The following is a 112,079-nucleotide window of genomic DNA, read 5'->3' on the forward strand; positions in this document are numbered from 1 at the left end:
CTGCGTGTGCGCCGTCGACCGCACCGTCAGCGTCTGGCCCAGGTCGGCTCCCGCCAGCACGTACGACGTCGTGGTGGCCCCGGCGATCGGCGTCCCGTCCCGCAGCCACTGGTACGTCACCGAGTCCGGGTGACCGTTCCACCGTCCCGGCGTGAACGACAGGGTGCTGCCGGTCGTCAAGCCGCCCTGCAACGCCGGGTGCCCGACCGGCGCCGGGATGCTCGCGAGGTTGAGGATGCCGGCGCCGCACACGTTCCGCTCCACACCGGTCGTGGGGTCGTGCGAGATGCACGTGTAGTAGCCGCCGAACTCCGGCGGCTTGAGCGCGGCCCTCTTCAGCACCTGGACGACCTGGTCGTTCGTGAAGTGACCGAGCGAGAGCACCAGCGCCGCGGCGGCGGAGACGGCCGGCGCGGCCATCGAGGTACCGGCGTTCTGTCCGTACGTCGGCCGCACCGGACCGGCGGTCCCGGCGTCGACGGTCGACCAGATGCCTTCGTCCGGCCCGACCTCGCCGCCTTGCGCCATGATCCCGATCGTGCGTCCGGCGTTCGTGTACGACGTGGGGGCGCCCTTCGTGTCGGTGGCGCCCACTGACAGCACGCCCTGGCAGTTGGCCGGCGTGCGGTTGAGGAGCGACTCGCTCTGGTTCCCGGCCGACACGACGACGATCGCGCCGCGGGACCGGGCCTCGTCGATGACGTCCTGGTAAGCCGCCGGGCACTTCAGATCGGCGACGTTGCTCGACAGCGAGACGTTGATGACGTCGGCCGGGGTCTTGTTGCGCGGCACGCCGGGAACGTCCCCGCCGGACGCCCAGCGGATGCCGGCGATGATGTCCGACATCGTCGCGCCGCACTGGCCCACCACGCGTACGGGCTGGATGGCCACACCAGGTGCGATGCCGGAGATGCCGATGCCGTTGTTGCGAAGTGCCGCGACGATACCGGCCACGTGCGTGCCGTGCCACGTGCTGGCATGAGCGGCACAGTACGTGCCGGTGGAGGCGTTGCCGGGGTCGGCGGCATTCGGGTCGCGGCCGTCGCCGTCCTTGGAGTTGCGCGGGTCGGCGATCAGGTCATAGCCCGGCACCGTCTGCTTCGCCAGGTCGGGATGCGCCACGAGCCCGCCGTCGACGAGTGCCACGACGACCGACTTGCTGCCCCGCGTGGCGTCCCACATCGTCGGCGCGTCCATGCTGAAGTCCGGTCCGGCGGGCGGGTCCTCGCCGCCGGAGTCCGTTGACACAGGCACGGGCGTCCAGAGGTTGGTCTGCCGCGGGAAGTACGTGTCGTTGGGCACCGAGTCGCTCGTCGCCACGAGGTCGGGGCTGACGTGTGCCACGCCGGGCAAGAGGTTCAGAAGGTTGCTCAGCACCCGTACGGACGACGCCGGCATGGTGTGGTCGAGGCGCAGCGCCACGGTCGAGTCGCCCATCGGGGTCTGGCCGACGATGTCGCGACCCAGCAGCAGCGAGATCCGCCGCAGCACCGCCTCGGGCAACTCCCCGTCGGTCGAGACGATCAGGCCCGTGGCGTCGTGCGCCCCGTAGGACGATGACGGCCGCACGTCAGCGGTGCCGGAAGTGCCGGCCTCCGCGACGGACGGCAGCATCAGGCAGCAGGCAACCAGCGCCAAGGAGAGCACCGAGCGCCTCATGCCGACCCTTCGCTAGCGTCCCCCTCCCAGACGACAGCGTACGGCAAGGAAGGCAAGCAGCACCCTCAGATCACAGCAGGAATCAGGCCCCGAGCTCGATCGACGCACCCGGGATGGCGTCCAGCAGCTTGCGCGTGTAGTCCTTCTGCGGGTTGTCGAAGACCTCCGCGACCGTCGCCGACTCCACGACCTTGCCATCTTGCATGACGACGACATTGTCGGCGATCTGCCGCACGACCGCGAGGTCGTGCGTGATGAACAGGTAGCTCAGGCCGAGCTCGGCCTGCAGGTCGTTGAGGAGCTCGAGGATCTGCGCCTGGACCAGCACGTCGAGCGCCGAGACCGCCTCGTCGCAGATCACGACCTCCGGCTCGAGCGCGAGCGCTCGTGCGATCGCGACGCGCTGCCGCTGGCCACCGGACAGCTCGCCCGGATAGCGCGACATCACGGTGGTGGGCAGCGAGACCTTGTCGAGCAGGTCGCGAACGCGCGTCTCGCGCTCCTTCTTCGTGCCCACGTCGTGCGTGCGAAGCGGCTCCTCGATCGACTGGTAGATCGAGTAGAGCGGGTCGAGCGACGCGTACGGGTTCTGGAACACCGGCTGCATCTGGCGGCGCAGCTTGAGCCGCTCCGCCTTGGACCTGAGCTCACTGACGTCACGACCGTCGAAGAGGACGCGACCCGAGCTGGGCGGCAACAGGTCGAGCACCATGCGGGCGACGGTGGACTTGCCCGAACCGGACTCCCCCACGATCGCCGTGGTGGTGCCACGGCGCAGGCTGAACGAGACATCGTCCACCGCGGCAAAGTCGACCTTCTGCCACGGCTTGGCGCCGCGCAGCGTGAAGAACTTGGTCAGGTTCTCGACCACGATGATGTCGTCGCGTCCCTCGCCGAACTCCGACTCGCTCTGTGCCACCTCTTCCGCGATCTCCGCGGCAGTCTGCACGGCCTGCTCACGGACCTCTTCGCGGGCGCGCACGGACGACAGTCGCTGCGATGCCAAGGACGGGGCCTTGGACACGAGACGCTTGGTGTAGGGGTGCTCGGGGTCTTGCAAGATTTCCTGAGCCGGGCCCGACTCCACGACCCGACCGCGATACATCACGACAAGGTGGTCCGCCCGCTCCGCGGCGAGACCGAGATCGTGGGTGATCAGCATGACGGCAACGCCGAGAGTGTCAGTCAGCTGGTCGAGGTGATCGAGGATCTGCTTCTGGACCGTGACGTCGAGCGCCGAGGTCGGCTCGTCCGCGATCAGCAGCTTGGGACGTGCTGCGAGGCCCATCGCGATCAGCGCACGCTGCCGCATGCCGCCCGAGAACTCGTGAGGGTACTGGCGCGCGCGGCGCTCGGCGTCCGGGAGGCCGGCCTCCTCGAGCAGCTCGACGACCCGCTTGTCGGCCGCATCGCCCGTCGCCACGTTGTTGGCGACCAGGGCTTCCTTGATCTGACGACCGACCTTCCACAGCGGGTTGAGGTTGGACATCGGATCCTGCGGGACCAGGCCGATCGACGAGCCGCGCAGTGCGAGCACGGCCTTGCGGTCGGCGTGCGAGATGTCATGGCCCTCGAAGAGGATCTCACCGCCCATCACGTGTCCCGAGCCGGGCAGCAGGTCGATCACAGCGTGAGCCAGCGTCGACTTGCCGGAGCCCGACTCGCCGACGATGGCGATCGTCTGGCCGGGATAGATGCTGAGGTTCGCGCCGTCGACGGCGGTGAGGATCTTCTTCTTGTCGGTGCGGAAGCCGACGCGCAGATCCTTGATCTCGAGCAGCGGTGCCTCGGTCATGACTTTCTCGCCTTCGGATCGAGTGCTTCACGTACGGCTTCACCCAGCAGGACGAACCCCAGGACCGTCACGGCCAGGGCCGTGGCCGGGACCCACATGACGACCAGGTGCTGACCGGATCGCACCAGGGTCTGGGCGTCAGACAGGTCGTTGCCCCAGGACACCATGGTCTGCGGCAGCCCGATTCCGAGGAACGACAGCGCGGACTCGGCGACGATGAAGACGCCCAGCGAGATGGTCGCGGACACGATCACCGGGGACAGCGCGTTCGGGACGATGTGTCGACGCAGGTTGGTCAGCTTCGATGCGCCGATCGCCGTGGCGGCATCCACGAACTCGAGGTTCTTGACCTCGAGCACCGCGCCGCGCATCTGACGGGTGATCTGTGGCCAGGCGAAGAGGGCAAGCGCCAGGACCACCACGAAGACCGAGCCCCAGAACCCCTTGTTGGGATACACGTTGTTGATCACCGAGATGACCACGATGCTGCCGAGGAGCACCGGGATCGAGAAGAAGATGTCGCTGAGACGCGAGATGAGCGTGTCGACGATGCCACCGTAGAAGCCGGCGATGGCACCGGTGACCACGCCCAGCAGGACCGTGACGAGCGTGGCGAACACGCCGACAGCCACCGACGCCCGCGCACCGTAGACCGTGCGTGCCCAGATGTCCGCGCCCTGGAAGTTGTAGCCGAAGGGATGTCCGTCACCGGGCGGGTCGAACTGCTTGCCGAGTGATGCCTGGTTGGGGTCTGCACTGGTGAACAGCGTCGGGAACGCCACCATGACGGCAAGAACCAGAATGATCACCGATGCCAGCCAGAACAGCGGCGACTTGCGCAGCCGCTTCCAGGCCTCGCGCCACTGGCTCTCCGGCACGGCGTCGACGTCCACGACGTCGATCGCGCGCAGGGGGGTCTCGTCAGTGGGAGCGACGTAACGCTCCTGGCCCGGGCGAGCGCCCGGCTGAGTGTCATGCATAGCGGATCCTCGGGTCGAGAACGGCGTACAGGAGGTCGACGATCAAGCTCATGAACACGTAGAGCATGACCATCACCGAGACGACCGCCACGGTGAGCGGGGTGTCACCGCGGCTCACCGCTCCGAAGGCGAGGTTGCCGATGCCCTGGACGTTGAAGATGCCCTCCGTGATGATGGCGCCTGCCATCAAGGATCCGAGGTTGATGCCGATGTAGGTCACGACGGGAACGAGCGAGTTGCGCAGCACGTGGTTGCGGATGACGACAGGACCGGCCAATCCCTTGGCCCGGGCCGTGCGCACGTGGTCGGCCGTCATGTTGTTGGCGACCGACGTGCGGGTCAACCGCGTCGTCGTCGCGATGTTGGCGATCGCGAGGACGAAAGCCGGCAGCAACAGGTCGGTGATCTTCCAGTCGACGGGCACCGTCGCTGCGAACACACCCCATTTGACGCCGAACAGGAACTGCAGCACGAAGCCGACGACGAAGATCGGGATCGACAGCAGGATGAGTGAGATGACGAGGGTCACCGAGTCGAACCAGCCGTTGCGGCGCAGACCGGCGATCGTGCCGACGACGATGCCGATGACGGCATCCATCGCCAGGGCGAGGAGGGCCAGCGTGCCCGTGACCGGAAGGGCGTTCCCGATCTTCTCGAACACCGGCTGGCCGTCGAGCCCGACGAAGTTGGGGTTGAAGGTGACGACGTCCTTGAGGAAGTAGAGCCACTGGAGGCCCACGAAGTCGTTGAGGTGGAACTGGTCGCGGAGCGCCTGGCGGACCTCTGGCGACACGGGCTTGTTGCCGGTCAAGCCAAGGATCGGATCACCCGGTCGCAGCTTCGTCAGGAAGAAGATGATCAGCGTGGCCCCGAGGAATACGGGGATCGCCTGGAGCAGTCGCTTGGCGACGTACCACCACACGAGGCCTCCTGGAAGTGAGAAGAATGGAATCGATGCGCTGGCACGTGATCAAAGGGCCATAGTGCACCGAAATCGGACGCGGCGCACGGGGGTAGCCCTGGTGAAGGCTACCCCCGCGACCGAAGGGACTGCTAGAACTACTTCGACAGGGCGTAGTAGTCCGGCTTCTGCTTCCAGTTGAACACGAACCCCTTGAGGTCCTTGCCCGTCACTGCAGTGGCGTTCTGGTACCACAGCGGGATGGCCGGCAGGTCCTTCATCAAGATGGCCTGCGCCTCGCCGATCAGCTTGTAGCGGTCGTCGCCGGTGGCGGCGGACGCCTGCTGGATCAGCTGGTCGAACTCCTTGTTGCTGTAGTCACCGTCGTTGGATCCGGCGCCGGTGGCGTAGATCGGTCCGAGGTAGTTGAGCATCGACGGGTAGTCGGCCTGCCAACCGGTGCGGAACGGCGTCTTGATGCTGCGGTCGGTGACGACCGTGCGCAGCTCGTCGAACGTCGGGTACGCCTTCGGCTCGGCATCGATGCCCAGCGTGTTCTTGATCTGGTTCGCCATCGCCTCGGAGAACTCCTTGTTGCCAGCGCCGTCGTTGTTGTAGGCGAGCTGGAACTTGCCGCTCCACTTGCTGATCTTGTCGGCCTGGGCCCACTTGGCCTTGGCGTCCTCGGCGTTGAACTTCAGCACCTCGTTGCCGGCGACCTTGTCAGTCCAGCCGTCGAGCACCGGCGACGTGAAGTCACTGGCAGGCGTACGGGCGTTGTTGAAGACCTTCTCGGTGATCTCGGGACGGTTGATCGCCTCGGAGATGGCCGCACGACGCAGTCGGCCCTCTTCGTCGTTGCCGAAGTGCGCGAGGCGCTCCGGGATCGTGAACGACGAGAAGCTCGAACCGGGCTCGTTGTACGCCTTGACCGCGGAGTCGCTCTCGAACGTGGTCAGCGCGCTCGGCGGGACCTGGTCGAGGACGTCGAGCGTGCCCGACTGGACTGCGGTGTAGGCCGAGTCGACCGAGTTGAAGAACTTGAAGGTCAGGCCACCGTTCTTGGCCTTGTGCGGACCGTCGTAGTCCGGGTTGGGAACGAGCGAGATTTGCTTGTTCTTCTCCCAGCCCGTCTTGGACAGCATGTAGGGGCCGTTGCCGATCGGCTTGTTGCCGTACTCCTTGGTGATCTTGCCCGCGGAGTCGTAGGCCGAGTCCGGGACCGGGAAGTAGGCCGAGTAGCCCAGGCGGAGCGGGAAGTCCGACTCCGAGGCCTTCAGCGTGATGCTGAACGACGTGTCGTCGATGACCTTGAGGCCCGAGACCGTCTTGGCGCCGCCAACCGTGTTGCCCACGTCGTCGGTGCCCTTGATCGGGTAGAAGAAGTAGTTGTTGAGCTGCTTGTTGGCCGGGTTGGCGCCGTAGTTCCACGCCTTCACGAACGACTCAGCGGTGACAGGCGAGCCGTCGGTGAACTTCTTGCCGGACTTCAGCTTGACGGTCCAGACGGTGCTGTCCTCGTTGGGCTTGATGGACTCGGCAACGTCGTTGTCCACCGATCCGTCGGTGTTGTAGGCCACCAGACCGGAGAAGAGGTTGTCCAGCGGGTCTCCGCCGCCGACCTCGTTGGTCGCGGTCGGGATCAATGGGTTCTGGGGGTTGGTGCCGTAGACCGTGATGACGGACTTGCTGCCACCGCCGCCCTCGCTCTTGTCGTCGCTGCCGCCGCCACAAGCCGCCAGGGTAAGGCTGCCGGCCGCGATCAACGCCACACCCGCAAGGCGGGTACGCCGAGAGAGTCGCATGGATTCCTCCTGTGATTGTCTGGTGCACGCTGGCGCGCGCCCCCTATGACTATCACTGCGACCGGCTCACGGGACAGCGTTGCAGGGCTGCTTAATCAAAGTGTTACCAAAAGGTAGAGGACCGGCGGCGCGGCGAAGTCAATAGTTCTGCCGACTCATCCGCGCTGGTTCTCACGGGTCAGACCTGTGTTTCACATGCTGGTACGTCTGACGCACGCCGACGGCCGGCTCACCGTGGTGGGCCGGCCGTCGGGATCGAGCTGATCGAGGTCAGCCCTTGCGCTTCTTGATCTCCTCGGTGGCCTGCGGGAGGACGGCCTTGAGGTCGCCCACGACACCGAAGTCGACGAGCTCGAAGATCGGTGCCTCGTCGTCCTTGTTGACCGCGACGATCGTCTTGGACGTCTGCATGCCGGCGCGGTGCTGGATCGCACCGGAGATGCCGTTGGCGACATACAGCTGCGGCGAGACGGTCTTGCCGGTCTGCCCGACCTGGAACGAGTGCGGGTACCAACCCGAGTCGACCGCCGCACGCGACGCGCCCACGGCAGCACCGAGGCTGTCGGCGAACGCCTCGACCTCGGTGAAGTCACCGCCGGTGCCACGGCCACCCGACACCACGATCGCGGCCTCGGTCAGCTCCGGGCGACCCGAGGCCTCCTTGGGCTTGGACGAGGTGATCTTGGCGGTCTTGGCGGCATCGGAGATGTCAGCCGTGACGGCCTCGACAGCACCGGCGGCCGGAGCGGCCTCCGGAGCGGTGGAATTGGGCTTGACCGTGATCACGGGCGCGCCCTTGGTGACGTTGGACTTCACCGTGAAGTTGCCGGCGAACACCGACTGTGTCGTGGTGACGGTGCCGCCGTCGGCCTGCACGTCGACCGCGTCGCTGATCCAGCCCGACTCGGTCTTCAGCGCCACCCGGGCGCTGATCTCCTTGCCCTCGGTCGAGGCACCGACGAGCACGGCGGCCGGGGACTTGTCGGCGACGAGCTGCGCGAGCGCCTCGGCTTTGGGGCCGACGAGGAACTCATCAAAGGCGGCGTCGTCGTAGGTGTAGATCTTCTCGGCGCCGTACTCCTTGAGCGTGTCGTTGTCGGCGCTGCCGAACACGACCGCCGACGGCTCGCCGATGCGGCGGGCGATCGTCAGCAGCTCGAGGGAGGGCTTGGTGACCTTGCCGTCAGGGGCGTCGATCAGAACGAGTACTTCAGTCATGTGTCAGTGCCCTTCTCAGACGAACTTCTTGGAGGCGAGGAACTCGACGAGCTTGGCGCCGCCGTCTCCCTCGTCCGTGACGATCTCGCCAGCAGTGCGCGGCGGGCGGGGCTCGAACGACTCGACCTTGGTCCAGGCGTTGTCCAGGCCGACCGACCCGGCATCGAGGCCCAGGTCGGCGAGCGTCCATTCCTGGACGTCCTTCTTCTTCGCGGCCATGATGCCCTTGAACGACGGGTAGCGAGCCTCGCCGGACTGGTCCGTGACGCTGACGACGACCTTGCCGGACGCCTCGATCTCCTGCGTGGCGACATCGCCGTCGCGGCGGATCTTGACCGTGTCACCGTCGACGGTGACCTCCGAGGCGTACGTGACGGCGGGGAGGCCCAGCCGCTCAGCGACCAGGGTCGGGACGACACCCAGCCCACCGTCGGTCGACGCCATGCCGAAGAACACCAGGTCGTAGTCGAGCTTCTTGATCGCCTCGGCCAGCACCAGCGACGTCGCGAACGCATCCGACCCGTGGATCGCGTCGTCCTGCACGTGAACGCCCGCGTCGGCACCCATCTGCAGAGCCTTGCGCACCGCGTCGGAGGCCTGCTCGGGGCCCACCGTCAACACGGTGACCTCACCCTCGCCGGCCTCGACGACCTGCAGCGCCTGCTCAACCGCGTACTCATCGAGCTCGGACAGCAAACCATCGACACCAACACGGTCGACGGTGTTATCGGCGCTGAAGGTCCGGTCTGCCGTGGCATCCGGTACGTACTTCACAGCGACAACGATTTTGGTCACGAGGACCCTCCTGTGAATCTGGGACGCAACGACCGAACAGCCGTCACGGCAGTCTCTGGACTGTGCAAGAGCCACCATCCCACGCCGTTGGCGCTGACATCAGGCGGCCCTTCGTCATCTGAATGTTACCTAGAGGTAGCAATGCGGGCGACACGTCACGGGCATGGGTTAGGTCACACCCGGCCGCGCTCAGTCGTCGTCGATGCGGGACCGCAGGTAGGACTGCGCGAACATCCCGACGAGCACGTAGATCATCGAGCCGCCGCCCCAGGAGACCACGGCCTCCTTCATCTCGGCGTTGGTGCCGGAGAACGAGAAGACGTCGCGCAGCGGCCCGACAAGCGCGTCGCACAGTGACGAGAGCGTGTCGTAGGCGCCGTTGCTGTCCGTGGTGCCGAGCGCCGCCATGAAGGCGCCGATCGCAAGGACGAGTGAGCAGACCAGGCCCACGGCGCCGACCGTCACGGCCAGGGCTGCGACGACGTTGCGGCCGCCGGACGCCCCTGCTGGATCGCGCTCGGCCGCCTTGTTCCGCCGGCGCTCCATGAACGAGACCTTGGGCTCGCGGGGCGGCTCGACCACGCGGTCGGCCTTCTTCTCGGCGCGGTGCGCGGCCTTGGCGTTGCGAGCCGCGACCTTGGACTCCTCGCGCTCGCGGCGGGCAGCCTCCTTGGCCTGCTGGCGCTCGAGTCGCTGGGCTTCGCGGGCTTCCGCGGCCACCCGAGCGGCGATCTGCTTCTCGTCCTCCGCGTCGTCGTCGACGGTCTCGCTGACGTCCTCCGCCACGACCTGCTCGGGCTCGTCAGCCTCGACCTGCTCGACGGGGGTCTCGGTGTCGTCCACCGCCTCGACCTGCTCCGGCTGGTCTTCCTCGACCTGCTCCGGCACCTCGACGAGTGCGGCCCGCTCGGCTTCTTCACGCTCACGGCGCTCGGCGTCCTCACGAGCCTGCAGCTCAGCCTGCGCTGCCTCTTCACGCTCACGGCGCTCGGCGTCCTCACGAGCCTGCAGCTCAGCCTGCTCCGCCTCTTCACGCTCACGGCGCTCGGCTTCCTTGGCTTCCTCGCGCTCGCGGCGTGCGGCGTCCTTGGCTTCCTGCCGCTCGCGACGCAGCGCATCCTTGGCTGCCTGACGCTCCTGCCGGGCCGCCTCCTTGGCCTCGACGCGTGCCTGACGGGTGGCTCGCTTCGCCTCTTCACGCTCACGGCGGGCAGCGAGCCTGGCCTCTCTGGCCTCGGCCCTGGGGTCGCCCGGCGCCACGGTGCCGTCGAAGGCTTCCGCGCTCTCGGCCTCGACGTCGGTCTGCTTGTCGGGCGGGTCGGTGACGGTCTCGACCGACTCGACCTCGACGTCGTGGAGTGCGGGTGCCGACGTCTCGAGCACGGCCGGTTCGGTGACCTCGGGCGCCTCCATCTCGGCGGTACGCGTGTCGACGCGTTCGGCGGCCTTCGCCGCTGCGGCCTCCGCACGCGCCTGGATCTTGGCAGCGGCGGCCTGCTCGCGCTCGTCGTTGCGCTGCTGGCGAGCCGCATGCTTGGCGTCGAGCCGGGCCTGCTTGGCGCGCTTGCGCTCGAGCTTGGCGTCGATGCGAGCCTGACGCGAGGCCGACTTGGCCTCGTCGCGCTCGCGGCGAGCCGCGAGCTTCGCCTCCTCTGCGGCAGCGGCGGCCTTCTCCTGCTCGAGGCGCGCCTGCTCCTCGGCCTCCCGCTTCTCCCGCTCGGCAGCCAGCCTGACTCGTTCGGCCTCGAGCCGCTTGGTCAGCCCAATGGTTGCGGCGGTGGGGGCGACCGGCTGCGGCTCAGGCTCCGTCAGCGCCGCCTCCTCCGCAACGTCGTCCACAGGCTCGTCGTGGCGCTCCTCGGCGCCGGTTGCTTCCTGCGCACGGGCAGCCTCATCGGCGGCCTCCTGCTCACGGTCAGCAGCAGCCTGCTCTCGCTCGGCCTGCTCACGCTGTTCACGGGCCTGCTGCTCAGCTTGCTCGCGCTCGGCCTGCTCACGCTGTTCACGGGCCTGCTGCTCAGCCTGCTCTCGCTCGCCCTGCTCACGCTGCTCACGGGCCCGCTGCTCGACCTGCTCGCGGTCGGCCTGCTCACGCTGTTCACGGGCCTGCTGCTCAGCCTGCTCGCGGTCGGCCTGCTCACGCTGTTCACGGGCCTGCTGCTCAGCCTGCTCTCGCTCGGCCTGCTCACGCTGTTCACGGGCCTGCTGCTCGGCGTGCTCTCGCTCTTCGCGCTCACGCTGCTTCGCGAGCTCACGCTCCTCGCGCGCCTGCCGCTTCGCCTCGATCTTGGCCTGGACGGCTTCCTCGTGCTCACGGCGACGAGCTGCCTTGGCTTCTGCACGCTCCTGGCGCCGGGCTGACTTCAGCTCGGCACGACTGGGCTCGGACTCCGTCTCCGGGGCAGCGAGCTCGGGCAGCGGGACGTCCTCGATGGGCTCGATCCGGTTGATCGCCTGGGGCAGATCGAATGTCGCCGAGACCCCGGACGAGTCCGAGACGTGATCGTCAGTCGTGTCGTCGACGAGATCGGCGACGATGGAACCGGCGGTCAGGACCTCACTTGCGTCGGACGACCCTTTTTTTGATCTTGGGGGCGACCTGCCCGGAGTCGTCACTCACCTCCTCGGGCGAGTGATCATCGGTGTCAGCGTCGGGGGCTTCGTCGACGTACTCGTCGACGAACGGCTCGGGTGCGGTCAGCGGTGTCGACGCCGACGAGTGGTTCGCCATCACGATGTGTTCCTGCGCGACCCGCTCGGCCTCGGCCTCAGCGGCGGCGACCCATTCCAGTGCCGTGCGCTCGGCCTCCTGCAGCTTCTCCTCGGCTGCGGAGCGCGCCGCCGCGACGGCTTGGCTCAAGCGCTCCTGCGCATCACGCTTGGACTGGACCGTGACGCGCTCGGCCTCGGCCTGCGCGGCGGCGACCCGCTCGCGCGCGTCCTGCTCCGACTTCTCGGCGAGGCGACGGGCCTCGGCCTGGGCCTGGGCGATGCGCTCGGCGGCGTCCTTCTCGGCCTGTGCGACCTTGCGCTCGGCGTCGAGACGAGCCGCCTCGACGTCCTCGGCGAGCTTGCGTTCGGCCTTCTCACGAGCCTCGCTGGCCACCCGGGCGGCCTCGTTGGCCTCGGCAGCAACCCGCTCGGCCTCAGCCTGGGCGGCGCGGATCTTCTCGGCCGCCACGCGCTCGGCCTCGGCCAGCTTGGCGGCCGCCTCGGCGCGCTCGGCCTCGGCTTCCTTGGCCAGCTTGTCGGCTTCCTCGTTGGCGCGCTCGACGAGTGCCTTGGCCTCGTCACGCTCACGGGCGAGCTCGGCAGCTGCTTCGGCGTGACGCTGAGCCGCCTCGGCGGCCAGGCGGTCGGCCTGCACCTTGGCGGCGACGAGCTTCTCCTCGGCGGCACGCTCGGCATCGGACACACGTACGGCGATGGCGACGCGCTCTGCGGCGGTCTCCTGGGCGTACTTCTCGGCCTCGGCCTTGGCCGCGGCGACGTGCGAGCCCGCGGACTCCTCGGCCTCGCGGACCGTGCGCTCCGCCTCAGCCTTGACCTCGGCCAGACGGGCGTCGGCCTCCTCGCGCTCCTTGGCGAGCTGAGCGAGGGCGGCTTCACGGTCGGCGGCGGCCTGCTGCGCGACCTTCTCGGCCTCGGCCTGAGCCGCGGCGACGTGGCTGGCGGACGTACGGTCTGCCTCGGCGACGATGCGCTCGGCCTCGGCCTTGACCTCGACCAGGCGGGCATCGGCAGCCTCGCGCTCCTTGGCGAGCTGCGTCAGGGCGGCCTCGCGGTCGGCGGCCGCTTGGGCGGCGACGTTCTCCGCCTCGGCACGAGCGGCCTCGATGCGGCGCTGCGCGTCCTGCTCGGCAGCCTGGAGGCGGCGGTTGGCGGCTTCCTCGGCGGCCAGCTCGGACTCGGCCAGGCGGCGCTCGGCGACGCGCTTGGCCTCGGCCTCGGCCTCCTCGGCGAGGCGGAGCGCCTCGGCGTTGGCCTGCTGGATGCGCTGCTGTGCCTGGCGTTCGGCCTCGGCCTTGGCCGCGGCGACCCGCTCGTCGGCGGCTTTCTGGAGCTCGGCGATCTTGGCCGCAGCGGCGGCGCGCTCGCGCTCGATCTCGGCGGTGACGCGGTCGGCCTCCTGCTGGGCGGCGCTGACCCGCTCAGCCGCAGCCTGCTCGGCAGCCTTGAGCTTCTGGGCGGCGATCTCGCGCTGGGCGGCCTCGTCTGACTGCAGGCGTGCGGAGACCTCGGCACGCTCTCGTGCCGCCTCCTCCATCAGGCGTGCAGCCTCGGCGCGGGCCTGGGCGACCCGCTGCTGGGCGGCAGCACTCGCAGCGGCGAGCTTCTCGGCGAAGGTGGCCTGGGTCGCCGCGGCGGGCGCCGCTTGGGGAACCTCAGCCGGTGCCGGGGGCTGCTCGGCGGCGGGCGCCTGCTCCACCACGGGCCGGGACTCCTCGACCTGCTGGGTGTCCTCGGCGGGCGCCGGTTCCTCGACCGGGGCTGCGGGAGCTTCGTTCTCGATCGTCTCGATGACGGGCTCCTCGACGACCTGGGGCCGTTCGGGTTGCGGGGCCTCGTCGCCCGAGAGCTCTCCGGCCGTCGGCGCTCCTCCGAGCCGGGAGAACGGCGAGTCATGCGGGGTGTCGTCGACGACGGGCTGCTCAGCGGTCGTCTCGGCGGGCGCTTCGGCCTGGACCTGCTGGGGCTGCTCGACGACGGGGGCTTCCTGGGCAGCGCTCTCGGTCACGGCCTCGAACGTCGCGGTGCGCTCGGCCTCGGGCTCGACCTGGTCCGGTGGCGTCGACACGGCCTGACGCGCGGCGTCGAGCTTCTCGGCGAGAGTCTTCTCCTGCGGCGCCTCGTCGGCCTGGGGCTCGTCGCGGCGTACGGCATGGCGCTTGGAGGCGGCGAAGGCCTTGGCGGCAGCACGCTCCGCCTTGCGCTTGTCGGCGGCGGCCTGACGTGCCGCACGAGCTGCGGCCCTGCGGGCACGCGGGCTGTCACTGTCGTCCTCGGACGTCGTGCTCTCGTCGATGCTGGCCGCGGCCTGCGACAGGACGTCGTCAGGGCTGGGTCGGTGAGCTGAGTCGTCCTTGCTCGCGCCGGAGTCCCGGCGCGGGGCGGGAGTGTTCTCCGCGTCCTCGTCCGCGAGCATGTCCGCCGCGACCTGCAACGGGTCAGCGCGCCGACGCTCGGCCGGCTGGTTGGACTCTGAGTCGCTCATGACTCCCTTTCATCTACACCGCTGGTGGCACTTCGTGCTCAGTATGCCCCATGCGTACCGTGTGTCACATTGCTTCGGGCGACACGGCGAGACGCGTCGGACCTGCCGAAATCGCGCCTCGATCGAGTCACTGCAGGATCAACGATCATCGGCGGCGGAAAGTCATGTTCCGACGGCGGCCCGTGTCACGCCGGAGCGAGCCAGAGCACTCCGGCCGGCGGCAGCTGGAGCAAGGCGGAGGCGGGCTGACCGTGCCACGGCTCGGCGACCGCCTCGACCGCACCCAGATTGCCGACGCCCGAACCGCCGTAGACCTCGCTGTCGGTGTTGATGACCTCGCGCCACGTACCGGTTGACGGCAGCCCGACCCGGTAGTCGTGGTGCGGCGATCCGGAGAAGTTGCCGACACAGGCCAGCGTCGATCCGTCCGACCCGATCCTCAAGAAGCAGATGACGTTGCCGGCGACGTCGCTGGCGTCGATCCATAGGAAGCCCTCGGGGCGGCCGTCGGCTGTGTAGAGCGCCGGCGCGTCCTTGTAGTACGTGTTGAGGTCGCTCACCAGGTGCAGGATGCCGGAGTGCAACGGCTGGTCCAGCTCATGCCACTCCAGCGAGCGGGACTCGGCCCACTCCCCCTCCTGGCCGAACTCGCCGCCCATGAACAGCATCTGCTTGCCCGGGTGCGCCCACATGAATGCCAGCAACGCACGTACGCCCGCAGCCTTGTTCCAGTCGTCGCCGGGCATGCGCTGCCACAGTGACCCCTTGCCGTGGACGACCTCGTCGTGCGACAGCGGCAGGATGAAGTTCTCGGTCCAGGCATAGTCGATCGCGAACGTCATCTCACCGTGGTGGTACGACCGATGGACCGGCTCGTGGCCCAGGTAGTCGAGCGTGTCGTGCATCCAGCCCATGTTCCACTTGAAGCCGAAGCCGAGGCCGCCGCTGTCGGTGGGGCTGCTGACCCCCGGCCACGCGGTCGACTCCTCCGCGACCATGACGACGCCGGGATGGTGCTTGTAGACCGTGGCGTTCAGCTCCTGCAGCAGCTGGACCGCCTCGAGGTTCTCGCGGCCGCCGTGCTGGTTGGCGACCCACTGACCGTCCTTGCGGGAGTAGTCGAGATAGAGCATCGAGGCCACGGCGTCGACCCGGAGTCCGTCGAGGTGGAACTCCTCGAGCCAGAACAACGCGTTGGCCACGAGGAAGTTGCGGACCTCGGGCCGGCCGAAGTCGAAGACGTACGTCCCCCAGTCCGGCTGCTCGCCGCGGCGCGGATCCGGGTGCTCATAGAGAGGAGTGCCGTCGAAGCGGGCCAGCGCCCACTCGTCGCGCGGGAAGTGCGCCGGGACCCAGTCGACAATGACGCCGAAACCGCGCTGATGGAGCTCGTCGACGAACCAGCGGAAGTCGTCCGGGGAGCCGAACCGTGACGTCGGCGCATAGTAAGAGGTGACCTGGTAGCCCCACGAGCCGCCGAACGGGTGCTCGGCGATCGGCATCAGCTCCACGTGGGTGAACCCGGTCTCGGTGAGGTAGTCGGCGAGCTCGTCGGCGAGCTCGCGGTAGCTCAGCCCCGGCCGCCACGAGCCGAGGTGCACCTCGTAGATGCTCATGGGCGCCTCGAGCCACGTCGTGGCGTTGCGCTTGGCGACCCATGCGTCGTCGGCCCACGTGTGCTGGGGTGTGGTCACGACGGAGGCCGTGGCAGGTGGCACCTCGGCGCGGAACGCCATGGGATCGGCCTTCTCGTGCCACTGGCCGTCGGGGCCCAGGATGCGGAACTTGTAGTGCGTGCCGAGCCCGATGCCGGGGACGAACAGGTCCCATACGCCGGCGTCACCGAGCGAGCGCATGGGATGGCTGCCGCTGTCCCAGAAGTTGAAGTCGCCGGCGACCTGCACGGCTTGGGCGTTGGGCGCCCATACGGCGAAGGACGTGCCCTCGACCGGTCCGTCGGGGCCGTCGTACGTGCGCACGTGGGCACCGAGCACCTCCCAGAGGCGCTCGTGCCGGCCCTCGCTGATCAGGTGCAGGTCCAGCTCGCCCACTGCTGCGGGCCAGTCGTACGTCTGTGCGTCGTCCATCTCACTCACCTTCGGTCATGATCCGGTCGATCGAGGCCAGCGGCACGGTGAGCCAGTCCGGCCGGTTGGCGTGCTCGTAGGAGACCTCGTAGACCGCCTTGTCGAGCTCCAGGGCTCGCAACAGGTCGGCGCTGTCGCGCGGGTCATGCTCGGCGACGTGCGCATAGCCGTCGCAGAACGCCGCCCGGTTGCGGCGCGCCCACTGCATGGCGCGGGCCGTGCGATCGGGGTCCTCGGGCTGGCCGACCAGCAGCTGCTGTGCGGCGTAGTCGAACGAGCGCAGCATGCCGGCGACGTCGCGAAGTGGCGACCGCAGGGCGGAGCGCTCGGCGAGCGTGGCTGCGGGCTCGCCCTCGAAGTCGAGCAGCAGCCAGCCGTTGATCGTGCGCAGCACCTGTCCGAGGTGCAGGTCGCCGTGCACGTACTGCATCGAGACCGGCTCCCGGATCTCGGCGACCTTGCCGAATGCGGCTCGGAGTCCGGGACCGTGGTCGGCCAGCGACGGCAGCTCGGCCGTCACCCGGTCGAGCCGCTCGGTCATCGCGGCTACCGTGCGCTGGAGCTCGGCGGCATCGGCGAGCTCGGTGCCGAGGGCGGTCGCGAGATCCGCGTGCACCGTGGCGACGGCCTTGCCGAGGCGGTAGGCCTCGCCGGCGAAGTCGCCGCCGAGCTCCTCCGGCGGCAACCCTGACGGATCCGCCATGAAGTCGCGAACGCTGGTGGTGGCCATGACCCAGCCGTCGGCGGCGTCGGGCATGAACCGCTGCAGCATCCCGATCGTCAGCTCCTCGCCGTGGAGCTCGCCCGAGATCGAGCCGAGCGGGTCGGCGATGTGCTGGCAGTCCACGTCGCGGAGCGCCCGGTGCAGCATGAGGTCCTTGTTGAGCCCGGGGGTGAGCTTGCGGAACAGCTTGAGGATGTACTGGTTGCCGTAGACCAACGACGTGTTGCTCTGCTCGGACGTGATCGGGTGGGCGCGCAGTCCCGCCGTGAGCTCGACGTCGGGCTCGCGCTCGAACCGCAGCTCGTCGACCGGCTCGCCGGCGATGATGAGCTCGAGCAGGCAGGCCGTGAGATCGGCATCGCCGCTGGCCTCGTAGCAGGTGAGGCCGTTCTCGAGCCCGATCGACGCCGTGGCCGCGACATCCGGCACCTGGCTCTGCCGGCTGCCGATCAGCAGCTGGTAGGGCTCGGTGCGATCGCCCTGCTCGACCTCGACGACGAGGTGGATCAGCAACGGGTCACCGTCGAGCAGCGTCGTCCACGACACAGGCCGCACGGCGGTGATCTCACGATCCTTGCCGCCGAACCAGCGCTGGGTCGGCAGCCACTCGGGCAGTGCGGCGGCGAGGCTGTCGATCATCTCGTCGCGTGATGCCACTGCTTCATTCGTCTCCACAGGTCCACTCATGCCTGGCTCCTCCTCTCGCCCTCGTCGCCGAGCTCGGACAGCTGGAACCAGTAGAAGCCGTGGCCCGGCAGGGTCAGCAGATAGGGCAGCTCGCCGATGCGCGGGAAGCGCACGCTGCCGGTCAGCTCCACCGGGGTGAAGCCGAGGTGCTCCGACAGGTCGAGCTCGACGGGCTGCGGGAATCTCGACAGGTTGTTGACGCACAGGACGACGTCATGCTCGCCGTCGGGCCGCTCCCACACGCGTTTGTAGGCCAGCACGCTGGGGTTGGAGCCGCCGAGGTCGACGAACTCCCCCTCGGCGAACGCGTTGTGCTGCTTGCGGACCTCGATCATGCGGCGCGTCCAGTTGAGCAGGGACATCGCGTTGCTCTGCTGGGCCTCGACGTTGATGGCCTCGTATCCGTAGGTCGGATCCATGATCGGCGGCAGGTAGATGCGCCCGGGGTCTGACCGCGAGAAGCCGGCGTTGCGGTCGGGCGACCACTGCATCGGCGTACGCACCGCATCGCGGTCGCCGAGCCAGATGTTGTCGCCCATGCCGATCTCGTCGCCGTAGTAGAGGACGGGCGACCCGGGCAGGCTCAGCAACATCGCGGTGAACAGCTCGAGCTGGTTGCGATCGTTGTCGAGCAGCGGGGCGAGCCTGCGGCGGATGCCGATGTTGGCCTTCATGCGCGGGTCGCTCGCGTACTCGCGATACATGTAGTCGCGCTCGTCGTCGGTCACCATCTCGAGCGTGAGCTCGTCGTGGTTGCGCAGGAAGATGCCCCACTGGGTGCCGGACGGGATCTCCGGCGTCTGGGCCAGGATCTCCGAGATCGGGAACCGCGACTCCCGGCGCACGGCCATGAAGATGCGCGGCATCAGCGGGAAGTGGAACGCCATGTGGCACTCGTCGCCGCCGACCTTGGGATCGCCGAAGTACTCCACGACGTCGGAGGGCCACTGGTTGGCCTCGGCGAGCAGGATGCGGCCGGGGTACTCGCGGTCGACGGTCTCGCGGCACTTGCGGAGATATTCATGCGTACGCGGGAGGTTCTCGCAGTTGGTGCCCTCCTCCTCGAAGAGGTAGGGCACGGCGTCGAGCCGGAAGCCATCGATGCCGAGGTCGAGCCAGAACCGCAGGACGTCGAGCATCGCCTCCTGGACCTCTTCGTTCTCGAAGTTGAGGTCGGGCTGGTGGCTGAAGAAGCGGTGCCAGTAGAACTGGCCGCGCACCGGGTCGTAGGTCCAGTTGGACGTCTCGGTGTCGACGAAGATGATGCGCGCATCGGCGTAGCGCTGGTCGTCGTCGCCCCACACGTAGTAGTCGCCGTAGGGCCCGTCGGGGTCGTTGCGGGACTGCTGGAACCACGGGTGCGCGTCGGAGGTGTGGTTGAGCACGAGGTCGGTGATGACGCGGATGTCTCGCTTGTGCGCCTCCTCGAGCAGGTGCACGAAGTCCTCGACGGTGCCGAACTCCGGCAGCACCGCGCGGAAGTCGCTGATGTCGTAGCCGCCGTCGCGCAGCGGTGAGGCGTAGAACGGCGGCAGCCACAGGCAGTCGACACCGAGCCACTGGAGGTAGTCGAGCTTGTCGGCGAGGCCGCGCAGGTCGCCGGTGCCGTCGCCGTTGGAGTCCGAGAATGCCCGGACGAGGACCTCGTAGAACACAGCGCGCTTGAACCACTCGGGGTCGCTCGTGGCCTGCTCGGCGTGGCCGAAGTCGTCAGCCTGCGGCTCGACGAGCGTGCCGTCCTCGGCGATCGCCTCGCCGGTGTGCGGCGTCTCCTCCAGCCCGACGAGGGCGGCATCGGGCGCGGGGTCCTGCGGCATCAGGGTCACCTCTCGGTCAGGCATTCAGAGTCGTGTCGTCGGCGTCGGCGTCGGTGCGTCTGGTCAGGCTCACGATGTGCGCGACGGCCCGCAGCGGGTCGAGGCGTACGTAGTTGGACTCGCCCCAGTCGTAGGTCTCGCCCGTGACCTCGTCGTGCGCGATCAGCCGGTCGCCGGGGGCGAAGCCGAGTGCCGGGAAGTCGAGCCACATCGTGCCCTCGCGCGACTCGTGCGGGTCGAGCGAGACCACGACCAGGACCGTGTCGCCGGTGGCGGGATCCTGCTTGGAGTAGACCATCAGCGCGTCGTGGTCGATGTGGTGGAAGCGCAGGGTCCGCATCTGCTGGAGGGCGGGGTGCGCACGACGGATCTCGTTGAGCCGGGTCAGCCACGGCTGCAGGGACTCACCGTCTGCGAGCGCCTTGTCGAAGTCGCGGGGACGCAGCTCGTACTTCTCGGAGTCGAGATACTCCTCGCTGCCGGGCCTGACCGGCTCGTGCTCGTAGAGCTCGAAGCCTGAGTAGACGCCCCACGTCGGCGCGAGCGTCGCCGCAAGGGCGGCACGGATCGCGAACATGCTCGGCCCACCGACCTGCAGGTGCTCGGGGAGGATGTCGGGGGTGTTGACGAACAGGTTGGGCCGGCCGATGTCCCACTGGTCGCGGTGGTCCTCGGCGAACTCGGTCAGCTCCTGCTTGGTCGTGCGCCACGTGAAGTAGGTGTAGCTCTGGGTGAAGCCGAGCCGGGCCAGGCCCCACAGCCGCGCCGGCCGGGTGAAGGCCTCGGCGAGGAACAGCACGTCGGGATGCTCGGCCTTGACCTGCGCGATGAGCCACGCCCAGAAGTCCGGCGGCTTGGTGTGGGGGTTGTCGACGCGGAAGATCCGGATGCCGCGCTCGACCCAGTGCAGCGTCACACGCAGCATCTCCGCGTAGATCGCGTCGCGGTCGTTGTCGAAGTTGAGCGGGTAGATGTCCTGGTACTTCTTGGGCGGGTTCTCGGCGTACGCGATCGTGCCGTCAGGCAGCGTCGTGAAGAACTCCGGGTGGTTCGCGACCCAGGGATGATCGGGGGCGACCTGCAGGGCGAGGTCGAGGGCGACCTCCAGGCCGAGGTCGTGGGCGCGCTGCGCGAATGCGGCGAAGTCCTTGTCGCTGCCGAGCTCGGGGTGGATCGCGTCGTGTCCCCCCTCCTTGGCGCCGATGGCCCACGGCGAGCCGGGGTCGTTCTTGCCCGGTGTCAACGAGTTGTTGGGGCCCTTGCGGTTGACCCGGCCGATCGGGTGGATCGGCGGCAGGTAGACGACGTCGAATCCCATGTCGGCGACCCGCTCGAGCTCCGTGGCCGCGGTGGCGAACGTGCCGTGCACCGGCCGGCCCTTCTTGTCGGTGCCACCGGTCGAGCGCGGGAAGAACTCGTACCAGGAGCCGTACGCGGCGCGCTGGCGGTCGACCCAGATCTTGCGGACCGGACCCTTCGTCACGACCTGGCGCACAGGGAAGTCGTGCATGATCGTGCGGATGTCGGCTGAGAGCGCAGGGCCGGTGCGGGCACCCAGCGGCAGCTTCCCGGCGCGCAGGGCCGTGGCGGCGCCCTCGAGCGCCGGGCGCTGGGCCTTGCGCTCCTTGCGGCCGGCCACCTCGTCGAGGAGCCGGGCCGCGAGCTCGAGGTCGTTGGCGAGCTCGGCCGCGGTCTGGCCGGCGGCGAGCTTGACCTCGATCGCGTGCAGGACGGTCGCCCACGGATCGCCCCACGCATCGACGCGGAACGTCCAGAGACCAGTGGTGTCAGGCACGATCGTGGCGCTGAACAGGTCGGTGTCCTTGCCGGTCTCGTGCATGCGAGTCGTACGGTCGCGGCGCTCCCCCGGCCCGCGCCAGACGACCGTGGCGCCGACGGCGTCGTGCCCTTCGCGCCACACCGTCGCGGTGACGGGGACGTGCTCGCCGCTGACCGCCTTGGCGGGATGCGTGCCGTCTCCGGACAGCGGTCTGACGTCGTCGATCCCGAGTCGGCCTGTCATGCAGTGCTCCCCCGTACGTCGGATGCGTGCGTCACTCTCGAACCTACTGGGTTCACCTACCCGGGCGCGATCCGAGCAAACGGGCTGCCGGCCGTCAGTGCCGTTCGGCGTCGGTGCCGAAGCCCTCGAGCTTGGTCCGCTCCTCGAGCGACATGAGCTCCTGGAACAGGGTGATGTGCAGCCCGGCCGGCGCGTCGAGCCGGGAGTTGAGCGACTGCCACGGCGTCTCAGTCGGCCGGGCGACGAGTGAGGCGCCCGCATCGACCAGCTTCTGCGTACGCTCCTCCGCGTCAGGCACCTCGAACGCGACCCGCAGCCGCGGCGTCGTCGGGTGCCCGACCTCGACCTCGTCGATCATCCGCCGCTGCGCCGGGTTGGCGATCTCGAGCGTCGCGTAGCCGGCGTGCAGGATCGTCACCTTGGCGCCCTCGCCCTCGGCCTCGAACGCCTCCTGCTCCTTGAGTCCCAGCACGTCGCGATAGAACTGCACGGCTTGCTCGTAGTCGTCGGCCTCCACGACGAGCCGCAGCTGAATGACGGGACCGGTCTCCTGAGTGTTGTCAGTCATGACCTGACGCTACGACCTGCGACGTACGAGCACCACGAACATCGCGACCATCATCACGGTGTGTGCCACGACCATGAACGCCGTCGAGCTCATGACCTTGGCCCACACCAGCGGCAGGAAGACCGCGGGAACGTACATCGCGGCGCACATCTCTGCGGTCATGGCCCAGGTGTGGCCGCGGAACCGCATCCAGGCCGCCATGCCGATCGCCATGTCGGTGGCCATCAGCACGTACGACGTGCCCGGATGGTCCGCGAATTCGACGGTGAGCCCGGCCGCGGACCGGAGCATGCCGAGCACGACCATGCCGGCGAACATCGCGATGACCATCTCGGCGTAGTGCTTCGCCAGCGGCCACCATGAGCGCACGGTCCTCGACGTCTGGGTGAGTGAAGATGTCATGCCGCCAGCGTCTGCAGTCGCGACCGGCGGGTCCATCGCATGCGTGGGCTGTGTCCGAATTCTTGGACAACAAGTCTGCCGGACACGCTGACCCGCGCGCGTGCGCCGCCTAGATTGGAACCATGGAGGAGCCACGCCGCGTCGTGGTCGTCGGATATCCGGCGGCCGAGCTGCTCGACATCGCCTGCGTCGTGTCAGCCCTGCAGCTCGCCAACTACCTCAACGGTCGCGCCGTCTATCGCATCGAGCTGGCCTCCCCCGGCGGCCGGCCGATCCGCACCGGCACCGGCCTCACGATCAACGCGGACATCGCGCTGGAGCGGGTCCGCGGGCCTCTCGACACCTTGATGGTCTCCGGCGGCATCGGGTACGTCGACGCGATGGCCGATGACCGACTCGTCGCGCACGTCAGGCGTCTGGGCCGCGAGTCCAGGCGGGTTGCCTCGGTGTGCACCGGTGCCGGGATCCTCGCGGAGGCGGGACTGCTGACCGGTCGCCGGGCGGCGACGCACTGGGACCATGTCGACTATCTCGGCGAGCGGTTCCCCGAGGTCGCCTTCGACCGCGACCCGATCTTCATCGCGGACGGGGACGTCTGCACCTCGGCGGGGGTGACGGCCGCGCTCGACCTCACGCTGTCGTTCATCGAGTCCGACGCCGACCCCGACCTTGCGCGCGACGTGTCCCGCCAGCTCGTCACCTACCTGCAGCGGCCGGGCAACCAGGCCCAGATGAGCATGTTCACCGCGGCGCCGGCAGCTCGCAGCTCGCTGGTGCAGGACGCCGTCTCCTACGTTACGACGCACCTCGACGAGGACCTGTCTGCCGCCGCCCTCGCCGCACGGGTCCCGATGAGCGAGCGGCATCTTGCCAGGCTGTTCATCAAGGAGCTCGGCACCAGCCCCGGCCGCTATGTCCGCAAGGCGCGCACCGAGGCTGCGGCCCACCTGCTGACCGGCAGCGACCTGAGCGTGCAGAACATCGCCGCGCGCTGCGGGTTCGGTACCGTGGAGTCTCTGCGCCAGGCCTTCTGGGCCATCTATGGCGTGTCACCGACGCACTATCGGATGACGCAGTCCCGCAGCGTCAGGACCGTCAGTCCTGTCGGGGGGCCTTGAGCAGCAGCAACGAGCGGCCGGCCATTGTCAGCGAGCTGCCGGCCGACAGCGGCTCCGTCGACGCCGGTTCGCCATCAGGCGCCGTGGTGTCGAGCGTCGGCTCGAACGTCTCGCCGAACTCCACACCGGGCAGCACGACGTCGATCGGCTCGGCGCCGGCGTGCATCAGCAGCAACCACGAGTGATCGGCGAGCAGCTCGCCCTCGCGCGTACGGGACTGACTGTTGGAACCATCGATCCACATGCCGAGCGTGTGCCGGTCGTCGTCCTCCCAGTCGGCCTCCTCGAGCTCATGCCCGTCGGGGCGGAGCCAGATGAGGTCGGGGCGGCCCGTCGGCGTGGTGCGGCCGTCGAAGAACTCCGGCTGCCGCAACGCGGGGCTGTTGGCGCGCAGGTGCACGACACGACGGGCGAACGCCAGCAACGACTCGGCTTCGTCGGTCTCGGACCAGTCGACCCATGAGGTCGGGTCGTCGACGCAGTAAGCATTGTTGTTGCCGCCCTGGGTGCGCCACCTCTCGTCACCGGCGACGAACATCGGAGTGCCGGTCGACAGCATCAGGGTCGCGAACAGGTTGCGGGTCTGCTGCTGGCGCAGCGACCGGATCGCCGGGTCGTCGGTCTCACCCTCGACGCCGTGGTTCCACGAGCGGTTGTCGTTGGTGCCGTCGCGGTTGTCCTCGCCGTTGGCCTCGTTGTGCTTCTCGTCGTACGACACCAGGTCGCGGAGCGTGAAGCCGTCGTGCGCATTGATGAAGTTGATCGACTGCCACGGCCGGCGCAGCGTGTGGTCGTAGAGGTCGGACGAGCCTGAGAGCCGGTAGGCCAGGTCGTCGACTCCCCCGGCGGCGCCACGCCAGAAGTCGCGGACGGTGTCGCGGTAGATGCCGTTCCACTCGGCCCACTGCGCGCCGAAGTCGCCGACCTTGTAGCCCTCGCCGGTCGCGTCCCAGGGCTCGGCGATGAGCTTGCAGCGCGAGAGCACCGGGTCGGACGCGATCGCGGTGAGCAGCGTCGAGTCGCGGTCGAACTTGCCGCCGTTGGGACGGCCGAGCGTGCTCGCCAGGTCGAAGCGGAACCCGTCGACGCCGAGCTCGGTCGCCCAGTAGCGCAGCGAGTCCGTCACCATCCGGACGACGGTCGGCGAGCTGGACTCGAGCGTGTTGCCGCACCCGGTGATGTCGGCCATGTGGCCGTCCTCGTCGTGCAGGTAGTAGGCCGGCGCCTCGTAGCCGCGGAAGCTCAGGGTCGGCCCGTCGGGACCGCCCTCGCACGTGTGGTTGTAGACGACGTCGACGATGACCTCGATGTTGGCAGCGTGCAGAGCAGCCACCATGGTGCGGAACTCCTCGACCTCACGGCCCGGTTCACTGGCGTAGCCGGCGTGCGGGGCGAAGAAGCCGAGTGGCGAGTAGCCCCAGTAGTTGTGGCGGCCGGCGCGTACGAGCGAGGGCTCGTCGCTGAACGTCTGCACCGGCAGCAGCTCGACGCTCGTCACACCGAGGCGTACGAGGTGCTCGATCGCGGCGGGGTGCGCGAGGCCGAGATAGGTGCCGCGCAGCGGCTCCGGCACGTCGGGGTGCTGCTGCGTGAAGCCCTTGACGTGGAGCTCGTAGATCACGGTCTCCTCGAACGGGATGTCGGGCTTGACCCCGGTGTCCGGTCCGCCGGGGCTCGTCACGACACTCAGCGGCACCGAGCCGAGTGAGTCGACCGTCGAGGGCTCGACACCTTCGGGGTCGTCGGCATAGCCCAGGGCGGCGTCCAGGTCCGTCAGCGTGCCGCTGATGCGCCGGGCGTACGGATCGACGAGGAGCTTGTGCGGGTTGCAGCGCAGGCCGGTCTTGGGCTCGTACGGCCCGTGGATGCGGAAGCCGTACTTCTGGCCGGGCGTCACGCCCGGCACCAGTCCGTGCCAGACGCCGAACGTACGCTCCGTCAGCTCGATGCGGCGCTCGTTGAGGTCGTCGTCGATGAGGCACAGCTCGACCCGTTCGGCGACGCTGCTCGCGACCGCGAAGCGTACGCCGCCGGCCTCCGGGTGCGCCCCGAGCGGGAAGGGGCGTCCGGCGAGGACCTGGGTGTCCGGTGTCGGGTGCGTGGCCATGCGTCGATTGTTTCAGGTGGCTGGTGCGCGGCGGCCCCCAGCAGGCGTGACGGTCGGCACGGCGGCCGGTTCGGTAGCAGATCCCGAAAGACGCGCTGTCGCGCGCATCTCTGCCGGGGCGCCGGGTACGTCGCTGGGCATGACGACTCCAGGGGACCCCCGATGACCGCGAGCTTGGGTGCTTCAGTGCTGGTGATCCTGCTGTTCTTCGCCGGCCTCGCGACGATGTTGACGCTCGCGGTGCACATGGAGTCGACGCTGGAGCACCCACGAGGGCGCCACCGCGTTCGCGTCGCCGTCCGGGACGAGGATCCGCACCGCTGAACCCGTAGTCGCGAAGCCGCCATCACGCCTACGATCACTCCATGCTGTCCATGGAGTCCGCGCTGACGTTCGCGGTCGCGTCGTTCCTGCTCATCGTGATCCCCGGCCCGAGCGTCCTGTTCGTCGTCGGGCGCTCGCTGTCACTCGGTCGTCGCGGCGGTCTGCTCAGCGTCGCCGGCAACGAGCTCGGCGGCCTCGTCCCGATCACCGCGGTCGCGCTCGGCATCGGTGCGCTGGTGTCGGACTCGATCATCGCCTTCACCATCGTCAAGATCGCCGGCGGCGCGTACGTCATCTACTTGGGCATCCAGGCGATCCGGCATCGCCGCACGGCGATCCACCAGCCAACCGACGCACCGAAGTCGGGCGGGCGTCTGCTCTGGCAGGGCTTCGTGGTCGGCGCGACGAACCCCAAGACGATCGTGTTCTTCGTGGCGGTGCTCCCCCAGTTCGTCGACCATGACCGCGGCGGCATCCCCGGGCAGATCCTCGTCCTCGGCCTGATCTTCACGGTCATCGCGTTCGCGTGCGACTCGGTGTGGGCCGTCGCCGCGGGAGCGGCGCGTGCGTGGTTCGCCCGGTCACCCCGGCGGATGTCGCAGATGAACGCGACCGGCGGCACCATGATGATCGGCCTCGGCGGCGGCCTGCTGCTCGCCGGCAACAAGGCCTGAACCGATCCTCTACGCTTTCAGCATGCTCACCGCCGCCCGTCGACGCCCGTTCAGGTCAGCGTTCGTCGCCGTCGTCGCAGGACTCGGCGCGTTCGCCGCGACGTACGCAGCAACCGGCCACTCCCTGCAGCACCTCGTCGGTTACCCCTGCCGCTAGCCCGGCGACGTCACGCCAAGGCGTACGCCAGCACGCCCGCGACCACGAGCAGTCCGAGCAGGGGCAGGATCGCCCGATAGAGCCACACCAGGCCGCGGCCGCCCTGCGTACCCAGCACCGGCGCATCCTGCGCACCGACGACGAGGCGCTGCTGCTCGGCGAGGAAGTCGATGTAGGCGATGCCCCACGCGACGGTACGGCTGTAGGTGGCGACGAACAGCCGCACCGGGTCGACCAGCATCGGGAACGTCATCATGCCGAACCGCTTGCGCGGCTTGGCGAGTGCACCGAGTCGCGCCGGCTCGTCGGCGTTCGCGCAGACGATGACCGGGATCACCGCGACGCTGTTCTGGAACCCGACCGGCAGGCCACCCTTGGCGCGCTTCGCCCACTCGGCCGCAAGGTCCGTGATCGCTGCCAGGTCCTGCCCCGAGGCATTGTCGACCGCGAGGAACACCACGAACGTGTGGAGGCGGGTGAGGAACCACGTGAGGCGGAAGTCGGAGCGCCGCACGGCGCGCGCCCCCGGCAGCACCGACTGATCGACCTCGACAGTCTTGTAGCCGGCGGCTTGCAGGCGCGTCAGTGCGGCGTCGGTCCATACGTCTGAAGTCACGACGAACACTCTGACAGTCCGCTGAACCCCACGTGGCAGAAATCGCTACAACCGGTCACGGCGCGAGTTACAGTCACCCCACCCTCGTAGCTCGATGGAGATGAAATGACTGAAGAGTCGTGGCACCAATCGCGATTGATTCCGACCTCTGGGATCGGTGGGGCTGAAGAACAGGAACGCCGTGCGACGTCCGCGCTGCTTGCCGTGATGAGCATCGTCCCGGAGTTCAGCAAAGCGCTGCTCACACCACTCGGCGCCCCCGTACGGGCAGTGGACACGTACGTCGAGGTCCCCTTCGACCTCGATGGCAAGAAGGTCATCCCAGACGGGCTCATTCGAGTGCGCCGCGGCTCGAAGGAATGGACCGGTCTCGTCGAGGTCAAGACCGGCAAGAACTTGCTCCAGACTCAGCAGCTCGAGAACTATCTCGATGTGGCGAGACTCAACGGCTTCGATGCGCTCATCTCAATCAGCAACGAGATTCCACCGATGCCCGGCCAGCATCCGACGCCAGTCGACAAGCGGAAGCTCAAGAAGGTCGCGCTTCACCACTGGTCGTGGTCGTACGTGCTCGCCACGGCAATTGTTCAAAAGGAGCACCGCGGCATCGCCGATCCTGAGCAGGCGTGGATCCTCGGCGAGCTGATCCGATATCTCGAGCACGACCGGTCCGGCGCTCTGGAGCTAGAGGACATGGGTCCAAACTGGGTGACCGTCCGCGAGGCGGTGTCGAGCGGGACACTCCGACCGAACGACAAGCTCGCGCCTGAAGTGGTGGCCCGGTTCGATGCGCTCCTCCAGTACGCCGGCTTGCGCCTCGGGAGGCGACTCGGCACCGATGTCACGCCGGTCCTCTCCCGCCAAGAGATCGCAGCGCCGCACCTGCGAGTGAATGCCCAAATGGCGTCACTCGTGCAGTCCGGCGAGCTCTTCGGGGCGATCCGAATCCCTCATGCCGTAGCACCGATCACCATCACCGCCGACCTGCGAGCGAACCAGGTCAAGTGCTCGGTCGAGATCGGCGCACCACAAGACGGCCGAGCGACCACACGCGTCAACTGGCTGATCCGCCAGCTCAAGGACGCGCGGCCAGATGTCCTCGTCGAGTCATTCGTCGCCCGCGCGCGTAGTGGCAACGCAGCGCTCCTCAAGGACGTACGTGAAGACCCCAAGCTGCTGGCGCCGGACTCGACCAAGGACATTCGGACGTTCCAGATCGCGCTGTCCATGCCCCTCGGCTCCAAACGAGGTGGTGGCAGCGGATCGTTCATCGACTCCGTCCTCAAGACTCTCGAGCTCTTCTACGGTGACGTCGTGGAGCATTTGAAGCCCTGGGCAGCGACTCCTCCGAAGTTGCGGGACACGGACGTCAAGGACGTACGGCCCCCTGAGCTCGCGACGACCGCCCTCTCGTCGCAGGACGGCCCGGAAGACGGCTGAACCCCACGTGGCAGATTGACCACATGCATCCGTTCAGTCAGGTCGACGTGTTCACCTCCGCCCTCACCGAGGGCAATCCACTCGCGGTCGTGCATGACGCCGACGACCTGACGGACGAGCAGATGGCCGCATTCGCACGGTGGACCAACCTCTCGGAGACCACCTACCTGCTGCGCCCGACCGCGGATGCGGACTACCGCGTACGCATCTTCAACACGCAACGCGAGCTGCCGTTCGCCGGTCATCCGACGCTCGGCTCGGCGAGGGCGTGGCTCCAGGCGGGCGGTACGCCTCGCACCGCAGGCGAGATCGTCCAGGAGTGCGGCGCTGGTCTGATTCGTATCCGTCGGGACGGCTCTCGCCTGGCCTTCGCCGCTCCCCCGCTCGTACGCGACGGCGCGGTCGACGAGGCGGACCTCCAGCAGGTGATCGACGGGCTCGGCGTCGACCCCGCCCGCGTCGTCGATGCGAAATGGGCCGACAACGGTCCCGGCTGGATCGCCGTGCTGCTCGACAGCGCCGATACGGTGCTGGGCCTCGAGCCCGATCAAGCCCGGTTCGGCGAGAACAGCCGGGTCGGGGTCGTCGGGCCACACCCCGAAGGCTCCGAGACGGCGTTCGAGATCCGGGCCTTCACCCCAAGTCCCGGTGGCGAGGACCCCGCGACTGGCAGCCTCAACGCCTCGATCGCCCAGTGGCTCATTGGCACCGGGCGCGCACCCTCGTCGTACGTCGCCGCGCAGGGCACCGCCATCCACCGCCGGGGCCGTATCCACGTCGACCAGGCCGGCGACGACATCTGGATCGGCGGCGAGACGGTGGTCGGGATCAGCGGGTCTGTGGCGCTGTAGCCCCGCGACCCAACCAAACCGGCGGTCCATCCCGTCTAGGTTGTGACAGGGTCTTTCACCAGCAGGGAGCCGGCGTGCGCCAAACCAGCGAAGCGGAGTACAGCGAGTTCGCTCAATCCGTGTGGCCGCAGCTCTACCGCACCGCGGTCATGATCGTCCGTGATCGCCAGCTCGCCGAGGACCTCGTGCAGATCGCACTGGTCAAGACCTACATTGCGTGGCCGCGGCTTCGCGAGACCGGCAAGGCGGGCGCCTACACCCGGCGCGTGATGGTGAACGTCGCCCACGACTGGTTCCGCAAGCGCTCATGGACCCACGAGGACAGCGTCAACACGACGACGGACGAGGGCGCACCTGTCGGGGACCATTCCGCAGCGCTCGTCGATCGAGTCGCCTTGGCCGACCTGTTGAAGACCTTGCCACTGGGTCAACGATCGGTCCTCGCGTTGCGGTTCCTCGATGACCTGTCCGTCCAGGAGACGGCCGACATCCTCAATGTCACCACCGGCACCGTCAAGAGCCAGACCGCCGACGCTCTCGCCGCACTTCGATCCCATGCCCTCTTCGTCACCGAAGGAAGCCACCATGACTGAACACTTGATCCAACAGATCCGCGACCACGCCAACTCCGAGCCCGTCCCCGACCTGGACCTGGACGGGGTCATGCGCCGAGGGCGGCAGGTACGGCGGCGTCGCTCCGTCGCGCGGCGGACCATCGCGACGCTGGCCGTGGGAGCACTGGCTGGTACGGCTCTCGTCGTGGCGAGCAACCGGGGCAGCGAAAGCTACCTGACGGTCAGGACCAGCTTTTCGGCACACGACGCGAAGCTCGTCTCGGCTGCGTATCGCACCGGCGGTGCGTTCTCCCGCGGCGACACCCTGTGGTTCAGCGACCCGGACTATGCCGTCGAGCTCGGCGCGACGATCCAGCTCATGTACTACACGTCCGACGGTGTCGTCGCCGGTGTGACGAACGACGACGCCGGGGACGTGAAGCGCGACTACGTCTACGTCGGCACGGACGGGTCGGTCCGTGAGCTTCACCTGCCCGGGAAGGTCATCCCCGGAACAGATGCACAGGCAGACCGCTACGCGTACCTGACCAAGGAGGGTTCCGGCTACCAGATCCACGTGGTCGAGGCGTCCACCGGCGACGAGCTGGCGACCCGGTCGTTCGACGCGCCCTACAGCTGGGCCGGCTGGAGCGTCCCGCCGATCGGGCTCACGGGCGACTTCGTGGTCGTCGGCGTCGACAACCACCAGCTGGTCATCAACTGGCGAACCGGCAAGCGGGCCGCCGACGTACCCGGTACGCAGCTGCCGGTCACCGGAGGCGGACGGGCTCTGGGCGGCGAGAACGGCGGCGTGACCTACCGACTGGGTGACTCCAGCGCATTGCGATCGACGAGAGACCTCGCGGCGGTCGCCGAGTCCGGGCTGGACCCCTGGTCCATGAACGAGTTGTCCCCGGACGGCCGCTTCGTCGAGACCACCAACACGTGGGTCGGCTATGACGAGCAGGGCCGCTTCACCGGCGTCCAGAGTGCCGACGGCAAGGCGGTCGCGCACCCCGTCGTCCACGTGACCGATGTCGCCACAGGCCACCGCATCACCTTGCCCGGCCACTCCCGAACGTACGGCTGGACTCCGGATGGCCGGTTGATGCGGGTCGACGGCACCAAGGTCACGACGTGTGACGGTGCGACCGGCGCCTGCACCAGCCGGACCGTGCCTGACGGCCCCGGCAAGATCCACATGGCCGGCAAGTACCTGGGGTCCTGACGTCAGTGTGGAGCGATCGACCGGGACGCTGCGATCGCAGAATCGATCAGGTTCATGTCGATGTGCGCCCGCACAGATCCGTCCTCGCTGGGCTCATTGGTCAGGCTCAAGGTCAGGCCGATCAGCGCCAGGTCGCCTGCGAGGAGGCGGACTGACGCCTGCTCGTCCGTCTCAACGGGCAGCTCGACCAACTCGTCGCGGTTCCACGCCGCGATGGCTTGATCCGCAAGATCGGCGGGAATGACGACGGCGGACGTCCTCGGCTGTCCTTCAAGCGCCGTGCCGATGTCTGCGAGTAGCCGAGCATCCAGCCGATAGCGCGCGTACATGTCCGATGCCCTGCTCACGTTTCCCATGCTCGCACGACTGCGAGTTGTGGAGCCGGGATGCAATCAGCGGCCAGGTGCCACTCACGGCAACTCGTACCGCGGGCGAGTTTGCCGTGAGGTCTCGGACGCTGGAGCTTACGACCCGAGTGGCTTGTTTTGATGGACTGACCGAACCAGTCGGGGTTCACTCCGGCTGCTGTGCGTCGGCAACGATTCGGGCCGGGACGCCGTCCTCCACCTTGGAGACAAGCACTCGCATGGTGTCGGTCCGCCCGCCGTCTTGGGGACTGGTCGAGTCGTAACCGAGCAGCCGCCCTGTGGCGCTGTCGAAGCGCATCGTGAGCGGTCCGCCCTTGGCGATCTCCGTGACGTACGTGAGGTGCTTCGCCTCGTCGACGCGAACCTGGACATCGTCGAAGCTGCCGTACGCCTCGATCGCTGCAGCCCAGACCTTGGTCGGCGCGTAGCCGCGATAGATGATCGTCCCCAGCAGGGCCTGCTCGCCGGAGCACCCTTCTCCGCACTGGGCAGCCTGCGGGGAGTCCTTGACTGCCTTGAGCAGCCCAGCAGGCTCCGTCGGAAGCGCGGCGATCTCGCCCGGCGTCAAGTCGTCCGACGCAGGAGGGCCCGAGAACTCGACCGGACCAGCCTCCGCGCCGTCGACTGTCGTTCGGCGATAGAAGGTTCCGTCGCCGAGCGTCCACTCCTCCTGCCGCATGGTGATGACCTTTCCGGTCGCGTCCTCCGCCATACGATGCTCCGTGACGCGGTGCAGGACACGCCCGTTCGACAGGGGTGGAACTTCAGTGCGCTGTGCGGCTTGAGCCAGCGGCGTCAAGGCGTTCGCTGCGAACGGGCCGGGGCCGGAGTCCAGCACTGGCCCCAAGGTCAATGCGCCGGCGACCGTCATGGCCAACGCGACACCTACCAGCAGACGACGCCTCGGCCGTCGCAGAGGCCGGTGTCGAGGAGAGTTGTCGAACGCTGTGGCACGGTCGAGGACCCGAGCGCGGATGAGGGCAACCTGCTCGGCGGAGTAGGCAGGATCGGGAGCGAGCTCGTGAATGCGGGTGTCGATGGTCATGATGTGGGCTCCTGTGCTGGCTCGACGAAGGGAAGGGGCGGCACGGGAGGGTCCAGCGCGGCCTGCAGGTGGGCTCGTGCCCGGGTCAACCTGGCTCGGAAGGCGCGGTCGCGACAACCGGCCACGTCCGCGGCGGCCGTGATGGTCAGTCCATCCCATGCGATGAGCAACACCGCCTCGCGTTCCTTGGCACTCAGGTGCCGCAGCGCCTCGAGCGTCTCCAGGCGGGACGTGGCGATCTCCTCGGTCGTACGCTCTTGGTCGTGTGGGCGGGTGGCCAATGCATCATCGAGCCGGGCACGCCGGCCGGCCGACCGCCGTCGATGCGCGATGGTGTTGCGCGCCACCACCAACAACCATGGCAGCGCGTCCTCAGGCACGACGTCGATGCGTCGCCACGCGACGATGAACGTCTCGGACACGACGTCCTCGGCGCCCTCCACTCCGCAGTGGCGGAGTGCGTACGCATGCACCTTGGCGGCCCAGAGGTCGTACAGGTCGGCCAGACGTTGCTCTCGCACGGAATGCATCACACCACGTAGTTCCCGGTCAGCGTCCATGTGACACATCCGGGTCGCAAGGTCTCGTGCAGCGCCACCCAGTGACGGGGGCTATTCGCGATCGGGAAGGTGATGTTCTCGCGCGAATCGGTCTGCGATCTTCTGGTCGTGCTTCGCCAGCTCAGAGGCCACGTTGAAGTACGTGATCCCGTCGGCGTCCTTCGTGGCGATGGCGATCGTCGGGTCCACGCCCTCGATCGAGTAGACCGTGACCTGTCGGACGGAGTCCCCGCAGCAGTCGTCTGCGACGTCCGACTTCCCGATCGCCGCTTCGGCGTGGACCGACGTGTTCGCGTACTGCTGGTAGAAGGTCTTGTCGTACGTGACACCTGCCGCACAGCTGCACTCCGACTGCCCCACCTCGCCGCCGCCACATCCCGCCAACAGGAACGCCGCGACGACAGCCAGGACGACTGCGCCTCGGAGCCGACCGATGCGGTTCATGCATGAAGGGTATGAGCATCGGAGGGTTCGGCGGGCCCGTTAACCCACGACCGTGGGGTGCGCGAGCGGCTTGAGACCGCAGGCGGCGGCGAATCCGTCCGACTCGATGCCCATCGCCACGTTGGGACGGGTCGTGAAGTTGGCGAACGCGATCACGGCCGACAACTCCACCAGGGCTGCGTCACTGAGCTGATCCCGGAGTCCAGCAACCATCTCGTCGCTGACCGAAGGCGGCGTGACCGTCATCGCCTCGGCGTACTCGAGCACGTCACGCTCGAGCGTCGAGAAGGCGTCCGACTCACGCCAGCGTGGGATCTCCCTCGCCTTGTCCATGTCGAGGTTCAGGTTGTTGGCTTCGAAGTAGTTGAAGTCCAGGCACCAGCTGCAGCCCACCTGCGCCGCAACGGCCATGTGCGCGAACGACTTGAGCTGCTCGTCGCATGCATCCCACTTCTTGACCTTGCCGCCAAAGTTCGCCATGCCCATCAGCACCTTCTGGTTGTGCCAGTACACGCCGAGGGAGGTCGGGACCTGGCCCAGGGCCTTCCGTGCGAATCGCTTGATGAGCGCCCCCTTGAAGCCGGTGATCTCGGCTGCGGGGATGCGGGTCATTCCAGTCATGTCGTCCTCCTGGTTGTCTGCGGTTACAACCTGAGACGAGCGAGGTCCTCGCTCTGTGACATGGCCGCCACGTTGGGAGGCCCCCTCGGCGAGACGGCCTGTCGTACATGTGTTGGGATGGCGACATGCCTCACGCCCGACAATCCGTCAGAGTCATCCCGCTGCTCGCCGCACTGCTGGTGCTCACCGGCTGCGGATCTGGTTCGTCATCGGACGAGTACGTGTCACCGACCCACCGCCCGGCCGCACCCCCAGCGCCGCAGAATGAGAAGGAGGCCGTCAAGGCTGCAGCCGCGGCCGTTCAGCGTTCGATCGATGCCGACATGGCTGCCTACACGACCGGCGACACCTCATCGTTGGAGGATTTCCGCACCGGAGTGTCGCTGAAGAACTCGATCGCCGCGATCAAGGGCTTCGCCGACAAGAAGTACCAGGTCTCGGGCAAGGTGACCTTCGAGCTGAAGGACGGCACAGCTGAGTCGTCGGCGTGGTCGGGCACGGAGACTCCCTTCGGCGAGGCGCACCTGACCGGTTGCGTCGACTACACCGACTTCGTCGTCAAGGACGCGAAGGGCAAGCCTGTCCCCTTCCGGGGCCTGATGCGTTCGTTGATGCAGCAGAACGCCCTGTGGGATCGGGTCTCGCAGAGCTGGCTCGTGTCCGAGGGCTCGGCCCTCGGCAAGGAGTGCTAGTCGGAAGCTCGCTTGAGTCGGCACCCTCCGCTGCTTCCTCGGCCTCAGGTGTCGAAACGAGCATCATGGGTAGTCCGCTGGCATGAAGCAGCTTCACGTCGGACTGGTCGCCGACCCAGCCCTGCCCACCCAGATCGCACGCGAGCTCGGTGACCTCGATCCGCCGAGCGGTGACGACCCGGGCAGCTGGGACATCGACGTGGTGAGCGAACCATTCACGGTCGACTGCGAGGACGTCGACACCGCTCTGGACCGCCTGCGCGACGAGGCTGAGGGCCATGACTGGGACCTCGTGGTCGGCCTGACCGAACTTCCCCTGCGCGACGACGACAGCCGCTACCTGCTCGTCCAGACCGATCCTGAGCAACGGACGGCCGTGCTGTCGCTGCCAGCGTTGGGCGGCTTTCGCCTGGAGGCTCGTGCGAGACACGCCGTCGGCGAGCTCGTCGAAGGGTTGGCCGACTCGTCGACACAGGAGGAACGCCGCGTTCCGCTCGCGCGACTCGGCGGCCGCTGGCGCGTGCTCCTCGGCATGGTGCTGGCGAACCGTCCGTGGCTCCTCGTGCCCGGACTCAAGTCCGCGCTCGTCGCGGCACTCGCGACCGGGGCCGTCGCCACGATCAACTCGACGGTGTGGCTGCTCGCTGACTCGTTGTCGTGGTGGCGGCTGATGATCGCCACGATCGCCTCCATCACCCTTGTCGTCGCCTGGCTAGTGATCGATGGCGAGCTGTGGGATCGCCCCGACGACGACTCATCCGAGGCTCGGGATCGGTCTCGTCTCTACAACACCTCGACGCTGATCACCCTGACCGCCGGCGTGGTCATCTGTTACGTGGCGCTCTATCTCGTCAACCTCGTCTGGGCGTTGTTCGTCCTCGACCCGTCCGTGATGGGCGGCTACCTGAACAGATCCTTCGGCCATCAGGAGCAGTTCGTACTTGCGTGGTTCGTGGCGTCCGCGGCGACGGTCGGCGGCGGCCTCGGGAGCGGGTTGGAGTCGGACGACGCCATCCGCGCCGCGACGTACTCCAAGCGAGAAGAGGATCGACGCAGCCGGCTGGCACGGGACAAGGACGATCCGGCGCGCTAGCCGGACAGCAGTCGTCACCCCCAGGAGAACAGGACGTCGTCCGGCGACCGTACCTCGAACGACTCCTCCGCGAAGTTGACCAGGACGCGCAAGGAGCCACGGTGCATGACGAGCCAGGAGTCGTCGTCAGCGACCTCGACGACGAGACCGTCCAGCGACGGGTCGGCCAGCTCGGGGCGTGAGCGGCGCAGGGCGATCAGGGAGCGATACAGGTCGAGCATCGACGCGTGCTCAGGTGACGAGAGCTCGGACCAGTCGAGCGTGGAGCGCGAGACGGTGGCCGGGTCCATCGGGTCGGGCACCTCCGACTCGCCCCACCCGTGCCGGCCGAACTCGCGGCGACGACCGGTGCGTACGGCCTCGGCGAGCTCGGGGTCGGGGAACGAGGCGAAGAACTGCCACGGCGTGCTGGCCGCCCACTCCTCCCCCATGAACAGCATCGGCGTGTACGGGCTCAGCAGCACGATCGCCGCACCGCATGCCTGTAGCCCCGGCGAGATGGACGCCGAGATGCGGTCGCCGGTCGCGCGGTTGCCGATCTGGTCATGGTTCTGCAGGTACGCCAGGAACGAGGTGCCGGTGAGCAGAGAGGTGTCGACGGGACGGCCATGCGTACGTTCGCGAAACGACGACCAGGTGCCGGCGTGGAAGAAGGCGCCACGCAACGTCGTCGCCAGCGCTCCGGGCGCGGCGAAATCGGCGTAGTAGCCGTCGGTCTCCCCCGTCAGCCGTACGTGCAGCGCGTGGTGCAGGTCGTCGGACCACTGCGCGTCCATGCCGAGCCCATTCGACGAGCGCGGCGTGACCATGCGCGGGTCGTTGAGGTCGGACTCCGCGATCAAGGTCAGCGGGCGACCGAGGACGGCCGACATACGGGAGGTCTCCGCCGACAGCTCCTCGAGCAGCGTCAGCGCCCGACGATCAGCCAGGGCGTGCACGGCATCGAGCCGCAACGCGTCGACGTGGAAGTGCTCGAGCCAGCCGAGAGCGTTGTCGAGCACGTAGCGCCGCACCTCGTCGGACTGCGGCCCGTCGAGGTTGAGCCCGGGTCCCCAGTCGTTCTGGCCGGCGAAGTAGGGGCCGAAGCGGTCGAGGTAGGCGCCCGATGGCCCGAGGTGGTTGTAGACGACGTCGAGCACGACCCCGAGCCCCCGCGCATGGCATGCGTCGACGAACCGCTTGAAGCCGTCCGGTCCCCCGTACGGCTCGTGCACCGCGCCCCACAGCACCCCGTCGTAGCCCCAGCCGGCATCGCCGTCGAACGAGTTGACCGGCAGCACCTCGACGAGGTCGATGCCGAGGTCGACGAGGTGGTCGAGCCGCTCGATGGCAGCGTCGAACGTACGTCCAGGAGTGAACGTCCCGATGTGCAGCTCGTAGATCACCGAGCCCTCGAGCGCACGCCCCTCCCACGTGGAGTCGCTCCACGCGAAGGCCCCGTGGTCGTACGTCCTGGAGGCTCCGTGCACCCCGCCGGGCTGCCACTGCGAGCGCGGGTCGGGCAGTGGGGTGTCGTCATCGCCCAGCAAGAACGCGTAGTCGGTGCCGGGCGGGACGTCGATGTCAGCGTGCCACCAACCCCCGTCGCCGGACCGCATCTCGTGATCGGCGCCGCCGACCCGCAGGCGTACGCGCTGCAGGTCGGGGCACCAGACCGTGACGGCCATGCTCAGACGACGCGGGCCGACGGCGACTTGGTCTGCGCCGGATCGGTCTCCGGCAGGTCGCCGAGTGCTTCGTCGACCGCCTTGAGCACGTCGTCGTCGAGCGTGATGCCCGACGCCTGCGCGTTGGACTCGACCTGCTCGGGCCGCGAGGCGCCGACGATCGCCGCGGCGACGTTGTCGTTGGCGAGCACCCAGGCGACGGCGAGCTGCGCCATCATGATGTCGAGGCCGTCGGCGATCGGCTGGAGCTTCTGCACCGCGGTCAGAACCTCGTCGTCGAGGAAACGCTTGATCATGTCGGCGCCGCCCTTCTCGTCGGTCGCGCGGCTGCCCTCGGGCGGTGCGGCGCCCGGCTTGTACTTGCCGCTGAGCACGCCCTGCGCGATCGGCGACCAGACGATCTGCGAGATGCCGAGCTCCTTGCTCGCCGGGACGACCTCGGACTCGATGACGCGCCAGAGCATGGAGTATTGAGGCTGGTTGGAGATCAGCTGGATGCCGAGGTCCTGCGCGAGCGCGTGGCCGGCGCGGATCTGGTCGGCGGTCCACTCGCTGACGCCGATGTAGAGCGCCTTGCCCTGGCGGACCACGTCGGCGAACGCCTGCATGGTCTCCTCGAGCGGCGTCTCGACGTCATAGCGGTGCGCTTGGTAGAGGTCGACGTAGTCGGTGCCGAGCCGCTCGAGCGAGCCGTTGATCGACTCCATGATGTGTTTGCGCGAGAGGCCAGTGTCGTTGGGTCCGCCGGGACCGGTCGGCCAGTAGACCTTGGTGAAGATCTCCAGCGACGCCCTGCGCTCGCCCTTGAGCGCCTCGCCGAGGACGGACTCGGCCTTGGTGTTGGCATAGACGTCGGCGGTGTCGAACGTCGTGATGCCCGAGTCGAGGGCCGCCCGTACGCAGGCCAGTGCCGCGTCGTTCTCGACCTGCGAGCCGTGCGTGAGCCAGTTGCCGTAGATGATTTCGCTGACCTTGAGGCCGCTGTTCCCGAGATATCTGAAGTCCATGATTCGAGCCTAGTGGCGGCCTCCACAGCGGCATCTCGGAGACCAGTCCGCCGGTTGTCCACACCTCGATTTCTCCTCATGGACAGTGTCCGAGGCGTGGTCTAGATTGGAATCGGTCGAACATATGTTCTAGTGATCGGGGGATCATGGTCGCCGAGCTCGTCCCAGCACCGCCACCGTTGGTGGGTTGCCTGGACGCGCTCGATGCCGTGCTCGACGAGATGCCGGTCGAGGCATACGCCTCTCTTGACCCGGCGATGCGACGTCACGCGGTGGAGCGGTTGCGGCGGCTCAAAGCCCGCATCACCGCCCAGGAGCTCGCAGCCGTACGCGCTCTGGATGCCGGTCTGGGTGACAAGACCCGCACCGGTGAAGTCCTGGCGCGCGGGTTCGGGCGTGACAAGTGGGAAGCCGACCGATCGGTCCGGGTCGCCAAGGCACTGTCGGCGGCACCCAGGACCGAGGACGCGTTGGCTGCTGGTGAGCTGGCCGAGACCCAGGCCGCAGTCATCGCCGGGACGATGGCCGACCTCCCCGACGGTGTGACCGCAGATCAGCGGGCGGCGTGTGAAAAGAGCCTGATTGCTGACGCCAAGCGGTTCCCGATCAAGGACCTGCGCCAACGGGCGCTGCGGATCAGTGACGCGTTCAAGCAGCCTGCCGACGCCAAAGTCGATGAGGACGAAGCCTTGCGGGCACGGGAACGCCGGGCCTGGGCACGGACCGAGGCCTGGTTGGTCGACGACCAGGACGGCACCTGGCGATTCGGCGGACGCCTCCCAGCCCTGCACGGCGAGATGCTCAAATCCGCGCTCGACGCGATCGCCGCACCCAGACGCCGCCACCTCACCGCCGAACAAGAACGCGACCAGGACGAGCTCACCTACCCACAGCGGATGGGTCGCGCGTTCGCGCACCTCATCGAGAGGTTGCCCACCGACAAGCTCCCCACCACCGGCGGCACCCCGGCCGTCATCACGGTCAACATCGACCTCAACGACCTCAAGAAGCGCGTCGGCGCCGCCACGCTCACCACCGGCACCCGGATCAGCTCCAGCGAACTACGACGCCTGGCCTGCAACCACGGCATCCTGCCCATGGTCTTCGACGGCCAAGCGTTGCCGTTGGACATGGGCCGCGCCAAACGCTTGTTCACCCCCGCCCAGCGGGTCGCGATCGCCAACCGCGACCTCGGCTGCATCACCCCCGGATGCGAAGCACCACCAGGCTGGTGCGAAGGCCACCACTGGCGCAACAACTGGGCCAACGGCGCCACCACCAACATCAACGACGGGACACTCCTGTGCTCCCGCCACCACCACCAAGCCCACGACGAACACTGGCAATTCCGCCAAGCCCCCGACGGCATCATCGAAATCAAAACCCCCGGCGGACTCTGGCAACGCAACCACCGCTGGCGACCCTAGGTCAGGCAGCACCTGCTCGCCATGCCTGCTGGACGGCCCCGACAACACCGGCCGTCCAGGGTTCGCCATGCCCAGGCAGCACGATCGTGGCCCGCGTCTCCGCCATCGCATCCAGCGATTCGACCGCCGTCTCGCGGTCCTTGGTCCCGGCCCGCGCGACGATGCGCGGGCCCGTGCGTCCGGTGTATGGGTCGAGGGTGACGAGGCCGTCGCCCGTGAAGATGGCGTCGCGGTCAGCCAGGTGCAAGGCGCAATGCCCGTCGGTGTGGCCCGGCGTCGCGATGACGTGGGGTCGTCCCGGCACCGGCAGCACGTCGCCGTCCTGGAAGGTGGTCACGGAGGGAACACCCTTGACCCGCAAGGCGCCTGCGGCCGTCATCGCCGTCAGGTGAGGGATTGCGCGTGGATGGGTCAGTGGGTAGAGGAGCCTGGGCCGGCCGGGCTGGTAGCGGTACGGGTGCTTGGCGATGCGGACATCCCCGTCATGGACCCACACCGCGACACCGTGCTCCTCATGCGCCCGTGCGGCGAAACCCAGGTGATCGAAGTGGGCATGGGTCAGCACGATCGCGCGCACGTCCGACCACGCGTGTCCGCTGTCGCGCACCGCTTGATCGGCCAGCGCCCAGGTGCGCGGCAGTCCGGCATCGACGAACGACAGGCCGTCGTCAGCCTCGACCAGGTAGCAGTTGGTGGACGCCTGGGTGATGCCCGTGACTCCGGGTGCGACATCTCGGGTGATCATGCCGGGCCACTATCCGGACCGCTGGCGTCTCAGTCGCGGCCGATGGCGATCGTCACCGCCTGGTGGGCGTGCGGCAGCGTGATCTCCAACGCTGCGACGCCGTCAGCCATGGCGACGCTCGCATCGGTCGCGACCGGATAGACGACCCTCACCGGCAGCCCCTGGACCCAACCAGGCAATGCCAGCACGTTCGAGCTCGACCCGCCCCGCCGCCACACCGTCACGAGGGCACTGGTGCCGTCGTGCAGTCCGTGGGCGACCCACTCGTCGTCCCAGCCAGGCAGCCCGAGCGGCCAGAACGGCACCGAACGGCCGATGAATTCGCGGTGTGACTGGTACGCAGTGACCGCCTCGGCGACCAGATCGCGCTGACTGCCGGTCATCTTGTCGAGGTGCCCCGACAGGTGCACCCGTCCCAGCAGGCCGGTGCTCATGGTGAACGCGATCTGCTGGTCGGTGAACTCAGGCTGCGGGTACGACCAGCTCGCCGCCTGCTCCGGAGCCACCGCTGCTGCGGCCGCCGCGGCGATCGACGGGTAGCGCAGCGGATCCTGCTGATCGCTGGTCGACTGCATCTGCAGCCGCGACAGCATCGCGTAGTCGACTCGGAGGCCGCCGGAGGCACAGTTCTCGAGCGTCACGTCGGGGTGCCGATCGAGCACCGCGTCGACCCATTCGAGGTAGGCGCGGTTGTGCTCCAGCAGGCCGGCCCCGGCGCTGAGCGCGTCGTGGTCGGTGCCCGTGCCGATGTTGATGTTGTAGTCGAACTTGAAGTAGCCGACGCCCATGCCGACGAGCCGGTCGACGACCTCGTCGAGGTGCTTGCGGGCCAGCGGATGACGCAGGTCGAGGTGGTAGCGCTCGTGCTCGACGACGCGCCGGCCGTGCCGCAGGAAGAACGCCTCGTCCGGCAGCGCCTCGGCGACCGGACTGCGCAGACCGACCATCTCTGGCTCGAGCCACAGCCCGGCGACCATGCCACGGTCGCGGATGCGCTGCAGCACCGCGGTCAGGCCCCCGTCGGGGAACCGCGTGGTCGACGGTTCCCAGGCGCCGACGCTGTCCCACCAGCCGACCGAGTCGTCGTCGTACCAGCCGGCGTCGATGCAGAACGTCTCGGCGCCGACGACGGCGGCCGCCTCGATCAGCGGGAGCAGCTTGTCGGTCGTCGGGTCACCCATCAGCGTGTTCATGTAGTCGTTGAACACGACCGGCAACCCGTTGTGGTCGGGATGGGTCCGGCGCATCGCGCGACGAGCGGCGGTCAGGCCGGCCATGACGCCCTCGTAACCGTCGGACGCGAGGGCGATCGTCACCGGAACCGTGGTGAGCTCGTCGCCGGGCGACAGCCGGGCGTACCAGTCGTGCTCGGCCTCGGTCGGCCCGAGCAGGCTGACGTAGACCCCGTCCGTACGCTCGCCGGCCTGCCAGTGCCATGGCCCGTTGTGCTCGATCTGCCAGCCGATCGCGGTGCCGGTCGACTCGTCGACGAGCACGCCGAGCGGCAGGCTGCCATCGGTCGACCAGGCGCCGAGCGCGGTCCGGGTGAAGGCGCCGCGAGGATCGTGCTCGTGCACCGACCGGGTGAGATCCGGCAGCAGCTGACGCGCGCCGGCAGAGAACCACCGGTTCTCGGCGAGCCAGTCGTTCTCGGCCCACCAGAGCCGCAGCGACTCGACCGGTGAGTTCGCCAGAGCGCCGCCCCAGGTTGCCGAGCTGACCCAGGACAGGTCGACGTCGACGTCACCGCCGTTGACGATGCGGGACTGGAGAGCCAGCACACCCTGGCCACGCAACGTCGACAACGTCGTGGTGACCTGCAGTCCCGTCACCGGGTCCTCACTCGTGACGACGAGACGCTCCCCCGAAGCGGTCTGCTCGACCGCATGGTGCTGGTACGCCAGCCGGTGCCCGGCCACGGAGTCGATGTAGCGCCGAGCCGACCAGGAGCGACCGCTGCCGACCACGCCGATCTCGATCAGCGGGAGCGGCGATGCCGGGCAGATCGCCGGGCGCCCATCGATCTCGACCCGCATGAGGCTGGGCGCGCCGTCGGCGACTGACAGCGTGACCACCAGCGGGCCCGGCGACCAACGAATCGCGTCTGAGGACAAGATCTGACTCCAATGAGAGGGATTTCTGGCGGTGGCCACGAAATTTTTCGGAAGAGGCCTTGCGCCGACAGTGTGTTAGCGCTCACACTCTAGCCATGTTTGTGACCGGTCACAATGCCGAGGACGAAAAAGAACCCGCCCCTTCAGCGGCGTCGATTCGCGACGTCGCCAAGGCCGCCGGGGTGTCCTACCAGACCGTCTCGCGGGTGATCAACCATCACCCCAACGTCAGCCAGAAGGCACGCGACAAGGTCACCGCGGCGATGGCCGAGCTGGGCTATCGGCCCAACCGCGCCGCCCGCGCCCTGGCCAATGGGATGGACCGCGCCGTGACGGTCCTGACCTCGAACACCAACCTGTTCGGTTATGCCGAGACCCTCGGCGGCATCGAGGTGGCGGCCCGCGCGGCGGGCGTGCATGTCGCCATCCGGGTGCTCCCGTCGGACAGCCCTGAGGACATCGCCGCCGCGGTCGACCAGGTCAGCGACCCGCGCTCTGGCGCAGTCATCGTCCTGGCGTTCGATCGCGAGGGATCGCAGGCTCTCGAGGCGCTGCCGGCGACGGTCAGCTGGGCCGGCGCCGCGGAGTCGTGGCTGGGCCGGCAGTCGTCACTGGCGGAGAGCCCACGACTGACGTGGTACGACGACACCGCCGCCGCCCGCACGGCGACCGAGCACCTGTTGGACCTGGGCCACCGGACCGTGCACCACGTCGCGATCCCGTCGTCCTCCCCCGTCGGTGATCGCGAGCGTGGCTGGAAGCAAGCGCTCGAAGCCGCCGGCGCTCCGGTCCCGGAGGTCGTGCAGCCACACGGCTGGTCGATCGCCGGCGCGTACGACGCCGCCCGCGAGCTGCTGCTCGATCCCGACGTCACCGCCGTCCTGTGCGGCAACGACGACCAGGCGCTCGGCGTGATCCGCGCGGCCAACGACCTGGGCCTGAAGGTGCCCGAGGACGTCAGCGTGGTCGGCTTCGACGACGTGCCCGCTGCCCCCTACTTCACCCCCGCCCTGACCACCGTCAGGTTCGACTTCGCGGCCTTGGGACGCCGCGCGTTCGAGCTGCTTGAACTCGGGTCTGGCTCGACAGAGGAGCGGGCGCCGCTCGCGTCGCCCGCCTTGATCGTCCGCGAGAGCACCGGTCCGGCCCCCCAAGGGCGTACCGCTGCGCGGACGACACCACCACCGCAGCACCTTCGCGCCGCCGGCGCCGGAGCCGAACCACGACACAAGGAAGACCGATGAAGAGACTGCACAAGACCCTGATCGCCCTGACGGCGGTCGGGCTGCTGACCACCGCATGCAGCGACCCCGGCGGGGGCAGCGACGACTCCGGCACCAAGAAGACCGCGTCCGCCTGGCCCGCCGAGACGGCCAAGCTCGACGGGGTCAACCTGACGATCTGGGCGGCGCAGAACAGCAACGCCGTCGCGAAGCAGGTCGCCGCGGACTTCGAGCAGAAGACCGGCGCGAAGATCAAGATCGTCACGGTGCCCGACCCGTACGAGCAGAGTGTGCAGACCAAGGTCGCCTCCGGTGACAAGCCCGATCTCGCGTTCTGGCAGCCCACGGCGTCGCAGCTCACCGCGATCAACGCGAAGCAGAACCTGCAGTCGCTCGACGGTGCGCCGTTCATCGACAAGTACAAGCCGGCGCTCAAGGACTCCACAGGCATCCTCGACAAGACGCGTTACGCCGCGCTCGTGACGGTGCCCGCCGTCGAGGGCGTTTGGTACAACAAGGAGGTCTTCGCCAAGTACGGCATCACCGACACCCCCAAGAACTTCGACGAGATGGTCGCCGACGCCAAGACGATCAAGGCCAAGGGCGGGGTGCCGTTCTACGAGATGGGCGGCGACAAGTGGGCCACCCAGTGGTGGGTCCAGGTGCAGCTCGCCGATGCCGCCAAGGCCGGCCTGTGGGACAAGGTGAACAAGAACGAGGAGAAGTTCACCGATCCGACGATCCTCGACGCGATCAAGAGGTACAAGAGCCTCGTCGACGAGGGCCTGTTCAACAAGAACTACGCCTCGGCGACGTTCGTCGACCAGAGCAAGGCGCTGCTCGACGGCGATGCCGCGATGGCGATCCAGGTCAACACGTTCTTCAGCCAGATGCAGGCGCAGTCCGACACCGCGGAGCTCAACAAGAAGATCGGATTCTTCCCGATCTCGCCCAAGGGCAACGTCGGCACGGTCATCCCCGACCAGTCCAACGCGCTCGTCGCGTTCAAGACCGGGGACGCCAAGCGTGAGGCCGCCGCTCGCCAGTTCCTGTCGTACTGGATGGGCTCGGCCTACCCCGGCTTCATCAAGTCGCTCAACACTGTGTCGATCCAGGAGGGCGTCGACACCCCGGCGACCGTGCCCGAGGCGTTGAGCGCGAACGCCGACTCGATCGGCAACTCGGTCGGCTCGATGCAGGTCCTCGCCGTGGTCAATCCGGACCTCTACCTCAACCTCGCCAACATGCTCGCCGGACAGGCCAGCCCGAGCAAGGTCGCCGAGACCACTCAGGCCCAGTTCGCCCAGCTGGCGCAGGCCATCGGGACCCCCGGCTTCTGAGCCGGGTGGCAGTCGACCAAGAGATCTGAAGGGATCGTTTCCGAATGTCCGCGAACACTTGGACGCCTGCCGACACCGCTGGCGCGCCCGCCTTCACCGGGCGCGCCAGCGCACCACCTCCCACGCCCCGAACCTCCCGCGGCAACCGGCGACAGAAGCCGGGCCAGCCGGCCGCGTTCCTGATCCCTGCCATCGCCGTGATGGTCGTGTTCTTCTTCGTGCCGAGCGTCTACAACCTCGTGTACGCATTCACCGACTGGTCGAGCTTCAAGAGCCAGATCAACTTCGTCGGACTACGCAACTTCGACAACGTGCTCAGCAACGGGGTCCTGCTCAACGACCTCAAGATCAACGTGATCTACGCGCTCCTGGTCGCGATCTTCCAGAACCTGTTCGGGCTCGGGCTGGCGTTGCTGCTGGAGGCCGACACCAGGATCAACCGATTCGCGCGCACGATGGTGTTCATCCCCGTGCTGATGTCGGCGCTGGCCGTCGGGTACGTCTTCCAGGCGCTGCTCAAGCCCGAGGGCTCCGTCAACGCGGCCCTGTCGTTCATCTCCGGGCAGGACGTGACGTACGGCTGGCTGAACGACACCCACCTCACGCTGCTGTGGCTCACGATCATCCACTCGTGGAAGTGGATGGGGCTTGCGATGCTGATCTATCTCGCGGGGCTCAAGACCATCAACAGCGACGTGCTGGAGGCGGCCCGCCTCGACGGTGCCGGCCGCTGGCAGACGTTCCGGCTGATCAAGTTCCCCTACCTCGCCCCCGCGGTGACGTTCAACGTCGCCACGGCGCTGCTCGGCTCGATGAACAGCTTCGACATCGTGCAGGCGACGACCGGCGGCGGGCCGGGCCAGACCACCGAGATCCTCAACATCTTCATCTATCGCACGTTCGGTCAGGGCCTCTTCGCCCAGGCCACCACCATGAGCCTCGTGCTCGTGGTCGTCGTGGCGCTCATGGCGTTCCCGACGATCATCATGCTTCGACGAAGGGAGCGTGTGCTGTGAGCAGCCGCGCCGTTTCCCGCCGCCCGCGCACCAGGCTGGTCCAGCCCGTCGCCGCGCTGACGCTCGTGGCCGTCGTCATCGGCATCCCGCTGTGGCTGGTCCTCGTGACCTCGGCGAAGTCGCAGGGCGACGCCCTCAACCCGTCGCTGGCGCTGCCGACAGACGGATGGCACTTCCTCAGCAACTACCGCCGGGCGTTCACCGACGGTCGCGTCATCGACGCCTTCCTCGGCAGCGTCATGATCGTGGTGCCTGCCGTCGTGATCGTGCTGCTGTTCGGCTCGATGGCGTCGTGGGTGCTCGCCCGCCGCAGCAGCATCTGGCTGTCGACGATCTACGCCGTCGCGATCAGCGGCATCGTCATCCCGCCCGCGGTCATCACCCTGGTGCTGCTGCTGCGGCAGATCAGCCTCGCGGGGACGCTGGCCGGCATGGTGCTGGTGTACGTCGGCATCTACATGTCGACCGCGATCTTCTTCATCACCGGGTTCATCCGCACGATCCCGCACGAGCTCGAAGAGGCCGCCCGGGTCGACGGCGCCGGGCCGATCCGCATCTTCTTCACCATCATCCTGCCGCTGCTGCGTCCCGTCCTCGCCACGGCGACGATCCTCATCTGCCTCTACATCTGGAACGACGTGTTCTTCGCGTTCTTCGTGGTCGGCGGCCGGATGGACACGCTGCCGCTCAACCTGTTCCAGGTCGCGAGCGCCGGGGTCTACCTCAACAACTGGAACCTGATCTTCGCGTACGTCGTGCAGATGAGCATCCCGCTGCTGGTCGTGTTCGTCGTCGCCCAGCGCCGCATCATCTCCGGCATCACGGGCGGGGCGGTCAAGTGAGCTTGACGAGCAGCGCGACGGGATAGCGGCTCAGCAGGTCGGCGAGCTCGACCGGTCCCCCGTCGACCGACGAGCCCGTGATGACGTCGGTCCACTCCCCTTCGGGGAGGGTCAGGGTGGTGTCGTCCCAGCCGCCTGCGCGTTCGAGGCCAACCGGCAGTCGGGTGCCGACGACCACGAGGTCCTCGCTGCGGGCGTAGGCCAGCGCGTGCGCCGCGGCCGGGCCCTCGGCGTGCAGGGCACGATAGCCCTCGAACAGCTCAGGACGGTCGCGGCGCAGGGTCAGTGTGCGGTGCACGACGAACAGCTTGGTCGCGCCCGAGACGTCGAGGTCGGGCACGAGACCCTCGTCGAACCTGGCGAGCATCTCGCGGCGGAGGTCGTAGTCGACCGGGCGACGGTTGTCCGGGTCGACGAGAGAGAAGTCCCACAGCTCCGTGCCCTGATAGACGTCCGGCACGCCCGGCGCGGTGAGCTGGACGAGCTTCTGGGTCAGCGAGTTGGACCAGCCCGGCGCCTCGATCCGGCGGACGAAGGCTTCGACCTCGGCGCCGACCTCATCGCGTACGCGGGCGGGCCACGCCGCCACCGACTTCTCGAACTCCTCGTCCGGCTCGGTCCAGGTCGTACGGAGCTTGGACTCGCGCGCAGCCTTGCGCAGGTAGTCGCCGAGTCGCTCGTCGCTGATCGGCCAGGCGCCGACGAGCGTCTGCCACGCCAGCAGGTTGAGGGACGGCTCGTCGATGCCGCACCGCTCGGTCCACGAGTCGACGGCGTCGGCGAAGTCGTCCGCGACCTCGGCCAGCACGACCATGCGGGCGCGGGTGTCCTCCGACCGCTTGGTGTCGTGGGTCGTCAGCCCCGTCATGGTCGCAGGCTGGCCGGCGTCACGCTCGGCGGCGAGCCTGTGGAACTCGTCGACGCCCATGCCCCAGACGTCGGGCGATCCGCCGACCTCGTTGAGCGCCGCGAAGCGGGTGAACCGGTAGAACGTCGTGTCCTCGGTGCCCTTGGCGACGACCATGCCCGAGGTCTGCTGGATGCGCGTCGCGAGCTCGCCCTCCGGATCTGCGCGCACGTGGTCGTCGAGGGCGGTGAGCGCCGCGTCGAGATCCGCCCGACGACCCCGCGCGCGCTCGATCGCGTCGGTCCAGGTCGATGCCACCTCAGGCAGGTAGGACCGATAGACGCCGAACGCGATCATCGTCTCGGCGACGGCGGCCCGCGCTGCCTCGGTCTCCACATCCTCGAGCAACCCGGCGATCCGGCGGACCTCGGCGACGAGGATCCGATCGGTGACGAGACGCCTGGCCTCCTCCTCTACGGCGGCGTAGTCCGTACGGACGCCGAGCCGGTCCGCGAGCTTGGTGAACGTCGCCTCGCCGGTCGGATCGAGCAGGACGCCGAACGTCTCGCGCATCGCGTCGTAGCCCGTCGTGCCCTCGACCGGCCAGCTCTCCGGCAGGTGCTCGCCGGGGTGCAGGATCTTCTCGATGACGATCCAGGCGTTGGGCGCGGCGTCCCGCAGCCGTCGGACGTACGCTCCGGGGTCGGCGAGCCCGTCGGGGTGGTCGATCCGCAGCCCGGTGACCTCCTCCGCGTTGACCCACGTGAGGATCTCGCGGTGGGTGTCCTCGAACACCTCGGGCCGCTCGACCGTCACCGCGGCCAGGGTCGTGATGTCGAAGAACCGGCGATAGTTGAGCTCGGTGTTGCCCCGGCGCCAGTCGACGAGCTCGTAGTGCTGCCGGTCGTGAACGTCCTGCGGCGTCCCCTGGCCCGTGCCAGGGGCGATCGGGAAGCGGTGGTCGAAATAGACCAGCTCGTCGCCCTCGACCGTGAGCTTCGCGAGGTCGTCGGCCGAGCCCAGCACCGGCACCAGCAGGCGACCGCGTGACCAGTCGATGTCGAAGTAGTTCGCATAGGCGGACGCCTCGCCCTCACGCAACACGCTGTGCCACCACGGGTTGGCCGACGGGACCTCAACCGACATGTGGTTGGGCACGATGTCGACGACGACGCCGAGCCCGGCCTCCCGGGCGGCGGCCGTGAGCGAGCGGAAGCCGTCCTCGCCGCCCAGCTCCTCGCGCATACGTGTCGGGTCGGTGACGTCGTAGCCGTGTGTCGAGCCAGGCGTCGCCTCGAGCACCGGCGAGACGTACACGGCACCGATGCCGAGGTCGCGCAGGTAGCCGACGACGGCACGCGCGTCGGCGAAGTCGAAGTCGGGCCGCAGCTGCAGCCGATAGGTGGACGCCGGGATCATGTCGCCACCCGTTGCAGCACGACCAGTGACCGCGCCGACACGTTGAGCGCGGCCCCCGCGTCGAACATGTCGCCGCCGGGTTGCTCCACGGCGCCCGTCGCGGTGTCGACGACGACGGTCCACGTCGCGCCGTAGTCGCCGTCGGGCAGCGTGAACTCGATGTCCTCGTGGTGCGCGTTGAACGCCAGCAGGAACGAGTCGTCGGTGATCCGCATGCCACGCACATCGCGGTCCGCGATCGCGTCACCGTTGAGGAACACCGCGATCGAGCGGCCGAAGGCGTCGTCCCAGTTCTGCTCCTTCATCTCCTCGCCCGACGGCGTGAACCAGGCGATGTCGCGCAGCTCGTCGGCCTTGCGGATCGGCTTGCCCTGGAAGAAGCGCCGGCGCCGGAACACCGGGTGCCGCCGCCGGAACGCGGTCAGCGACGCGGTGAAGTCGAGGAGCTCGGTCTCGTCGTTCTCGAGGCTCCAGTCGACCCACGCGATCTCGTTGTCCTGGCAGTACACGTTGTTGTTGCCGCCCTGCGTGCGCCCGAGCTCGTCGCCGTGCAGCACCATCGGGACGCCCTGCGACAGCAGCATCGTGGCCAGCAGGTTGCGGCGCTGGCGGTGGCGCAGCTCCAGCACCTCGACGTCGTCAGTCGGCCCCTCGACGCCGCAGTTCCACGAGCGGTTGTCGTCGGCGCCGTCACGCCCGTCCTCGCCGTTGGCCTCGTTGTGCTTGTCGTTGTAGGACACGAGGTCGGTCAGCGTGAACCCGTCGTGCGCCGTCACGAAATTGATCGAGGCGTAGGGGCGCCGGCCGTTGTCCTGGTAGAGGTCTGACGACCCCGTGATGCGGGACGCGAACTCGCCGAGGGTTGCCGGCTCGCCGCGCCAGAAGTCGCGGACCGTGTCGCGGTAGAGCCCGTTCCACTCGGTCCACTGGGGCGGGAACCCGCCGACCTGGTAGCCGCCGGGGCCGACGTCCCACGGCTCGGCGATGAGCTTGACCTGGCTGACGACGGGATCCTGCTGCACGAGCTCGAAGAACGTCGCGAGCTTGTCGACGTCGTAGAACTCCCGCGCGAGCGTCGCGGCGAGGTCGAACCGGAAGCCGTCGACGTGCATCTCGGTGACCCAGTAGCGCAGCGAGTCCATGATGAGCTGGAGCGTCTGCGGGCTGCGCACGTTGAGCGAGTTGCCGGTGCCGGTGTAGTCCATGTAGTGCTGCTCGTCGTCCTCGACGAGGCGGTAGTAGGCGCAGTTGTCGATGCTGCGCATCGACAACGTCGGGCCGAGGTGGTTGCCCTCGGCCGTGTGGTTGTAGACGACGTCGAGGATGACCTCGATGTCGGCCTGGTGCAGCGCCCGCACCATGCCCTTGAACTCCTCGACCTGGCGGCCGGGACGGGAGGCGTACGCGTCGTGCGGCGCGAAGAAGCCGATCGTGTTGTAGCCCCAGTAGTTGGTCAGGCCCTTCTCGGACAGGTAGTGGTCGGTGATGAACTGGTGCACCGGCAGCAGTTCGATCGCGGTGACGCCCAGCGACTTCAGGTGCGCGACGATCGCCGGGTGCGCGATGCCGGCGTACGTCCCGCGGAGGCTCTCGGGGACGTCCGGGTGCGTCTGGGTCAGGCCCTTGACGTGTGCCTCATAGATCACGGTCTCGTTGTAGGGCGTACGAGGCTGCCGGTCGTTGGCCCAGTCGAAGAACGGGTTGACCACCAGCGAGAACGGCACGTGACCGGCCGAGTCGTCGTCGTTGCGCTCCTCGGGGTTCTCGAGGTCGTACGCGAACAGTGCCGGGTCCCAGTCGAGCTCGCCGCCGATCGCCTTGGCATAGGGGTCGATCAGCAGCTTGTGAGGGTTGCAGCGCAAGCCGCTGGCGGGGTCGTACGGCCCGTGGACGCGGTAGCCGTAGCGCTGGCCGGGGCCGACGCCGAGCAGGAAGCCGTGGTGGACGAACCCGTCGACCTCCTCGAGCCGCACTCGAGTCTCGGTGCCGTCCTCGTCGAACAGGCAGAGCTCGACGAACTCCGCCGCCTCGGAGAACAGCGCGAAGTTGGTGCCGGTGCCGTCGAACGTCGCGCCCAACGGATAGGACCTGCCGGGCCAAGGCTGCACGGATTCTCCCTCGTGGATGTCGGTCATGATGCTGGCCGGGCCGCACGGAGCGGGGCCACGGCCGCGTGTACCCGCTCATCGGCAAAGAACGCGTCGAGATCGACGGGAAGTGGGATGCGCCAGTTGGGATACTCGTCGACGGTGCCCGGGAGGTTGGGCTGCTGGAGCTGACCGACCGCGTCGGCGGGCGAGCTGAGCACGAGCCGCGACGCCGCGCGCGCGATGACCGCGTGCAGCGCGACGACCGGGTCGTCGGCCCGGATGCCCTCGGCCTTCACCAGGTCGAACAGTGCCTCCCGGTCGGCCTCCGCCCGGTCGTACGCCTCGTCGGCCGGCCCGTCGAGCAGCCCGAGGTCGGCCTGGACGCGGATGCGCTCGTCCTGCAGCCAGCCGGCGACGGTCGGCAGGTCGTGCGTGCTGATGCTGGCCATCGTCTCGGGCTCCCAGTCCTGCGGCCGGAGGTGTGGCTGACCCGGCGCGTCCCAGTCGCGCTCGAACCACAGCACCGCCGAGCTCAGGATGCCGCGCTGGTGCATCGTCTCGGTGACGACCTCCTCGACCGTGCCGAGGTCCTCGCCGACGACGATCGCGCCGGCGCGATGGGCCTCGAGCGTCAGGACCGCGAGCATGACGTCGGAGTCGTAGTGCACGTACGTCCCGCGGTGCGCGGGCTCGCCCGGCGGGATCCACCACAGGCGCCACAGGCCGGCGATGTGGTCGATGCGGATGCCGTCGCCGTGTCGCAGGACGCTGCGGATCACGTCGCGGAACGGCGCATACCCCGACGCGGCGAGCTTGTCGGGGCGCCACGGCGGCAGCCCCCAGTCCTGGCCGAGCGGGTTGAAGGCATCTGCGGGGCATCCCACGCGTACGTCGGAGGCGAAGGTGTCCTGTAGCGCCCACGCGTCGGCACCACCAGGGTGCACGCCGACCGGCAGGTCATGGACGATGCCGACCGCCATGCCGGCGTCACGCGCGGCCGCACGAGCGGCGTCGAGCTGCTCGCGGCAGAGCACCTGGAGCCAGGCATGGAAGTCGATGCGGTGGCCCAGCGACAGACGCGCCTCGGCGACGGCGTCGCCCTCGGGATCATGCAGCTCGTCGGGCCACTCGCGCCAGTCGGCGCCGTGCAGCTCGGCCAGCGCGGCGAATGTCGCGTACGCGTCGAGGTCGGGGTCGTCGCGGTCGATCGTGCCGGCATGGACCCACAGCAGCTCGAGGGCGGCGAGCTTGGCCGCCCACACGCCGTCGTAGTCGATCAGCTCGGTGTCCTGGTCGGGCAGCAGCGCGAGGACGTCCTCGCGCGTGCGGTCGTCGGCGGCCGCAAACGCTGCGGTGTCGGTGACCCGGAGGTAGAGCGGGTTGGCGAAGCGCCGGCTCGCCGGTGAGTAGGGCGAGCGTTCCAGAGGATGCGAGGGCATGAACGCCTGCACCGGGTTGACCAGCAGCACCCCGGCACCCTGCTCGGCGCCGGAGCGGCGAGCCGTCTCGGCGAGGTCGCCGTAGTCACCCATCCCCCACGACGCGGCGGACCGCAGGGCGTACAGCTGCAGCATCCATCCCCACGTGCGGGGGACCTCCGGCATACGGTCCGGCGCGACGACGACCGTGACCTCCTGGTCACGGGTGACGAAGCGGTGCCAGCCGAGGGGCAGGTCAGCGGGCAGCTCGCCCTCCACAGCGAGCTCGGAGCCGTCCTCGAGCAGCAGCCGGCCGGCGGCACCGACCTCACGCGCCGTCCCGTGCGTCACGGCGATCGTGGCAGGCAGCGGCCGCCGGGCGAGCTCGGCCTCGACGAGCCCGAGCTCCCGCTCGATCGACTCGGGGCTGCTGGCGTCGACGTCGAGCCGGGCCAGCACCGCGACCACGATCTCGTCGTCGACCGTCACGACCTCACGGTCGGAGCCCTCGTACGCCATGGCGACGCCGTGGGCGGCGGCGAGCCGGCTCAGCGCGTCAGCGTCGTCGGTCGCGGCCATGAGGTCCAGCATCCCCGGTGGCGGGGCGGCTCTCCAAACCGGTGGTCACGTAGGCGGCCCGCACCCGCAACTGGCGGGGCGGGTCGAAGATCGTCAGGCCGCGGGCTGCGAGCATGCGGGCCAGGAGCAGAGTCGTGCGCATGGGGGTGCGAGTACCCCGTTGGGACGGGTCGAACCGCTCAGCTGCCTGTGAACGTCGCCTTGCCGGGACCGTTCTCGATGAACGAGTCCATGCCTGCCGACTGGTCGTCGGTCGCCCACAGCGCAGCGAACTCCGAGCGCTCGATCTCGAGGCCCGTCTGGAGGTCGACCTCGAGTCCGCGGTCGACCGCGCTCTTGGCGGCGCGCAGCGCGAGGGCCGGGCCGCCGACGAACTGCGCCGCCCACTCGACGGCCTTGAGGTAGACCTCGTCTGCGGGGTGCAGCTGGTCGACGAGACCGATCGCGAGCGCCTCGTGCGCGTCGATGAACCGGCCCGTGTAGATCAGGTCCTTGGCCTTGGCCGGCCCCACGAGGCGGGCCAGGCGCTGGGTGCCACCCGCGCCGGGGATGATGCCCAGCAGGATCTCCGGCTGGCCGAGCTTGGCGTTGTCGGCGGCAAAGCGTACGTCCGTCGCCAGGGCCACCTCGCAGCCACCACCGAGGGCGAACCCCGTGATCGCCGAGACCGTGGGCTTGCCGAGCGCGGCGAGCGACCGGGTGAAGGCCTGCAGGAGGTGGGCGTGCCGGCTGATGTCCTGATAGGACATCGCGGCCATCTCCTTGATGTCGGCGCCGGCTGCGAACGCGCGCTCGCCGCCGTAGACGACGACCGCGGAGACGTCGTCGCGCCGGTCGGCCTCCCCGCACGCCTCGATGATCTCGCGCTGCATCTGCGCGTCGAGGGCGTTCATCTTGGGCCGGTCGAGCCGGATCGTGCCCACCCCGTCGCTGACCTCGAGTCGTACGAACTCACCCATCGTGCCTCCAGCCGCGTCGTCGGGCGGTCGTCCCGCCATCGCGTCCGAGCATAGGACAGCGTCGACGGCGGGCCCGACCAGCCCGAGCGCTAGGCGGCGGCGATCGGCGGCAGCTCGTCGCGCGTGGGCGGTTCGGCGCCGGCCCGCCCGACGGTGATGGCCGCCGAGATGTTGGCGTGGTGCATGTACGACCGCAGGTCGGACAGCGACAGCCCACGGACGCCGGCAGCCGGGTCCGATCCCTCGACCCCGACCAGTCCGGTCGTCGTCATCGCGTCGATCAGCCCCGACATGTAGGAGTCGCCGGCACCCACGGTGTCGATGACCGGCGTCGTCGACGAGGCCACGTGCACCTCGCCCGCCGCGTGTACGGCGAACGAACCGCGCGCGCCGGCCGTGATGACGACCAGGCCGGCACCGAGGGCGATCCAGCTGCGCGCCACGACGGTCGGCGCGATGCCCGGGTGCAACCAGTCGAGGTCCTCGTCACTGACCTTGACGACGCCGCACGACCCGACGAGCCGGTTCAGGCGGTCCAGCACCGCGTCGCGGTCGTCGAGCAGCCGCGGCCGGATGTTGGGGTCGAACGTGACGAGTGCCGTCTCCGCCGCGCGCGTGACGAGGTCCTCGACGGCATCCGCACCGGGGCCGAGGTAGGCCGCGATCGACCCTGTGTGCACCAGAGGTCCGATCGGCACCGAGTCGAGCCCCGCCGGGTCCCACGTGATGTCGAAGTCATATCTCGCGGCGCCACGAGCATCGAGCCATGCTGTCGCCGTCGAGGTGGGTCCCGGACCCACGCTCAGCGGCGCCAGCCTGACGTTGCCCCGCTCGAGGGCCGCCCGGACGACCTGTCCACGCTCGTCCTCGCCGATGCTCGTCGCCAGCATGACCGGGTGACCCAGGCGGCCGAGGCCGACGGCGACGTTCGCCGGGCTGCCACCCGGGTGCTCGCTCCGGCGGCCGTCCGACCTCACCACGATGTCGACGAGCGACTCCCCCACGACGAGGATCACGTGACGACCATCGCGCCGGTCATGATCGCCACTGCCTCCTGCGGTGTGTGCGTCTGGGGCGTGATGACCGCCGCACGGCGCCCGAGTCGCTGGATCTGGATGCGGTCGGCAACCTCGAACACCTGCGGCATGTCGTGGCTGATGAGGATCACCGGCATGCCCTGGTCGCGCAGGTCGCGAACGAGCTGTAGCACCTGGGCCGACTCGCGTACCCCGAGTGCCGCCGTCGGCTCGTCCAGGATCACGACCTTGGAGCCGAACGCCGCCGCGCGGGCGACCGCCACCGCTTGGCGCTGACCACCCGAGAGGTTCTCGACCGCCTGGGTCATCGACTGCAGCGTGGAGATGCCGAGGTCCTCGACCTGCTGCTTGGCCCGGTCACGCATGCCCTTCTTGTCGAGCATCCGGAACACCGACCCGCGTACGCCCGGCAGTCGCTGCTCCCGCCCGAGGAACAAGTTGCTCGCGATGTCGAGCGCAGGCGAGACGGCGAGGGTCTGGTAGACCGTCTCGATCCCCGCCCGGCGAGCGTCGTCGGGACGGTGGAACTCGACGGGCCGGCCCTCGACGAGGATCTGCCCGGCGTCCGGCGTGTAGGCGCCTGACAGGCACTTGATCAGCGTGGACTTGCCGGCGCCGTTGTCGCCGATGATCGCCAGCACCTCGCCGGCGTGCAGCTCGAGGTCGACGCCGGCCAGGCCGACGACGTGTCCGAACGTCTTGACGAGGCCACGGGCCTCGAGGATGGGGGTGCTGGTTGCTGTGGAGGTGGTCATGCGCGTGCCTTCCTGATCCACTGGTCGACGGAGACCGCGACGATGACGAGCACACCGACGGCGAGGGTCTGGTAGAGGGGGTCGTATCCCGCGAGGCTGAGCCCGTTGCGGAACACGCCGACGATCAGGGCGCCGATCAGGCTGCCCCACAAGGCGCCACGGCCGCCGAACAGGCTCGTGCCTCCGATCACCACTGCGGTGATCGAGTCGAGGTTGGCGTCGACGCCGGCGTTGGGGCTCGCGGCGTTGACCCGGCCCATGAGGATCCACCCGGCCGCTGCGAACAACGCGCCGGCAGTGACGTAGACGCTGAGGATGACACGGGTGACGTGGATGCCGCTCAGGCGGGCCGATTCCGAGTCGTCGCCGACGGCGTACACGTGGCGGCCCCACGAGGTCTGGCTCAGTGCGAAGGCCACTGCGACGTAGAGCAGGATCATCAGCACCACGCCGTACGTGATCTGGGCGCCGCCGACCGTGAAGGACTTGCCGGTCCAGGTCAACAGGCCGGGCATCTCGATGCCGCGGGTCGTGGCGCCGTCCGAGTAGAGGAGTGCGACGGCGGTGAACACGTTGAAGGTGCCGAGCGTCACGATGAACGGCGGCAGGTTGAGCCGGGTCACGAGCACACCGTTGATGACGCCGGTGGCCACGCCGATGACGAGGGCCGCGAACAGGGCGAGCGGCCCGGGCCACCCGTGGTCGGTCGCAACGCCGGCGGCGACGAGCGTCGACAGGATCATGGCTGCGCCGACCGACAGGTCGATCCCGGCGGTCAGGACGATCAGCGTCTGGCCGATCGCGAGCGCGCCGATCACGGCGACCTGCTGCACGACGAGGGACAGGTTGGCAGTGCTCAGGAACCGATCGTTGAGCAGCCCGAAGGCGATCATCGACAGGATCAGCACGAGGGCGGGGCTCAGTGCCGGATAGCGGTGGAGCACGGTGCGTACGCGGTCGAGCGGACTCGGAGGCTGGGTCAGCCCGGCGTCGGTCAGCACCTCCAGGGGGTGGTCGACGAGCGCGGTGTCTTGAGGTTCGGTGGTCATGGGTGGTCCTCTCGATCTGGGTCTGTGGGCGGGTGAGGCGGGGTGCCGCGAGGACACCCCGCCGTCGTGCACTCAGCCCCAGCAGGTGGACTTCCCGGCGGCGGTGTCGACGCTCTCGACGCCGTCCTGCGGGTCGTCGGTCACGAGCTTGACGCCGGTGTCGAAGAAGTCGAGACCGGGACTGGTCTTCGGCTTGGTGCCGTCCTTGGCGAGCTTGGCGATCGCCTCGACGCCCTTGGCCGCCATCTCCAACGGGTACTGCTGTGCCGTGGCGCCGATGATGCCGTCCTTGACGTAGCCGACACCCGCGCAGCCACCGTCGATCGAGACGATCGTGACGCCCTTCTCCTTGCCGGCGCTCTTCAGTGCCTGGTACGCGCCATAGGCCGCGGGCTCGTTGATCGTGTAGACCACGTTGATGTCGGGGTTCTTCGACAGGCAGGTCTCCATCGCGGTCGTGCCGCCGTCCTCCGCGCCGTTGGTCGGCTCGTTGCACACGATCTGGTAGTCGCCACCGCTGTAGGAGCCGGACTTGGCCTCGTCGGCGTTCTTCTTCTTGTCCTTCGTCGGGATGCCCATGCCGGTCAGGAAGCCCTGGTCGCGGTTGTAGTCGACCGAGACGACCTTGTCGTTGAACAGGTCGAGCATCGCGATGACGGCCTTCTTGCCGTCGAGCTTCTTGGCGGTCCAGGAGCCGATCGACTCGCCGGCCTTGAAGTTGTCGGTGGCGAACGTGATGTCGACCGCGTCCGCGGGGTCCGGCGGCGTGTCCAGGGCGATGACGAAGAGCCCGGCGTCACGCGCCTTCTCGATCGCGTCGACGACGCCGGGACCGTTGGGGGTGATGAGGATGCCCTTCTGGCCGAGCGAGATGGCGTTCTCGATCGCCTGGATCTGGGTGTCCTCGTCGCCGTCGGTCTTGCCCGCCGCGAGCTTGAGGTCGACGCCGTTGGCCTTCGCGGCCTTCTTGGCACCGTCCTGCATCGCGACGAAGAACGGGTTGCTGGTCGTCTTGACGATCAGCGAGACGCCGACGTCGCCCTTCGAACCGCCCGAGTCGGAGCCGGAGCCGCACGCCGCGAGCACCAGCGTGGAGGCCAGAACCGCGGTCGCGGCGGCCGCGAACCGGCGTCGGGAGACAGATGGTGTTTTCACGATGATTCCTCTCACAACGCCAGACCGTCTGACATCGTTGTCATAAAGTGTTCTACCTCACACGGAATCAGGCGTCAAGGGTTACGCTGTGTCCCATGACACCGTTGTCACCCAAACCAGCCCCGCGGCAGCGGCCCACGATGAAGGACGTCGCCCGCGAGGCCGGCGTCGGCATCAAGACCGTCTCCCGCGTCGTCAACGGCGAGGGCTACGTCGGCGAGGCCACGGCGGCCCGCGTACGAGCTGCCGTCGAGCGACTCGCCTATCGACGAGACGTGAGCGCCGGGTCGCTGCGCCGGGCCGATCGCCGCACCCTCAGCATCGGGCTGCTGCTGGGCGACGTCTCCAACCCGTTCGACGCCCAGGTCCACCGGGGAGTCGAGGACGCCGCCGGCGCCGCGGGATTCGCCGTGCTCTCGGCGAGCCTCGACGAGGATCCCGAACGCGAGCGCGAGCTGGTGCCGACGATGGGGTCCTACCAGGTCGACGGCCTGATCGTGATGCCGGCCGGACCCGATCCCACGGCCCTGCAACGTGAGATGGACGCCGGCATGCCGGTCGTGCTGGTCGACCGCGGCGTCGAGGGACTCGAGACCGACAGCGTCGTGGTCGACAACCAGAGCGGTGCCCGGCTGGCCACCGAGCACCTCATCTCGTACGGGCACCGACACATCGCGTTCATGGGCGACCGCCAGTTCCTGCCGACGGCGCGCATGCGTCTCGAGGGCTATCGCGAGGCGTGCTGGGCGGCCCGGGCCGCGACCCACATCATCCCGGACCTCTCCAACGAGTACCTCGCGGAGACCGCCACCCGGGCGATGCTGCAGGCGAGCCCCGCGCCGACGGCCATCTTCGCCGCCCAGAACCTCGTGACGATCGGGGTCGTACGAGCGCTGCGCAGCCTCGGCCTGGAGCACGAGATCGCGGTGGTCGGGTTCGACGACATCTCGCTCGGCGACCTGGTCTCCCCCGCGATCACCGTCATCGCCCAGGACCCGCACCTCATCGGCAAGATGGCCGCCGAGCGCCTCCTCGCCCGTATCAGGGGTGACACGGGTCCGGTGGAGCAGATCATCGTCCCGACGTCGTTCCTCGTACGCGGCTCCGGCGAGATCCCACCACCGTGAAGCTCACGAAGTGCGGGGGCGTACGAGCGGCGTTACCGTCGAAAGGTTGACCCCCGACGAAAGGTGCCCCATGTACATCGGTGGATCCATTTTCCTTCTCGCCCTCGGCGCGATCCTGGCATTCGCGGTGCAGGACAACATCCAGGAGGTCGAGCTCACGACCGTGGGCTACATCCTCATGGCCGCCGGCGCGCTCGGCATCGTGGTCAGCCTGATCATCAACGGTCAGCGAACCCAGGGTCGACGCGACGACCTGCCGCCTCCGCGCTGACCGGGTCGCGCACGAGGAACAGCGGGGCGGCGAGTGCCAGGACGACACCACCGATCACCATCGAGGTGCCGGTGGACGATCCGGACGCGATCGCGCCCAGCGTGATGGCGCCAACCGCCGCCGACGACTGGAACGCCATCGAGGCCAGCGACAGCGCCGTCGCCCGGTTGCGGTTGCTGACCTGCTCGTGCAGCAGCGTCTCGTAGATCGCGCCGGCGGCGGAGTGCACCGCGTACGTCGCGAAGAACCCGATGATCAAGCCCGCCGGACCGCCGGCGAGCCCCATCGCCACGACGGTCGCGCCCTGGAGGACCCGCAACGCGACCGAGACCTGGGTCATCGTCCACCGGCTGACCAGGAACGGCACCGCTGCCGCACCGAGGGCGGACACTCCCCACGCGGCCGCCGTGACCGGGCCCATGACCGACGCCGTGAGGTCGCGATCGTCGAACAGCTCGGAGAGCCTGATCGGCATGAACGACTCGAATGCGACGATGCCGAAGCCCCAGAACACCTCGACCGCCACCAGCGCTCGCAGCACGCGTGATCCCCACATCAGGCGCAACCCGGCCACGATCGTCTGCGGAGTGGCGCGCACCGAGTCGAGCACTCCGCCGTGCCGGTCCGAACGGTCCTCGTGCATCAGCAGCGCGGCCGCGACGATCTGCACACAGCCAAGGACAGCCGCAATCACGAACGGAGCCGTGAGAGCCGCCTCGCGGTCCACCGGCAGCCAAGCGATGACCGCCCCGGAGAGGACGGCGCCCGTCGCGATCGAGACGCCGAGGACGCTGGCATAGCCCGACAGGCCTCGAGCGACCACGACGGCCGGCTCGGCGATCGTCTTGTCGTCGTGCACTGCATCGACGAACCACGAGTTGAGCGGCCCGCTGTCAAGCGCCCGGAAGGTCCCGGCCAGGCCGTACGCCAGGGCGAATGCCAGCACCGAGTGGGCGAGCGAGGACGTGACGTAGGACGCGACAGCCACCGCGGCCGACGCGAGGTACACGGGCTTGCGACCCAACGCATCGGTGAATCCCCCGGTGGGCAGCTCGAGCAGCAGCACGACGATGCCCTGGACCGCCGCGACCCGGCCGTACTCGGCGATCGTGAGCCCACGCTCGAGCGGCAGCAACGCGACGACGGGCACGATGAAACCGGTCGGCAACCAGCGCAGTGCCGTCAGCAGCCAGAACCGGTTGCGCAGGCTCATTCTCGCGCTCATGCGCGCGGGAGGATCAGCGCGTGCAGCGTCACCCGTTCGGAACCGTGCTTGCCCGCGTAGCGCTGCACGACGGCGAGGATGTCCTGCTCGAGCGCCTCGACGTCCTGAGGATCGAGCGACAGTGCGTAGTCGCTCATGCCGAGGCCGGGCCGGTGCTCGGTCCAGCGCTCGAGGTCCTCACGAAGGTGCTCCTCCTGGCGCCGGCGCACGACGTCGAGGTACTCCCGCCCGCCGTCGAGGCTCGCGAGCGTCGCGGGGTAGGTCGTGAGGTCGTACAGCGATTTCCAGCGCCGCTCACGACCGGACGGCTGCTCGTCGGCATCGCTGACGAACCCGAATCGCTCGAGCTGCCGCAGGTGGTAGGACGTCGACCCACTCGACTCGCCGAGCTCGCGCGCCAGCTCCGACGCGGTCGAGGGACCCAGGCGGCGCAGCGCGCCGAGCACCTGCATCCGGAGCGGGTGCGAGACCGCCTTGAGCGTGTCGAGGTCCTCGACGACCTTGTTGGTGAGGGTCATGCCCTCACACTACGACTGCAAAGATATCTTTGCAAACACTTCTTTGCAGTCAGGCGGCCAACGCTTCCGCGCGGGCCGGCAGCAGCAAGGCCGAGTCGCCGAACTCGTGCCAGTGATAGCCCGCTTCGACCGCGGCGTCGTACGCCCTCTGGGTCAGGCGTGGCCCGGCGACAGCCTCCACGAGCAGCAGGTGCGATGCCGCCGGGTCGTGCCAGCCGGTGATGAGCCCGTCGACGACGCGTGGGGGCGCGTCGCGGGTGATGACACGCTCGGTCCAGCCGGAGCTCGCCTCGACCACAGCGCGCCCCGGTGCCCCGCGCACGGCCGACTCCAGCGCTCGCGTGACGGTGGTGCCGACGGCGATGACCCGCCCTCCCCCGGCCCTCGTCGCGTTGACGAGCCGGGCCGCCGGTTCGCTGACCTCGAACCACTCCGGCTGCGGGGCCTCGCCGGCCTCCTGCGACGAGACGCCGGTGTGCAGCAGGATCGGGGCGATCGCGATGCCACGCGAGACCAGGCGGGTCACCACGTCCGGCGTGAACGGCCGGGCCGCGCTCGGCATCTCGGCGCTGCCGGGTGTCGTGCCGAAGATCGTCCGGTAGTCCTCGATCGGGTAGCGCCGGTCCAAGTAGCCGTACGCGATCGGACGACCGAGACTCGCCAACACGTCAGGCAGCGCGGCCTGTCCGGCGTAGCTGGCTCGCCAGAGCCGGTTGCCGTGGCCGGTCGGCGACGAGCTCTCACGCGGGTACGGCTCGAGCAGGGTGAGCTCCGCACCCGGGGCCGCCAGCACCAATGTCTGTCCCGCAGCGGCGTCGAGCACGGCCCATGCGGCGTCGGGTGCCGTGCGGACCTCGACGACCCACGTGCCGTCCCGCAGGTCGGTCGCCACGTGCACGACGACGTCGCCGGTGGAGGCCCCCACGCCTGACAGCACGGCGTCGAGCTCGCCCGCGACGGTCTGCGACGCGTTCACCACGACCAGGTCACCGGGCTCGAGGTGGTCTGCAAGGTCGCCGAACCTGGCATGCGTCACGCGGTCGCCGTGCGCGACCAGTAGACGTACGTCGTCGCGGCGCATCCCACGTGCCTCCGCCGGCGACGGAGCGGTGCGCTCGCCCGGCGGTGAGAACATCGTCAACGGCGCGATGTCGATCCGCGTCATGTCATGCCCCAGCTCGGGCCGGGACGAGGTCGGACGCCTGATAGCGCCCGCTCGGTGGGCGGTCGTCGAGCAGTGCCAGGAAGCCCGGGACGACCGACTCCGGGAGGGGTCGGTCCGAGATGTCCTGGCCGGGGAACGCATCTTGGTGCATCTGCGTCCGCATGTCGCCGGGATCGACGGTCCACCACCGGATGTCGGGCTCCTCGACCGCAAGAGTGAGGGTGAGGTGCTCGAGTGCTGCCTTGCTGGCCGCGTACGCACCCCACGTCTCGTAGTGGTCAGCCGCCGCGTCCGACGTGATGTTGATGACGGCACCGCCGACGTGCAGCGCGGGCCAGAGCGCGCGGGTCAGCGCGACCGGCCCGACCACGTTGGTCTCCCAGACGTCGCGCAGCACCTGGTCGTCCAGGGCGAGGACCGGCGCCAGCGGGCTCACGCCCAACGTGCTCGCGTTGTTCACGAGCAGGTCGAGGCCGCCGCCGGTCGTCTCGACGAGCAACGCCCGATGTCCGGGGTCGGTGACGTCGCCGGCGACGGGCCGGACCCGGTCACCCGCCTGCCGCGCAGCAGCGTTGAGGCGCGTCTCGTCGCGTCCGGTGATGACGACGTCCCAGTCGCGCTCCGCCAAACCGGTGGCGAGCGCCAGGCCGAGACCGGCGGAGCCGCCGGTGATGAGTGCACGAGGCATGAGGTTCTCCTTGGTGATGTCCGATGCACATCAGCCAACAACCTCAACAATGGTTGAGGTCAACCCCGTGGTTCAACCGACCTTGCCGGCGAGCACGCAATAGGTGAAGAAGATGACGCCGAGCAGCAGCCCGACGTGTCCGAGGATCGACAGGTACGGGCCTTCAGCCCAGCTGTCGTCGACGGCCGGCGCTGCGTGCTTGCCGGCGCCGGGCAACCAGCGCGCAAGGATCAGGATGCCGACCACGACCTCGACCCACCAGACGACCAGCGCGACGAGGCCAACCGGGTCGCTGGGCGACGTGAGGTAGTAGATCCACACGACGAGCGCCGTCACGCCGAGCACCGTGTGTGCGTTGAGGATCGTCCCGGGGATCTGGGCGTGACCCGGTTGCCGGCCCGTCGCGGACAGCCGCATGCGCGTCAGGAGCACCACGACAGCGGCGAGGGCCGTCAGCATCCACAGCACGTTGTCGAGTTCCACGCGTGCATCGTGGCACAGGTCGAGGTCCACGGGATACTGCCAGGACGACTGGCAGAGGCTCAGGCGCCGGGCAGCGATCCCGCCTCGAGGGGCGTGGAGTGACGTCGCCAGACCCGCCATCCCGGGCCTGTCCTCAGCCAGGTGTCGCCGATGATGAATGTCCCGCTGCGGTCCTCGCCGAGCACCGTGGCCCGCATCCGGACCCGGCGCAGCACCGACCCGATGTCGGCACTCGAGTCGCGAACGTCCTCCTCGACGGCCCACTCGTGGACGACGTACGCGTCGAGGGTCTGCAACCAGCGTGCGCGCGGCATGACGGCTGCCGTCGGGTGCACGAGCACCAGCGCGAAATCGGGGTGCAGGATGCGCTCGGCGACCTCGTGGTCCCGTTGGTTGACCGCGCGGTCGAAGTCCGCGCAGGCGGTGTCGAGCTCGGTGTCGGTCATGATCGATCATCGCACCGTACGGGTGCAGTCGTGCGACAACGGCTACTGCGGCTCGGAGACGTCCGCGACCTGCGCGTCCAGGACGCGAACCATGTCGTCGGCAGCCATCGTCAGCCCGACACCGTGCGCACCACCACCCAGTGAGATCGTCCCGTCGACGCGCTCGTCGACGACGACGGGCCAGGCGCGGAGCGAGCCGAACGGCGTGATCGTGCCGCGCTCGTAGCCCGTGGCCTCGAGCGCCACCGCCGCATCGGGCATCGACAGCCGGGAGACGCCCAGCAGCTGACGCAGCTTGGGCCACGAGATCGTCCGGTCGCCGGGCACCAGCACGAACAGGAAGTCGTCGTCCGCACGGCGTACGACCAGGCTCTTGACGAGCTGCCGTGGCTCGATGCCACGCGCGGCCGCCGCCTCGGCCAGTGACCCGACGGGCCCGTGCCGGGTCACCTCGTACGAGATCCCGGTGGCCGCAACAGCCGCGACAGCGCGCTCCTCGCTCACGCGTCGAGCGTACGGCCCGGAACTCTCACCACAAGTTGAGCCCACTCACAGCGTTCCCATACCAACCCGGACTTGAGTCGAAGACAGGACTCAACGAGGAGCACGCCATGAACGACCAGCCAGGAACCACGCCCGAACCGCAGGAACAGCCCGAGTCGCCCCAGGCCCAGCCGCAGGCTCACGTACGCCCGCGCCGGCGGCCCGGCCGGTACGGCATCGCAGCGATGGCCGGTGCGGCGATCCTCGGCGTCTCGGGTCTCACCTACGCCGCGCAAGCCGGCAACGCCCCAACCGCCACGGCGTCAAAGACGACGACCGGGCTGCCGACGCAGAGCCCGGCCGACCGCAACCTCTCGGTGCTGCCGCTGGATCGGCAGGCCGGGTCGATCGACCAGGCGGGCACCACCGATGCCACGGCAGCGCAGGAGGCCGGCCTCGTCTACATCAACACGTCCGTTGACTACGGCGCCGGACAGGCCGCCGGCACCGGCATGATCCTGACGTCCGACGGTGAGATCCTCACGAACCACCACGTCGTGGAAGGCGCGACCGCGATCACGGTCCAGGTCGTGTCGACCGGGAAGACCTACCAGGCAGCCGTCGTCGGCTACGACTCGACGCACGACGTGGCCGTGCTGCAGCTCAAGGACGCGTCGGGGCTGACCACGATCAAGCCCGACACCTCCAGCGCCGTGGCGGTCGGTGACAAGGTCACCGGCGTGGGCAACGCGAACGGCGACGGCGGTGCGGCCAGCGCAGCCGCGGGAACCGTCGCAGCGATCGACAAGGCGATCACGGTGCAGTCCGACGCCGGGTCCGGCCCCGAGCGGCTCAGCGGGCTGATCCAGGTGTCGGCCGACATCATCGCCGGGGACTCCGGCGGCGCACTCTACGACAGCGACGGCGAAGTCATCGGCATGGACACCGCAGCGTCCAGCGGCAGCGCCGACGTGACCGGCTACGCCATCCCGATCGGACAGGCACTGACGATCGCCGGCCAGATCGAGAGCGGCACCGAGAGCAGCACGGTGCACATCGGGTCGACCGGCTTCCTCGGCGTGCAGCTGGTGCCGGCTGCGTACCAGCAGGGCGGTGGCGCGGTGGTGGCCGGCACGGTTGCCGACTCGCCCGCTCGGGCCGCGGGCATCACCCAGGGCAGCACGATCACGCAGTTCAACGGCTCGTCGATCTCCTCGGCCGCCGACCTGTCCGCTGCCGTGGCCGCGGTCGACGCCGGGAAGACCGCAACCGTCTCGTGGACCGACGCCGCCGGCACCAGCCACACCGCGACGGTCACGCTGATCGCCGGCCCGATCGGTTGAGTCACTGCCAGCAGCGAGGTCGCCCGCGGAGGGTCGGTAGCCTGAACGGGTGACCGAGACCCTCCGCGACGGCGACCTCGTGCTGGAGCCCACGTCGGGATCCGACGAGTTCACCGGGTTCGCGATCCTCCTCGAGGGCGAACGCGTCGGGACCGTCGCGTTGCGCGGCGAGGACGGGCGCACGGCGTCGATCCGCTGGAACGCCGGCACCGACAACGTCCCGATCGCGGTCAGGGCGCTTCGCCTCGCCCTGGCGTACGCCTTCGACGACCTCGGTATGACGCGGGTCGAGGCGCGGATCCCCCTCGAGCGGCTGGGTGACGTCCGGGCCGCCTCGATCGCGGGCATGCGTCGTGAGGGCGTGCTCCGCGGCGCCGGCGACGATCCGGACCGCGCCCTGCTCGCCCGGATCGTCGACGACCCGGAGCCGCACAGCCGCGACGGGTTCATCGCGATCCTCAACGCCGGGCTGCCGACCAAGCGCGTCATCAGCCAGGGCCTGCTGCGTGACGAGCGCGGCCGGGTGCTGCTGTGCGAGCTGACCTACAAGCAGGAGTGGGACCTGCCCGGCGGCGTCGTCGAGGTCGGCGAGGCCCCCTCGATCGGCCTCGGGCGTGAGCTCGAGGAGGAGCTGGGCGTCAAGGTCGAGGTGGGCGACCTGATCACGGTCAACTGGCTGCCGGCTTGGCGCGGCTGGGACGACGCCTGCATCTTCCTGTTCGACCTCGGCGTCGTCGACAGCTCGGTGACCGAGGACATGACGTTGCAGGCCACCGAGATCAGGTCGGTGCGCTGGTGCGATCCCGAGGACGTGCGCGCGCACGCCGCCGCAGCCGCGATCGAGCTCCTCGAGGCCGTCGACGCCGGGTCCCTGCCGGCGTACCGCGAAGCCCCCAAGGCTGCGGAGTAGCTACCCGCTGAGCGTGACAACGTGCAGGTTCGCTTGGGCGTGTCGCCGGCATGTCGTCACGCTCAGAGACGGCACCGGGCATGACAAAGGCCCGGGAGCAAGCTCCCGGGCCTTCGAACTACTGAACTGAATCAGCGGGGTGAATCAGAGGGGACGGCAAGCCGTCCCCAAGCTCTCGCGAGCCTGAACCTGAATCAGAGGGGACGGATGTTCGTCGCCTGCAGGCCCTTCTGGCCCTGCTCGACGTCAAACTCGACCTTCTGGTTCTCGTCCAGCGAGCGGTAGCCGCTCGTGGCGATCGCGCTGAAGTGCGCGAAAACGTCTTCGCTGCCGTCGTCGGGGGCGATGAATCCAAAGCCCTTGTCAGCGTTGAACCACTTGACGGTTCCTGTAGCCATGTTGTTTCTCCTCTTTGGCGAGTTGTCGCTCACGCCTTTCGCGAGCGACTGTCGCGACACACATCCAACCTGCGAGAAGAACTAGCTACCTTGCGGAACTTGATCAGCCGTAGAATCCAACGTCGTGCAACCCCACCATCGTAGCGGGTGAGGGGGCCCGTCCGCATCTCACTGCGAATCGGCACTCACGACGCCGCCGAACTGGCCGATCGCGCGGGGCTTGCCGCTGCCGGGCGGGATGTAGAGCAGCACCTGGTGGTAGTAGCGCAGCTTGCCCGAGCTGGAGATCCCCGACGACAGGAACGCCTGCTGCGGAGTGCCCTCGGGCCAGCTGATCGTGAGACCGTCCCTGACCTCGTACGTGTCGAGCCGCAGCAGCGTCACGAACGCCAGCGCTCCCCCGTCCGTCGTGCGCAGGACGTACTTGACCGGGTCGTTGCCCCACGACTGTGAGAACGTCACGCCCTCGAGCTTGGCGTTGTTGTCCGCGGTGGTCCGCATCTGCTTGATGAACGAGTCGTCGGCGACCTTGCTCGCATCTGCCGACGCCGGGTCGGCGAGCGTCCTGGCGTACGCCTTCGCGGCGGCCGAGGCCGACATCGACATACCCACCGCGTCGTCGGGCTTCACCGTCAGGGCGTTCCCACCCTCGCGGCGGATGTCGGGGATCTGCGTGTCAGCGAGCGTCTCCGGGCTGGCGACCAGGAGCCAGGGCTCGACGGCGGTCTCGCGCTCGAAGATCTGGACCCGGTTGACGGCCGCGGCGTCGTCGTGCACGACCGCGAAGAACCACAGCGGGTACTTCCCGAACCGCGGGGTCTGCACGTCGGTGACCTCGAACGCGCCGGTGTCCTGCTTCTGGGTCTTGGCCAGTCGTTGCGACACCTCGAACGAGCCGGAGTCGATCGCGAGCACGGGCCCGCTCTCGACGATCGACAGCGGCTTGGCGTCGAGCAGCTCGATCGCGGTGTTGCGGACCTTGCGGTACTCGCTGAACACCGCCGACACCTCAGACGTGCGAGCGGCGGTCTTCTCCAGCGTCAGGTCGCCGCGCTTGTGGGGGACGGCACACGCCGAGAGCGTCAGCGCGCACGCGAGCGCGAGGAGGGACAGCCGCCTCACGTCTCCTCCTCGTCGACGATCTCGAAGTCGCCCAGCTCGTCCTCGCTGACCTCGTGCTCCACACCGTCCTCGTCGACGAAGACGTAGACGACGCGCTCGTCGGAAGCAGGCTCGGGTTCCGGCTCGGGTTCCGGCTCGGGTTCCGGTTCCGGCTCGGGTTCCGGCTCCGGCTCGGGTTCCGGCTCCGGTGCAGGTTCCGGCTCGGGCTCCGGCTCCGGCTCCGGCTCCGGTGCAGGCTCCGGCTCCGGCTCCGGTGCAGGTTCCGGCTCGGGTGCAGGCTCGGGTTCGGGCTCCGGCTCGGGTACGACGACGGGCTCCGGCACCTCGCCGGCGGCGATCTCCGCAGCCGTCAAAACCCCCGCGACACGAGGCGCGACCCGCTCCGGCTCCGCCGGCTCGACGGGCCCGGCTTCCTCGACGGGTTCGGCCTCGACGACCTCGACGGATTCCTCGACGATGTCGTACGCCTCGGCCTCCTCCGCCGACATCTCATGCTCGACGCCCTCCTCGTCGACATAGACGTAGACGACTTCTTCTTCGATGATCGGGCCTTCCTCGTCGTGTGTGCCCGCGAGCCAGAGACCGGCGTCGCGGCGGAGCCACCAGCTGGCCCACAGCCCCGCGAGCCCGAGCAGCAGCAGCGCCAGGCCCTTGTAGAACCCACCCTCGATGCCGTAGGCCACGGTGACCTCGACACCCGACAGGTTGGTCGAGCCGACCGAGAGGATCGCGACCGAGACCGTCTCGTCTGGCAGCTTCGCACTGATGCTGGCGCCACCGAGCCCGGCTGACTGGGTGATCCACCAGTCGAGGGCGGTGGGAGCACCCGGCAGGTTGGGCCTGCCCTTGACCTCGCGCGTCCTGAGGTCCCAAGGCGTGTGGAACCCGGTGACCTCGAGCCGTTGCGTCTTGCCGACGTAGTTGTCCACGTCGACGCTGTTGGCGAGGCCGACGAACACCGGCTTGCGGACGGGCACCTCGGCGCGGATGTCGACCTTGACGTCGGTCCACGAGATGACCTTGGGCTTGGTGACGATCGCGATGCCGTCGGTGTCGATCGGGTGCGGTCCCGTGGTGAACCGGCTGTCCGGGCCCAGCTTGATCATGACCGCGAGCCCGAGGACGGCGATGAGGACGCCGAGCACGCCAAGTGCCCAGCTCAGCCTCGTCCGCATGTCCACACTCCCTCTAGGGCGCCAACGACTGACGCCGCCGTGAGCCTATCGGGCCACGAGCCCACGCACGGACAGGCTGAGCGATGCGGCTGGCGCCGCGGCGCTCAGAAAAGCGCTGATGCGAGAGCGCGGCGAGCCGTCGCGACCCGCGGATCGGCGGTGCCGACGACCGTGAAGAGGTCGAGCAGTCTCTGGCGCACGAGCTCGCGGTCATCGCCGGCCGTGCGCTTCACGAGCCCGATCAGCCGGTCGAACGCGTCGTCGACGTGGCCACCACTGACGTCGAGGTCAGCGACGAGCATCTGGGCCTCGAGGTCGTCGGGTGCATCGGCGGCGGCCTTGCGGGCGGCCTGCAGGTCGACACCCTGCGTACGGGCGAGCAGCTTGACCCCTGCCAGCCGCTCGGAGATCTCGGAGTCGGCCGGATACTGCTTCTGCAGCTTCTCGTACTCCGCCACGGCGGTGTCGAAGTCACCGGCGGCGAACGCCTCGTCCGCGGCGGCGAACCGGGGATCCTCGGCCTCCTCCGGCTCGGCGGTCTCGGAAGTCTCACCCATCGGCTGCGCGCGACCGGTGACCCCGTTCTGGGCAGCGACGTTGACCAGCTCGTCGAAGTAGCGGCGCGCCTCCGCCTCCTCCACGGTGCCCTGGAACAGCGGGACCGGCTGGCCCTTCACGAGCCCGACGACCAGCGGCACGGCCTGGGCCTGGAGCGCTTGCGCGATCGCCGGGTTGGCGTCGATGTCGACCTGCGCGAGGACGAGCTGTCCGGCGTACTGCGAGACCAGAGCGCCCAGCATCGCGTTGAAGCTCTCGCTCTGCGGTGACCTCGGGGACCACAGGCTCAGCACGACGACGTAGTCCATCGAGGCCTGGAGTGCCGCGGTCTGGAAGTTCTGCTCGGTGATGTCGACGACGTACGAGCCACCGCCGGCGGCAGGCTGACCCGGACGGGCCGGCGGCTGCTTCAGCGCGGAGAGGTCGATGGCGCCGGGGCGCGAGAAGTTCATGCGCCCAGTGTATGAACTGGCGCGAAGGCGGTGACACGTGACGCCCTGGGCCCGGTCAGCTCCCTTCGAGGAGGCGTTGCTCGATCGTGCGGCCGCGCAGACCCGAGCGCTGTACGACTCGCTGGATGGTGAGGTCACGGGCATCGGGATCGCCGATGTAGCGGATGTGCCGCAGGCCCTGGGCCTGCGCCGCGGACTCGAAGATGAAGTGGCCGTAGCCGAGCATGCGCCCGAGCAAGGGCTTCTCGACAGTGATGTCCAGGATGCGGGTGATCGGCATCGTGGCGATGCGGACCGAGAAGACACCCGTCGCCCTGAAGACCCTCATGTTGGTCACGACGAAGACGTCGCGACGCTCGCGCATCGCGAGATAGGCGGCGTGCAGGAGGAGGCCCAGCCCGCCCACGATGAACAGCCAGCCGAGCTGGATCGGTCCGACGAGGGCCAGGATCCACAGCACGGCGGTGCCCACGACCTCGGCGATGGGCTTCCAGAACACGATGCCGTGGTGACGCACCAGGTCGATCACGACTTCCCCCTCGTCAGCGAGGAGGTGGCTGTCGATCTCCTGATCAGGCAACCGGTCGAGCAGCGCCCGCAGCATCAGGGACCTAGTTGACGAGCTCGTTGAAGAACACACCGACCTGCTGGAAGGCGTCCATGATGCCGCTGAACGCGCTGCTCACGAACTCAGCCGCATCGTCGGGGGTCGACAGCAGGTAGTAGATCGCGAAGCCGACGAGCAGCAGGAGGAAGACCTTCTTGAGCACATCGCCATTGTGTCGAAGTCCCTCCGCCCAGCCGCGAAGGCGCGCCGGGGACCGGCATTCCGTCGAGAACGGGCTCAGACCTGCTCGACGAGCGTGTCGGCCGCGGCGAACGGATCTGTCTCGCCGGCCAGGACCTGCTCGGCGAGCGTGTCGAGCCGGGCGTCACCCGACAGCCCGGCGAACCTCGACTGCACCTCCGTCAGGGCGAGTGCCTCGATCTCGCGGCGGAGCCGCGCCAGTCGTCGGCGCGTGAGCTCCCCGGACTCCCCCAGGTGCTTGCGGTGGGCCGCGATCTGCTCCGCGACCTCGTCGACGCCCTCGCCCTTGGTCGCGACGGTCAGGACGATCGGCGGCTTCCAGGCCCCGTCGGCCCTGTCGGTCATCGCGATGACCGAGCGGAGCTCTCGCCGCGTCGCCTCCGCCCCGTCACGATCGGCCTTGTTGACGACGAAGAGGTCACCGATCTCGAGGATGCCGGCCTTGGCCGCCTGGATGCCGTCACCCATGCCCGGGGCCAGCAGCACGAGCGTGGTGTCGGCGAGCCCAGCGATCTCGACCTCGGACTGCCCCACCCCCACGGTCTCGACCAGCACGACGTCACAACCGGCGGCATCCAGCACCCGCAGGGCCTGAGGTGCTGAGGCCGACAGACCGCCGAGGTGACCGCGACTGGCCATCGAGCGGATGTAGACGCCGTCGTCGGTCGCGTGGTCCTGCATGCGTATGCGGTCCCCGAGCAGCGCGCCGCCGGAGAACGGTGACGACGGGTCGACCGCGAGCACACCGACGCGCTTGCCCTGGCCGCGCAGCGCGTTGACGAGCGCCGAGGTGGACGTCGACTTGCCGACGCCGGGCGAACCCGTGATGCCGACGATGTGCGCCGAACCCGTGTGCGGCGTCAGCGCGGCACTGACCTCGCGCAGGGACGGCGAGCGGTCCTCGACCAACGAGATCAGCCGCGCCACGGCCCGTGCCTCGCCGGCTCGTGCGCGTTCCACGAGCTCGGCGACGGGAATGGCGCGGCTGCCTCGGCTCACCGTCTGGGGACTACTTCTTGGGGACGCGGATGATCAGGGCGTCGCCCTGACCGCCGCCGCCGCACAGCGCAGCCGCGCCGATGCCGCCACCACGGCGGCCCAGCTCGAGGGCGAGGTGCAGGACGATGCGGGCGCCGCTGGCACCGATCGGGTGACCCAGCGAGATGGCGCCGCCGTTGACGTTGACCTTGTCCTCGGAGACTCCCATGGCGCGGGTGCTCTCGATGCCGACCGCGGCGAACGCCTCGTTGAGCTCGAACAGGTCGATGTCGCTGACCTCGATGCCCTCCTTGGCGGCGGCCTTGGCGATGGCGTTGGCCGGCTGCAGCTGCAGGCTCGAGTCAGGTCCGGCGACGACGCCGGCGGCACCGATCTCGGCGATCCACGACAGCCCGAGCTCCTCGGCCTTGGCCTTGCTCATGACGACCACCGCGGCGGCACCGTCGGAGATCTGGCTGGCGGAGCCGGCCGTGATCGTGCCGTCCTTGCTGAACGCAGGGCGCAGCTTGCCGAGCGACTCGACCGTCGTGTCGCCACGGACGCCCTCGTCGGCACTGATGACGATCGGATCGCCCTTGCGCTGCGGGATCTCGACCGGAACGATCTCGTCGTCGAACACACCGTTCTTCTGCGCCGTGGCGGCGAGCTGGTGCGAGCGCGCGCTGAACGCGTCCTGCTCCTCACGGCTCAGCTTCGTGCCGTCGGCGTTGATCTGCTCGGTGAGGCCGCCCATCGCCTGGTCGGTCAGCGCGTCCCACAGTCCGTCGTACGCCATGTGGTCGGTGAGCTTGGTGTCGCCGTACTTGGTGCCCTCGCGTGAGCCGAGCAGCATGTGCGGCGCCTGCGTCATCGACTCCTGGCCGCCGGCGACGATGATCTCGTGCTCGCCGGCGCGGATCAGCTGGTCAGCCAGCGCGATCGCGTTGATGCCCGACAGGCACACCTTGTTGATGGTGATCGACGGCGTCGTGAGCGGGATGCCGCCCTTGAACGCAGCCTGACGAGCCGGGACCTGACCGGCTCCGGCGCCGAGGACCTGGCCCATGATCACGTAGTCGACCTGCTCGCCGGTCACGCCGGCCTTCTCCAGGGCGCCCTTGATGGCCAGACCACCGAGGTCCGAGCCCGACAAGGTCTTGAGGCCACCGAGGAGGCGGCCGATCGGGGTGCGCGCACCGGCGACGATCACGGACTGGGTCATGGGTTGCTCCTTCGCAAGATCACGTCTTCGAAAAGACCGTGATCTCCACTTTACTCAGAGGTAACGTCGGTATGCCGTTCTGTGCGATGGATCACGCCGCACTGCGGTCCCGGTGCCATACCCTCGTGTCCATGCCCGACAGCCCCCTCGTCCCCGACCACCTCCTCCTCGCGATCGACCACGTCGGTATCGCGGTCCCCGACCTCGACGACGCCCTGGAGTTCTACGCCTCGACGTTCGGCCTGCACGCGGTGCACGAGGAGATCAACGAGGAGCAGGGCGTGCGCGAGGCGATGCTCGCCGTCGGCGACTCCGACCAGCGCATCCAGCTCCTCGCCCCGCTCAGCGACGAGTCCACGATCGCCAAGTTCCTCGCCCGCAACGGGCAGGGCATCCAGCAGCTCGCCTACCGCGTCGCCGACATCGAGGCCGTCTCGGCGATCCTCCGGGAGCGCGGCGTCCGGCTGCTCTACGACAACCCCAAGCGCGGCACGTCCGACTCGCGGGTCAACTTCGTGCACCCGAAGGATGCTGGCGGCGTGCTGGTGGAGCTCGTCGAGCCCGCGGCATCGCACTGAATCCACTGAGTTCGGGATCACAGCCCGAAGCCGTAGCCGCGGAAGTTAACGCTTAGTAACATCACGGAAACACGCGCGCCCCCGAACCGAAGGATCCATGACGTGCAGAACATCCTTGATGCCATCCAGGCCGGCGACACCTCTTCTGAGGACTTCGCCAACATCGAGCTCCCCCAGACCTACAAGGGGATCACGGTCCACAAGGACGAGGTCGGCATGTTCGAGGGCCTCGCGAGCCGCGACAAGGACCCGCGCAAGAGCCTGCACCTCGACGACGTCCCCATCCCCGAGCTCGCGCCCGGCGAGGCGCTCGTGGCCGTCATGGCGAGTGCGATCAACTACAACACCGTGTGGACCTCGATCTTCGAGCCGGTCTCCACGTTCGGCTTCCTCGAGCGCTACGGCCGCCTGAGCGAGTACACCAAGCGCCACGACCTGCCCTATCACGTGGTCGGCTCCGACCTCGCCGGCGTCGTGCTGCGGGTCGGGCCCGGCGTCAACAAGTGGAAGCCCGGCCGTGAGGTCGTCGCACACTGCCTGTCGGTCGAGCTCGAGGCACCCGACGGCCACAACGACACGATGATGGACCCCGAGCAGCGCATCTGGGGCTTCGAGACCAACTTCGGCGGGCTCGCCGAGCTCGCGATCGTCAAGGCCAACCAGCTCATGCCCAAGCCCGACCACCTCACGTGGGAGGAGGCGGCGAGCCCCGGTCTCGTCAACTCCACGGCGTACCGGCAGCTCGTGTCCACCAACGGCGCCAACATGAAGCAGGGCGACACGGTCCTGATCTGGGGCGCCTCCGGCGGCCTCGGCTCGTACGCGACGCAGTTCGCGCTCAACGGTGGCGCGACTCCGGTCTGCGTCGTCTCCTCGCCCGAGAAGGCCGAGATCGTCCGCAAGATGGGCGCCGAGCTCGTCATCGACCGTTCCGCCGAGGGCTACAAGTTCTGGAAGGACGAGAACACCCAGGACCCCAAGGAGTGGCAGCGCTTCGGCAAGAAGATCCGTGAGCTCACCGGCGGCGACGACCCCGACATCGTCTTCGAGCACCCGGGCCGCGAGACGTTCGGCGCCAGCGTCTACGTCGCGCGCAAGGGCGGCACCATCGTGACCTGCGCCTCGACATCGGGCTACATGCACCAGTACGACAACCGCTACCTCTGGATGAACCTCAAGCGGATCGTCAGCTCGCACTTCGCCAACTACCGCGAGTCGTGGGAGGCCAACAAGCTGATCGACAAGGGCCTGATCCACCCCACGGTCTCCCGTGTCTATCCCCTCGCCGAGACCGGCCAGGCCGCGCTCGACGTGCACCACAACCTGCACCAGGGCAAGGTCGGCGTGCTGTGCCTGGCACCCGAGGAGGGCCTCGGAGTCCGCGACGCCGACAAGCGCGCCCTGCACATCGACAAGATCAATCGGTTCCGAGGCGTCTGACGCCTCGTCCAAGCAGCCGGTCCGGTCCCCTGCGTGGGGCCGGATCGGCCGTGTCGATGCGCCTTTCCGGCGGGTAAGGTGGACCCCGCACCTGACAACCCCTCTCTTTCACGAATGGGAACAGCATGTCCGACCAGTCCGGATTGTCCATCTTCGACGCCGCCGAGAAGTCCGGCGACGCTTCCTTCCCGCTCGCCCGCCGCGGCGGCTACGACAGTGACGCCGTCGATGCCTGGGTCCGCACGCAGTCTGCCGAGTTCCAAAAGGCCGCCGACAGCCTCAAGGCCGTCCAGTCCGAGAACGAGAACCTCCGCGACCTGATCGAGAAGCTCAAGGACCGCGTCGAGGCCGTCGAGAAGCCGACCTACACCGGTCTCGGCAACCACGCGGCGCAGCTGCTCGGCCTCGCCGAGCAGGAGGCCGAGGACGTACGCAACCGCGCCGTGCGCGAGGCCGACGAGCTCGTCAAGAAGGCCGAGGAGGAGGCGGCGATCGTGCGCGCCACCGCCAACCACGAGGCCGAGGAGATGCGCGGCCGCGCCGTCATCGAGCTCGAGGAGAAGCGCAAGCAGCTCCTCGAGGACGCCGAGGCGATGCACGCCGACGCGATCGCCCACACCGAGGACCTCCGTGCGCACGCCGAGCGCGAGGCCGCGCAGGTCAAGCTCGCCGCCGAGCAAGAGGCCCAGAACATGCGCCTCGGTGCGACCCGCGAGGTCGAGCAGGCCCGCGCCGCCGCCGACCGCGAGGTCACCGAGGCCCGCCGCGTGTTGGCCGTCGAGAAGGAGCGGCTCGCCCGCGAGGCCTCCGAGAACCATGCGTCGGCGACCGAGCAGACCGCCAAGCTCGTCAAGGACGCCGAGACTCGCGCCAAGGCCGCCGACGACCGGGCGCGCGACATCATGGACCAGGCTGCCAAGGCCCGCGACGCCGCGAGCGCCGAGGCCTCCCGCCTGCTCGACAACGCCAAGGCCGAGGCTTCGCAGCTGGTCTCCGGCGCGAGCGCCGAGGCGCAGCACATCCGGGTCAGCGCGACGACCGACGCCGAGCGCCAGACCCGGGTCCTGCGGGCCGAGGTCGAGGAGCTGCAGCGCAAGCGCGACGGCATCATGGCACAGATGGGTCAGCTGCGTGACATCGTCTCGACGTTCGCACCGACCGCCGTCAAGGACAGCGGGGCCAAGGACAAGGTCGAGCCCAAGGCTGAGGACAAGCCGGCACCGGACGAGGCCAAGGCCGAGCAGCCCAAGGCTGAGGCACCCGCCGAGGCGAAGGGCGACGAGCCCGCTCCCGCCGAGGCCGACGCCGACGAGTCCGTCGAGGAGAAGACGAGCTAGCTAGCGCGGCACATCCTTGAACGCGGCGACCGTGCGGTCGCGGTAGGCCGAGGAGTCGGCGCGCTCCATCGGGCCGTCCCAGGTGTCTGGCAACGGCACCGGGACACCCGGCGCGAGCTTGCGGGTGATCTCGTCGAGCGCGCGCTCGGAGTCCCCGACCCACAGGTGCTTGGCCCCCTCGACCGCGATGACCTCTGCCTGCGGGATGGCGGCGAAGCGCTCGCGCGCCTCAGGCGGCTGCAGGTAGTCGTCGTGCTCCGGGACCAGGGCGGTGAGCGGCTTGCCGGATGCCGCCCACGCGGCGAGGTGCTCCGGCGTGGAGAAGCGCAAGGGCGGCGAGAGAAGCACGGCGCCCTCGACGGTCGGCTCGAGGCCGTACATCAAGGTGAGGTCCGTGCCGAACGACCAGCCGACGAGCCACACGTGCGGCAGCTCGGCGAACTCGGCGTACTCGACCGCAGCGGCGACGTCGAAGCGCTCGCCGACGGCATGGTCGAACGCTCCCCCGCTGGTGCCCTGCACGCTGGACGTGCCGCGGGTGTTGAACCGCAGCACCGCGATGCCGGCCAGCGCGGGCAGTCGATAGGACGCCTTGCGGAACAGGTGGCTGTCCATCATGCCGCCGTGTGTCGGCAGCGGGTGCAGGCAGATCATGGTGGCGACCGGGTCGCGGTCGGGCGGCAGTGCCAGCTCGCCGACCAGGCTCAGCCCGTCGGCGGTCTCCAACGTGATCTGCTCGCGGCGGGCGGGCAGCACGGAGTTGCCGCGGATCTTCTCGGTCATGGGAGTCCTAGTGCTTCCTGGCCCAGCAGGCCGTGTGCCAGTGCCGGCGCTCGTCGATCGCGGCTTCGCTCAGCAGCGCCTTCTGGACCGGCCACGCGACGACATGCGGCGTCGCCGGGCGGATCAGCTGGTCGCAGCCCGGGCAGCGGTAGTCCTTGGCGGCCCCGGAGCCGCGGAGCTGTCGTACGTACCACGAGCCGTCGGCCTTGTGCTCGACCTGCTCGGTGGGCGTCCGCAACGGCGGGTGCGCACGGTGTGCGACGCGACGGCGGGACATGCCTCCAGTCTACGGAGCGCTGCAGTAGCGGCGGATCCAGCCTTCGTGGGCGCTGGTCGCCTTGATCGCCTGGTCGAGGGTCAGCACGGAGACGTCGCGCCGGCCGTCCCGCTGGAACAGCACGACGTCGGTCAGCGTGGGCTTGTCGCTGCACGAGAGCCCCGCGGACTCCTGGGCCGACACGGCGGTCGACAGCGCGGTCTCGGCGCTCTTGCTGTCCAGGACGATCGACGACGAGGTGCCGTAGCGGCTCGAGAACGACGAGATCGCGACGTAACCGAGGATCAGCGCGACTGCACACAGCAGCGCGAGCCTGCGCACTGCGCGCGCAGCGACGAACACCAGCGACGTGCTGATCATCGTGGCTCCTGTCCGCGTACCCCTCTGGACAGAGCAACGAGGTGATCACCCCGTGGTTATCGGCAGCGCGCGAAAAAGAACTTTCGCCGGTATGCCGTAACTTTTCGCTGGTCAGTACGTGTGGAAGCCCGCCCCGGTCTTGCGGCCGAGCTTTCCGTCAGCGACCACCTGCTGCAAGGTCGGTGCCGGCAGCCAGCCCGCGTGCCCGAACGTGCTGACGAGAGACTCCTGGATCGCCAAGGACACGTCGTTGCCGACGACGTCGAGCAGCTCGAACGGTCCCATCGGGAGCTTGGTCGCCTTCATGGCGTCGTCGATCTCCGTCAGCGAGCCCCCGTCAGCTTCGTGGAGCTTGACGGCGTCGTTGAGGTAGGGGAACAGCAGCGCGTTGACGATGAAGCCCGCTCGGTCACCGCACGACACCGGGTGCTTGCCGGTCGACAGGCACAGCGCGCGCACGGTCTCGGCGACCTCCGGCGTGGTCTCGTCGGCGGTCACGACCTCGACGAGCTTCATGACCGGCGCGGGGTTGAAGAAGTGCATGCCGATGACATCCTGCGGGCGCGAGGTCACCGCCGCGCAGGCCGTGATCGAGAGCGACGACGTCGTGGTCGCCAGGATCGCGCCAGGCTTGGCGATGCGGTCGAGGTCGCGGAACAGCTCGAGCTTGATCTCAAGATCCTCGGCGATCGCCTCGACGATGATGTCGGCGCCGGCGAGGGCTTCGCGCTCGGTCGAGCCGCTGAGCCGGCCGAGCACGGCCGACTTGCCGTCCTCGTCGAGCTTGCCGCGCGAGATGGCCTTGTCGAGGCTCTTGGCGATGCGAGCCTGGACACCATCGAGCTTGTCGGCGCTGCGGCCGACGTAGACGACGTCGTAGCCCGCCTTGGCGAAGACCTCGACGATGCCGGAGGCCATCGTGCCGGTGCCGACGACCCCGACGGTCTCGATCTCGTGGCGCAGCTGAGGAGAGTCGACCTCGTCGTCGCCCACGGCCTGCGCGAACGTCGTGCTGTCGGCGGCCATCTGGGTCAGGATGCTCACGGGCTGGTGCAGCTCGTCGCCGGTCTCGGCGTAGAGCTTCTCCAGGCCGGTCGCGACGGTCTGCGGGCCGAGCGCGTCGATCAGCGCCAACGGGCCGATCGGGTAGCCGCAGCCGAACCGCATCGCGGCGTCGATGTCGTCATGGGTCGCATAGCCGCTCTCGTACATCGTGGCAGCGTGGTTGAGGTAGGGCAGCAGCAACGTGCGCGCGATGTCGGCGGCGGTGTCGCTCGCGCCCAGTCTCTCGACGATTTCCTGCATGGCTACTCCTGAGTAATAAGCGGGTCGTGTCAGACTAACCTGACCGTGCCGCTGGCTCCATGGGAGAACGATGAAACGACGTATGACGATGGTTACAGCCATCGTGGGCCTTGCTCTGCTAGGGCTCGGGGCCTGCGGTACGAGCGACGATCCGGCCGACAAGCCGACGGCGACCGAGACGACGGCGAGCAGCAGCCCGTCGGCTCCGACCTCCGAGCCGACCGACGATGCCTCGTCCGCGCTCTCCGGTGACTGGCACGACGTCGACGCCAAGTGGGTCGTGCACTTCCACGACGACGGGACTTACGTCGAGGACTTCGAGGGCGTCAAGGACTTCCGCGTCGGCACCTATGCGGTCGACGGCGCGACGGTGTCGCTGATCGGTGACGACGGCAACACCGACAAGGGCACGATCGAGGGCGACACCCTCGTGTTCAAGCTCGGCACGCTGACGAGGATGAGTTGAGGATCGTCATCGCGCGGTGCCAGGTCGACTACGCCGGCCGGCTCGCCGCCCATCTCCCGCTCGCCACCCGCCTGATCATGGTCAAGAACGACGGATCGGTGCTGATCCACTCCGACGGCGGCTCCTACAAGCCGCTCAACTGGATGAGCCCGCCGTGCACGCTGCGCGAAGGCCTCGCCGACGACGGCGTGACCGAGTGGACCGTCACGGCCGGCAAGACCGACGACACCCTGCGGATCCGCATCGAAGAGGTGCTGCACGACTCGGCGCACGAGCTCGGGATCGACCCCGGGCTGCAGAAGGACGGCGTCGAGAAGCACCTGCAGGAGCTGCTCGCCGAGCACACCACGGCCCTCGGGCCCGGCATGAGCCTCGTGCGCCGCGAGTTCATGACCGCGATCGGCCCCGTCGACCTGCTGTGCAAGGACGGCTCCAACGGCTCCGTCGCGGTCGAGATCAAGCGTCGCGGCGACATCGACGGGGTCGAGCAGCTGACTCGCTACCTCGAGCTCATGAATCGCGATCCGTCATTGCGCCCGGTGCGCGGCATCTTCGCGGCGCAGGAGATCAAGCCCCAGGCCCGCACGCTCGCGACGGATCGCGGCATCGAGTGCGTCGTCGTCAACTACGACGAGCTGCGCGGCATCGACGACCCCTCGCTGCGCCTGTTCTAGGCTCGACCGGACAGTCGCCTCACTGCAAGGGGACGTTGAAGAACGTCGTGCCGAGCTGCTCCCAGCGGTCGACCTCGCAGCCATTCGTACGACTGAAGGTCGCGTCGACCTTGTCGCCGTCGTAGGTCCCCTTGACCGTGGCCGTCTGCGGGCCGCCGTAGAGCTCGGTGCACACCTGGTCCTTGGCGACCGGCTCGAAGACCTTGGCGCCGGCCGTGTCGAGCGCGGCGCACGCCTCGGCAGGCTGCGGATGGTCTCCCCCGACCGGGTCGCAGCTCAGCCGGTAGGTCTGGGGTTCGGCGCCCTCGGACGCGATGACCGTGATCGTCAGCGTCGTGCCTGCGGACGACGAGGAGTCGCTCGCGGCGTCCTTGCCGCATGCCGAGAGGGTCGCCGCGAGCACGGCGACCACGACCAGGAGGGCCTTAGGCACCGGCGACCGGGGGTGCGGTGGGGTCGCTGCCCGGGCTGGGCTCCTCGCGGGCGACCCAGTCCTCGATGCGCTCGTAGTCGTCCTTGGAGCGCGTGACGACGGCCAACAGGTCGCTCATCTTGGAGACCTCCTCGACCTGCTCCTTGATGAACCACTGCATGAACTGGTCGGAGGCGAAGTCGTTGTTGTCACGGGCGATGCGGGTCAGCTCGTTGATCTGCTCGGTGACCCGCTTCTCCTGCGCGAGAGCGGCAGCAACCGGCTCGACGACGTCGGTGAAGTCGACCTTGGGCGCCTCGAGGGCGGGAATGACCGGCGTCTCGTCGGCGTCGAGGAGGTACTGGACCATCATCATCGCGTGGTCGCGCTCCTCGAGGGCCTGCTGGTAGAACAGGGCCGCCATCTGCGGCATCGTCAGCGCGTCGTAGTAGGTCGCGATCGCGACGTACTGCTGGTGCGCGCCGAACTCGTAGCCGAGCTGTTCGTTGAGCTTGGCGACGAATGCTGGTGCTGCCATGGTCGTGTCCCGTCTCTCGTCTTAGGCGAGGCTCACCTCACGCTGATATCCTAGGCCTGTGCCCCCGACACCCAAGAAGAAGTGCTGCAGCAGCAAGCCTGCGTGCAAGCGGTGTCCCATCCTCATGATGAAGAAGGGCACCCTCCCCGAGGGCTACACCGTCAAGAAGCGCAAGCTCGTCAAGGTCAAGAAGAAGCACAAGACCAAGCACAAGATCGCTGCCTGAGCGGTGGTTCGAGCCTAGGGCACCGGCACCCACGCGACCACGAAGGTGTGGCTGCCCAAAGTCATCCCTGGGTCGGACGTCGTGCGTCGACCACCTCACTAGGGTGAGTCCCATGCGTGAGCGATCCGACCTCTGGCGCCGGATCGACACGCTCTGGCAGGACATCGGACTGACCGGCATGGTGCTGTTCATCCCGCTCGCCTCGTACGTGTTCACCGGGACGCCGGGACAGCTGCTCGACATCGCGTTGATCGTGCCTCTGGCGCTGCGTCGCCGCGCCCCGGTCGCGACGTTCACGGTCATCTGCCTCATGCTCCTGGCGCAGGCGATCGTCTTCGGCACACCGCGCTACGGCGACGTCGCGCTGCTGATCGCGTTGCATGCGGTCGCCGCGTACGGCCCGATGTGGGCGGTCCGCGCGTCGCTTGCCACGGGATTCCTCGGCGCGTTGATCGCCGCTGCCCGGTGGTCGACGCCGACCACGGACGCCGGCCAGCTGCTCAGCTACGTCGTGCCGCTCGCCGCGCTCGTGCTGGCTGCGTGGATGCTGGGCTACCTGGCCCGCACCCGTCGGGCGTACGTCGCGGGGCTCGAGGAGAGGGCCGAACAGCTCGAGCGCGACGCGGCACAGCAGGCCCAGATCGCCACCGCGGCCGAACGCGCGCGCATCGCTCGCGAGATGCACGACGTCGTGGCCCACAGCCTGTCGGTCATGGTCGTGCAGGCCGACGGCGCTCTGTACGCCGCCGAGAAGCGGCCCGAGGTCGCGATCGACACGCTGCGGACGATCTCGGAGACCGGCCGGACGTCGCTGACCGAGATGCGGCGGTTGCTGGGGCTCCTCCGCGACGACCGCGGCGAGCTGCCGATGGCACCTGTGCCGAGTGCGGCCGACGTCCACGGCCTGGCCGAGCAGCTCCGAGCGAGCGGGCTCGCGATCGACCTCAACGTCCTGGGTGATCTCGACCGCCTCGACCCGGCCACCGGGCTGACGGTCCATCGCATCGTGCAGGAGGCCCTCACCAACACGCTCAAGCACGCCGGCCCGGGCGTCACCGCCTCGGTGGACCTGCGGGTCACGACCGACTCCGTACGCATCCAGGTCGACGACGACGGTCGTGGCGGGACCGCCGCCGATGACGGTCAGGGACACGGAATCCTCGGCATCCGAGAGCGCATCGCCGTCCACGCCGGTGAGGTCGAGGCGGGACCACGGCCCGGCGGCGGGTTCCGGGTCAAGGCCGTCGTGCCGGTGGGGTCGACTCCATGATCAAGGTGTTCCTGGTGGACGACCAGCAGCTCGTACGCGCCGGATTCCGGATGCTGATCGAGTCGCAGGACGACATGGCCGTCGTCGGCGAGGCCGGCAATGGCGCCGAGGCGGTCGAGCTCCTCGCCGTGACGTCCGCCGACATCGTGCTGATGGACGTCCGCATGCCCCGGATGGACGGCGTCGAGGCGACGCGCATCCTGGCGGCGAGGTCGGAGCGGCCGCGTGTCGTGGTGCTGACCACGTTCGACCTCGACGAGTACGTCTACAACGCCCTGCGCGCCGGAGCCTCCGCGTTCCTGCTCAAGGACGCCCAGCCCGAGACGCTCCTCGGCGCGATCCGCGACGTGCACGACGGTGACGCCGTGGTCGCACCGAGCGTCACGCGACGCATGCTCGAGCGGTTCCTCGACGCCTCCCAAGCGCCGGACCCGGATGATGACGACCGTCTGGCCGCGCTCACCGCCCGCGAGCGGGAGGTGCTCGAGCTGATCGCGAGCGGCCAGTCGAACACCGAGATCGCGGCCGGCCTGTTCCTCGCCGAGGCCACGGTCAAGACACATGTCGGGCGCATCCTGGCCAAGACCGGATCGCGCGACCGGGTTCAGCTCGTCGTGCTGGGCTACGAGTCCGGGCTCGTCAGCCCCGGCGACCGCTGACGTACGACCCAGGTATGACGCGGGGCAAGCAGGTCCCGTCCGTGGGCTGACGATTCGTCGGCCGGCGATTCCTAGCGTGGAGAGCACCACCAGACGACTCACCACAGGAGCAGGAATGACGGTCCTCGACCCACCCACCACGATCCCCGCGATCGCCGCACGCGCGACCGGGCTCACCAAGACGTACGGCAGCGGCGAGGCCAAGGTGCACGCGCTCGCCGGCGTGGACCTGACGATCGAGACCGCGCGATTCACCGCGATCATGGGGCCCTCTGGCTCCGGCAAGTCGACGCTGATGCACTGCCTGGCCGGTCTCGACCAGGCCACGTCGGGCCAGGTGCAGGTCGGCGACCTCATGCTCAGCTCACTGTCCGACAACGAGCTCACCCGCTTCCGTCGTCGGCACGTCGGCTTCGTGTTCCAGGCGTTCAACCTCCTCCCGATGCTGACCGCCAAGCAGAACATCCTGCTGCCCCTCGACCTCGCCGGCCTCGACCCGGACTGGGCGTGGTTCGACGAGCTCATCGAGGTGCTGGGGCTCGGCGAGCGACTCGGCCATCGCCCGAGCCAGCTGTCCGGCGGACAGCAGCAGCGCGTCGCGATCGCCCGAGCGCTGATGAGCCGGCCGGCGATCGTGTTCGCGGACGAGCCGACCGGCAACCTCGACAGCCGGTCGAGTGCCGAGGTGCTGGGCTTCCTGCGGCGGTCGGTGCGCGAGCTCGGGCAGACGACCGTCATGGTCACGCACGAGCCGAGCGCCGCGGCGTACGCCGACCGGGTCGTGCTGATCGCCGACGGCCGGGTCGCCACGCAGATCGACAACCCCACGCAGGACAGCATCCTCGACGCCCTGCGCCGGATCGGCGGCTGAACCGTGCGCAGCGTCATCCTCGCCTCGATGCGCACGTACGCCCGACGCTACGTCGCGGCGCTCGTCGCGGTCCTCATCGCCACCGGATTCATCGTGGCGATCAACGTCCTCAGCGCGGCTGCCCGTGAGGGCGCCAACGAGACCGTCGGCAAGCAGTACCGCGGCGCCGACGTCGCCGCGACGGACGCCAACGGCCCCCGCCAGTACGCCCAGCTCCGCAAGCGTGCTCTCGCGGATCCCGACGTCACCGCCGCCGCGGTCAACTGGCGCGGCTGGACCGAGGCGACCCTGTCCCGCGGAGCGCAGATGGTGTCGCTCGGCAGCGTCGCGACCGACCGGAGTCTGCGCTGGCAGGCGACACGGTCGGGGCGCCTGCCGACCGGAGGCGGCGAGATCGCCATGTCCTCGTCATGGGCGCGACGCCACCACGTGGGCCTCAACGACTCGCTGACCCTGGACATCGGCGCGAGGTCCCGGACGTTCACCGTGTCGGGCATCGTCGACGACCAGGACGGCCCGTTGCGTTCGGTGCTCTACCTGCCCGAGCGCGCGTTTCCCGGCCTCGGCGACGTCGGCGAACCGGTCGACGAGGTGTTCGCGGTCTCCGGTGATCCGGCCGCCGTCGCCTCGCGTCTCGATCACGCCACCAGCGGCGTCTCGGTCAGCACGGCCGAGGCGTACGAGCGCACGCTCCGCCTGCAGGCGACGAACGGGATCGACATCTTCCAGAAGCTGATCCTCGTGTTCGCCGCCATCTCGCTGTTCGTCGGCGCGCTGGTCATCGCCAACACGTTCACGATCCTGCTCGCCCAACGCGCCCGTGACCTGGCGCTGCTGCGCTGTGTCGGAGCCGTGCGTGCACAGGTCGCCCGGTCCGTCGTGGTCGAAGGACTCATGATCGGTGCCGTCGGCGCGGCGGCGGGGGTCGTGGTCGGCTACCTGGTCGCGCTCGGCGGCAAGGCCGCGATCGCGCACTGGTCGCCCTCGACGCCGATGGGTGGGACATCGCTCACGCCGGGCAGCCTGCTGCTGCCCGTGCTGCTCGGCATCGTCGTCACGGTCGCGGCGTCGTACGTCCCGGCGCGGCGCGCCGGTGCGCAGTCGCCGCTGGCCGCCTTGCAGCCCCAAGACGCGGTCAAGGTGCGCACCAGGGCTGGAGCCCTGCGGCTCGTCATGGCGGTCGGCTTCCTGCTGGTCGGCGCGGCCGGCCTCCTCGTCGGTCTGCAGAGCGTGCTGGTCGCCGGGCTCGTCGGCGGGATGTTCTCGTTCGTCGGCGTCCTGCTGCTGACACCCGTGCTGGTCCCTGCCGCGATCCGTCTTGCCGGTCCCCTGGCGCGACGTGCCGGCGTGCCAGGGCGCCTCGCGCACGGCAACTCGCTGCGCAATCCACGACGTACGGCTGCCACGTCCACCGCCTTGCTGATCGGCGTCACGCTGATCACGGCCGTCGTGGTCGGCTCGGCGTCGATCTCCAACAAGGTCAACACCTCGCTCGACGACAATCACCCGGTCGACCTGATCGCCGCGCCCTCCAAGGGCGCCCTCCCCCACGGCGTCGGCGCGAAGCTCGCTGCCGTCGACGGAGTCAGCCAGGCGATCGAGCTGCCGGGCATCGACGCACGCGTGGGCGGTCAGGAGATGGCGGTCCTCGGCGTCGACAAGGCCGCCCGGGCGCTCGTCCGCGGGAACGTGTTGCGTGACCTCGGCCCGGATGACGTCGTGGTCTCCGGTGGCACCGGCAACGTGGCACCCGGCGACACCACCACGGTCAAGGCGGGTCGCACCATCCACGAGCTCACGGTGCGGTACGCGGCGGGACTCGGTGATGCGGCCATCGTCAGCCGATCAACGCTCGACGCGATGGGCACGGCGACCACACCTCGAGCGGCCTGGGTGCGAGCCACCGACGGAGCCGACGCCGGGGCGGTCACCGCCGATGTCGCGTCGATCGCCAAGTCGTCGGACCTCGACCTCACCGGCGGCCTGCCCGAGCGTGCGGACATCCTCAAGCTGCTGGCGATCGTGCTGGCCGTCACCGTGGGATTCCTGGCGATCGCCGTGCTGATCGCGCTGATCGGGGTCAGCAACACGCTGAGCCTGTCGGTCCTCGAACGCGTACGGGAGAACTCGCTGCTGCGGGCCTTGGGACTGGAACGGTCCGGGCTGCGCGCCATGCTGGCGATCGAGGCGCTCCTGATGGCCGGCGTGTCAGCCGTGCTCGGGATCGGTCTCGGGTCGCTCTATGCCTGGTTCGGCGTCAAGACGCTGGCGGACGGCATCTTCGAATCGGCGCCCGACCTCACGGTGCCGTGGGTCCAGGTCGGCGTGATCTTCCTGGTCGCGGCCGCTTCCGGACTCGTCGCCTGCGTGCTGCCGGCACGGCAGGCCGCGCGGATCGCACCGGCCGCCGGGCTGGTCGCCGACTGATTCCCACCGCAGGCGAGGAGGGGACGGGTCGTACGGTTGTCGTCATGACCGAACTCGCACACCAGGCCCAGACCCTCCTCGCCCTGCACACCGACCCCAAGCTGCTCAAGGTCGTCAACGTGTGGGATGCCATCAGCGCCCGCGTCGTCTCCGAGGTCGAGGGCGTCACCGCCCTGGCCACCGCGAGTCACTCGATCGCCGCCGCGTACGGCTACGCCGACGGTGAGAACATTCCCGTCGAGCTCATGATCGAGGCGGTCGGCGGCATCGTCGCGGCGACCGACCTGCCCGTCACGGCTGACCTCGAGGCGGGATACGGCAACCCGCGCGAGACCACGCTGCGGGCGATAGGCGTCGGCGTCGTCGGCTGCAACCTCGAGGACCAGATGAAGCCCCTCAACGAGGCGGTCAACGCGGTCGAGGCCGTGCTCGACGCCGCGCAGCAGGAGGGCATCGACTTCGTGCTCAACGCGCGCACGGACGCGTTCCTCAAGGCTGGCGACAAGCCGCACGACGAGGTGCTGGCCGACGCCATCGAGCGTGGCCGCGCCTACCTCGCGACCGGTGCCCCCGTCGTCTTCGTGCCCGGCAAGGTGTCCGAGGACGACATCAAGGCGTTCGTCGACGCGTGGGGCCCGCAGAAGCTGACCCTGATCGGCGCCCCCGGATCGGTGCCGCTGGCCCGCATGGAGGAGCTCGGCGTCGCGCGGGTCTCGTTCGGACCGTTCAGCCAGTCCGTGGCCCTCATGGCACTGCAGGACCTGACGACCGACATCGTCGCCGGCGGCGGGCTGCCCGCGGACTTCCGCGTCCTCAACTGACGCAACGGAGCATCGTCGGCGAGGTCAGCTCAGGTCGTTGGCCTTGCGGATCTCGTCGACGATGCGGTCCATGATCGCCGTCATGCCGAAGTCCTTGGGCGTGAACACCGCGGCCACGCCGGCGGCCTCCATCTTGCGGGCGTCGGACTCCGGGATGATGCCGCCGACGATCAGCGGCACGTCGCCGATGCCGGACTCGACCATGGCCTTCTGCACGTCCGGCACGAGCTCCATGTGCGATCCGGACAGGATCGACAGGCCGATGCAGTGCACGTCCTCGGCGACCGCCGCCGCGACGATCTGCGCGGGCGTCAGGCGGATGCCCTGGTAGATGACCTCGAATCCGGCGTCGCGCGCGCGTACGGCGATCTGCTCGGCTCCGTTGGAGTGCCCGTCGAGCCCGGGCTTGCCGACCAGCAGGCGCAGCCGGGTGCCGAGCTCCTCCCCCGTGCTGCGGACCTTCTCGCGTACGGCCGACAGCTCGGCGCCTGCCTCGGCGAGGCTGCCGGAGCCGCTGACGCCCGTCGGGGCGCGGTACTCGCCGAACACCTCGCGCAGCGCGCCGGCCCACTCGCCGACGGTGGCTCCCGCGCGTACGGCCTCGAGGGTCGCCTCCATGAGGTTCGTGTCGGACTTCGCCTCGCGCTGCAGCCGGTTGAGGGCCTCGTCGACAGCCCCCTGGTCACGCTGCTCGCGCCACGCCTTGACGTCCGCGATCGCGTTGGCCTCGGCCTCCGGGTCGGCCGTCATGATCGCGGTGTCGAGATCCGCGGTCAGCGGCGACGGCTCGGTCTCGGTGTAGGAGTTCACCCCGACGACCTTCATCTCGCCGGCCTCGATGCGGGCGCGCCGCTCGGAGTGCGATGTCACCATCGCCTGCTTCATGTAGCCGGACTCGACCGCGGCGACCGCGCCGCCCATGGCCTGGACCCGGTCGATCTCGGCCTTGGCACCCTCGATCAGCTCGGCGACCTTGGCCTCGATCACGACCGAGCCCTCGAAGATGTCGTCGTACTCCAGCAGGTCGGACTCGAAAGCCAGCACCTGCTGCAGGCGCAGCGACCACTGCTGGTCCCACGGCCGCGGCAGGCCGAGAGCCTCGTTCCATGCCGGCAGCTGCACGGCGCGGGCGCGGGCGTCCTTGCTGAGCGTCACGCCCAGCATCTCGAGCACGATGCGCTGCACGTTGTTCTCGGGTTGCGCCTCGGTCAGGCCGAGCGAGTTGACCTGCACGCCGTAGCGGAAGCGGCGCATCTTGGGATCCTGGACGCCGTAGCGCTCCCGGGTGATCTCGTCCCAGAGCCGGCCGAAGGCGCGCATCTTGCACGTCTCCTCGACGAACCGCACGCCGGCGTTGACGAAGAACGAGATGCGGCCGACAACGTGCTCGAACTCGTCCTCGGGCACCTGGCCGGAGTCGCGCACCGCGTCGAGCACCGCGATCGCGGTCGTCAGCGCGTACGCCAGCTCCTGCGTGGGCGTGGCGCCGGCCTCCTGCAGGTGATAGCTGCAGATGTTGAGCGGGTTCCACTTGGGGATCTGCTTGACCGTGTAGGCGATCATGTCGGTCGTCAGGCGCAACGACGGCGCCGGCCCGAACACGTACGTGCCGCGCGACAGGTACTCCTTGATGATGTCGTTCTGCGTCGTGCCGGACAGCGCCGCGGCGTCGACGCCCTGCTCCTCGGCAACGACCTGGTACATCGCGAGCAGCCACATCGCCGTCGCGTTGATCGTCATCGACGTGTTCATCTCGTCGAGCGGGATGTCGTGGAACAGCTGGCGCATCGCACCGAGGTGCGGGATGGGGACGCCGACCTTGCCGACCTCTCCCCTGCTCAGCTCGTGGTCGGGGTCGTAGCCGGTCTGCGTCGGCAGGTCGAAGGCCACCGAGAGCCCGGTCTGCCCCTTGGCCAGGTTGAGGCGGTAGAGCGCGTTGGACTCCGCCGCCGAGCTGTGGCCGGCATACGTACGCATCACCCATGGCTTGTCTGGCATGTCGGTCAGGTTACCTCCCCGTAACCTTCGGGGTCACTGCCTCGCGAGGGCGTTCCTGCTCACACTCGTACGATGTGAACATGGTCAATCTGACGCGGATATATACGCGCACCGGCGACGATGGCACCACCAACCTCGGCGACATGAGCAAGACCAGCAAGCTCGATCTACGGCTCGCCGCCTACGCCGACGTCGACGAGGCCAACGCCCAGATCGGCTTCGCCATCTCGCTCGGTACGCTCGACGAGGACGTCGTCGCAGTGCTGACGCACGTGCAGAACGACCTGTTCGACGTCGGCGCCGACCTGTCGTGCCCCGTCGTCGACAACCCGGAGCATCCGCCGCTGCGGGTCGAGCCGGACTACATCGATCGGCTCGAGGGCTGGTGCGACCACTACAACGAGCAGCTCCCCAAGCTGCGCTCGTTCATCCTGCGCGGCGGTACGCCAGCGGCCGCGGCGGTGCACATCGCCTGCACCGTGACGCGTCGGGCAGAGCGTTCGGCGTGGGCCGCGATCGAGGAGCACGGCGAGACCATGAACGTGCTGACCGCGAAGTACCTCAACCGGCTCAGCGACCTGCTGTTCATCCTCGGTCGCCACGCCAACCGCGAAGCCGGGGACGTGCTCTGGAAGCCCGGTGGCGAACGAGGCTGAGGGCATGCCAATGGCACCCACCGTGGTGGGTGCCATCAGAATCAGACGGTCAGTCCCAGTCGATCGCGTACTGGACGACGTGCGACTGGGCGTGGCCGCTGGCAGCACTGGCGGCGGGGGCGATGCCCACGACTGCCAGGACCGACACGAATGCTGCGGCTACTAGACGCTTGATCACAATGCACCTGCTCCCTTAGGAGGCGGGGATCCGCTCCTCTTGGCTCGATTCTCCCCCGGCCCCGCAGGACCGTCAACCGCTTTGAGAGAACCTGTACGTCCGCCTCAGAGCACGTTGTTGACCCGCTGCCCCGGTGGCGACGACTCGAGCCAGGACAGCAGGCCGGTCAAGGCGTTGGCGCTCATCGCGAACTGACGGACTCCCGCCGCGTTCTCGGTCGCGACGATCAGGTGACCGGCGTGAATCGCATGGACCTCGTGGCCGACCGGCTCACGCCGGCCCTCGATGTGCACGTCACCGCGGGTGAAGCGAAAGGTCGGACGAGGCGAGAGCGAGAACGTGCGGAACCACTCGAGCTCGGTGTCCTTGTAGACCGCAAGGCCCAGCATCCAGCCCTTGGCCTGCGCCTCGGCCGACCGGTTGACGCTCATCTCGAACGTGCCGCCGGAGCGGGCCAGGATGCGGCGCCGCACCAGCAGCCCGACGACCAGCAGGACCAGCAGGGCGAAGACGAACACCAGGGAGTCGACGAACCACATCCACAGTGGCATCACGATCTCCCTCCGTTCGTCAGGACGCCTTGTCGATGAGGCGCAGCTTCGCCTCGGCGCGCAGGACGGCGTCCTGGTCACCCTCGGACTGGGCTGCCTCGAGCTCGGCGCGCGTCGCGCTCGCGTCGACCTCGGAGGCGAGGAATGCGTCCTCACTCAGGATAGACACGTGGTTGTCGGCCACGGAGAGGAATCCCTCCGCGACCGCAGCACGTACGACCTCGCCGTCCGGCGGCTTGATCTCGACGACGCCCGGCACCAGCAGCGACAGCAGCGGCGCGTGGCCCGCCAGCACGCCGAGGTCTCCCTCGACCGTACGGGCGATGACCTGGCTCGCCTGCCCCGACCACACGACGCGGTCGGCGGCGACGAGCTCGATCTGCAAGAGGTCGGCCATCAGAGGCTCTTCTGGATTTCTTCCCACTTCTTGTCGACGTCTTCGAGACCGCCGCACATGAAGAAGGCCTGCTCAGCCACGTGGTCGTAGTCACCGTCGCAGATCTTGGTGAAGCCGTCGATCGTCTCGTCGATGGAGACGGTCGAGCCCTCGATGCCGGTGAACTGCTTGGCCACGTAGGTGTTCTGGGACAGGAAGCGCTGGATGCGACGCGCGCGCGACACGAGCGTCTTGTCCTCTTCGCTGAGCTCGTCGACACCGAGGATCGCGATGATGTCCTGGAGCTCCTTGTTGCGCTGCAGGATGCTCTTGACCCGGTTGGCGGTCGTGTAGTGAGCGTCGCTGATGTAGCGCGGGTCGAGGATGCGCGAGGTCGAGGTCAGCGGGTCCACGGCCGGGTAGATGCCCATCGAGGCGATCTCACGGTTGAGCTCGGTCGTCGCGTCGAGGTGCGCGAACGTCGTGGCCGGGGCCGGGTCGGTGTAGTCGTCGGCCGGGACGTAGATGGCCTGCAGCGACGTGATCGAGTGACCGCGGGTCGAGGTGATGCGCTCCTGGAGAACGCCCATCTCGTCGGCCAGCGTCGGCTGGTAGCCCACGGCCGACGGCATGCGGCCGAGCAGCGTGGAGACCTCGGAACCGGCCTGCGTGAAACGGAAGATGTTGTCGATGAACAACAGCACGTCCTGGTTCTGGACGTCGCGGAAGTACTCGGCCATCGTCAGTGCCGACAGGGCCACGCGCAGACGCGCTCCCGGCGGCTCGTCCATCTGGCCGAAGACGAGGGCGGTCTGTCCGAGGACGCCGGCCTCCTCCATCTCGGCGATGAGGTCGTTGCCCTCACGCGTACGCTCACCGACGCCGGCGAACACCGACACGCCACCGTGGTCGCGCGCGACTCGGGCGATCATCTCCTGGATCAGGACGGTCTTGCCGACACCGGCACCACCGAACAGGCCGATCTTGCCGCCGAGCACGTAGGGCGTCAGGAGGTCGATGACCTTGATGCCGGTCTGGAACATCTCGGTCTTGGACTCGAGCTGGTCGAAGGCAGGAGCCTTGGCGTGGATGCCACGGCGCTCCTTGACCTCCCACTTCTCGCCCTCCTTGAGGTTCATGACGTCGCCGGTGGTGTTGAACACCTTGCCGAGCGTCTGGTCACCGACGGGGACCGAGATCGGTCCGCCGGTGTTGGTGACCTTGGCGCCACGGACGATGCCGTCGGTCGGGCGCAGGCTGATCGCGCGGACCAGGCCGTCGCCGATGTGGAGGGCGACCTCGAGGGTCAGCGTCTCCGTGACGCCGTCCAGCACGGTGTCGACCGTCAGGGCGTTGTACATCTCGGGGATCGCGTCGCTCGGGAACTCGATGTCGAGCACCGGGCCGATGACGCGAGCAACCCGGCCGTCGGCCAGCTTCTGGTCCGACTTCTCAGTCGTGGTCTCTGCGGTCTTCTTGGCGGTTGGCATCTCTCTCACTCACTCCCAGCATTGGCGTCGGCAAGCGCGTTGGCGCCGCCCACGATCTCGCTGATCTCCTGGGTAATACCCGCCTGGCGGGCCTGGTTGGCGGTTCGGGTGTACTTCTGGATCAGGTCTTCGGCGTTGTCCGTCGCGGACTTCATCGCCTTCTGCCGCGATGCGAGCTCCGAGGCGGAGGCTTGCAGCAGGCAGTAGTAGATCCGGCTGTGGATGTATTTCGGCAGCAGCGCGTCGAGCACCTCGTGCGCCGAGGGCTCGAACTCGTAGAGCGGCAGGACCTCGTGCTCGGACGGCGCCTCGGTGCCCTCGACGACCTCGAGCGGGAGCAGCCGGATGACGTCGGGCTCCTGCACCAGCATCGACTTGAAGCGGGTGAACACCACGTGGAGCTCGTCGACCGCACGCTCGGGGTCGATGGCCTCCTCGTTGCTCTCGTCGATGTTGAACGTCTTGACGAGGGTGTTGCCGATCGTACGGGCGTGGGAGTACTCCGGCTTGTCGGAGAACCCGGTCCACGACTCCACGAACGGGCGGCTGCGGAAGTTGTAGTAGGCCTCCGCCTTGCGGCCCGACAGGTAGAGATCGACGTCCTTGCCCTCGCCACGCAGCTTCTCGACGAGGCGCTCGGCCTCCTTGAGCACCGAGGACGAGTAGGCACCGGCGAGCCCGCGGTCGCTGGCGATCACCAGCACCGCGGCCTTGGTCGGGTTGTCCTTCTCGGTCGTCAACGGGTGGTCGACGTTGGAGAAGGTCGCGACCGCCGAGACGGCACGGGTCAGCTCACGGGCGTACGGCGCTGCCGAGGCTGCCCGCTGCTGCGCCTTGATGATGCGCGACGCAGCGATCAGCTCCATGGCGCGCGTGATCTTCTTGGTCGCCTGTGTCGACCTGATCTTCGCGCGGAGCTCGCGTACGGACGCTGCCATCGTCAGCCCCGCTTCTGCTTGACGATCTGCTCCTGCTCGACGTCTTCGTCGGACAGGGCCTCGAACTCCTCGTGACCCGCCTTGACGATGATCTGCTCGCCCTCGTGGGTCTCGAACTGCTTGAGGAACTCGGTGTAGGCACCCTCGAGCGCCTGCTCGTTGTCGTCCTCGAACCTGCCCGACTCACGGATCGCGTCGAGCACGGGACCGTGCGAACGCTTGAGGAAGTCGAGGAACTCGGTCTCGAACCGGCTCACGTCCTGCAGCGGCACGGGGTCGAGCTTGCCGGTCGTGGCGGCCCAGATCGAGACGACCTGGTTCTCGGTCGGGAACGGCGCGTACTGACCCTGCTTGAACAGCTCCATGATGCGCTGACCACGGGCGAGCTGCTGCTTGGACGCGGCGTCGAGGTCGGACGCGAACATCGCGAACGCCTCCATCGCGCGGTACTGGGCGAGCTCGACCTTGAGCGAACCGGTGACGGCCTTCATCGACTTGGTCATCGCCGCACCACCGACGCGCGACACCGAGATGCCGACGTCGACAGCAGGACGCTGGTTGGCGTTGAACAGGTCCGACTGCAGGAAGATCTGGCCGTCGGTGATCGAGATGACGTTGGTCGGGATGTAGGCCGACACGTCGTTGGCCTTCGTCTCGACGATCGGCAGGCCCGTCATCGAGCCGGCGCCCAGCTCGTCGCTGAGCTTGGCGCAACGCTCGAGCAGCCGCGAGTGCAGGTAGAACACGTCACCGGGGTATGCCTCGCGGCCCGGCGGGCGGCGCAGCAGCAGTGACACGGCGCGGTAGGCCTCGGCCTGCTTGGACAGGTCGTCGAACACGATGAGGACGTGCTTGCCCTCGTACATCCAGTGCTGGCCGATGGCCGAGCCGGTGTAGGGGGCGAGGTACTTGAAGCCCGCCGAGTCGGACGCGGGGGCCGCGACGATCGTGGTGTACTCCAGCGCGCCGGCCTCTTCGAGCGCACCACGGATGCCCGCGATGGTCGAGCCCTTCTGGCCGATGCCGACGTAGATGCAGCGGACCTGCTTCTCCGGGTCGCCCGACGCCCAGAACTCCTTCTGGTTGATGATCGTGTCGATCGCGATCGCGGTCTTGCCGGTCTGGCGGTCACCGATGATCAGCTGGCGCTGGCCACGGCCGATCGGCGTCAGCGAGTCGATCGACTTGAGGCCGGTCATCATGGGCTCGTGCACGCTCTTGCGCTGCATGACGTTGGGGGCCTGGAGCTCGAGCGCGCGGCGCTCGGTGGTCTCGATGTCGCCGAGTCCGTCGATCGGGTTGCCGAGCGGGTCCACGACGCGACCGAGGTAGTTGTCGCCGACGGGCACCGAGAGCACCTCACCGGTGCGGCGTACGGTCTGGCCCTCTTCGATGCCGGAGAACTCACCGAGGATGACGACACCGATCTCACGGACGTCCAGGTTGAGCGCGAGGCCCAGCGTGCCGTCCTCGAACTCGAGCAGCTCGTTGGCCATCGCCGAGGGCAGTCCCTCGACGCGCGCGATGCCGTCACCGGCCTCGGCGACGACGCCGACCTCTTCGGTCGCAGCAGCGCTCGGCTTGTAGTCGGCCACGAACTTCTGCAATGCGTCGCGGATCTCGTCCGGACGGATCGTGAGTTCCGCCATGTGTGTGCCTGCCTTCTTGTTCGGTGAGTGATCTAGCCTGCAAGACGCCGGCGGGCGACTTCGAGGCGAGTGGACATGGTGCCGTCGACGACCTCGTCACCGACGGAGACGGCAATGCCTCCGACGACCGAGGGATCGACGACGATGTTGAGGTGGACGTCGCGTCCGTACTTCTTGGCGAGGGCCTTCGCGAGACGGGTCTTCTCGGCGTCAGCCAGGTCGTAGGCCACCCGCACCTCGGCGAGCAGCCGGCTGCGGCGTGCGGCGACGGTCTCGCCGAAGGTCGACAGGACCTTCTCGAACGATCCCGTGCGAGCCGCGGCGGCCTGGGTCGCCAGTGCCAGCGTGGCGCCGGTGACCTTGCCCTCGAGGATCGAGGCCAACAGTGCGCCCTTGGCGTCCGCCGGGATGCCCCGGTCGGACACGACCTGCCGCAGGTCGGCGTCGGACCGGACGATCCGCTCGACCTCGAACAGCTCGGTCTCGAGCGCGTCGAGCTCACCGGCCGCGTCAGCGGCAGCGACCTCGGCGGCGACGCCGGCGGTCTCGAGACCATCGGTCAGGTCACGCATCGACGCCCATCGACCGCTGACCGCGGCGTTGAGCACCGTCAGCGTGTCGGCGCCGATCTGGCCACCGAACACCTGCTTGGCGAGCCCCACCTTGGCCTCGGCCTCGGTCGACGGGTCGGTCAGCACGCGGCGAAGCGCTGGAGCGCCGTCCAGCGTCGAGACGACGCCGAACAGCTCCGCTCCGAGGTCGCCGGCCTTGCCCTTCGCCGCATCGACTGCGGCGAGGACGTCGACCAGGGACTTCGCTGAAATGCCTCGCATCAGTTGGCCGACTCCTCGAGCTCGGCGATGAACCGCTCGACGGTGCGCTTCTGGCGTGCGTCGTCATCGAGGGACTCGCCCACGATGCGTCCGGCCAGCTGCGTGGCCATCGAGCCGACCTCGCCCTTGAGCTGCGCGAGCACCTGTGCACGCTCGGCCTCGACCTGCGCGTGCGCCGTCGAGGTGATGCGCTCCGCCTCGGCCTGCGCCTGGGCGCGGAGCTCGGCAATGATCTGCGCGCCCTGCTCCTTGGCCTCTTCGCGGATCGCCGCAGCCTCGTGACGGGCCCCGGCGAGCTGCTCGTTGTACTTGTCGAGAGCGGCCTTGGCTTCCTTCTGGGCTGCCTGGGCCTCCTCGATACCGCCCTCGATCGCGGCGGTGCGCTCGGCATAGGCCTTCTCGAACGCCGGGATGACGAGCTTCTTCAGGAGGAAGAAGATCAACCCGAAGACGATCAGACTGATGACGATCTCGGGCGTGTGCGGGATCAGAGGATTGGTGTCCTCCGGTTCCGCCGCCGCGAGAGCGAGACGTGACGTGATCATGGGCGTGCCTTCTGTCGAGGTGTCGGGATCAGGTGTTCGACGACTTGAGGACGAACGCCAGGGCCAGGCCGATGATGAAGAACTGCTCGGCGAGGACGAAGCCCAGGATGGCGATCTGGCGCAGCTTGCCCTCAGCCTCGGGCTGACGGGCGACACCGGTGACGAACGCGGCGAAGATCAGGCCGACGCCGATACCGGGGCCGATCGCGGCGAGGCCGAGACCGACCATGTTCAGAGTGCCGATGGACTCCACGGCATTTCCTTTCGTTGTGACGCTCGAGCGAGCGTCGCTGGTGGGGCGTATCTGGTGGATCTGGTGAAGCGTATGAAGTTGTGGGTCTGGGGTGTGCTCAGTGCTCGTCTGCGAGCGCCTCGCCGATGTACATCGACGACAGCAGGGTGAAGACGTAGGCCTGGAGGAACATGATCAGGATCTCCAGGAAGCTGATCGCGATCGCCAGGAGCGACGACACCAGGCCGGCGGGCAACGCCAGCGAGTTGTCGGAGTGCAGCAGCAGGTAGGACCCGCCGAGCGAGAACAGGATCAGCAGCAGGTGGCCGGCGAACATCGTCGCGAACAGACGCAGTGTCAGCGTGATGGGGCGCAGCAGGATGTTGGACAGGAACTCCAGCGGCACGAGCAGCAGGAGGATGGGGCCCTTCATGCCGCCCGGCACGGTCTCGTGCTTGAGGTAGCCGAGGAAGCCCTTCTTCTTGATGCCTGCGCCGTTGTAGACCAACCAGCTCAGGATCGCGATGGCCAGCGGGTAGCCGATGTGGGACATCGACGGGAACTGGAGGAACGGGAAGAGGCCATAGAAGTTGTTGACCAGCACGAACAGGAAGATCGTGAACAGATAGGGCACGAAGCGCATGAACTCGGCCGAGCCGATGTTCTCGCGGGCGATGCCGTTGCGGACGAAGCCGTAGACCAGCTCGCCGGCGAACTGCATGCGACCCGGGACGACCGCGGCCGGTCGAGCCATCGTGCTGAACAGCCCGACGATCACGAACAGCGACAGGACCACGAGCAGCATGGGCTTGGTGACGCCGAACTCGCCGAAGTGGAACACCGCGGGCAGGTCGAAGTCCTTGGGTCCAGGGCTGGGCGGCTCTGCCGATGCGGCAAAAGCGGTCAAGGCGAGAGTCACTCGGTCACCTTCGTGTCATGGCGTGGTCGCCTGCGACTCATCGTCGATCAGGCATACGGCCAGCGTCATTGTCGTGCGACATGTTCTCCGGCCCCGAGGGCCGGATGGTTGGTCGCAGTCCAGAGGTTATCAGGGCTACCTCAGTCGCTGTTACCCAGGTCATAGGTGGGTACACGCTCGCGTCGAAACGCGAGGATCTGCAGGAGGGTCCAGGCGAGCGAAGCGGCGATCGCGGCGACCCCGAACCACCGCGAGTCGACGTGGGTGGCCACGCCCCCGACGTCGAACAGCAGGACCAGGACGACCAGCATCGCGGCGGCCTTGGTGGTGAAGAACCCAAGGGCCACGGGCAGCGACAGCGTCGCACTGGCCTTGACCAGCGGGCTCAGCACGACCGGCGTCGAGCCGAGGAACAGGACCACGACCAGGCCACCGATCACGGCGCCGAGGACACCGTCACCGCCGGCCACGACACCTGCGACGGCCGCGATGACCGCCGTCACCACGAGCACGGGCAGCAGCACCGGACGCAAGGCATTCATGCCGTCACCTCCAAAGGAAGGGCACGATACGGAGGCGACGGCATGACTGCCACATTGTTCACTCGCTGACGCTCGTTCATGAGGACCAGACCTTCTCTTCGAGCTTGGGCAGCAGGAACACCGCTGCGATCGTGATGACGGCGAGGGTGGCGAACCCGGCGATCGACTGCCATCCGCTGAACAGGCTGATGACGACGCTGCCGAACGCGACGAGGCCCGCGAAGGCGTACATCAGCAGGACGGCGCGGCGGTGCGAGTGGCCGATCTCGAGCAGCCGGTGATGGATGTGCATCTTGTCGGGGCTGAACGGCGAGCGGCCCGCGCGGGTGCGGCGGACGACCGCGAGCGCCAGGTCGACGAACGGCACCACGAGGATCGCGAACGGCAGGATCAACGGCAGCAGTGATGGCAGGAAGCTGTTCTGCGCTCCCCCGATGCCCTCGGAGATGCTCGTCGCCGGGAACTGGCCCGTGAGGCTGATCGACGAGCAGGCCAGCACGAAGCCGATCAGCATCGAGCCGGAGTCGCCGATGAACATCCGGGCGGGGAAGAAGTTGTGCGGCAGGATGCCGATGCATGCGCCGGCCAGCGCGGCCGTCAGCAGGGCCGCGGCGATCGCGCGGGTCTCGCCGTTCTCGACCGCGAGCACGAAGGCGTACGCGAAGAAGGCCACGGCGCCGATCGCGACCATGCCGGCGGCGAGGCCGTCGAGTCCGTCGACGAAGTTGACCGCGTTGGCGGTGCCGACGATCAGCAGGACCGTGAAGATCAACGCCTGCGCCTGGTCGAGGCCGATGTAGTTGCCGTAGAGCGGCAGGTAGACGAACTGCACCCCTTGCGCGACGACGATGACGCCGGCCAGGACCTGGCCCGCGAACTTGCTCAAGGCGTCGAGCTCGTAGAGGTCGTCCACGATGCCGACGACGCAGACCACGGTGCCGCCCAGCACCACCGCCCGCGCGTCCTTGAAGACCCCGTCGTCGGCCATCGAGAGGAACGGCAGGTGGGTCGCGACGAGGTAGGCGGCGATGAGGCCGCCCAGCATCGCCGGCCCGCCGAAGTAGGGCGTCGGGATCGCGTGCACGTCACGGTCGCGGACCCTGGCCACGGCGCCGAAGCGATAGGCCAGCATGCGGGCGATCGACGCGAGGAGATAGGTCACCCCCAGCGCGATCCCGAAGACGACCAGGTATTCCCTCATGCCGTCACCTCCCTGAAAAGCCCACGATACGGAGATGACGGCATGAGCCCTGCCTCATTGGTCACTCGCTGGCGCTCGCTCCGCACTAGGCCAGGTCTTCCGGGGGCTCGATCGTGTTGTTGTAGGTGTGGAGCGTTTCCAAGGAGATCGAGCCGGCCCGTAGGACGCGCGGGGTCGAGCCGGTGGCGTCGAGGATCGTGGAGGGTACGCCCGACCGGCTCGGCCCGCCGTCGAGGTAGACCGCGACGCGTCCGCCCAGCATGTCCTCGGCGGCGTCGATCGTCAGCGCGGCCGGATCGCCCGTCGTGTTGGCGCTGCTGACCGCGAGCGGCCCGGTCTGCTTGAGGAGGGCGAGCGCGCGGGCGTCGTCGGGCATGCGTACGGCGACCGTGTTGTGGGTCTCGCCGAGGTCCCACGTCAGCGACGGCTGCTGCCGGCAGATCACCGTGAGCGGGCCCGGCCAGAGAGCCTCGACCGTCGACCGCAACCACGAGGGGATGTCGATCGCCAGGGCGTCGAGCGTCGTCGGGGCGCCGACGAGCACCGGCGGCGGCATCTGGCGGCCACGGCCCTTGGCGTCGAGCAGGTTCTGCACCGCGCGCGGGTTGAAGGCGTCGGCGGCGATGCCGTAGACCGTGTCGGTGGGCAGCACGACCAGCTTGCCCTCCTCGAGCGCGGCCTGCGCTGCGGCGAGCCCGCGATCGAACTCCTCGTCCACGCTGCAGTCGAACTTCACCCGGTCATCCTAGGCCGTCGTTCAGAACCAGCTGACCTGGTGCAACAGGAAGGCGATCGCGAGGAACTGGATGAGGCGCCCGGTGAACACCGTGGTGAGGAACAACCACTGCGGCTGCTTGGAGGCGCCGGCCAGGATCGTGACGATCGCGAGCGGCGGGACTCCGATCAGGGACGACATGAAGGCCGTGAGCCCGCCGGAGTAGGGGCGGTCGAGCAACGAGAGCAACCAGTCGCTGACCTTCTTGATCCACTTCGCGAAGCGCGTCTGGGCGAAGCTGTGCCCCACACTCCGGGACATCGCCGCCACCCGGTTGCGCGGCGGCTTGGGATTGACCATCCGGATCTTGTTGGTGCCCTTGCGTGCGAGCTGGAACACGAACGCCTTGCCGACGGTCGTCGCGGCGACGTGGATGAGGATCAAGAGCGCGAGGAACGGCTTGCTGTTGACCGTGGCGCCCATCGTGACGACGTAGACCTCGGCGTTGACGAACACCGGCAGCAACGCCGCGCCGATGCCGACGGCGATGGCAGCACCGATCAGTGCCAGTTCTTCGCCGCCCATAAGGAGGCCAACACTATCCGCGCGCCGACGATTTCAGCGCAGCGCCACCTTGTCGACGAGCCACCGGCCGCCGCGCTCCACCAACGTCATGACGACACGATTGCGCTCGGTGCGCTTCTTGCTGTCCGTCCCGTTGACGATCGACTGGTTCACGAACAGCAGCACGTCGACCTCGTGCCGGGAGCGTGCGGTGGCCGCCGACTCCGCCACGGTGCCGGTCGCGCGGGCCTTCAGGGTCGTGATGACGTCGCGCAACGGCTTGTTGGCCTGGGCGTACTCCTTGGCGAACGACGCCGTCGCGCCGTCGTCGACCCACGCGTGGTCCTGGTCGAGGCTGGAGTAGTCGTACGTCGTCAGGTCGACCGCGTAGGTCTCGGCAGCATCCCTCGCGTCCAGCTCGGCCCGCCTCAGGCCTGCGTCGCCGCGGGCGCCCGACCACATCACCGCCAGCACGACGGTCGCGGCCAGCAGCACGACGACTGCTGCCCACAACCAGACGGTGGCGCGCGCCGGTCCACGCACGACCCGCCGCTCGGCGCCGGTCACCGGGTCACCGCCGGCACGTGGGACGACGCGCGCTGTCCCCCGTCGAACTCGACCGTGCAGCTGCGGCCCGGCACGACGGGACGCCGCCCGGGGTCCTTCGCGTCCTGCTCCTCCGCCCCGTAGGAGCACACCTCACCCGGCGACACCAGCATCTCGGTCTGCAGGCGGCCGTCCTTGATCGAGTCGGCCAGCCGCGCGAGCCCCCTGGGGAATGCCTCGAGCAGGGCCCGTAGGTGTGGGTCGCGGTCGGCGAGGATGTCGGTGATCGAGGCCACCTGGGCGAGCACACCCGGCAGCCTGAGCGCGAACACCGACACGAGCCGCCGCATGTCGTCGACCTGACCGGGTGTCGTCTCGAGGATCTGGCGGAGCCGCGGATCGTACGCCTCGAGCCAGGCCGTGAGGCTCTTGGCCGACCCGGCGAACTCGCTGAACTCGTCGCCGAGGTCTGACCCGGTGCGGAGCACGGTGCGCCCGTTGCGCAGCGTGCGGATCGTCTCGGGCCACCGCTCGTCGAGCGTCGTCAGGATGCTGCGACTGGAGTCGACGATGCTTCCGAGGTCCTCAGGCTCCGCGAAGGCCGCGTGCAGCTCGTCGAGCACGGTGCGCAGGTCCTTCGCATCGACCTGGCCCATGAGGCGGTCCACCGCACTGAGGGTCGCGGCGACCGTCGTGGGCGTCGAGGTCCTGGCCGCCGCGACGCGGGAGCCGCTCCGCAGGTATGGACCGGACGTGCTGGCCGGCTGGAAGTCGAGGAACTGCTCGCCCGCAGGTGAGAGCGTACGGACGACCGCCCTGCTGTCGCTGGGAATGCGCGTGCCTGGATCGATGCTGATCGTCGCCTCGACACCGTCGCCGGCGACCTCGATGTGGTCGACGGCGCCGACCCGCACGCCGCGATAGGAGACGCCGGAGCCCTCGTACAGGCCGCCGGTCCGCTCCATCGCGACGGTGACGCGCACGGGTCTCTGGGTCACCGACTCCCCCAGGATCCCGCCGTAGAGGTAGGTGACCGTGACCATCAGGATCGCGAGCAGGCCGAACGCCGCCACGAGGTGCTGGACCGGGACCTTGCGTCTCATGGCGTGCCTCCCAGCAGGTCGAGGAGGCCGCCGAGGCCTATGCCTCGCGAACCGTCGGGCTCGGCGTCAGGGGTCGGGGTCGCGGCCGGTTTCTCGGCCAGCTTGCGCAGCTCGTCACCGACCTTGGGCAGCGTCGTGTCGCCCAGCACCAGCGTGTCCTGGAAGTAGAGGTAGGTGTTGAGGAAGTCGCCCGGGACACCGTGGTCGATCAGCTTGCCGAACGTCACGAGGTCGGACAGCCCCGGGCCGAACGACGTCTCGAGGGTGCTGAACTCGTCGAGCACCGGGCCGATCTCGTGCAGGGTCTTCAGGATGTCCTCACGCGTGGCGTCGACGACCCGGATCGCGGTGGTACCGAGCTCGTCGACCCCGCTCAGCAGGTCGGCGAGCTCGTCGGTGTTGACCCGCAGCACCTTCGCCGCCGGGGCGAGGTCCTCGAGTGCGCCGTTGATCGTGTCGCGCCGGCGGTTGAGCTCACCCGACACCGCGGCGAGGGCGTCGACGGCCGAGTCGATGTCGTCGCTGCTGGCGTTGAACTGCGCCGCCGTGCTCGCGAGCCGGCCGAGCACCTCACGCGTCGACGCCTCGTGGCCGCCCAGCGCGGCATTGGCCTCCCGGACGATGGTCTGCAGCTGCCCCAGTCCGCCGCCGTTGATCAGCATCGACGCCGACGTCATGGTGTCCTCGATCGTCGGTGCCACGCTCGTGTCGTCGGTGCCCAGGGTCGATCCGGACACCAGCCGCGTGCCGGCGGCGGCGTCGTCGATCTGGACGAACAGCTCGCCCAGCGGCGTCGTCGATCGAAGCCGTGCCTCGGCGCCCTCGCGCAGCGGCGTCGAGCGCTTGACGACGAGCGTCACGTGAGCGGTGAAGTCCCGCACCTCGACGTCGCGGACCCGGCCGACCGTGACGCCATCGACCTTGACGGGTGCGCCGACGGCGAGGTTGAGGGCGTCCTCGAACTCGGCCTTCAGCTCGTACGTCGGGCCGTCCACGCCGCCGCCGGGCAGGGGCAGGTCCGACGCCGTCGTGCTGCAGCCGGCGAGCATGACGACGGCCACGATCGCCACGAGGAGGCGCTTCACGGGTTCTTCACCCCCGCGAGTGCGGCGACGACGTCCCAGAGGGCGAAGTCGTCGAGGTCGAACGCCTGGCAGACGGCGCTGGGGAGGGTCTTGCAGAGCAGCGCGATCTCGTCCTGGTCCGGCGTCAGGTCGCCGGGCCGGGTCTTGAACACGAGCCGGTCGTTCTTGTCGACCGCCCGGTCGGCGTTCTGTAGCATCAGCGGCATCGTCGAGACGAGCTGCTCCAGCTGTGAGCTGTGCTCGAGCAGGGACGACGAGAGTGCGGCGATGTCGTCGAGCTGGTCGTCGACCTGACCGCGGTGCGTCCGCGCGAACGCCGCGACCTGTCGCACCATCGCCGCCAGGGAGTCGAAGGTCTTCTCGATCGCCTGGTGCTGGTCGTCAAGCATCGACGTCGCCTCCGTGACCTCGTGGCTGAAACGACGTACGAGATCGTCGTTGGCCGCCAGCGCTGTCGTGAGCGTGTCGAGGTTGGTGAGCGTGCCGGCGAGGTCGCCCGATCCCTGGTCGACGTCCTGGAGCACGTCGGCGAGGTCGTGCAGCGCGGTGCCGAGGCGCCGGCCGTTGCCGTCGAGGGTCGTGGCTCCGACCGAGAGCAGCTCGTTGAGCGGTGCTGCGTCGCCGTCCGGGCCGGCGAGGGTCGAGGAGATCTTCTCCAGCGAGGACAGGAGGTCGTCGAACTCGACGGGCGTACGCGTCCTGGCCCGCGTCAGCACGGCACCACTCTGCAGCCGGGGCCCGCCGTCGTAGACGGGCGTCAGCTCGACATAGCGGTCGGTCGCGACCGAGCGGGACACGATCACCGCACCGGCGTCCGCAGGGACCGTGACGCCGGGATCGATCCGCAGCGTCACGTCGACGTGGTCGCCGCGAGGCGTCACGGACTCGACGCTGCCGACGCGTACGCCGAGCACGCCGACGTCGTTGCCCTCGAACAGGCCGGCGGCGTCGCTGAATCGCGCCGTGACGGTGGTCGCCTCCTGGCCGCCGCACCCACCGGCGAGGAACCCGGTCGCGACCAGCACGACGGCCATCACGACGCGGCGGGTCAGCATGTCGGCCCCAGGACCGCGCAGGTGAGGTTGTCGTTGAGCGCCGAGGCGACGTGCAGGTCCATCCAGGGCCCGTTGCCGGTGGCGTTGGCGAAGTACGTCACCATCGTCGAGAGGCCGTCGACCGAGGCCGTGATGTCGGTGCGCTGCCGCTTGAGGGCATCGAGGGTCGTCGTGAAGTCCCGCATGAGCGGTTCGAGCTCCTCGTCGCTGTCGTCGAGGACGCCCGACACCTCAGTGGCCAGCCTGGTGCTGTCGGCGAGCATCCGGTCGATGACCTCCCGCCGGGACGTGAGCTCGTCGAGGACGAGCGTCGACTGCTTGAGCAGGGCGAGGATCTCCTCGTTGTCGTCAGCCAGGTCGCCGGTCACGCGACGCGCTCCGGCCAGCAGGCGGCGCATCTGGTCTGACCGCTTGGCCGCGACGCTCGAGAGCCGGGACACGCCGTCGATCGCCCGCCGCGCCTCGTCAGGGGTGTCCCGCAGGGTGTCGGCGAGCACCTGCATCGACGCGGCGACCTTCGGGCCGTCGATGTCGTCGAGCGTGCGGGTCGAGCCCTCGACGACGTCCTGCAGGTTGTAGGGCACCGAGGTGTGCGCCAGCGGGATCGTGCCGTCGGGCAGCGATCCGTCGCCGGCCGGGGTGACCTCGAGGAAGTGGGTGCCGAGCAGGGTCGCGACCTTGACCGCTGCCGACGAGTCCCGGCCGAGACGGACCGACGAGTCGAGGGTGAAGTCGACCTTGACGGCCTTGCCCTTCAGGGCGATGCCGCGCACCTCACCGAGACCGACACCCGCGACCTGCACCTCCTCGCCGACCCGGAGGCCTGCGGAGTGCTCGACCATGGCCGAGTAGTGACGCTGCCCGAACGGGATCACGCTCAGCGCGAGCACGCCGAGCCCCATGACGACGACCGCCACGACACCGGCCACACCCAGGCGGCGGTGCCCACCACCGAACCGTTCACTCATCGGCACACCGCCGAGTAGGGCCCCTTGGGACTGCCGAAGTTGACCAGGTTCCCGTCGATCTCCGTGCCCATGTTGCAGATGTGCATGTTGAGCCAGGTGCCGTACGACATCGGCCGAGCGAACGCGTCGGTCGTCAGTGGCAACGTCTTGAACGCCGCGGCGAGCTCCGTACGGACTCGGGCGAACAGCGCCGCAGTCGTCGTGAGCGAGGCGATGTCGCGGCTGAGGTCCGGGCGCGCCTCGGCGAGCAGGGAGGACGTGGCGCGCGACAGCTCACCGACACCGTCGATCGAGTCGCCGATGCTCCTGCGTTCCTGGGCGAGCTTCGTCATGAGCGCGCCGAGCTCGTCGACCGTGGTGTCGAGCTCGCTGCCGTGGTCGGCGAGGTTCTCGAGCACGGGCGTGAGGTTGTCGAGCACCCGGCCCAGGACGTCGTCCTTGTCGGCGAGGTGGTCCGTCAGCGTCGCGGTCTCGGACAGCAGCGACTCGACCGTGCCGCCCTCCCCCTGCATGACCGAGATGATCGAGCCGGCGAGCTGGTTGACCTGGTCCGGGTCGATGCTGGAGAACAGCGGCTCGAAGCCGTTGAGCAGCGCGGTCAGGTCGAAGCCCGGGTCGGTGCGCGACTGCGGCACGCGAGCACCGTCGGGGAGCCGGCGGCCACCGTCCTTGCCGCGCTGCAGCGAGAGATAGCGCTGCCCGAGCAGGTTCTGGTAGCGGACGACCATCGTGGTGGTGTCGTAGAGCGGCTGCCCCGACGACAGCGTGAACCGTACGCGCGCCGTAGTGTTGCCGTGCAGGGCGATGTGCTCGACCCGCCCGACCTTGACCCCGGCGGCGCGTACGTCGTCACCCGTGCGGAGTCCACTCACGCTGGCGAAGTCCGCCTCGTACGTGCGCGACGAGCCGCCCACCTGGTTGCTCATCGTGTTGGCCAGCACGACGAGCACCATGATCGCCACGACGGCGAAGGCGCCGAACTTGAGCGCCGACGACCTCATCGCGCGTCCTCGAGGTAAGGCCGCTGGAGGAGCTCGGCCACGCCACCTGAGCGCGCCGCGCCGGCCCGGTCGAGCTCGGCGAGCCGGTCCCTCATGGCCTTCAGGAGCGCCTCGTCGACCTGCGAGGTCGATCGCGGCGCGGCGGCGGCAGTCGGCGTGCTGCCGTCGCAGTTGTCACCCTTGGCGGACCCGAACCGCGGGCAGTCCGCCGCCGAGTAGGGCGTGCCGTCCCCGAGCTGGATGAAGACGTCCGTGTTGAGCCACGGGCCGTCGGTGAACGCCTTGGACGCCTTGTGCGCGAACTCGACGAACGACGTGAAGCCGCCGGCGATGCCTTGGCGCTCGTCGTGCAGCGCGTCGACCACGATGGCGGACTGCCGGATCGCGTCGACCAGAGGCTGCTCGGCGTCGGTCAGGAGCCGGTCGGCCTCGTCGACGAGCGCACCACCACCGGTCAGGAGTGACGTGAGCTGTGCCCGTTCGGCGACGATCGTGCGGCTCGTGACGAGCGAGCTCTCGACCGCGTCGAACAGGTCGGGTGCGACGGCCTCGAGCGTCCGCAGGTTGCCGGCGAGCAGGCTCAGGTCCTCGCGCACCAGTGGGATCTCCGGCTCGAGCCGCCGCAGGTACGCGTTGAGGGTCTCGGTGGTCTCGCCGAGCTCCGCGCCGCGGCCGTCGAGCGCGCCAGCCAGGGCCGACAAGGTCGTGGCCAGCTCCGCAGGACGCACGGCCTTCATGACCCGATAGGTGCTGTCGAGGGTGTCCTGCAGCTCGAGCGTCTCCCGCCGACGGTCCTGGGCGATGACCTGGCCCGCCTTGAGCGCGCCACCGCCGGTCGCGACGAGGTCGACGTACGACGTGCCGAACACCGACGCCGGGAGGATGCGGGCCCGGAGCTCCCCCGGCATGTCGGCGGCGGCCGTGCCGTCGACCGTCAGCGCCAGGCGTACGCCGTCGCCGTGACTCGCGATGCCGCTGACCTTGCCGACGATGACTCCGCGCAGCTTGACGTCGGCGCCCGTCGTGAGCGACCCACCGATGTCGTCGATGTCGGCGGACACCGTGACGGAGTCGGAGAACACTCCCCTGCCGACGGCCAGCAGGCCCACGCCGACGACCACCAGCACCACGAGCAGCACGAGGCCCCGCCACACGAGCGTGCTGCGATCGTCGAGGTCCGGGTCGATGAGGCGGGCGTCGATCATGGAGTCTTCACCCCGAGATCCGTACGCCGGGGTCGCCGCCCCAGAACAGCAGCGTCATGACCATGTCGAGCAGGACGACCACGACGATGCTCGCGCGGATGGCCCGGCCCGTCGCCTCGCCGACACCCTCGGCTCCGCCACTCGCCATGAACCCGTACCAGCAGTGGATCAGTGTCACCGCGAACGCGAACACCAGGATCTTGACGACCGAGAGCAGGATGTCGTCGAGGCTGATGAACGTCTGGAAGTAGTGCAGGTAGGTGCCCTTGGGCTGGCCGAACACCAGGGTCACCGAGAGTTCCGACGCGATGTAGGAACCGACCAGCCCGATCAGGTAGAGCGGCAGGATCGCCAGCATGGCCGCGATGAGGCGGGTCGTGACGAGGTAGCGCAGGGGGTGCACCGCCATCGCCGAGACCGCGTCGATCTCCTCGTTGATGCGCATCGAGCCGAGCTGAGCGGTGTAGCGGCAGCCGACCTGCGCCGCGAGCGCCAGAGCGGCGATCAGCGGTGCGAGCTCGCGGGTGTTGACGACGGCCGAGACGAAGCCCGTGAGCGGCGAGAGCCCGATCGTCTCGAGGCCGTTGAAGCCCTCGATGCCCAGCGACGTGCCGGCCGACAGCGCCAGCAGCACCATCACGCCGATCGTTCCACCGCCGACGAGCAGCGCGCCGGAGCCCCAGCTGATGTCGGCGAGGATGCGGAGCGTCTCGCGGCGGTAGTTGACGAGCGTCGTCGGGATCGACAGCACGACGCGGCGCACGAACGTCGCCTGCGTGCCGAGCACCGCGAGCGCGTCGAGCGGGCGGTCGGCGAGGCGGCCCATCACGCGATCCTCTGCGGCACGAGCATGACGTACGCCTGGGTGATCGCGACGTTGACGACTGCGAGGGTGATGACGCTCAGCACGACGCTCTGGTTGACCGCGTCGGCAACACCCTTGGGGCCGCCGGTCGCGGAGAGTCCCTTGTGGCAGGCGATGATCGTCGCGAGGAAGCCGAAGATCGCGGCCTTGCCCTCCGCGAGCAGCAGGTCGGTCGGCTGGGCGAAGCTCGTGAACGAGTCGAGGTAGGCCCCGGAGCTGACGTCGCCCGAACCGACGTTGAGGGCGTAGCCGGTGATCATCGCGGTGGCCGCGACGACGACGTTGAGCAGCAGGCCGACCGCGGTCGCCGCGGCGAGGCGCGGTGCCACGAGGCGCCGGACCGGGTCGAGGCCCATCACTCGCATCGCGTCGACCTCCTCGCGCACGGTCTGTGAGCCGAGGGCGGCACACATCGCGGAGCCCACGGCGCCGGCCATCAGCAGGGAGGTGACGAGGGGCGCGCCCTGCCGCAGCACGCCGATGCCGTTGACCGCCCCCGTGAACGACACCGCACCGATCTGCTGGGCGATCGCGCCGACCTGGATCGCCACGATGACGCCGAAGGGAATCGCCACGAGGATGGTCGGGAGCAGCGCCACGCGCGTCATGAACCACGCCTGCTCGAAGAACTCCTTCCACGAGAAGCGACCGCGCACGATGTCGCCGACGGCGTACCGGCTGGCCTTGAGCCCCAGCGCGATCATCGAACCGAACGTCTCGAGGCCGTCGTTGACGGTCGTACGCGCGCGGGTCAGCACCGGGATGGACACGATCAGCCCTTCGCCGACGGGATGCGGACGGCCGAGCTCAGCGCGAGGGCGGCGCTCAGGTCGCCCTTGACCTTGAGCGAGCCCTTCATGAAGGCCATCGTGGGGTTGAGGTTGCCGGTCGCGAGCTTGAGGAACTCCGCGCCACCGAGCGCGATCGTCACGGTGCGCTTGCCCTGCCCGTCCGGTGTCACGGTGCAGACGCCATGGTCGATCTCGACGAGATAGCGGTCGTCGTCCCCCACTCCGCCGCCGATCTTGAAGCACGCCGCCAGCCGCAGCTTGGCCGATCGCCGCTCATCGAGGTAGTCGGGGAACCGGCGGAAGATCTCGTCGAGCACGACGGGGCGGAAGCCGCCCTTCATGACCTCCCGCAGGTGCGCGTCCTTGGCCTTGGAGATCACGCCGGCGACCTCGACGGCGTCGAGGGTCGTCGGGTCGACCGCCACGCCGTCGGTGCCCGGAACCCTGAAGACACCACCGACCTGCAGCGCGAGCGCCTCGTCGCCGACCACCCAGATGTCGCCGGCCAGCACGAGGAGCGCCGCGCTGGCGGTGCCCGACAGCAGCCGGAGGAACGTGATGGCATCCGTCGAGATCGTGAGGTCCGGCTCGTCGGCCCCGGCCGGCTCGACGTCGACCGTGCCGCTCGCGAACCTCCCGTCGTACGCCTCGTCGACACCCCTGCTGCGCGAGACCACGAAACGTACGAGGCCCGAGACCTCGGCGAGGCGTTCGGGCACCGCGAACTCGGCGAACCGGCCGAAGCCCGCCTCGAGGGCGGCCGCCCGGATCGCGTCGTCGTCGATCAGCGTCCTGAGCTCGCGGTCGGGAGTGTCGGCGACCATGCGGGCGATCTCCTCGGCGTCGACCGCCGCGAAGTGGGTGCCGAGATCGGCCGGCGCGATGCCGTCGAGCCAGTCGCGAAGATCGCCCATCGCCGTGCCTCCTGAGTTTTCCTACCGTGCGGTAGGATTTGGCTCACCGTAGTGACCCCGATCACACCTGTCAACGAGCGGAGGAC

At 68.8% G+C, this 112,079-nt stretch carries 113 protein-coding genes (1 of these 113 only partly in view); 33 read left to right on the forward strand and 80 right to left on the reverse strand.

From position 1 onward, the window contains the following. From ASC61_RS00560 to ASC61_RS00595, 8 genes are all read right to left on the reverse strand, one after another. Positions 1 to 1,659, reverse strand: the 5' portion of a protein-coding gene (locus ASC61_RS00560; protein WP_082530360.1) for a S8 family serine peptidase. 342 nt of this gene lie to the left of the window's left edge; only the first 1,659 of its 2,001 coding nucleotides appear in the window; its start codon is at positions 1,657 to 1,659; its stop codon lies off the left edge, out of view. Between the two features lie 82 nt (positions 1,660 to 1,741). Further along, positions 1,742 to 3,454 (reverse strand): dipeptide ABC transporter ATP-binding protein, encoded by a 1,713-nt coding sequence (locus ASC61_RS00565; protein ID WP_056207856.1) that lies wholly within the window; start codon positions 3,452 to 3,454, stop codon positions 1,742 to 1,744. Next, positions 3,451 to 4,434 carry an ABC transporter permease gene (locus ASC61_RS00570; RefSeq protein ID WP_056207867.1) on the reverse strand — a complete coding sequence of 328 codons (984 nt, stop codon included), beginning with the start codon at positions 4,432 to 4,434 and terminating at the stop codon, positions 3,451 to 3,453. The genes ASC61_RS00565 and ASC61_RS00570 overlap by 4 nt, the downstream gene beginning before the upstream one ends. Then, positions 4,427 to 5,356 (reverse strand): ABC transporter permease, encoded by a 930-nt coding sequence (locus ASC61_RS00575; RefSeq protein ID WP_056207870.1) that lies wholly within the window; start codon positions 5,354 to 5,356, stop codon positions 4,427 to 4,429. The genes ASC61_RS00570 and ASC61_RS00575 overlap by 8 nt, the downstream gene beginning before the upstream one ends. A gap of 137 nt (positions 5,357 to 5,493) precedes the next feature. After that, entirely contained in the window at positions 5,494 to 7,140 is a 1,647-nt protein-coding gene (locus ASC61_RS00580) for a peptide ABC transporter substrate-binding protein (RefSeq protein ID WP_056207873.1), read from the reverse strand. 270 nt (positions 7,141 to 7,410) lie between these two features. Then, complete coding sequence (locus tag ASC61_RS00585; RefSeq protein WP_056207876.1) at positions 7,411 to 8,358, reverse strand: electron transfer flavoprotein subunit alpha/FixB family protein; 948 nt, start codon at positions 8,356 to 8,358, stop codon at positions 7,411 to 7,413. 15 nt (positions 8,359 to 8,373) lie between these two features. Next, a complete protein-coding gene (locus ASC61_RS00590; protein WP_056207879.1) occupies positions 8,374 to 9,153 on the reverse strand; it encodes an electron transfer flavoprotein subunit beta/FixA family protein in 780 nt (259 codons plus the stop codon). A 189-nt stretch (positions 9,154 to 9,342) separates the two neighbouring features. Next, entirely contained in the window at positions 9,343 to 10,992 is a 1,650-nt protein-coding gene (locus tag ASC61_RS00595) for a hypothetical protein (RefSeq protein WP_056207882.1), read from the reverse strand. Between the two features lie 9 nt (positions 10,993 to 11,001). Here ASC61_RS00595 and ASC61_RS00600 point away from each other — a divergent pair, with 9 nt between their 5' ends. Further along, the gene (locus ASC61_RS00600) at positions 11,002 to 11,514 is read left to right on the forward strand and encodes a hypothetical protein (RefSeq protein ID WP_056207884.1); all 513 of its coding nucleotides are present in this window, start codon (positions 11,002 to 11,004) and stop codon (positions 11,512 to 11,514) included. Continuing rightward, complete coding sequence (locus ASC61_RS19525; protein WP_157439327.1) at positions 11,483 to 11,656, forward strand: hypothetical protein; 174 nt, start codon at positions 11,483 to 11,485, stop codon at positions 11,654 to 11,656. Before ASC61_RS00600 ends, ASC61_RS19525 begins: the two co-directional genes overlap by 32 nt. A 54-nt stretch (positions 11,657 to 11,710) precedes the next feature. On the opposite strand, the gene ASC61_RS00605 is transcribed toward ASC61_RS19525, so the two are convergent. The 7 genes from ASC61_RS00605 to ASC61_RS00635 form a co-directional block, all read right to left on the reverse strand. Further along, the gene (locus ASC61_RS00605; RefSeq protein WP_056207886.1) at positions 11,711 to 14,368 is read right to left on the reverse strand and encodes a hypothetical protein; all 2,658 of its coding nucleotides are present in this window, start codon (positions 14,366 to 14,368) and stop codon (positions 11,711 to 11,713) included. 185 nt (positions 14,369 to 14,553) lie between these two features. Then, positions 14,554 to 16,455 (reverse strand): 1,4-alpha-glucan branching protein GlgB, encoded by a 1,902-nt coding sequence (glgB, locus tag ASC61_RS00610; RefSeq protein WP_082530362.1) that lies wholly within the window; start codon positions 16,453 to 16,455, stop codon positions 14,554 to 14,556. Position 16,456: 1 nt separating this feature from the next. After that, positions 16,457 to 17,866, reverse strand: a complete 1,410-nt coding sequence (locus ASC61_RS00615) for a maltokinase N-terminal cap-like domain-containing protein (protein ID WP_056207896.1) — start codon at positions 17,864 to 17,866, stop codon at positions 16,457 to 16,459. After that, the gene (treS, locus tag ASC61_RS00620; RefSeq protein ID WP_235503440.1) at positions 17,863 to 19,707 is read right to left on the reverse strand and encodes a maltose alpha-D-glucosyltransferase; all 1,845 of its coding nucleotides are present in this window, start codon (positions 19,705 to 19,707) and stop codon (positions 17,863 to 17,865) included. Before treS ends, ASC61_RS00615 begins: the two co-directional genes overlap by 4 nt. After that, positions 19,700 to 21,706 carry a maltotransferase domain-containing protein gene (locus ASC61_RS00625; RefSeq protein WP_056207899.1) on the reverse strand — a complete coding sequence of 669 codons (2,007 nt, stop codon included), beginning with the start codon at positions 21,704 to 21,706 and terminating at the stop codon, positions 19,700 to 19,702. The genes treS and ASC61_RS00625 overlap by 8 nt, the downstream gene beginning before the upstream one ends. A 94-nt stretch (positions 21,707 to 21,800) precedes the next feature. Next, a complete protein-coding gene (locus ASC61_RS00630; protein WP_056207902.1) occupies positions 21,801 to 22,274 on the reverse strand; it encodes a VOC family protein in 474 nt (157 codons plus the stop codon). Between the two features lie 9 nt (positions 22,275 to 22,283). Next, entirely contained in the window at positions 22,284 to 22,676 is a 393-nt protein-coding gene (locus tag ASC61_RS00635; RefSeq protein WP_157439328.1) for a hypothetical protein, read from the reverse strand. Positions 22,677 to 22,798: 122 nt separating this feature from the next. Here ASC61_RS00635 and ASC61_RS00640 point away from each other — a divergent pair, with 122 nt between their 5' ends. Further along, complete coding sequence (locus ASC61_RS00640; RefSeq protein ID WP_056207908.1) at positions 22,799 to 23,794, forward strand: GlxA family transcriptional regulator; 996 nt, start codon at positions 22,799 to 22,801, stop codon at positions 23,792 to 23,794. Here ASC61_RS00640 and glgX (ASC61_RS00645) read toward each other — a convergent pair. Next, complete coding sequence (gene glgX / locus ASC61_RS00645) at positions 23,772 to 25,901, reverse strand: glycogen debranching protein GlgX (RefSeq protein WP_056207910.1); 2,130 nt, start codon at positions 25,899 to 25,901, stop codon at positions 23,772 to 23,774. The two genes, ASC61_RS00640 and glgX (ASC61_RS00645), sit on opposite strands and share 23 nt — an antisense overlap. 162 nt (positions 25,902 to 26,063) lie before the next feature. Here glgX (ASC61_RS00645) and ASC61_RS19530 point away from each other — a divergent pair, with 162 nt between their 5' ends. The 3 genes from ASC61_RS19530 to ASC61_RS20335 are packed head-to-tail and all read left to right on the forward strand — an operon-like array spanning position 26,064 to position 27,056. Beyond that, positions 26,064 to 26,225 carry a hypothetical protein gene (locus ASC61_RS19530; protein WP_157439329.1) on the forward strand — a complete coding sequence of 54 codons (162 nt, stop codon included), beginning with the start codon at positions 26,064 to 26,066 and terminating at the stop codon, positions 26,223 to 26,225. Positions 26,226 to 26,266: 41 nt separating this feature from the next. Next, positions 26,267 to 26,899 carry a LysE family translocator gene (locus ASC61_RS00650; RefSeq protein ID WP_056207912.1) on the forward strand — a complete coding sequence of 211 codons (633 nt, stop codon included), beginning with the start codon at positions 26,267 to 26,269 and terminating at the stop codon, positions 26,897 to 26,899. A 22-nt stretch (positions 26,900 to 26,921) separates the two neighbouring features. Beyond that, positions 26,922 to 27,056, forward strand: coding sequence for a hypothetical protein (locus tag ASC61_RS20335; RefSeq protein WP_268750595.1), 135 nt, complete (start codon positions 26,922 to 26,924; stop codon positions 27,054 to 27,056). Between the two features lie 10 nt (positions 27,057 to 27,066). On the opposite strand, the gene ASC61_RS00655 is transcribed toward ASC61_RS20335, so the two are convergent. Beyond that, on the reverse strand, positions 27,067 to 27,672 hold the full coding sequence (locus ASC61_RS00655) for a hypothetical protein (RefSeq protein ID WP_157439330.1): 606 nt from the start codon (positions 27,670 to 27,672) through the stop codon (positions 27,067 to 27,069). 207 nt (positions 27,673 to 27,879) lie between these two features. Here ASC61_RS00655 and ASC61_RS00660 point away from each other — a divergent pair, with 207 nt between their 5' ends. The 4 genes from ASC61_RS00660 to ASC61_RS00675 all read left to right on the forward strand — a co-directional run bounded on the left by ASC61_RS00660 (position 27,880) and on the right by ASC61_RS00675 (position 31,745). Next, the gene (locus ASC61_RS00660; protein ID WP_235503441.1) at positions 27,880 to 29,112 is read left to right on the forward strand and encodes a hypothetical protein; all 1,233 of its coding nucleotides are present in this window, start codon (positions 27,880 to 27,882) and stop codon (positions 29,110 to 29,112) included. Between the two features lie 23 nt (positions 29,113 to 29,135). Beyond that, positions 29,136 to 29,963, forward strand: coding sequence for a PhzF family phenazine biosynthesis protein (locus tag ASC61_RS00665; protein ID WP_056207923.1), 828 nt, complete (start codon positions 29,136 to 29,138; stop codon positions 29,961 to 29,963). Positions 29,964 to 30,037: 74 nt separating this feature from the next. Next, positions 30,038 to 30,556, forward strand: coding sequence for a SigE family RNA polymerase sigma factor (locus ASC61_RS19225; RefSeq protein ID WP_162243624.1), 519 nt, complete (start codon positions 30,038 to 30,040; stop codon positions 30,554 to 30,556). Next, a complete protein-coding gene (locus ASC61_RS00675) occupies positions 30,549 to 31,745 on the forward strand; it encodes a hypothetical protein (RefSeq protein WP_157439331.1) in 1,197 nt (398 codons plus the stop codon). Before ASC61_RS19225 ends, ASC61_RS00675 begins: the two co-directional genes overlap by 8 nt. A 2-nt stretch (positions 31,746 to 31,747) precedes the next feature. On the opposite strand, the gene ASC61_RS00680 is transcribed toward ASC61_RS00675, so the two are convergent. From ASC61_RS00680 to ASC61_RS00700, 5 genes are all read right to left on the reverse strand, one after another. Beyond that, positions 31,748 to 32,074, reverse strand: coding sequence for a hypothetical protein (locus ASC61_RS00680; protein WP_056207935.1), 327 nt, complete (start codon positions 32,072 to 32,074; stop codon positions 31,748 to 31,750). A 184-nt stretch (positions 32,075 to 32,258) separates the two neighbouring features. Beyond that, a complete protein-coding gene (locus ASC61_RS00685; protein WP_056207938.1) occupies positions 32,259 to 33,158 on the reverse strand; it encodes a hypothetical protein in 900 nt (299 codons plus the stop codon). Next, positions 33,155 to 33,718: an RNA polymerase sigma factor gene (locus ASC61_RS00690; RefSeq protein ID WP_200935359.1), complete on the reverse strand. Its 564-nt coding sequence runs from the start codon at positions 33,716 to 33,718 to the stop codon at positions 33,155 to 33,157. Before ASC61_RS00690 ends, ASC61_RS00685 begins: the two co-directional genes overlap by 4 nt. Positions 33,719 to 33,769: 51 nt before the next feature. Continuing rightward, complete coding sequence (locus ASC61_RS00695) at positions 33,770 to 34,162, reverse strand: DUF6281 family protein (RefSeq protein WP_056207945.1); 393 nt, start codon at positions 34,160 to 34,162, stop codon at positions 33,770 to 33,772. A 39-nt stretch (positions 34,163 to 34,201) separates the two neighbouring features. Then, entirely contained in the window at positions 34,202 to 34,783 is a 582-nt protein-coding gene (locus ASC61_RS00700) for a carboxymuconolactone decarboxylase family protein (RefSeq protein WP_056207947.1), read from the reverse strand. A gap of 125 nt (positions 34,784 to 34,908) precedes the next feature. On the opposite strand from ASC61_RS00700, the gene ASC61_RS00705 reads away from it, so the two are divergent. Both ASC61_RS00705 and ASC61_RS00710 read left to right on the forward strand, forming a co-directional pair. Then, on the forward strand, positions 34,909 to 35,475 hold the full coding sequence (locus ASC61_RS00705) for a hypothetical protein (protein ID WP_056207950.1): 567 nt from the start codon (positions 34,909 to 34,911) through the stop codon (positions 35,473 to 35,475). An 82-nt stretch (positions 35,476 to 35,557) separates the two neighbouring features. Next, complete coding sequence (locus ASC61_RS00710) at positions 35,558 to 36,568, forward strand: hypothetical protein (protein ID WP_056207953.1); 1,011 nt, start codon at positions 35,558 to 35,560, stop codon at positions 36,566 to 36,568. Positions 36,569 to 36,582: 14 nt separating this feature from the next. On the opposite strand, the gene treZ is transcribed toward ASC61_RS00710, so the two are convergent. After that, positions 36,583 to 38,235: a malto-oligosyltrehalose trehalohydrolase gene (treZ, locus tag ASC61_RS00715; protein ID WP_056207956.1), complete on the reverse strand. Its 1,653-nt coding sequence runs from the start codon at positions 38,233 to 38,235 to the stop codon at positions 36,583 to 36,585. Positions 38,236 to 38,237: 2 nt separating this feature from the next. Next, on the reverse strand, positions 38,238 to 39,242 hold the full coding sequence (locus ASC61_RS00720; RefSeq protein ID WP_056207959.1) for an aldo/keto reductase family protein: 1,005 nt from the start codon (positions 39,240 to 39,242) through the stop codon (positions 38,238 to 38,240). 146 nt (positions 39,243 to 39,388) lie between these two features. Between ASC61_RS00720 and ASC61_RS00725 the strand changes: the two genes are divergently transcribed. Further along, a complete protein-coding gene (locus ASC61_RS00725; protein ID WP_056207962.1) occupies positions 39,389 to 40,669 on the forward strand; it encodes an HNH endonuclease signature motif containing protein in 1,281 nt (426 codons plus the stop codon). 1 nt (position 40,670) lies between these two features. On the opposite strand, the gene ASC61_RS00730 is transcribed toward ASC61_RS00725, so the two are convergent. Next, a complete protein-coding gene (locus ASC61_RS00730; RefSeq protein ID WP_056207964.1) occupies positions 40,671 to 41,414 on the reverse strand; it encodes an MBL fold metallo-hydrolase in 744 nt (247 codons plus the stop codon). Positions 41,415 to 41,443: 29 nt separating this feature from the next. Further along, on the reverse strand, positions 41,444 to 43,528 hold the full coding sequence (locus ASC61_RS00735; RefSeq protein WP_200935360.1) for an alpha-galactosidase: 2,085 nt from the start codon (positions 43,526 to 43,528) through the stop codon (positions 41,444 to 41,446). Positions 43,529 to 43,623: 95 nt separating this feature from the next. Here ASC61_RS00735 and ASC61_RS00740 point away from each other — a divergent pair, with 95 nt between their 5' ends. The 4 genes from ASC61_RS00740 to ASC61_RS00755 are packed head-to-tail and all read left to right on the forward strand — an operon-like array spanning position 43,624 to position 47,949. Continuing rightward, the gene (locus ASC61_RS00740) at positions 43,624 to 44,772 is read left to right on the forward strand and encodes a LacI family DNA-binding transcriptional regulator (RefSeq protein WP_082530364.1); all 1,149 of its coding nucleotides are present in this window, start codon (positions 43,624 to 43,626) and stop codon (positions 44,770 to 44,772) included. Then, positions 44,769 to 46,091 (forward strand): ABC transporter substrate-binding protein, encoded by a 1,323-nt coding sequence (locus tag ASC61_RS00745; protein WP_056207969.1) that lies wholly within the window; start codon positions 44,769 to 44,771, stop codon positions 46,089 to 46,091. The genes ASC61_RS00740 and ASC61_RS00745 overlap by 4 nt, the downstream gene beginning before the upstream one ends. Positions 46,092 to 46,135: 44 nt before the next feature. Next, positions 46,136 to 47,107 (forward strand): carbohydrate ABC transporter permease, encoded by a 972-nt coding sequence (locus ASC61_RS00750; RefSeq protein WP_200935361.1) that lies wholly within the window; start codon positions 46,136 to 46,138, stop codon positions 47,105 to 47,107. After that, positions 47,104 to 47,949 carry a carbohydrate ABC transporter permease gene (locus ASC61_RS00755; RefSeq protein WP_056207973.1) on the forward strand — a complete coding sequence of 282 codons (846 nt, stop codon included), beginning with the start codon at positions 47,104 to 47,106 and terminating at the stop codon, positions 47,947 to 47,949. The genes ASC61_RS00750 and ASC61_RS00755 overlap by 4 nt, the downstream gene beginning before the upstream one ends. On the opposite strand, the gene treY is transcribed toward ASC61_RS00755, so the two are convergent. From treY to ASC61_RS00795, 8 genes are all read right to left on the reverse strand, one after another. Next, positions 47,942 to 50,215, reverse strand: coding sequence for a malto-oligosyltrehalose synthase (treY, locus tag ASC61_RS00760; RefSeq protein ID WP_056207976.1), 2,274 nt, complete (start codon positions 50,213 to 50,215; stop codon positions 47,942 to 47,944). The genes ASC61_RS00755 and treY overlap by 8 nt on opposite strands. Further along, entirely contained in the window at positions 50,212 to 52,350 is a 2,139-nt protein-coding gene (gene glgX, locus ASC61_RS00765; RefSeq protein WP_082530365.1) for a glycogen debranching protein GlgX, read from the reverse strand. The genes treY and glgX (ASC61_RS00765) overlap by 4 nt, the downstream gene beginning before the upstream one ends. Continuing rightward, entirely contained in the window at positions 52,347 to 54,302 is a 1,956-nt protein-coding gene (gene malQ, locus ASC61_RS00770; RefSeq protein WP_056215098.1) for a 4-alpha-glucanotransferase, read from the reverse strand. Before malQ ends, glgX (ASC61_RS00765) begins: the two co-directional genes overlap by 4 nt. Before the next feature lie 179 nt (positions 54,303 to 54,481). Then, positions 54,482 to 55,300, reverse strand: a complete 819-nt coding sequence (locus ASC61_RS00775; RefSeq protein WP_442854205.1) for an enoyl-CoA hydratase/isomerase family protein — start codon at positions 55,298 to 55,300, stop codon at positions 54,482 to 54,484. A gap of 50 nt (positions 55,301 to 55,350) precedes the next feature. Next, positions 55,351 to 56,277 (reverse strand): carbohydrate kinase family protein, encoded by a 927-nt coding sequence (locus ASC61_RS00780; protein ID WP_056207981.1) that lies wholly within the window; start codon positions 56,275 to 56,277, stop codon positions 55,351 to 55,353. After that, positions 56,274 to 57,053 (reverse strand): ATP-binding cassette domain-containing protein, encoded by a 780-nt coding sequence (locus ASC61_RS00785; protein WP_056207984.1) that lies wholly within the window; start codon positions 57,051 to 57,053, stop codon positions 56,274 to 56,276. The genes ASC61_RS00780 and ASC61_RS00785 overlap by 4 nt, the downstream gene beginning before the upstream one ends. Continuing rightward, positions 57,050 to 58,102 (reverse strand): ABC transporter permease, encoded by a 1,053-nt coding sequence (locus tag ASC61_RS00790; protein WP_082530366.1) that lies wholly within the window; start codon positions 58,100 to 58,102, stop codon positions 57,050 to 57,052. The genes ASC61_RS00785 and ASC61_RS00790 overlap by 4 nt, the downstream gene beginning before the upstream one ends. Positions 58,103 to 58,174: 72 nt before the next feature. Beyond that, positions 58,175 to 59,257: a substrate-binding domain-containing protein gene (locus ASC61_RS00795; RefSeq protein WP_157439332.1), complete on the reverse strand. Its 1,083-nt coding sequence runs from the start codon at positions 59,255 to 59,257 to the stop codon at positions 58,175 to 58,177. Between the two features lie 95 nt (positions 59,258 to 59,352). Between ASC61_RS00795 and ASC61_RS00800 the strand changes: the two genes are divergently transcribed. Both ASC61_RS00800 and ASC61_RS00805 read left to right on the forward strand, forming a co-directional pair. After that, a complete protein-coding gene (locus ASC61_RS00800) occupies positions 59,353 to 60,384 on the forward strand; it encodes a LacI family DNA-binding transcriptional regulator (protein WP_056207987.1) in 1,032 nt (343 codons plus the stop codon). 70 nt (positions 60,385 to 60,454) lie between these two features. Next, on the forward strand, positions 60,455 to 60,655 hold the full coding sequence (locus tag ASC61_RS00805) for a DUF6458 family protein (RefSeq protein WP_056207991.1): 201 nt from the start codon (positions 60,455 to 60,457) through the stop codon (positions 60,653 to 60,655). Here ASC61_RS00805 and ASC61_RS00810 read toward each other — a convergent pair. From ASC61_RS00810 to ASC61_RS00840, 7 genes are all read right to left on the reverse strand, one after another. Next, positions 60,603 to 61,880 carry an MFS transporter gene (locus tag ASC61_RS00810; RefSeq protein WP_200935362.1) on the reverse strand — a complete coding sequence of 426 codons (1,278 nt, stop codon included), beginning with the start codon at positions 61,878 to 61,880 and terminating at the stop codon, positions 60,603 to 60,605. The genes ASC61_RS00805 and ASC61_RS00810 overlap by 53 nt on opposite strands. After that, positions 61,877 to 62,398 carry a helix-turn-helix domain-containing protein gene (locus tag ASC61_RS00815; protein ID WP_056207996.1) on the reverse strand — a complete coding sequence of 174 codons (522 nt, stop codon included), beginning with the start codon at positions 62,396 to 62,398 and terminating at the stop codon, positions 61,877 to 61,879. The genes ASC61_RS00810 and ASC61_RS00815 overlap by 4 nt, the downstream gene beginning before the upstream one ends. Positions 62,399 to 62,447: 49 nt before the next feature. After that, positions 62,448 to 63,563, reverse strand: coding sequence for an S-adenosylmethionine:tRNA ribosyltransferase-isomerase (locus ASC61_RS00820; protein WP_056208000.1), 1,116 nt, complete (start codon positions 63,561 to 63,563; stop codon positions 62,448 to 62,450). Position 63,564: 1 nt separating this feature from the next. Further along, complete coding sequence (locus ASC61_RS00825; RefSeq protein WP_056208003.1) at positions 63,565 to 64,251, reverse strand: SDR family NAD(P)-dependent oxidoreductase; 687 nt, start codon at positions 64,249 to 64,251, stop codon at positions 63,565 to 63,567. Positions 64,252 to 64,323: 72 nt separating this feature from the next. Further along, positions 64,324 to 64,734, reverse strand: coding sequence for a hypothetical protein (locus ASC61_RS00830; RefSeq protein WP_157439333.1), 411 nt, complete (start codon positions 64,732 to 64,734; stop codon positions 64,324 to 64,326). Positions 64,735 to 64,793: 59 nt separating this feature from the next. Further along, positions 64,794 to 65,180: a nuclear transport factor 2 family protein gene (locus ASC61_RS00835; RefSeq protein WP_056208009.1), complete on the reverse strand. Its 387-nt coding sequence runs from the start codon at positions 65,178 to 65,180 to the stop codon at positions 64,794 to 64,796. 42 nt (positions 65,181 to 65,222) lie between these two features. Next, entirely contained in the window at positions 65,223 to 65,684 is a 462-nt protein-coding gene (locus ASC61_RS00840; protein ID WP_056208013.1) for an aminoacyl-tRNA deacylase, read from the reverse strand. A gap of 107 nt (positions 65,685 to 65,791) precedes the next feature. On the opposite strand from ASC61_RS00840, the gene ASC61_RS00845 reads away from it, so the two are divergent. Next, complete coding sequence (locus ASC61_RS00845) at positions 65,792 to 67,006, forward strand: S1C family serine protease (RefSeq protein WP_056208015.1); 1,215 nt, start codon at positions 65,792 to 65,794, stop codon at positions 67,004 to 67,006. Positions 67,007 to 67,055: 49 nt separating this feature from the next. Beyond that, positions 67,056 to 67,916, forward strand: a complete 861-nt coding sequence (locus ASC61_RS00850; RefSeq protein ID WP_056208018.1) for an NUDIX hydrolase — start codon at positions 67,056 to 67,058, stop codon at positions 67,914 to 67,916. Between the two features lie 194 nt (positions 67,917 to 68,110). Here ASC61_RS00850 and ASC61_RS00855 read toward each other — a convergent pair whose 3' ends face one another. From ASC61_RS00855 to ASC61_RS00885, 8 genes are all read right to left on the reverse strand, one after another. Next, entirely contained in the window at positions 68,111 to 68,314 is a 204-nt protein-coding gene (locus ASC61_RS00855) for a cold-shock protein (RefSeq protein WP_056208020.1), read from the reverse strand. Positions 68,315 to 68,482: 168 nt separating this feature from the next. After that, positions 68,483 to 69,436, reverse strand: a complete 954-nt coding sequence (locus ASC61_RS00860) for a hypothetical protein (protein WP_056208023.1) — start codon at positions 69,434 to 69,436, stop codon at positions 68,483 to 68,485. Continuing rightward, positions 69,433 to 70,611 carry a hypothetical protein gene (locus ASC61_RS19985; protein ID WP_200935363.1) on the reverse strand — a complete coding sequence of 393 codons (1,179 nt, stop codon included), beginning with the start codon at positions 70,609 to 70,611 and terminating at the stop codon, positions 69,433 to 69,435. Before ASC61_RS19985 ends, ASC61_RS00860 begins: the two co-directional genes overlap by 4 nt. Before the next feature lie 104 nt (positions 70,612 to 70,715). Next, positions 70,716 to 71,621, reverse strand: a complete 906-nt coding sequence (locus tag ASC61_RS00870; RefSeq protein WP_056208025.1) for a co-chaperone YbbN — start codon at positions 71,619 to 71,621, stop codon at positions 70,716 to 70,718. Positions 71,622 to 71,676: 55 nt separating this feature from the next. Further along, positions 71,677 to 72,225 carry a PH domain-containing protein gene (locus ASC61_RS00875; protein WP_056208028.1) on the reverse strand — a complete coding sequence of 183 codons (549 nt, stop codon included), beginning with the start codon at positions 72,223 to 72,225 and terminating at the stop codon, positions 71,677 to 71,679. 7 nt (positions 72,226 to 72,232) lie between these two features. Then, positions 72,233 to 72,391 (reverse strand): hypothetical protein, encoded by a 159-nt coding sequence (locus ASC61_RS19990; RefSeq protein WP_188110591.1) that lies wholly within the window; start codon positions 72,389 to 72,391, stop codon positions 72,233 to 72,235. A 74-nt stretch (positions 72,392 to 72,465) separates the two neighbouring features. Continuing rightward, the gene (gene meaB / locus ASC61_RS00880; protein ID WP_200935364.1) at positions 72,466 to 73,428 is read right to left on the reverse strand and encodes a methylmalonyl Co-A mutase-associated GTPase MeaB; all 963 of its coding nucleotides are present in this window, start codon (positions 73,426 to 73,428) and stop codon (positions 72,466 to 72,468) included. Between the two features lie 10 nt (positions 73,429 to 73,438). After that, positions 73,439 to 74,629, reverse strand: coding sequence for an acetyl-CoA C-acetyltransferase (locus ASC61_RS00885; protein ID WP_056208031.1), 1,191 nt, complete (start codon positions 74,627 to 74,629; stop codon positions 73,439 to 73,441). 131 nt (positions 74,630 to 74,760) lie between these two features. Between ASC61_RS00885 and mce the strand changes: the two genes are divergently transcribed. The 3 genes from mce to ASC61_RS00900 all read left to right on the forward strand — a co-directional run bounded on the left by mce (position 74,761) and on the right by ASC61_RS00900 (position 77,984). Next, on the forward strand, positions 74,761 to 75,207 hold the full coding sequence (mce, locus tag ASC61_RS00890) for a methylmalonyl-CoA epimerase (protein ID WP_056215107.1): 447 nt from the start codon (positions 74,761 to 74,763) through the stop codon (positions 75,205 to 75,207). Positions 75,208 to 75,309: 102 nt separating this feature from the next. Further along, positions 75,310 to 76,647, forward strand: a complete 1,338-nt coding sequence (gene ccrA / locus ASC61_RS00895) for a crotonyl-CoA carboxylase/reductase (RefSeq protein WP_056208033.1) — start codon at positions 75,310 to 75,312, stop codon at positions 76,645 to 76,647. Positions 76,648 to 76,772: 125 nt separating this feature from the next. Beyond that, entirely contained in the window at positions 76,773 to 77,984 is a 1,212-nt protein-coding gene (locus tag ASC61_RS00900) for a DivIVA domain-containing protein (protein ID WP_056208036.1), read from the forward strand. Here the strand turns inward: ASC61_RS00900 and ASC61_RS00905 are convergent, their stop codons facing one another. The 4 genes from ASC61_RS00905 to ASC61_RS00920 all read right to left on the reverse strand — a co-directional run bounded on the left by ASC61_RS00905 (position 77,985) and on the right by ASC61_RS00920 (position 80,709). Continuing rightward, entirely contained in the window at positions 77,985 to 78,767 is a 783-nt protein-coding gene (locus ASC61_RS00905) for an alpha/beta hydrolase (RefSeq protein WP_056208040.1), read from the reverse strand. A gap of 7 nt (positions 78,768 to 78,774) precedes the next feature. Continuing rightward, positions 78,775 to 79,044: a hypothetical protein gene (locus tag ASC61_RS00910; RefSeq protein WP_056208043.1), complete on the reverse strand. Its 270-nt coding sequence runs from the start codon at positions 79,042 to 79,044 to the stop codon at positions 78,775 to 78,777. 9 nt (positions 79,045 to 79,053) lie between these two features. Then, a complete protein-coding gene (locus tag ASC61_RS00915) occupies positions 79,054 to 79,404 on the reverse strand; it encodes a hypothetical protein (protein ID WP_056208046.1) in 351 nt (116 codons plus the stop codon). Positions 79,405 to 79,515: 111 nt separating this feature from the next. Then, entirely contained in the window at positions 79,516 to 80,709 is a 1,194-nt protein-coding gene (locus ASC61_RS00920) for a 3-hydroxyacyl-CoA dehydrogenase family protein (RefSeq protein WP_056208050.1), read from the reverse strand. Positions 80,710 to 80,791: 82 nt separating this feature from the next. Here ASC61_RS00920 and ASC61_RS00925 point away from each other — a divergent pair, with 82 nt between their 5' ends. Next, positions 80,792 to 81,175, forward strand: coding sequence for a hypothetical protein (locus ASC61_RS00925; protein ID WP_056208052.1), 384 nt, complete (start codon positions 80,792 to 80,794; stop codon positions 81,173 to 81,175). Continuing rightward, positions 81,172 to 81,849 (forward strand): endonuclease NucS, encoded by a 678-nt coding sequence (nucS, locus tag ASC61_RS00930; protein WP_056208055.1) that lies wholly within the window; start codon positions 81,172 to 81,174, stop codon positions 81,847 to 81,849. Before ASC61_RS00925 ends, nucS begins: the two co-directional genes overlap by 4 nt. A 19-nt stretch (positions 81,850 to 81,868) precedes the next feature. Here nucS and ASC61_RS00935 read toward each other — a convergent pair whose 3' ends face one another. Beyond that, entirely contained in the window at positions 81,869 to 82,282 is a 414-nt protein-coding gene (locus ASC61_RS00935) for an SSI family serine proteinase inhibitor (protein WP_082530367.1), read from the reverse strand. Then, positions 82,275 to 82,799, reverse strand: coding sequence for a ferritin (locus ASC61_RS00940; RefSeq protein WP_056208059.1), 525 nt, complete (start codon positions 82,797 to 82,799; stop codon positions 82,275 to 82,277). The genes ASC61_RS00935 and ASC61_RS00940 overlap by 8 nt, the downstream gene beginning before the upstream one ends. A 58-nt stretch (positions 82,800 to 82,857) precedes the next feature. Here ASC61_RS00940 and ASC61_RS19995 point away from each other — a divergent pair, with 58 nt between their 5' ends. From ASC61_RS19995 to ASC61_RS00965, 6 genes are all read left to right on the forward strand, one after another. Continuing rightward, complete coding sequence (locus ASC61_RS19995) at positions 82,858 to 83,025, forward strand: hypothetical protein (protein ID WP_200935365.1); 168 nt, start codon at positions 82,858 to 82,860, stop codon at positions 83,023 to 83,025. A 112-nt stretch (positions 83,026 to 83,137) separates the two neighbouring features. Further along, positions 83,138 to 84,295 carry a sensor histidine kinase gene (locus tag ASC61_RS00945; protein WP_056208063.1) on the forward strand — a complete coding sequence of 386 codons (1,158 nt, stop codon included), beginning with the start codon at positions 83,138 to 83,140 and terminating at the stop codon, positions 84,293 to 84,295. Then, positions 84,292 to 84,954 carry a response regulator gene (locus ASC61_RS00950; protein ID WP_056208065.1) on the forward strand — a complete coding sequence of 221 codons (663 nt, stop codon included), beginning with the start codon at positions 84,292 to 84,294 and terminating at the stop codon, positions 84,952 to 84,954. Before ASC61_RS00945 ends, ASC61_RS00950 begins: the two co-directional genes overlap by 4 nt. Positions 84,955 to 85,069: 115 nt before the next feature. Further along, positions 85,070 to 85,825: an ABC transporter ATP-binding protein gene (locus ASC61_RS00955; RefSeq protein ID WP_056208068.1), complete on the forward strand. Its 756-nt coding sequence runs from the start codon at positions 85,070 to 85,072 to the stop codon at positions 85,823 to 85,825. Between the two features lie 3 nt (positions 85,826 to 85,828). Beyond that, entirely contained in the window at positions 85,829 to 88,252 is a 2,424-nt protein-coding gene (locus ASC61_RS00960; RefSeq protein ID WP_056208072.1) for an ABC transporter permease, read from the forward strand. A gap of 44 nt (positions 88,253 to 88,296) precedes the next feature. After that, positions 88,297 to 89,073 carry an isocitrate lyase/PEP mutase family protein gene (locus ASC61_RS00965; protein WP_056208075.1) on the forward strand — a complete coding sequence of 259 codons (777 nt, stop codon included), beginning with the start codon at positions 88,297 to 88,299 and terminating at the stop codon, positions 89,071 to 89,073. Between the two features lie 24 nt (positions 89,074 to 89,097). On the opposite strand, the gene ASC61_RS00970 is transcribed toward ASC61_RS00965, so the two are convergent. After that, a complete protein-coding gene (locus ASC61_RS00970) occupies positions 89,098 to 91,080 on the reverse strand; it encodes a protein meaA (RefSeq protein WP_082530368.1) in 1,983 nt (660 codons plus the stop codon). A gap of 71 nt (positions 91,081 to 91,151) precedes the next feature. Here ASC61_RS00970 and ASC61_RS00975 point away from each other — a divergent pair, with 71 nt between their 5' ends. Next, positions 91,152 to 91,727, forward strand: a complete 576-nt coding sequence (locus ASC61_RS00975) for a cob(I)yrinic acid a,c-diamide adenosyltransferase (protein WP_056208080.1) — start codon at positions 91,152 to 91,154, stop codon at positions 91,725 to 91,727. 49 nt (positions 91,728 to 91,776) lie between these two features. Here ASC61_RS00975 and ASC61_RS20340 read toward each other — a convergent pair whose 3' ends face one another. From ASC61_RS20340 to ASC61_RS01090, 24 genes are all read right to left on the reverse strand, one after another. Continuing rightward, complete coding sequence (locus ASC61_RS20340; RefSeq protein ID WP_268750596.1) at positions 91,777 to 91,905, reverse strand: hypothetical protein; 129 nt, start codon at positions 91,903 to 91,905, stop codon at positions 91,777 to 91,779. A 104-nt stretch (positions 91,906 to 92,009) separates the two neighbouring features. Continuing rightward, positions 92,010 to 92,456 (reverse strand): DUF2550 domain-containing protein, encoded by a 447-nt coding sequence (locus ASC61_RS00980; protein ID WP_056208081.1) that lies wholly within the window; start codon positions 92,454 to 92,456, stop codon positions 92,010 to 92,012. Positions 92,457 to 92,475: 19 nt separating this feature from the next. Beyond that, the gene (locus ASC61_RS00985; protein ID WP_056208085.1) at positions 92,476 to 92,853 is read right to left on the reverse strand and encodes a F0F1 ATP synthase subunit epsilon; all 378 of its coding nucleotides are present in this window, start codon (positions 92,851 to 92,853) and stop codon (positions 92,476 to 92,478) included. Then, positions 92,853 to 94,322, reverse strand: a complete 1,470-nt coding sequence (atpD, locus tag ASC61_RS00990) for a F0F1 ATP synthase subunit beta (protein WP_200935494.1) — start codon at positions 94,320 to 94,322, stop codon at positions 92,853 to 92,855. The genes ASC61_RS00985 and atpD overlap by 1 nt, the downstream gene beginning before the upstream one ends. Before the next feature lie 5 nt (positions 94,323 to 94,327). Then, positions 94,328 to 95,260, reverse strand: a complete 933-nt coding sequence (locus ASC61_RS00995) for a F0F1 ATP synthase subunit gamma (protein ID WP_056208088.1) — start codon at positions 95,258 to 95,260, stop codon at positions 94,328 to 94,330. 2 nt (positions 95,261 to 95,262) lie between these two features. Then, the gene (gene atpA / locus ASC61_RS01000; protein WP_056208091.1) at positions 95,263 to 96,909 is read right to left on the reverse strand and encodes a F0F1 ATP synthase subunit alpha; all 1,647 of its coding nucleotides are present in this window, start codon (positions 96,907 to 96,909) and stop codon (positions 95,263 to 95,265) included. A 32-nt stretch (positions 96,910 to 96,941) separates the two neighbouring features. Then, positions 96,942 to 97,742 (reverse strand): F0F1 ATP synthase subunit delta, encoded by an 801-nt coding sequence (locus tag ASC61_RS01005; RefSeq protein WP_056208094.1) that lies wholly within the window; start codon positions 97,740 to 97,742, stop codon positions 96,942 to 96,944. Next, complete coding sequence (locus ASC61_RS01010) at positions 97,742 to 98,287, reverse strand: F0F1 ATP synthase subunit B (protein ID WP_056208095.1); 546 nt, start codon at positions 98,285 to 98,287, stop codon at positions 97,742 to 97,744. The genes ASC61_RS01005 and ASC61_RS01010 overlap by 1 nt, the downstream gene beginning before the upstream one ends. Positions 98,288 to 98,315: 28 nt before the next feature. Then, positions 98,316 to 98,516 (reverse strand): ATP synthase F0 subunit C, encoded by a 201-nt coding sequence (locus ASC61_RS01015; protein ID WP_223148725.1) that lies wholly within the window; start codon positions 98,514 to 98,516, stop codon positions 98,316 to 98,318. 121 nt (positions 98,517 to 98,637) lie between these two features. Continuing rightward, complete coding sequence (gene atpB / locus ASC61_RS01020; protein WP_082530369.1) at positions 98,638 to 99,438, reverse strand: F0F1 ATP synthase subunit A; 801 nt, start codon at positions 99,436 to 99,438, stop codon at positions 98,638 to 98,640. A 140-nt stretch (positions 99,439 to 99,578) separates the two neighbouring features. Next, entirely contained in the window at positions 99,579 to 99,980 is a 402-nt protein-coding gene (locus ASC61_RS01025) for a hypothetical protein (protein WP_056208101.1), read from the reverse strand. Positions 99,981 to 100,056: 76 nt separating this feature from the next. Beyond that, a complete protein-coding gene (locus ASC61_RS01030; RefSeq protein WP_056208104.1) occupies positions 100,057 to 101,181 on the reverse strand; it encodes a glycosyltransferase family 4 protein in 1,125 nt (374 codons plus the stop codon). Positions 101,182 to 101,266: 85 nt separating this feature from the next. Beyond that, on the reverse strand, positions 101,267 to 101,917 hold the full coding sequence (locus ASC61_RS01035; protein ID WP_056208108.1) for an L-threonylcarbamoyladenylate synthase: 651 nt from the start codon (positions 101,915 to 101,917) through the stop codon (positions 101,267 to 101,269). 21 nt (positions 101,918 to 101,938) lie between these two features. Then, positions 101,939 to 102,481, reverse strand: coding sequence for a VTT domain-containing protein (locus tag ASC61_RS01040; RefSeq protein WP_056208110.1), 543 nt, complete (start codon positions 102,479 to 102,481; stop codon positions 101,939 to 101,941). Between the two features lie 33 nt (positions 102,482 to 102,514). Continuing rightward, on the reverse strand, positions 102,515 to 103,027 hold the full coding sequence (locus ASC61_RS01045; protein WP_056208113.1) for a hypothetical protein: 513 nt from the start codon (positions 103,025 to 103,027) through the stop codon (positions 102,515 to 102,517). Continuing rightward, positions 103,024 to 104,109 carry an MCE family protein gene (locus tag ASC61_RS01050; RefSeq protein ID WP_056208116.1) on the reverse strand — a complete coding sequence of 362 codons (1,086 nt, stop codon included), beginning with the start codon at positions 104,107 to 104,109 and terminating at the stop codon, positions 103,024 to 103,026. Before ASC61_RS01050 ends, ASC61_RS01045 begins: the two co-directional genes overlap by 4 nt. Next, positions 104,106 to 105,194: an MCE family protein gene (locus ASC61_RS01055; protein ID WP_056208120.1), complete on the reverse strand. Its 1,089-nt coding sequence runs from the start codon at positions 105,192 to 105,194 to the stop codon at positions 104,106 to 104,108. The genes ASC61_RS01050 and ASC61_RS01055 overlap by 4 nt, the downstream gene beginning before the upstream one ends. Then, the gene (locus ASC61_RS01060) at positions 105,191 to 106,249 is read right to left on the reverse strand and encodes an MCE family protein (RefSeq protein ID WP_056208123.1); all 1,059 of its coding nucleotides are present in this window, start codon (positions 106,247 to 106,249) and stop codon (positions 105,191 to 105,193) included. The genes ASC61_RS01055 and ASC61_RS01060 overlap by 4 nt, the downstream gene beginning before the upstream one ends. After that, positions 106,243 to 107,217, reverse strand: a complete 975-nt coding sequence (locus ASC61_RS01065; RefSeq protein WP_082530370.1) for an MCE family protein — start codon at positions 107,215 to 107,217, stop codon at positions 106,243 to 106,245. Before ASC61_RS01065 ends, ASC61_RS01060 begins: the two co-directional genes overlap by 7 nt. Beyond that, positions 107,214 to 108,218 (reverse strand): MCE family protein, encoded by a 1,005-nt coding sequence (locus tag ASC61_RS01070; RefSeq protein WP_056208129.1) that lies wholly within the window; start codon positions 108,216 to 108,218, stop codon positions 107,214 to 107,216. The genes ASC61_RS01065 and ASC61_RS01070 overlap by 4 nt, the downstream gene beginning before the upstream one ends. Further along, on the reverse strand, positions 108,215 to 109,423 hold the full coding sequence (locus ASC61_RS01075; protein WP_056208132.1) for an MCE family protein: 1,209 nt from the start codon (positions 109,421 to 109,423) through the stop codon (positions 108,215 to 108,217). The genes ASC61_RS01070 and ASC61_RS01075 overlap by 4 nt, the downstream gene beginning before the upstream one ends. Before the next feature lie 7 nt (positions 109,424 to 109,430). Next, positions 109,431 to 110,249: an ABC transporter permease gene (locus ASC61_RS01080; RefSeq protein WP_056208135.1), complete on the reverse strand. Its 819-nt coding sequence runs from the start codon at positions 110,247 to 110,249 to the stop codon at positions 109,431 to 109,433. After that, complete coding sequence (locus ASC61_RS01085; RefSeq protein WP_235503443.1) at positions 110,249 to 111,058, reverse strand: MlaE family ABC transporter permease; 810 nt, start codon at positions 111,056 to 111,058, stop codon at positions 110,249 to 110,251. Before ASC61_RS01085 ends, ASC61_RS01080 begins: the two co-directional genes overlap by 1 nt. Positions 111,059 to 111,060: 2 nt before the next feature. Next, complete coding sequence (locus ASC61_RS01090; protein ID WP_056208137.1) at positions 111,061 to 111,993, reverse strand: SCP2 sterol-binding domain-containing protein; 933 nt, start codon at positions 111,991 to 111,993, stop codon at positions 111,061 to 111,063. Positions 111,994 to 112,079: the final 86 nt, after the last annotated feature.

The sequence above is a fragment of the Aeromicrobium sp. Root344 genome (genome assembly GCF_001425755.1).
Lineage (GTDB): Bacteria > Actinomycetota > Actinomycetes > Propionibacteriales > Nocardioidaceae > Aeromicrobium.

Coding starts and splice junctions, on each gene's coding strand:
- ASC61_RS00565 (WP_056207856.1), bottom strand. CDS start 3,454: ATGACCGAGGCACCGCTGCTCGAGATCAAGGATCTGCGCGTCGGCTTC.
- ASC61_RS00570 (WP_056207867.1), bottom strand. CDS start 4,434: ATGCATGACACTCAGCCGGGCGCTCGCCCGGGCCAGGAGCGTTACGTC.
- ASC61_RS00580 (WP_056207873.1), bottom strand. CDS start 7,140: ATGCGACTCTCTCGGCGTACCCGCCTTGCGGGTGTGGCGTTGATCGCG.
- ASC61_RS00585 (WP_056207876.1), bottom strand. CDS start 8,358: ATGACTGAAGTACTCGTTCTGATCGACGCCCCTGACGGCAAGGTCACC.
- ASC61_RS00605 (WP_056207886.1), bottom strand. CDS start 14,368: ATGAGCGACTCAGAGTCCAACCAGCCGGCCGAGCGTCGGCGCGCTGAC.
- glgB (WP_082530362.1), bottom strand. CDS start 16,455: ATGGACGACGCACAGACGTACGACTGGCCCGCAGCAGTGGGCGAGCTG.
- ASC61_RS00615 (WP_056207896.1), bottom strand. CDS start 17,866: ATGAGTGGACCTGTGGAGACGAATGAAGCAGTGGCATCACGCGACGAG.
- treS (WP_235503440.1), bottom strand. CDS start 19,707: ATGCCTGACCGAGAGGTGACCCTGATGCCGCAGGACCCCGCGCCCGAT.
- ASC61_RS00625 (WP_056207899.1), bottom strand. CDS start 21,706: ATGACAGGCCGACTCGGGATCGACGACGTCAGACCGCTGTCCGGAGAC.
- ASC61_RS00630 (WP_056207902.1), bottom strand. CDS start 22,274: ATGACTGACAACACTCAGGAGACCGGTCCCGTCATTCAGCTGCGGCTC.
- ASC61_RS00635 (WP_157439328.1), bottom strand. CDS start 22,676: ATGACATCTTCACTCACCCAGACGTCGAGGACCGTGCGCTCATGGTGG.
- ASC61_RS00640 (WP_056207908.1), top strand. CDS start 22,799: ATGGAGGAGCCACGCCGCGTCGTGGTCGTCGGATATCCGGCGGCCGAG.
- glgX (WP_056207910.1), bottom strand. CDS start 25,901: ATGGCCACGCACCCGACACCGGACACCCAGGTCCTCGCCGGACGCCCC.
- ASC61_RS19530 (WP_157439329.1), top strand. CDS start 26,064: ATGACCGCGAGCTTGGGTGCTTCAGTGCTGGTGATCCTGCTGTTCTTC.
- ASC61_RS00650 (WP_056207912.1), top strand. CDS start 26,267: ATGCTGTCCATGGAGTCCGCGCTGACGTTCGCGGTCGCGTCGTTCCTG.
- ASC61_RS20335 (WP_268750595.1), top strand. CDS start 26,922: ATGCTCACCGCCGCCCGTCGACGCCCGTTCAGGTCAGCGTTCGTCGCC.
- ASC61_RS00660 (WP_235503441.1), top strand. CDS start 27,880: ATGAGCATCGTCCCGGAGTTCAGCAAAGCGCTGCTCACACCACTCGGC.
- ASC61_RS00665 (WP_056207923.1), top strand. CDS start 29,136: ATGCATCCGTTCAGTCAGGTCGACGTGTTCACCTCCGCCCTCACCGAG.
- ASC61_RS00675 (WP_157439331.1), top strand. CDS start 30,549: ATGACTGAACACTTGATCCAACAGATCCGCGACCACGCCAACTCCGAG.
- ASC61_RS00680 (WP_056207935.1), bottom strand. CDS start 32,074: ATGTACGCGCGCTATCGGCTGGATGCTCGGCTACTCGCAGACATCGGC.
- ASC61_RS00685 (WP_056207938.1), bottom strand. CDS start 33,158: ATGACCATCGACACCCGCATTCACGAGCTCGCTCCCGATCCTGCCTAC.
- ASC61_RS00690 (WP_200935359.1), bottom strand. CDS start 33,718: ATGGACGCTGACCGGGAACTACGTGGTGTGATGCATTCCGTGCGAGAG.
- ASC61_RS00695 (WP_056207945.1), bottom strand. CDS start 34,162: ATGAACCGCATCGGTCGGCTCCGAGGCGCAGTCGTCCTGGCTGTCGTC.
- ASC61_RS00700 (WP_056207947.1), bottom strand. CDS start 34,783: ATGACTGGAATGACCCGCATCCCCGCAGCCGAGATCACCGGCTTCAAG.
- ASC61_RS00705 (WP_056207950.1), top strand. CDS start 34,909: ATGCCTCACGCCCGACAATCCGTCAGAGTCATCCCGCTGCTCGCCGCA.
- ASC61_RS00710 (WP_056207953.1), top strand. CDS start 35,558: ATGAAGCAGCTTCACGTCGGACTGGTCGCCGACCCAGCCCTGCCCACC.
- treZ (WP_056207956.1), bottom strand. CDS start 38,235: ATGGCCGTCACGGTCTGGTGCCCCGACCTGCAGCGCGTACGCCTGCGG.
- ASC61_RS00720 (WP_056207959.1), bottom strand. CDS start 39,242: ATGGACTTCAGATATCTCGGGAACAGCGGCCTCAAGGTCAGCGAAATC.
- ASC61_RS00725 (WP_056207962.1), top strand. CDS start 39,389: ATGGTCGCCGAGCTCGTCCCAGCACCGCCACCGTTGGTGGGTTGCCTG.
- ASC61_RS00730 (WP_056207964.1), bottom strand. CDS start 41,414: ATGATCACCCGAGATGTCGCACCCGGAGTCACGGGCATCACCCAGGCG.
- ASC61_RS00740 (WP_082530364.1), top strand. CDS start 43,624: ATGTTTGTGACCGGTCACAATGCCGAGGACGAAAAAGAACCCGCCCCT.
- ASC61_RS00745 (WP_056207969.1), top strand. CDS start 44,769: ATGAAGAGACTGCACAAGACCCTGATCGCCCTGACGGCGGTCGGGCTG.
- ASC61_RS00750 (WP_200935361.1), top strand. CDS start 46,136: ATGTCCGCGAACACTTGGACGCCTGCCGACACCGCTGGCGCGCCCGCC.
- treY (WP_056207976.1), bottom strand. CDS start 50,215: ATGATCCCGGCGTCCACCTATCGGCTGCAGCTGCGGCCCGACTTCGAC.
- glgX (WP_082530365.1), bottom strand. CDS start 52,350: ATGACCGACATCCACGAGGGAGAATCCGTGCAGCCTTGGCCCGGCAGG.
- malQ (WP_056215098.1), bottom strand. CDS start 54,302: ATGGCCGCGACCGACGACGCTGACGCGCTGAGCCGGCTCGCCGCCGCC.
- ASC61_RS00775 (WP_442854205.1), bottom strand. CDS start 55,300: ATGGCGGGACGACCGCCCGACGACGCGGCTGGAGGCACGATGGGTGAG.
- ASC61_RS00785 (WP_056207984.1), bottom strand. CDS start 57,053: ATGACCACCTCCACAGCAACCAGCACCCCCATCCTCGAGGCCCGTGGC.
- ASC61_RS00790 (WP_082530366.1), bottom strand. CDS start 58,102: ATGACCACCGAACCTCAAGACACCGCGCTCGTCGACCACCCCCTGGAG.
- ASC61_RS00800 (WP_056207987.1), top strand. CDS start 59,353: ATGACACCGTTGTCACCCAAACCAGCCCCGCGGCAGCGGCCCACGATG.
- ASC61_RS00805 (WP_056207991.1), top strand. CDS start 60,455: ATGTACATCGGTGGATCCATTTTCCTTCTCGCCCTCGGCGCGATCCTG.
- ASC61_RS00810 (WP_200935362.1), bottom strand. CDS start 61,880: ATGAGCGCGAGAATGAGCCTGCGCAACCGGTTCTGGCTGCTGACGGCA.
- ASC61_RS00815 (WP_056207996.1), bottom strand. CDS start 62,398: ATGACCCTCACCAACAAGGTCGTCGAGGACCTCGACACGCTCAAGGCG.
- ASC61_RS00820 (WP_056208000.1), bottom strand. CDS start 63,563: ATGACGCGGATCGACATCGCGCCGTTGACGATGTTCTCACCGCCGGGC.
- ASC61_RS00825 (WP_056208003.1), bottom strand. CDS start 64,251: ATGCCTCGTGCACTCATCACCGGCGGCTCCGCCGGTCTCGGCCTGGCG.
- ASC61_RS00835 (WP_056208009.1), bottom strand. CDS start 65,180: ATGACCGACACCGAGCTCGACACCGCCTGCGCGGACTTCGACCGCGCG.
- ASC61_RS00845 (WP_056208015.1), top strand. CDS start 65,792: ATGAACGACCAGCCAGGAACCACGCCCGAACCGCAGGAACAGCCCGAG.
- ASC61_RS00855 (WP_056208020.1), bottom strand. CDS start 68,314: ATGGCTACAGGAACCGTCAAGTGGTTCAACGCTGACAAGGGCTTTGGA.
- ASC61_RS19985 (WP_200935363.1), bottom strand. CDS start 70,611: ATGCGGACGAGGCTGAGCTGGGCACTTGGCGTGCTCGGCGTCCTCATC.
- ASC61_RS00870 (WP_056208025.1), bottom strand. CDS start 71,621: ATGAACTTCTCGCGCCCCGGCGCCATCGACCTCTCCGCGCTGAAGCAG.
- ASC61_RS00875 (WP_056208028.1), bottom strand. CDS start 72,225: ATGCTGCGGGCGCTGCTCGACCGGTTGCCTGATCAGGAGATCGACAGC.
- ASC61_RS00885 (WP_056208031.1), bottom strand. CDS start 74,629: ATGACCCAGTCCGTGATCGTCGCCGGTGCGCGCACCCCGATCGGCCGC.
- mce (WP_056215107.1), top strand. CDS start 74,761: ATGCCCGACAGCCCCCTCGTCCCCGACCACCTCCTCCTCGCGATCGAC.
- ASC61_RS00900 (WP_056208036.1), top strand. CDS start 76,773: ATGTCCGACCAGTCCGGATTGTCCATCTTCGACGCCGCCGAGAAGTCC.
- ASC61_RS00905 (WP_056208040.1), bottom strand. CDS start 78,767: ATGACCGAGAAGATCCGCGGCAACTCCGTGCTGCCCGCCCGCCGCGAG.
- ASC61_RS00910 (WP_056208043.1), bottom strand. CDS start 79,044: ATGTCCCGCCGTCGCGTCGCACACCGTGCGCACCCGCCGTTGCGGACG.
- ASC61_RS00915 (WP_056208046.1), bottom strand. CDS start 79,404: ATGATCAGCACGTCGCTGGTGTTCGTCGCTGCGCGCGCAGTGCGCAGG.
- ASC61_RS00920 (WP_056208050.1), bottom strand. CDS start 80,709: ATGCAGGAAATCGTCGAGAGACTGGGCGCGAGCGACACCGCCGCCGAC.
- ASC61_RS00925 (WP_056208052.1), top strand. CDS start 80,792: ATGACGATGGTTACAGCCATCGTGGGCCTTGCTCTGCTAGGGCTCGGG.
- ASC61_RS00940 (WP_056208059.1), bottom strand. CDS start 82,799: ATGGCAGCACCAGCATTCGTCGCCAAGCTCAACGAACAGCTCGGCTAC.
- ASC61_RS00945 (WP_056208063.1), top strand. CDS start 83,138: ATGCGTGAGCGATCCGACCTCTGGCGCCGGATCGACACGCTCTGGCAG.
- ASC61_RS00950 (WP_056208065.1), top strand. CDS start 84,292: ATGATCAAGGTGTTCCTGGTGGACGACCAGCAGCTCGTACGCGCCGGA.
- ASC61_RS00955 (WP_056208068.1), top strand. CDS start 85,070: ATGACGGTCCTCGACCCACCCACCACGATCCCCGCGATCGCCGCACGC.
- ASC61_RS00965 (WP_056208075.1), top strand. CDS start 88,297: ATGACCGAACTCGCACACCAGGCCCAGACCCTCCTCGCCCTGCACACC.
- ASC61_RS00975 (WP_056208080.1), top strand. CDS start 91,152: ATGGTCAATCTGACGCGGATATATACGCGCACCGGCGACGATGGCACC.
- ASC61_RS00980 (WP_056208081.1), bottom strand. CDS start 92,456: ATGCCACTGTGGATGTGGTTCGTCGACTCCCTGGTGTTCGTCTTCGCC.
- ASC61_RS00985 (WP_056208085.1), bottom strand. CDS start 92,853: ATGGCCGACCTCTTGCAGATCGAGCTCGTCGCCGCCGACCGCGTCGTG.
- atpD (WP_200935494.1), bottom strand. CDS start 94,322: ATGCCAACCGCCAAGAAGACCGCAGAGACCACGACTGAGAAGTCGGAC.
- ASC61_RS00995 (WP_056208088.1), bottom strand. CDS start 95,260: ATGGCAGCGTCCGTACGCGAGCTCCGCGCGAAGATCAGGTCGACACAG.
- atpA (WP_056208091.1), bottom strand. CDS start 96,909: ATGGCGGAACTCACGATCCGTCCGGACGAGATCCGCGACGCATTGCAG.
- ASC61_RS01005 (WP_056208094.1), bottom strand. CDS start 97,742: ATGCGAGGCATTTCAGCGAAGTCCCTGGTCGACGTCCTCGCCGCAGTC.
- ASC61_RS01010 (WP_056208095.1), bottom strand. CDS start 98,287: ATGATCACGTCACGTCTCGCTCTCGCGGCGGCGGAACCGGAGGACACC.
- ASC61_RS01015 (WP_223148725.1), bottom strand. CDS start 98,516: ATGGTCGGTCTCGGCCTCGCCGCGATCGGCCCCGGTATCGGCGTCGGC.
- ASC61_RS01025 (WP_056208101.1), bottom strand. CDS start 99,980: ATGAATGCCTTGCGTCCGGTGCTGCTGCCCGTGCTCGTGGTGACGGCG.
- ASC61_RS01030 (WP_056208104.1), bottom strand. CDS start 101,181: ATGAGGGAATACCTGGTCGTCTTCGGGATCGCGCTGGGGGTGACCTAT.
- ASC61_RS01040 (WP_056208110.1), bottom strand. CDS start 102,481: ATGGGCGGCGAAGAACTGGCACTGATCGGTGCTGCCATCGCCGTCGGC.
- ASC61_RS01050 (WP_056208116.1), bottom strand. CDS start 104,109: ATGAGACGCAAGGTCCCGGTCCAGCACCTCGTGGCGGCGTTCGGCCTG.
- ASC61_RS01060 (WP_056208123.1), bottom strand. CDS start 106,249: ATGCTGACCCGCCGCGTCGTGATGGCCGTCGTGCTGGTCGCGACCGGG.
- ASC61_RS01065 (WP_082530370.1), bottom strand. CDS start 107,217: ATGAGTGAACGGTTCGGTGGTGGGCACCGCCGCCTGGGTGTGGCCGGT.
- ASC61_RS01070 (WP_056208129.1), bottom strand. CDS start 108,218: ATGAGGTCGTCGGCGCTCAAGTTCGGCGCCTTCGCCGTCGTGGCGATC.
- ASC61_RS01075 (WP_056208132.1), bottom strand. CDS start 109,423: ATGATCGACGCCCGCCTCATCGACCCGGACCTCGACGATCGCAGCACG.
- ASC61_RS01080 (WP_056208135.1), bottom strand. CDS start 110,249: ATGGGCCGCCTCGCCGACCGCCCGCTCGACGCGCTCGCGGTGCTCGGC.
- ASC61_RS01090 (WP_056208137.1), bottom strand. CDS start 111,993: ATGGGCGATCTTCGCGACTGGCTCGACGGCATCGCGCCGGCCGATCTC.